Here is a 112,043-nt window from a genome sequence, read left to right as displayed (position 1 = left end):
TCTTGCGCGTGCCCGACAGGTACTGCCCGGTGATCGACGCGGGGTCGGCGGCGACATGATCGGGCGTGCCGTGGCTGACCACCTGACCGCCATGCACACCGGCCCCCGGGCCGATGTCAAAGACGTAATCGGCGGTGCGGATCGCCTCTTCGTCATGTTCGACCACGATCACCGTGTTGCCCTGATCGCGCAGGTTGCGCAGCGTCTGCAAGAGCCGCCCGTTATCACGCTGATGCAACCCGATGGAGGGCTCATCGAGCACGTAGAGCACACCCGTCAGGCCCGACCCGATCTGACTCGCCAGCCGAATTCGCTGGCTCTCGCCCCCGCTGAGCGTGCCTGCGTTGCGGCTGAGCGTTAGATAATCGAGGCCCACATTGTTGAGAAAGCCAAGTCGCTCGCGGATTTCCTTGAGGATGGCACGGGCAATCTCGTTCTTCTGCTTGCCAAGATGCTCCGGCACCGTCTCGCACCAGTCATAGGCCTCGCGGATCGACATCTGCACCACCTGACCGACATGCACACCGGCGATGCGCACCGCCAAAGCCTCTTCGCGCAGCCGGTACCCGCCGCAGGCGCCGCAGGGGCGGTTGTTCTGATAGCGTTCGAATTCCTCGCGAATCCAGTTCGAATCCGTCTCGCGATAGCGCCGCTCCATGTTGGGGATCACCCCCTCGAACACGCGGCTGACCTGATAGACGCGGCCCCCCTCGTCATAGCGAAACGGGATTTCCTCCTCGCCAGAGCCATAGAGAAACACCTGTTTAACATGGGCAGGCAGATCCTTCCACGGGGTCGCCTTGTCGAACTCGTAATGCTTGGCGATAGCGTTGATGGTCTGGGTGAAATAGGGGCTCTTGCCCTTGCGCCAAGGTGCGATGGCCCCGTCGCCGATGCGCAGCGCCTCGTCCGGCACGACCAGTTTTTCATCGAAGAACAACTCCATCCCCAGCCCGCCGCACTCCGGGCAGGCCCCGAAGGGCGCGTTGAACGAAAACAGCCGCGGCTCGATCTCGGGGATGGTGAAGCCACTGACCGGGCAGGCAAATTTCTCGGAAAACGTCATCCGCTCCGGCTCACCCTCACGCGGGGCGGTCTCCAGCACGGCGATACCATCGGCCAGATCGAGCGCGGTGCGCAGGCTGTCGGCCAGCCGCGTCTCCAGCCCCTCTTTCACCACCAGCCGGTCGACCACAACATCGACATCGTGGCGGAATTTCTTGTCGAGCGTAGGCGGTTCATCCAACTCGTAGAACTCGCCATCCACCTTGACCCGCTGAAAGCCGGACTTGCGCAGTTCCAGGAATTCCTTGCGATACTCTCCCTTGCGGTCGCGCACGATCGGGGCGAGCAGATAGGCGCGCGTGCCCTCCTCCATCGCCATGACGCGATCCACCATGTCCTGAACCTGCTGCGCCTCGATGGGCAGGCCGGTCGCAGGCGAATAGGGCGTGCCGACGCGGGCAAACAGCAGCCGCATGTAATCGTAGATCTCGGTCACGGTGCCGACGGTCGAGCGCGGGTTCTTCGACGTCGTCTTCTGCTCAATGGAAATCGCAGGTGACAGCCCGCTGATGTGATCCACATCCGGCTTTTCCATCATGTCGAGGAACTGCCGCGCATAGGCGCTGAGCGATTCGACATAGCGCCGCTGCCCCTCGGCATAGATCGTATCAAACGCCAGCGACGACTTGCCCGAGCCGGAAAGCCCGGTGATCACAACCAGTTGGTCGCGCGGAATGTCCACGTCGATATTCTTGAGGTTATGCTCGCGCGCGCCGCGCACCTCGATATACTTCAGATCGGCCATTCTGACCCCCGGGATTTACACTTGCCACACATAGAAGAGACGCGGCCCGGGTCCAAGTCAATTTTGCGAACATTACAAGAACGCAGGCCGTGGCCGCCTATTTCTGCGCCAGGGCCCAGGTACAGATCGGGAATTGCGGATCGTTGGTCAGATCGTCGGTGTCGGGATCATGCGCCGGGGGCCACTCGGCTTCGAGGTTGCGCGCGGCGGCGGCGCGGTTGCCCCATTGCCGCGCGGTGATCCGGTCCTCGTGAAACCCGGCCTCGACCAGCAGGTTCTTCAGTCCCCGCGCACTCCACCGTGAACAATCGACCGGGTCGCCGTGATAGGGAATGTAGAACGGCACTGCCAGCCAGAACCAGCCATCGGGCCGCAGCATCTCGCGCACGTGGCGGATGGCGGCATAGGGCCGGTCCAGATGTTCCCAGACCTGATTGGCAAGGATGATGTCGAACTGCAGAACCGCGCCGCCCTCGCCGGTATAGGGCCCGTTGCAGATGTCGTATTTCGGATAGCGAAAGCGCGTGTAACTGCGAAAACTGTAGCGATGGCCGTATTTACCGGAGATTTCCGCCGCGTCCATCTCTTCGACATCAAGCGCCCGCAGCCAACGGCGCGAGACCTGCTGCATCACGATCCGGTTCAGACTGGCCACGCGGGTTCCCCTGTTTACGCTTTTACTCTGCCCCGCAACGACAAGGGGCGCAAGCCTTGGCCCACGCCCCTGCCCTCATCGGAAACCCTGCTCCGTCAGATATGGATCACGCGGTCATAGGCATCGAGCACGCTTTCATGCATCATCTCGCTGAGCGTGGGATGCGGGAAGACCGCCTGCATCAGGTCTTCTTCAGTGGTCTCCAACTGACGTCCCACCACATAGCCCTGAATAAGCTCGGTCACCTCGGCCCCGATCATATGCGCGCCCAATAGCTCGCCTGTCTTCTCGTCAAACACCGTCTTGATCATGCCCTCGGCCTCGCCAAGCGCTATCGCCTTGCCGTTGCCGATAAAGGGGAAGCGGCCGACCTTGATCTTGTGCCCCTTCTCCTTGGCCTGCGCCTCGGTCAGACCGACACTGGCGACCTGCGGCTGGCAATAGGTGCAGCCCGCGATGCTGTCGGGATCGACCGCATGCGGATGCCCGCCCGCGATCAGCTCCGCCACCATCACGCCCTCATGGCTGGCCTTGTGCGCGAGCCAAGGCCCGTTGGTGGCATCCCCGATCACAAAAAGCCCCTCGACGCCGCTGCGGCAGAATTCATCTGTCACGACGAAAGATTTCTCGATCTTCGCGCCCAGCTTTTCCAGCCCCAGACCTTCGGTATTGGCGACGATGCCGACGGCGGAGATCACCGTGTCGAAATCGTGCTTCTCGACCTTGCCATCCACCTCGATATGCGCGGTCACCTTGTCCTTGGCGCGGTCCAGCTTCTTGACCATGGCCTTGACCTTGATCTTCATCTTCTGCTTCTCAAAGGATTTCTTGGCGAAGGCGGAAATCTCGGCATCCTCGACCGGCAGAATGCGGTCCATCACCTCGACCACGGTCGTATCGGCGCCAAGCGTGTTGTAGAAACTGGCGAATTCGATGCCGATGGCACCCGAGCCGATGACCAGCAATTTCTTGGGCATATGCGGCGGCACCAGCGCGTGCTTGTAGGTCCAGACCCGTTCACCATCGGCCTCCAGCCCCGGCAATTCGCGTGCCCGCGCACCAGTGGCAAGCACGATGTTTTTCGCGGTCAGTTCCTCGGTGCCCTTGTCGGTCTTGACGCTCACCTTGCCCTTGGCGGGCAGCGTCGCCTCGCCCATCACCACGGTGATCTTGTTTTTCTTCATCAGATGCGCCACGCCGCCGCTGAGTTGCTTGGCCACCCCGCGCGAGCGCTTGACCACCGCGTCAAGATCATAACCGATCCCCTCGGCGCTCAGCCCGAATTCCTTGGCGCGGTGCATCAGGTGAAACACCTCCGACGACCGCAGCATCGCCTTGGTGGGGATACAGCCCCAGTTGAGGCATATTCCGCCCATATGCTCGCGCTCGACGATGGCCACCTTGAGGCCCAGTTGCGCGCCCCGGATCGCGGCGACATAGCCGCCCGGCCCCGCCCCGATCACGATCATGTCATAGCTGTTCGACGCCATATGGCCCTCCGCTTGCAAATTTAGTTTGGTATTAAACTATTTTTGGAATGACGACAACGCGCCAAAGCACGCCGGTTGCGCAAACACCCGGCAGACGCCTGTTTTGTCTGGCTTAAAGATCGGCTTCAGGCCGCCGCCATGACCTGACGCAGCGTGGCCCCATATCCGCCTTCGGCCTCGAAGGCACGCTCCAGCGCGGTGGAGGGACGCGACAAAGCCTCGTTGCGATAGGGAAAGCGTCCGAATTGGCGGATCACTTCGCGATGCGCGCGCGCATGCGTCATGTTCTCGGGGCCGTGCTCCGGCATCCGCTCGCAGATAAGTCGCACGCAGCGTTCCTGATCACACAGGTTCTCGGAATGCATCAGAGGCAGGTAGAAGAACTGTCGCGCCGGTTCATCGATCTTGAGATCCCAGCCCCGGTTGATCGCCACCTTCGCCGCCGCAAGCGCCACCTTGTCGGTGGCAAAGGCCCGTGCCTCATTGCGGAACATGTTGCGCGGAAACTGATCGGTCAGGATGACATAGGCCAGCGTGCCGGTAGGATAGGTCAGCCAGAGGCTGTAAGCCCCCGCGCGGGCGTTTTCCCAACCACTCTGGAATCGCTTTCGCACGGTGTCGTCCAATGTATCGGACGCCTTGTACCACCCTTGCGGACCCACCTCGTCCAACCAGAACCCAAGAACATCTTCGGGCGAAACCATAGGACTCTCCTCATTCCCCTATGACAATAAGATGACGTTAACGCGAGTTAACGGTATTTTCACAGTAAAATAATACTTCAAGAGGGACATAAACACCGGATTACCCCTGATTTTCGTCCTGCGCGCTCTCGATGGCGACTTCTTGCGCATATTCGACGGCCATTGGTGACGACTCCGGGGAAACCGGCTGGTAGCTATCGGTCTGCTGCATTGACGGTGCCGCGCGCTGTGTCATCCGGTAGATCGCATAGCCCACCAGCGCGAACATCAGGACCGCGATATAGAGGAAATAGCCCCCCGGCCCAATCACGCCCATCATCCAGCCGACGATCAGCGGCCCGGCAATCGCGCCAAGCCCGTTGATAAAGACCATGCCGCCTGCCGCAGCCGCCATGTCGTCATGCTCCAGAAAATCGTTGGTATAGGCAATCAGCAGCGAATAGATCGGATTCGAGGTGCCCCCCACCAGAACTGCGGCCAAGATCAAAAACCAGTAGTTGTCGCCAAACATCATGCCGACAAGCGCGCCGCCCCCGGTGATCAGCGACACACCCGCAATCAGCTTGCGGCGGTCCATCCGGTCCGACATCCAGCCAATTGGATACTGCGCCACCACCGCCGCCACGTAGAACGCAGCGACAAATGCCGAGATCTGCGGCACGCTCAGCCCCGCCTCGGCCCCGTAGACCGCCGCCATGCCGAATTGCGCCGCGAACACTCCCCCGGTGAGCAGCATACCGACGCAGCCCAGTGGCGAGATTTTCATGATCTGCCGCAGCGACAGCGGCTTGGTCGTGCCAAAGGCGGGCGTCGGGCTGACCGACAGCAGGATCGGCGCGAAGGCAAGCGAGACGAGGACCGACGGAATCACGAAAAGCACATAGCCCGACGGGTCCGCCAGAACCATGATCGCCTGCGCCGAGACGATGCCGACCATCTGCACCATCATGTAGAGCGACAGCGCCTTGCCGCGCATCGCATTGGTCGCCGAATTGTTGAGCCAGCTTTCCGCCGTGACATAGACGCCCGAGAAACAAAATCCGATCAGCACCCGGCCAATCGACCAGGCCCAGGGCTCCGTCACGGTCGGATAAAGGATCAGCACCGCCGAAATCATCGAGCCGAGTGCTGCGAAGACCCGCACATGTCCGACCCGGCGGATCATCTCGGGGGCCATGCGCGATCCGAACAGGAAGCCGACGAAATAGGACGACATGACGACCGACATCTCGAAGGTCGAGAACCCTTCAAGCGCGCCGCGAATACCCAGAAGCGTGCCCTGCATGCCATTGCCGACTTGCAGCAGCATCATGCCCAAAAGCAGCGCCCAAGCCCCCGACAATACCTGAAACATCACGTCTCTCCGTCAACCCACCCCAGCCTCGCAAAGCCCGGGCGCGCGCGTCTGCGTCAATCGCGACTCAATCTGTCGCGCTCGTATCTCGCCTGTCAGGGTTTGGTGCCGGTATCAACAGCGAAGCATCACCATAGGAAAAGAAGCGATAGCCCTGCGCCACGGCATGCGCGTAGATACGCCGGATTTCGTCCTGCCCCATAAGCGCCGAAACCAGCATCATCAGCGTCGACTTGGGCAGGTGGAAATTGGTCATCAGCGCATCGGTGACTCGGAACTCGAACCCCGGATAGATAAAGATATCGGTGTCGCCCTGCCACGGTACGATCTCGCCAGTGGCGCGCGCCGCCGTCTCGATCAGGCGCAGGGCGGTTGTGCCCACCGGGATGATCCGCCCGCCCGCCGCCCGCGTTTCGGCAATCTCGGCGGCGGCCTGCGCGCTCACCTCGCCCCACTCGGCATGCATCTTGTGGCTGGTGACGTCCTCGACCTTCACCGGCAAAAAGGTGCCCGCCCCCACATGCAGCGTCACATGGGTGAAGGTCACCCCCCGGGCCCGCAGGTCGTCCAGCACGACCTCGTCGAAATGCAGCGACGCCGTTGGCGCGGCCACTGCCCCCGCGTTGCGCGCCCAGACCGTCTGATAATCCTCGCGATCCTGTGCATCCGCCGGCCGCTTGGCGGCGATATAGGGCGGCAACGGCATGGCGCCTGCGGCATCGAGCGCCGCGTCGAAATCATCGCCCGTCAGGTTGAAGCGCAGCCGCCCCTGCCCCTCGCCCTTGGCCACGAGCACCGCCGAGAGCGCATCTGAAAACACGATGTCCTCGCCCTCGCGCACCTTCCTGAGCGGCTTGATCAATGCAGACCATGTGCCGTCCGCGCCCGGCTCCAGCAGCGTCACCTCGATCTTCGCGGCACCTTCGCCCGGTGCGCCATGGCGATGCCGCCTGCCGCTCAGCCGTGCCGGGATCACCTTGGTATCGTTAAGCACCAGCCGGTCCCCCGGCTGCAACAAGTGACCCAAATCGGTCACGCGGGCATCATGGATGACCTCCCCCTGCGCCACCAATAGCCGCGCCGATCGGCGCGGGCGCGCGGGCCGTGTAGCGATCAGCGTCTGCGGCAGGTCAAAGTCGAAATCTGTCAGTTTCATCGGTCATTTCTATCGTAGATCGGTGCTCGATTCTCGGACTCACCCTGTCCCGATTGCCGCGACGTGGCAGGAGGACCGCCGCCGTCGACCGTCGGCGCAGGCCTGCGGAACATCTCGCGCAGGAAACCCGGCGTCAGGGCAGACAGAGGATTGACCCCGACATCCGGGTTCGCGGCGGGTCCTTTGAGCGTATAATTGAACCCGATAAGCCCCTCGCCGGGGCGGGTAAAGACCTCGCCGATGGCATTCAGCACATAGACCGGCGAGATCACGCCCTGCATGTCCATCCGCTTGCTCGCCAGATTGTAGAACCCGTCCATCGAAATGCCCACCGACGCCCCGACAGCACTCGCCTCAAGCAGCGTCAGCCGCGTAGGCGTCAGGCGAAAGCGCGCATCGACGCTGCCGAAATGCAGGCCCTGACCGGAGAACTGTTCCAACAGGCCAACGACGCTGATCGTGTTCAAAAGCGCGGCGAGCGCCGGGGCCTCTCTTACGCGCAATTGCTGGATCGCCAGAACGCCATCATAACTGCCCGGCTCGGGCGCGGGGGTCAGGATCAGTTCCATCGTGCCCTCGCGTGCCTGCTTGAGCAGCCCCGCCGCCGCCAGCACCCGCCCGGCATCGTCGCTGCGAATGCGAAACGCGCTGCGCCCCTGCATCGGCACCACGTCGCCGGTGATCGGCGTTATTCCGTTGAGCTGCCCGGTAAAACTGCCCTTGGTGCCGCCTGCCGTGTTCAGATCCCCGCGAAACTGCGTCAGGGCGAGCGTGTCCGACACCTGCAACCGGTCGAGCCGGAGGGTGACCGGACCACCGCCGCCCGCGCCACCACCTTCACCCATGAGCGAGGTCTGCCGCAGATCGACCTGACCGCCCGCCACCTCGATCCGGGGCACAGCCCCCGGCCCGCGCCCGATCAGCGACACCGGCGCATTCAGCCAATCGCCGATCTCGACGCTGGTGAAATCGGCCCGCTCCAACCCGCCTTGCGGATTGATCGTGACCGACCCCGTTGCGCGCAACCCTGCCGCAGAGACGCTCACCCCGTCGATCCGGGGCGGCTGACCGGGGCGGCCCAATTGCCCGGTCACATCCAGCCGCCCGGTGCCGCCCTGACTGAGCGACCAGCCAAGCTGCGGGATGCGCAGGCCAATTCCCGCAAGGTCCGAGGTCAGTGCGAATTGCCCCGGATTGTCCTTGCCAAAGCCGATCTCGATCTCGCCCCACCCGGCCCCCGACAGGCTGCCGGGCGGCAATCCGATCTCGAACTCATCGACAAACCGTTCCGACAGTTCGATCTGCCCGCGCACCCGGCTCTCGCCGCCCGTGTTCGGGCCGAGCGCCATGCTCCAGTCCCCCGAAAGCGGCACGGCACCGATCCGCGCTTCCCCGCCGATCTGAATACGCTCGTTGCTGGCCTCGACCTCCAGCACACTCGCCGTCAGCAAGCGCCCCTCGACCAACGTCTCCGAGCGTACGTCGCGCAACACACCCTGCGCCTCGAAGGCGACTTCCTCGGGCATCAGCTGATCCTTGAGCAGAAAGTTGAGATCGCCGTCCAATCGCGCGCGCCCATCGGCCAGCGTGACCGCCTGCCCCGCCTTCGTCAAAAAGCGGAACGGCGGCGCATCGAGCAGCGACAGCGCAGCGGTGATCGTGCTGTCGGTCTTCATATGCGCCTGTGCGGGGCTTTGCTTGATGCGCAGGTCCGGGATCGAAAAGGTCGTGCCCGAGATGTCGATGCGCCCGCCCTGCGCCGCCGTGACATGGCCGCGCTCGGCATGCACCACAAAGCGGTTGTCATGGATCGAGGCATGGCCCTTGGCCCCCTCGATCGGCGGCACGTCGCGCACATATACCGCACTCAGATCCTCGAAATCGAAGCCAAGGAAAACCTCCGGCAGCGCCCCCGCCTCAGCGCGCAGCGCCAGTTGAATGTCGCTCAGCGTGGCCTTGAGGATGTTCTCGACCATCCAGTCACGGGTCTTGGGCTTGACCGCCTCCGGCCACAGCGCCAACAAACGCTCGGGTGTGATGGCGTCCATCGCCCCCTCCAGCGACAGCGCCCAACCGTCGCTCTGGCCACGGACCTCACCGTTCAGGCGCAGGGTCTTGCCCTGATCATTCAGGCGAAACGCCCCGAGGGACAGCACGAAAGGCTCCAGTTGCAGACGCAGGTCCAGCGACGCGCCCTCGAAGGACACCGGCTCGGGGTAGACGTCTGCCGGATCGGCCACGATCTCCCCGAACGCCATCTGCGCCTGCAATTCGCGGGGCCAGCCATCCTCCATCCCCACCAGTCGCGCCGTGCCTTCGGCACGCGCGCGGCCCCAGCTGCTATCGACCGACAATTCGGTAAAGCGGATTTCCTGCGTCGCAGGATCATAGGTGAAATAGCTGCGCACGGCCTCGAACGGGATCGGCAAGGTTGCCGGATTGGGCTGAAGCACACCAGCCTCGATCTGCAGCGTTGCATTGAGCGGGCCAAGCCGCCCATCGCCATCAACCGCCGCCCGCAGCGCCCCCGAGATCGGCGCATCGAGTGCTGCAAGCCAGGCAAGCGCCGGCGACTGCCCGGCGATCTCGCCGGCCGGCATGTCCTCGAACCGCACGCCGAAATCCGCCGCCGTGGCCCCGATCGCGGTGGTGTAGTTCACCTCGATCGAGGTGGCATATTCGCGCGCGCCCAGCACCGTCACGTTGCCGCGCAGCGTGACCTGATCGTCCTCGCGGCTCAGCCGCAATTCGCCGCCATCGGCAGACCACGCCCGGCCCGCGCGCGCATCCTCGTAGCGCAGGCTCAGATTTTCCGCCAGCACCTCGCGCAGCGAGGCCAGCTGCGGCTGCGCCAGAACCGCGCCGATCTGTTCGGTGACAGACCCCTCCAGGGCATCACCTGTCCCCTCGACCGCCACCGACAACTCGCCCGAGGCGCGGCGGCGCAGCACCAGCCGCCCGCCATCCGCCCGCACGGTCGACGGACGCACCTGACCCTGCAACAGCGCGCCACGCGACAGCGACACCTCCAGCGCCGCCAGATCGGCCAGCCGCCGCCCGCTCTCGTCGTCAAAGGACACCTCTCGCAAGGCGATGCGCGGCACCATGTCCGGCCCAAGGCTCAGCCCAAGTTCCTCGAAAGTCAGCACATAACCGTTCAGGCCACGATTGATCCGGTCGCTCAGGTCGGCCCTGATCCAGCCCGGGGCCGTGACCCCCGCCGCCAGAACCGCAAGCAGCGCCAGCACCACAACGAGCGCCAGCACCGAACAGCCGAAACAGAACTGGCCAAGATGATGCAACAGGCCACGCCGCCCCTCGCGCCCGCGCACGGGGGTCTCCGCCGTGCCCGGCGTGTTGTCCTCTGGCCGTTCTGTTTCGCTCATAGTGTTCGGTCGGGCACCTTATCTGCGTCCCGTCTCTGCCTCATGTCTTTATTCTCGTCTGTTGCGGTCTAATATGGAACTCACAATTTTTCATCAAAGGGAAACCCCATGTCCGACACCTCCGCCCCCGATTTCACCCTGCCGCGCGATGGCGGCGACAGCGTGACCCTCTCCGGCCTGCGCCCGCGCGCCGTGGTGCTGTTCTTCTATCCGCGCGATGACACCTCGGGCTGCACCAAGGAGGCGGTCGGATTTTCCGGCCTGCACGCCGAGTTCGAGGCCGCAGGTGCCGTCGTCATGGGCATTTCCAAGGACAGCGTTGCCAGCCACGACAAATTCCGCGACAAGCACGGGCTGACGGTGCCGCTCTTGTCGGATGCCGAAAGCGAGGTCTGCGAGGCGTTCGGCGTCTGGAAGGAAAAGAGCATGTATGGCAAGAAATTCATGGGCATCGAACGCTCGACCTTCCTGATCGACGGCGAGGGCCGCATCGCGCGCGAATGGCGCAAGGTGAAGGTGCCCGGGCATGCCGAAGAGGTGCTCCACGCGGTGCGCACATTGTGAGCGCCAAGACCCTTGCAGAGATGGCGGTCGAGGTGCTCAGCACCAAGAACGGTCGCAAAAAGACCGCCCTGTCGCGCACGCACGCTGCCTCTTGGGCCGCGGCGCGCGCGGCGGGCCGGGACATTCCCCTCGGCCATGCCGCCCCACCGCCGCAACCGGCGCGGCCCGACCGGCCGGAATTGCTTGATCCGCGCGACGTGCCGCGCCGCCGCCCCGGCTCGGACAAGGGGCGCATCGCCATGTTGCACGCGGTGGCGCATATCGAGCTCAACGCCGTCGACCTGCACTGGGACATCATCGCGCGGTACACCGACACGCCGATGCCCATTGGATTCTATGATGACTGGGTCAAGTCGGCGGATGAGGAATCCAAGCATTTCAACCTGATCTGCGATTGCCTCGAAGAGATGGGCAGCCATTACGGTGCCCTGCCCGCCCATGCGGGCATGTGGCGCGCCGCCGAGGATACCGCCGTTGACCTGATGGGCCGCCTCGCCGTGGTACCGATGGTGCTCGAGGCGCGCGGTCTCGACGTCACCCCCGGCATGATCGCCATCTTCGAGCGCGCGGGCGCCACCCGTGCGGTCGAGGCGATGCAGGTGATCTATGCCGAAGAAGTCCATCACGTCGCCTATGGCTCCAAGTGGTTCCATTTCCTCTGCGGCCGCCACGATCTCGATCCCAAGGAGGTGTTTCACGATCTCGTCCGGCGCTATTTCCACGGTGCGCTGAAGCCGCCATTCAACGAGGAAAAGCGCGCCGAGGCCGGGATACCGCCGGACTTCTACTGGCCTTTGACCGAGAGCGCCACAACGCCTGGTTGAGACAAGCCGCCGAATATAGGCGATTTTCCGCCAACTTGGCAGGAAACGGCCCAGATGCCCCCCTGATTTGGTCAAATTTCTTGCCCAAGGTTAGCCCACTGGCTAAGCAGTGGCCCAAGGCGTCGCTTTCGAGCAACAAGAACGTCGCGAACCGGAAGGGCAATTAGGGACAGAGACCGCGTGCGAACACGACTGGGCATAAGACTTCATTCACTCCTGGAGCGCTACTTTCCCGAAAGACGGGTCTTTCTGCGTTCCGATACCGACACACGCTTCATCCGGCTTGGTCCCGCGACACAGCTGATTGCCTGCGGTGGCGCGGCGGCGATCGTCGCATGGGCGATCATCGCGACCTCGGTGCTGGTGATGGATTCGATCGGGGCGGGCAATTTCCGCGAGCAGGCCAAGCGCGAGTTGCAGACCTATGAAATGCGCCTCAACGCGCTTGCCGACGAACGGGACAAGCGCGCGCAAGAGGCGCTTGCAGCGCAGGAACGGTTCAGCTTCGCCCTCGAACAGATTTCCATCATGCAGTCCGAACTTCTCGCCTCCGAAACCCGGCGGCAGGAGCTTGAAACCGGCATCGAGGTTATTCAGGCCACGCTGCGCCGCACCATGACCGAGCGCGAAGACGCACAGCAAGAAGCAGAGCGCCTGGCCAACGCGCTCGACGCTGGCGGGGCCGAGATCTCCGGCGAGGACGGCAACTCGGCTGGTGACAGCACGGTGAACTTCCTGTCCGCCGCCCTCGCCGACGCAGCCGAGGCGCGCGACCAGACCATCGCCGATGCGCAGGAGGCGCTCGTCCGGGCCGACGAAATGGCCTATGAGTTGCGGCTTTTGCAGGACCAGAACGACCAGATTTTCAGCCAGCTTGAAGACGCGATGGCGATCTCGGTCGAACCGCTCGACAAGATGTTCCGCGCCGCCGGGCTCAATACCGACCGGCTGCTCGACACGGTGCGCCGGGGCTATTCCGGCCAGGGCGGCCCGCTGATGCCCGCCTCTTTCTCGACGCGCGGCGAGACGCTGTCACCCGACGCCGAACGCGCCAACCGCATCCTGGGCCGCCTCGACCAGCTTAACCTCTACCGGCTCGCTGCCGAAAAGGCCCCCTTCGCCCTGCCCGTCAAGAGCGGTTTCCGCTTCACTTCGGGCTACGGAATGCGGTGGGGACGCCTCCATGCCGGGACAGACTTCGCGGCACCGCACGGCACACCCATCTACGCCACGGCTGACGGTGTCGTCGGTCACGCGGGCTGGCAGTCGGGCTATGGTCGCCTCGTGAAGATCGACCACGCCTTCGGCATCGAGACCCGCTATGCCCATATGTCCCGAATCCGCGTGAAGCCCGGTCAAAGGGTCTCGCGCGGAGATAGAATTGGTGATATGGGCAACACAGGACGGTCCACCGGCACCCATCTGCACTACGAAGTCCGCGTGGACGGCAAGGCCGTCAACCCCATGACCTACATCAAGGCAGCGAAAAATGTTTTCTAAGAGCAAGATCAACGAACCAGCGCAAAAACCGGCCGAGAGCAAACCGGCAAGTTCCGAGAACCGTCTCGACAGCGCGCGCCCCGACAGCAGCACCGGCGAGTTCAAGGCGCAGGCCCCCAAGGCCAAGCCGCCCGCTTCGGTTCTCTCGACCGACCTGCACATCACCGGCAACCTCAAGACCACCGGCGATATCCAGGTCGAAGGCACGATCGAGGGCGATATCCGCGCGCATCTGCTGACCATCGGCGAAGGCGCCACGATCAAGGGCGAGGTGATCGCCGATGACGTGGTGATCAATGGCCGCATCGTTGGCCGGGTGCGTGGTCTCAAGGTGCGACTCACCTCCACCGCCCGGGTCGAGGGTGACATCATCCACAAGACCATCGCGATCGAGAGCGGCGCACATTTCGAAGGTTCTGTGCAACGCCAGGACGATCCGCTGTCGGGCAACAAATCCGCCGCCAAACCGGCGCAGACCCAGTCACAGACCCCGACGCCCGCCCAACAACCCGCCGCCAAACCTGCGGATGCCAAGCAGGGCTGACCCCGGTCACATCGTTTGCAAAAAGGCACCCTACAGGGTGCCTTTTTACTGTCTCACGCCTCCAGCTCGGCATCCCAGTAAAGGAAATCGAGCCAGCTTTCATGCAGGTGGTTGGGCGGAAACTTGCGCCCCATGTTGCGCAATTGCTCGGCCCCGGGCGGACGTGGTGGCTTGCGCAGGCTCATGTTGACCTGCCGCAGGCTGCGAGAGCCCTTGCGCAGGTTGCACGGGCTGCAGGCGGCCACGACATTCTCCCAGCTTGTCACACCACCACGGGCGCGCGGCACCACGTGATCAAAGGTCAGATCACCCTTGGCCCCGCAATACTGACAGCGGAATTCATCCCTCAGAAATAAATTAAAGCGCGTGAAGGCCACGCGCTTTTGAGGTTTCACAAAGTCTCTGAGGACGATGACAGAGGGTATCCGTATCTCGGTACTCGGACTGCGCACCCAGTGGTCATATTCGGCCACGATGTCCACCCGGTCCGACCACGCCGCCTTGACCGCCTCCTGCCACGTCCAGAGCGATAGCGGATAGTAGGACAGCGGCCGGTAATCCGCGTTGAGCACCAGAGCCGGGAAATGCCGCAGCGCGGCAGGCTCTCTTACAAATTCGGTTCTGAAATCCCCGTCCATCGTCTGAACTGCCCTTCTTGCGGCCCACGCTCCCAAGCGGCAAGGCGGAATTCCCCTCACCTCTATGCCACTATATATCGTGTTCGGCGGCTGGCAAGCCTGCTATATCGCAGCATATCTAGCTAGCGATATAGGAGGCAAACGTAACTTTGCCATGACAGGTTTCACGCTGCCGCCTCGTCCTGCCCCGACGCCTGCCGCTGCCAGAGCGCGGCATAGCGGCCCTGCCGCGCCAGAAGGTCCGCATGCGTGCCGTCTTCGACGACAACCCCTTGATCCAGAACGACAATCCTGTCGGCCCCGGCGACCGTGGACAGGCGGTGCGCGATCATGATCACGGTGCGCCCCTCCGCTGCACGTGCGAGCGCCTCCTGAATCTCGCCTTCGGTCTGCGTATCGAGCGCGCTCGTCGCCTCGTCGAGCAGAAGGATCGGCGGGTTTTTCAGCAGGGTGCGCGCGATGCCGACGCGCTGTTTCTCGCCACCCGACAGCTTCAGCCCGCGCTCGCCCACCTGCGTCGCATAGCCTTCGGGCAGGCTCGCGATGAAGTCATGAATCTGCGCCGCACGTGCGGCCTCTTCGATCTCATCCTGACTGACCCCGTCGCGCCCATAGGCGATATTATAGCCGATCGTGTCATTGAACAGAACGGTATCCTGCGGCACCACGCCAATGGTGGCGTGCAGGCTGTCCTGGGTCACGTCGCGCACATCCTGCCCGTCGATGCGCACCGCCCCCGCCTGAACATCGTAGAACCGAAAGAGCAGGCGCCCGATGGTCGACTTTCCCGACCCGGAGGGACCGACCACCGCCAGTGTCTGCCCGGGCCCGACATCAAGCGACACCCCCTTGAGGATCGGGCGCGCCGGATCATACCCGAATTCCACCGCATCGAATGTGATGGCCGCGCCTTTCACTTCCAGCGCATGGGCATCCGGTTTTTCGGCAACGTCGGGATTTTTCTCCAGCATTTCGAACATTTCGCCCATATCGACCAGGGCTTGCCTGATCTCGCGATAGACCGTGCCCAGAAAGTTCAGCGGCATGGTGATCTGGATCATGTAGGCGTTGACCATGACGAAATCGCCCACCGTCATGCTGCCGTCCTGAACGCCCATGGCCGCCATCACCATGACGATGATCAGCCCGCCGGTGATCAGCAAGGATTGTCCGAAATTCAGAAAGGCCAGTGACTGCGCCGTCTGCAGCGCGGCGCGCTCATAGCCCGCCATCGCCGCGTCATAGCGATCCGCCTCGCGCGCCTCGGCCCCGAAATACTTGACCGTCTCGTAATTCAGCAGGCTGTCGATCGCCTTTTGATTGGCGTCGGTGTCCTGATCGTTCATCTCGCGCCGCAGCCGCACGCGCCACTCGGTCACCTTGAAGGTAAAGGCCGTGTAGGCGGCGATGACAGCCGCCACCACGACCAGATACCAGATGTCGAACAGCGTCCAGAGGATGATCCCGACCAGCAACAGTTCCAGCACCAGCGGTGCGATCGAAAAGAGCAGGAATCGCAGCAGAAAGTCGACGCCCTTGACCCCGCGCTCGATGATCCGGCTCAGCCCGCCGGTCTTGCGCGTGATGTGGTACCGCATCGACATAGCATGGATATGCTGGAACGTCTGCAAGGCGAGCGCCCGCAACGCACGCTGCGCCACCCGTGCAAAGACCGCGTCGCGCAATTGCTGAAAACCCACATTCATCAGCCGCGCCAAGCCATAGGCGACGGTCAGCCCGACAGCCCCCGCGCCCAGCATCCACGCCGCCTCCTGACCCTCGCCCGCGAGCGCGTCAACGGCCGCCTTGTAAAAGAACGGCGTGCCGACCGAGACCAGCTTGGCCGCGACCAGCAGCAGCAGCGCGATCACCACCCGCCGTTTGACCCAGGGCTGCCCCTCGGGCCACAGGTAGGGCGCGACGCGCCGGATGGTGATCCAGCCGCTGCTCGACGCCTCGGAGGATGTCACGCGAGATGTGCGCATGGGGATTGGGGCCTTTCATCGGATCGAGGGGCACAGATAGGTCCCTGGCCCTCCAATGACCAGCCCGCACTCATTCGGGCAGTTCGAACACCTGCCCCGGATAAATCAGATCGGGGTCACGAATACGGTCACGATTGGCCTCGAACACCCGCACATAGAGAATGCCCTCGCCATATGTCTCGCGCGAAATCGCCCACAGGGTCGAGCCGGGCTGCACCGTGACGACATCGAGACGCGGCGCATCGGGGTTGGGGTTAGGGTCGCGGGTGGCGAGAATGACCTCATCTTCGCGTTTGAACGGGGTTTCGACGCGCGACGTGACCTCGCCCGCCTTGCTGACCTCGTCCACGCGCAGCGTGTAGACGCCCGTATCCACATCCGGCAGCGCGCTTTGCCATCCGCCATCCTCCTCGATTCGCGAGGTCGTAATCGGCTGGTTATCCAGGTAAATCCTGACAAACCCTTCGCCACGGCCGCGCCCTGACAGCTGCACCTCTCCCGCTTCGGAATAGGTGATCGCATCCAGCGCGACCGAGGACATGACCTCCGGCGTGCGCTCCTGCGGGGATTGCAGGACCCGCACACCGCTTTCATTGGAGAGCAACACCGTGGGTTGCTGCGGCTCAGGCGGTGTCGTGACATCCGGCGCGGCGGCCCTTTGCTCCGCAGCGGCTACGACAGGCGCGTCTGCGGGTGCGGCATCGGGCGCGGCTATCGTCTCGACCTCCTCAACCGTGGCGGGCCGGGCGCCCTCTGACGCTGCGGCATCTGTCACGTCAGATACGGCGGCATCGGTCACTTCGGGCGCAGATATCTCGGGTTCCGGCCTCGGCGCGATCAGAATTTCGTCGGTTGACCGGACCTCCGTGCCATCCGTCGCAGAGCGCATGCGCAACGTCAGGACCCGAGGTTGCGAACTCCTCGGAACATCAAGAAACTGAACGAATTTTCCGGCCCCGTCCGGAGCCGCGATACCGATGTCCTCGTCGTCGATCAGGATCGAGACGTCCCAGCCGGGGGCGGCACGACCGGCGACCACCATCTGTCCGTCCGGCTCCAGCCGAAACGTGTCGATGGCCGGCGGTGCGGGCATATCGGGCGTGTCGGGCTCCGCCTGCGCCTCTTGGGTGGGTGGCGCGTTGATGGGCTCGGATGCTGGCTCCGCTTCGGCTGCCGGGTCGGTCGACTGTGTCACCTCTGCGCCCGGCGTATCGCCGCGATAGATATAGATCCCCGCGGCGACCAGGGCCGCCACCGCCAGAGCAACGGCACCCGCAGCAGGCCCAGCCCCTAAACCGGCGAATTTCCTCATCTTTTTTCAACATCCCCTGCCGTGGCACCGCGCCCGGTTGTCGGAGCATAGCAACAAGGCTATCACGGGTCAAAGCAACCCGTTTCAGCCCGGAGTGATCCCATGTCAGAACGATCCGTCTGTGTCTTTTGCGGCGCACGTCCGGGCAAGCGCCCCACATATATGCAGGCCGCGACCGACACCGGCAAGATGCTGGCCGAGAACAGCTGGCGGTTGGTTTACGGCGCGGGGGATATCGGCCTCATGGGCGCCACGGCGCGGGCGGCGCAACAGGCGGGCGGCAAGACCTTCGGCGTGATCCCCGCGCATCTCGTGCGTCTGGAGGTCGGCAAGCGCGACCTGACGCAATATGTCGTGACCGAAACCATGCATGAACGCAAAAAGGTGATGTTCATGAATTCCGACGCCATCGTTGTCCTGCCCGGCGGCGCGGGATCGCTGGACGAGTTTTTCGAGGTCCTGACATGGCGTCAGCTCGGCCTGCATGAAAAGCCGATTTATTTATTGAATACAGACTCGTACTGGACCCCTCTCATGCAAATCCTGGATCACGTCATCGCCGAGGATTTCGCCGCAGACAGCCTAAGGGGCTTTGTGCAACCTGTTGAATCGGTTCAGGATTTGAGGATCGCCCTGCGCGCCGCCCTGTCCTGACGCAGGCTCGCGGTCGTATAGATCGCGAGCGCGGTCCAGATCATCGCGAAGGCCACGGCGTGCCAGAAGCTGAACGCCTCTTGGAAAATCAGCGTTGCGACAAAGAATTGCAGCGTCGGGTTCAGATATTGCACCAGCCCGACGGTGGCCAGCGTGACGCGCTTGGTGGCATAGCTGAACATGATCAGCGGCGTGCCGGTGAGGATGCCGGAAAACATCAGGAGCAGGCTGTCACGCCAGTTGACACCGAATGCCCCATGCCCATCCGAATGAAAATACCACAACACCGTCAGCGCAATCGGTGAAAGCAGCAGAACCTCGGCCGTGACCGACACCACGGGACCGACCGAAAGCCCCTTTTTCACAAGGCCATAGAGGCCGAAGCTCGTGGCGAGGATCAGCGCGATCCAGGGCGGAACGCCAAGGCCCCACGTCAGGGTCACGACCGCACAGAGCGCAAGCGCCACGGCGAAAAGCTGCGCCTTTCCAAGACGTTCACGAAAGGCAATAGCGCCCAGAAGCACCGCCACCAAGGGGAAAATGTAATAGCCCAGTGAGGCCTCCATCGCGCGCCCGATCTGAATCGAGGTGATGAAAACGAACCAGTTGGTCGAAATCATCAGCGCCGCAAAACCGATCAGAAGAATCGACTTTCGACCCGCAAGCGCCTGACCCAGAACTGAAATTCGCCCTTGGACCAGCAGAACGAAGGCGAAGAACACGCAAGACCACAGCGTGCGATGCGCGAGGATTTCGATGGGCGGGATATGATCCAGCAGCTTGTAGTAAATGCCCGACAGGCCCCAGACCGTGCAGGTTGCGACCATCGCGATAATCCCTTTGGTCGCCTCCCGCATGATAATACCGCCCTGTGGTTCGCCCTGCCTCCGTGCTGCCGTAAGCAGACGGCAGGGGCAAGGCGAAAGCGCCGAACCGATGCAGTTTCCACGCACGTGTCATGCAACGGAACGGCGCGCCAAAGGCTCAGAGCTTGGGGTCGAGCTCCGTCTTCAGCATGGTCTCGATCTTGTCGAGCGGGTGGTGGGTGAGGTCCTTGGGAATCTCTGCCACCACCTTGGCCTGAACCTCCTTGTGCAGCGCCTGCCGCAGGTCACCCAGAACAGGCGGCGTGGCGACCAGAATGATCCGTTCGAACGCGCCGCGATGCGCGTACTTGTACAGAATGTCACCCAATTCATGCGCAAAGCGTTCCTTGGCCAGTTCATGCCAATCGGTGTCATCCATGGCCGAACTCTGCCCAACCCCGGTATCGCGCTTGCGCCCTGGACGATTGGCGGATTGATCGTAATCCGACGGGTTTTCCTGCTCGTCCTTGCGCACGACGTCAAGCGCGGGCGAGCTCGCATCAAGAGAGTTGCGCAGGAACAGCGCTTTTTCCCCGTCCGCGATCAACACCCATGTACCATTGGTCAGAACCGCCATTACATCTTCTCCTTGTCACCGCTCTCGTCCTGATCCTGCGCCGTGCCACGCGTCGTCCCAGCTGATGTCTCGTCATGGCGCTTCTTCTCATCGCGGGTGCCGACCTTGCGGGCAATCTCGCCCCCTGTGCGGCCCGCGACAGAGGGTGCCTTTCGCAAGTTCTCAGGTTTTTCGCCGAGGATTTCTTCGGTCTCCCGGCTGCCATCCTTTGATTTCACACGCTCGGCCATAGGGCACCTCCTTTGTACTTGGCTTCATAAGAAAAACGTTTGGAAGGGCTCAAGGTTCCGTCAGAAAACCACGTCGGATCAAAGATCTACTCAGTGACACGCAACAAAAAAGGCCCGCCAATTTGGCGGGCCTTCTGCGATCGGGTCAGGCCCGGGATCACATGCGCGATGCGACGTTTTCCCAGTTCACCAGGTTGTCGAGGAAGTTCTGGAGATAGGCCGGACGCTTGTTGCGGAAGTCGATGTAGTAGGAATGCTCCCACACGTCACAGCCCAGAAGCGCTGTCTGGCCAAAGCAGAGCGGGTTGACGCCGTTCTCGGTCTTGGTCACCTTGAGGCTGCCATCGGTGTCTTTCACAAGCCACGCCCAGCCGGAGCCGAACTGACCGGCCCCTGCGGCGGCGAAATCTTCCTTGAACTTGTCGAGCGAGCCAAAGCTATCGGTGATCGCCTTTTCAAGCTCGCCGGGCATGCCGGTGCCGCCGGGGGCCATCATCTCCCAGAACTGGTTGTGGTTCCAGTATTGCGAGGCGTTGTTGAAGATGCCCGACTGCGCGACAGCCTTGGGGTCATAAGTGCCCTTGATGATCTCTTCGACCGATTTGCCTTCCCACTCGGTGCCGGCGACGGCCTTGTTGCCGTTGTCGACATAGGCCTTGTGGTGGATGTCGTGGTGATATTCCAGCGTCTCGCGGCTCATGCCGTGATCGGCGAGCGCATCGTGCGAATACGGAAGGTCGGGAAGTTCGAAAGCCATGGGTATGCCCCCTGTTCGTTGGTGTTGAAATCCGATGCCCTTACATGGTGGGCGGATCAGGCAAAGGTCAACCCTGTTGGGGCAGAGTTTTTCCGTCGGGATTGGCGGGGCTCAGCCGTAAACCCCCACACCCCCCCCAGGAAGTGCTGAGGTTTTCAACAGGTTGAAGGCATAATCCGCCACCGAGCGGAAGCAGATCAGGTGGAACGTGCCCGCCTCATCCAGCCAGAACGCGGCGGGCACCTGCGCCATGCGGGTGCGTCGGAACATGCCGGGGGTAAAGGCGGCCTCCGACAGGTCCACCGGGCAGAGCTTGGCGACGGTTTCGCGCGCACCCGGCCCCGAAACGTGCAAGAAGGTGCGCGCGTCCGACACGTTGGCGACTAGGAAATGCTGACCCTTGAGGGCCCCTTCCAGCGCCGCGATGATCTGCGCCACCTCGGCATAAGGGCACATCAGCAAGAGCTCGTCCGGCGACATCCACAGCACGGCGGTTCCCTGCCCGCTCAGCGCCTGACGCTGCGCGGGAATGTCGAGGCCGACGGCGTTTTGAACCGCCGCCTTCACCTCTTTCGACGACAGATCGCCACGCAGGGTGATCATACCGGTCAGGCCCGCGTCCTCAATCGTGGCGAGCCCCTCGAAGCGGGCCCCGTTCAGGGGGGTTATGGCCTCAGACATTCTGCTTCTCCCCATCCTTGTCGTAAAATACTTGATCGACGATCTTCGCCTTGACGATACCGCCGTCGACCTTTGGGAATTCCAGCACCTCGCCCATGCGGTCCGGCCCGTGATGCACAAGCCCCATGGCGATGCCACGCCCAAGCGTGGGCGAGTGGTAGGTGGAGGTCACGCGGCCCTGCGTATTGCGCTGACCGTTGGCGTTCGTGCCCGGGGCCGTCGCATAGGCCCCATCAGGCAGCACCTCACCCTCGAGCGTCTCCAGCCCTACCAGCTTCCAGCGGTTGGGATCGGCCATATGCTCACGCTCCTGCGCGCGTTTGCCAAGATAGTCGTCTTTCTTCTTGGAAATCGCCCAGTCCATGTTCAGGTCCTGCGGGATGACCGTGCCGTCCGTCTCGTCCCCGATCATGATGAACCCCTTCTCGGCGCGCATCACGTGCATCGCCTCGGTTCCGTAGGGCATGACCCCGTATTCCTCGCCCGCCTCCAGCAGCGCATCCCAGAGGGCGCGACCATGGCTTGCGGGCACCGACAGCTCGAAACTCAGCTCACCGGCAAAGGAAATGCGGAACACACGCGCCGGTATGCCCGCCACGGTGATCTCGGTCCAGCCCATGAAGGTCAGCGCATCGGCGCTGATATCGTCCTCGGTCAGCTTTTCGATCACCTTGCGCGAATTCGGCCCCGCAACGCCCACCTGCGCATATTGCTCGGTGACATTGGCGGTATAGACCTTCCAGTCCCACCATTCGCATTGCAGCCAGTCTTCCATGTGGCCATGGATCGATTCCGCCCCGCCAGTGGTGGTGTGGACAAGGAACGTCTCCTCATCCAGCCGCGCCACCACACCGTCATCCATCAGAAAGCCGTTCTCGTTGCACATCAGGCCGTAGCGGCAGCGCCCCGGCTTCAGCGTGGACATCATGTTGGTATAGAGCACGTCCATGAAGCGGCCCGCATCCGGTCCCTTGACTATGATCTTGCCAAGGGTCGAGGCATCGAGCAGCGCAAGGCTGGCCCGGGTCTGCTTGATCTCGCGGTTCACGGCCTCGTGGCGACCCTCTTCGCCCTTCGGAAAGCAATAGGGGCGACGCCATTGCCCGACCGGCTCGAAATCCGCGCCATTGGCCTCGTGCCAGCCATGCATCGGGGTCTTGCGGATCGGCTGAAAGATCTCGCCCTTGGCCTCGCCCGCGATCGACGACAGAGAAATCGGCGTATAGGGCGGGCGGAAGGTGGTCGTGCCGGTCTGCGGAATAGGCTGGTTGAGCGCATCCGACAGGATAGCCAACCCGTTGATATTGCTCAGCTTGCCCTGATCCGTGGCCATGCCGAGCGTGGTGTAACGCTTGGCATGCTCGACGCTCTCATAGCCTTCGCGCGCGGCGAGTTGCACGTCCGACACCTTCACATCGTTCTGGTAATCAAGCCAGGATTTCATCCGCAGCTTGATGCCCGCACCCTGCGGCATGAGCCAGACGGGCTGCATCGGGGCCTCCTCCGAAGTGCTGGCCTTGGGGGCCTTGCCCTTCGGCTTATGGCCCATGGCCTTGGCCGCCGCCTGCCCTGCGGCATGCGCATCGGACACGACACTGGCCAGATCGCCCGCGCCATTGGCCGCCCCGGCTGGGATCACGAAACCCTCGCCCTTGGCGCCTTTCGGCGGTTGATCCGGGTCGGGGCGGAAATGCGCGCTCGCCTCGTCCCAAATGAGCTTGCCACCGCAATGCGACCAGAGGTGCACAACCGGCGACCAGCCGCCTGACATCGCGACCGCGTCGCATGCGATCTCTTCCAGCACCGCGCCTTCGCCCGCCTGCGCGCAGATGGCGACGCCGGTCACGCGCTTGCCGCCCTTGACCTTTGCGATGCCCTTGCCGTTCTCGACGCGGATGCCAAGCGCGCGCGCCTCATCGGCCAAGGCACCGCCGCCCGATTGACGGGCGTCGAGGATGACGGGGATTTCAAGGCCAAGCTGCTTGAGCGTGATGGCGGTGCGATAGGCGTCGTCATTGTTAGTGACAACCACGGTGCGATCACCGATGGAGACACCGAAATCGACCGCGTAATCGCGAATGGCCGAGGCGAGCATGACGCCGGGAACATCGTTGCCCGCAAAGCTCAGCGGCCGCTCGATGGCGCCAGTGGCGGTCACGATCTGGCCTGCGCGGATGCGCCAGAGGCGGTGGCGGGGGGCATCGCTGCCGGGGGTGTGATCGGCAACACGCTCATAGCCGAGCGCATAGCCTTGATCGTAGACCCCTGCACCCATGCAGCGATTGCGCAGGGTGACGTTGGGCATGCCTTGCAGTTTAGCAATCGTGGCATCGACCCACTCCGCGACCGGCTGGCCGTCCACCTCTCCACCATCCACAGGCGACCGCCCGCCCCAATGGGCGGTCTGCTCGATCAGCATGACCTTTGATCCGGCCTCTGCCGCCGCGAGTGCCGCCTGCAGACCAGCGACACCGCCGCCCACCACGAGCACGTCACAGAAGTAATAGAAATGCTCATACCGGTCCGGATCACCGGGATTGGACGCCTTGCCCAGACCCGCCGACTGACGGATGAACGGCTCGTAGACATGTTTCCAGAACGGGCGGGGATGGATGAACATCTTGTAGTAAAAGCCCGCAGGCAGGAAGCGCGACAGGTGTGTGTTGACCGCGCCGATATCGAAATCGAGGCTCGGCCAGTGGTTCTGGCTGATGCAGGTCAGCCCGTCGAACAATTCGGTCGTGGTGACGCGCTGATTGGGCTCGAACCGGGTGCCTTCGCCCAGACCGACAAGCGCATTGGGCTCTTCGGCCCCGCTCGCCACGATACCGCGCGGGCGGTGATACTTGAACGACCGGCCCACCAGCATCTGATCATTCGCCAGCAGCGCCGAGGCGAGCGTATCGCCGGGATGGCCCTTCAGGCGCTTGCCGTTGAAGGTGAATTCGATGGCGCGGCTGTGATCGACGAGGCGACCGGTCTTGGCCAGACGTGTGCTCATGTCTTGAACCCTCGGGCCCGGCGGGCGGGCGTTGTTTTGTGAGTATTTTTGGCAAGATGAAGGGTCATGCGAAGTCCCGCCATGTCCAGCCGGGGCGCTTGGCGGTGATCGCGTCGCGGATGTCCTGCGGCGGCTCCAGCGTTTGCGCGGGGTACGTGCCGTAGACCTCCAGCGTCACCGTATCGCGCGCCGCGTGGAACCACTTGCCGCAGCCATTATTGTGCCGCCACCGCTCGAAATGCACGCCCTTGGGGTTTTCCTTGGCGAACATATAGGTGTGAAACTCGTCATCCGACGCGCCGGGGCCATGGCGCTTGAGATGCGCCTCGCCGCCCTGATGAAATTCGGTCTCTTCGCCCGTAACGCCGCAGCAGGGGCAGGTGAGGATCAGCATGGGTCAAGTCCTCCTTAGTGCGCGACGCCAGCGGCGACGGATTCGTCAATGAACCGGCCCTGATAGAACCGGTCCAGACCGAACTCGTCGCAGAGCGGCGAGTGGCCCTTGGCCATCAGTTCGGCAAAGCCCCAGCCGGAGCCGGGGATCGCCTTGAAGCCACCCGTGCCCCAGCCGCAGTTGATGAAGATGCCGTCGACGGGCGTTTTGCTGAGGATCGGCGAGCGGTCACCGGTCACGTCCACGATCCCGCCCCATTGGCGCAGCATCTTGAGGCGCGCGACCATCGGGAAGGTCTCGACCAGCGCGCGCACGGTTTCCTCGGCATGGTGGAACGAGCCGCGCTGCGTGTAGTTGTTGTAGCCGTCGGTGCCTCCGCCGATCACCATCTCGCCCTTGTCGGACTGGCTCATGTAGCCATGCACGGTGTTGGCCATGACGACGCAATCCATGCAGGGCTTGATCGGCTCGGAGACGAGGGCTTGCAGCGCCACGCTTTCGATCGGCAGGCGGAAGCCTGCCATATCGGCGAGGTGGCCGGAGTGACCGGCCACGACCAGCCCCAGCTTGTCACAGGCGATGTCGCCGCGATTGGTGGTGACACCGGTGACCTTGCCCCTGTCGCGGGAAATGCCAGTGACTTCGCATTTCTGGATGATGTCCATGCCCATGGCCGAACAGGCCCGCGCATAGCCCCAGGCCACGGCGTCATGCCGCGCGGTGCCCGCGCGCGCCTGCCAGAGACCGCCCAGCACCGGATAACGCGGCCCGTCGAGATTGATGATCGGCACGATTTCCTTGACGCGGGCGGGCGAGATGAATTCGGTGGTCACGCCCTGCAAGGCGTTGGCATGTGCCGTGCGCTGATAGCCGCGCACCTCATGCTCGGTCTGCGCCAGCATGATCACGCCGCGCGGCGAATACATGATGTTGTAGTTGAAATCCTGGCTCAGCGTCTCATAGAGCGAGCGGGATTTCTCATAGATCGCCGCCGAGGGGTCCTGCAGGTAGTTGGAGCGGATAATGGTGGTGTTGCGCCCCGTATTGCCGCCCCCCAGCCAGCCCTTCTCCAAAATCGCGACATTGGTGATGCCGAAATTCTTGCCGAGGTAATAGGCCGTGGCCAGACCGTGCCCGCCCGCGCCCACGATGATGACATCGTATTTCTTCTTCGGCTCGGGCGAGGCCCAGGCGCGCTCCCACCCCATGTGGTAACGCAGGGCTTCGCGGGCGACGGCAAAGGCGGAATAGTGTTTCATGCGCGCTCTCGGGGTTGGTGGATTCGCAACGGGTTTGCGGCTGGCACCGTAATGCGATGGACGGGCTTAGGAAAGGATACCCGGCGCGGCGATTTCAGCATCAATAGCGACATTGCGACATCGGAGCGCGGGGCGACCACGGCCAAGTGACCATATGCCTCTTTTTTCCGCGCGCGCGTGTCGTTACATGGGATCAACCACCCAAGGAGAGATCATGGCATTCTGGATCATCGTGGCGGCCCTTGCGATCGGGGTCGGGGCCATTCTGGGGCTGACCCTCATGCGTGGTCGCGTGGGCGAGGCACCGCCCGCAGCCTATGACCTCGACGTCTACCGCGATCAGCTGCGCGAGATCGACCGCGACCTCAAGCGCGGCGTGCTGGAGGCCGAGGATGCCGAACGGCTGCGCGCCGAGATTTCGCGCAAGATCCTCGCCGCCGACGCACTACTGCGTGCGGGCGGCGAGAGCGGCGGGCAGCCCAAGGCGCTTGGGATGGCGATGGCCGGTGCGGTGGTGGCGGTGATCACCGGCGGTGGCGTGCTGCTTTATTCGCAGATCGGCGCGCCGGGTTACGGCGATCTGCCCATGGCCACCCGGATCGCCAATTCCGAGGCCGCGCGCGCCGAACGACTGGACCAGGAAGCGGCCGAAGCCCGCTTTGCCCCGCAGGAAACCGGCCTGCCCGATGGCACCAGCGACGACTATATGGCGCTGGTCGAGCGGCTGCGCGAGACGGTGGCGGAGCGGCCCAATGACCAGCAGGGCCTGCGCTTTCTGGTGCGCAGCGAGGCAGCGCTCGGCAACATGGAGGCGGCGCGCACCGCGCAGGCGCAGCTCATCGAGGTGAAGGGCGAGGCGGCCACCGCCGAGGATTACGCCACGCTGGCCGAATTGATGATCAACGCCACCAGCGGCTATGTCTCGCGCGATGCCGAGGCAGCACTACGCGACGCCCTCGCCCGCGACCCGCGCGCCCCGACGGCCCGCTTCTACCTTGGTCTCTACATGACGCAGATCGACCGCCCCGACACCGCGTTCCGCCTGTGGCGCGACCTGCTGGAGGAGAGCACACCCGACGCGCCCTGGGTGCCGCCCATTCGCGCCGGCATCGAGGAACTGGCGGCGCGCGCGGGCGAACGCTATGAACTGCCGCAGCAGGGCAGCGCGCCCGGCCCCTCGGCGGGCGATATCGAGGCTGCAGGAGAGATGGACCCCGAGGCCCGGCAGGAGATGATCCGCGGCATGGTGGCCGGGCTGGCGAGCCGTCTGGCCGACGAGGGCGGCACCGCCGAAGACTGGGCGCGGCTGATCAACGCCTACGGCGTGCTGGGCGAGACCAACCGCGCCCGCCGCATCTGGTCCGAAGCGCAGGCGGTCTTTGCTGATTTCCCGCGTCGCCTTGCCACCGTGCGGGCGGCGGCAGAGAACGCGGGCGTGGCAGAGTGATCGTCGAGGATATCGCCGAATTCGCCGCCGCGCTGCCGCGCGCGCGGGCCGTGATGGGTCTCGATCTGGGGACCAAGACCATCGGCGTCGCGCTCTCGGACCGGCTCTGGTCGGTGGCCAGCCCGCATGAGACGGTAAAGCGTCAGAAATTCACCCTCGATGCCGCGCATCTGCTAAAGGTCATCGCGGCGCGCGAGGTGGGCGGGATCATCCTCGGCCTGCCGCGCAACATGGATGGCAGCGAGGGCCCAAGGTGCCAATCCACCCGCGCCTTTGCCCGCAATCTGGAACGGCTCTCCGATCTGCCGATCAGCTTCTGGGACGAACGCCTGTCCACCGTGGCCGCCGAACGCGCCCTGCTGGAGGCGGATGCGACACGAAAGCGTCGTTCCGAGGTGATCGACAGCGTCGCCGCATCCTATATCCTGCAAGGGGTGCTGGACCGGATGGGACACATGAGGGCAGAGCATGACGGATGAAACACCATGGCAGCGCGACGAGGTCGAAAGCCCCTGCGTGCGGGTCTGCGTGGTGCACCCCGAGGCACGGATCTGCACCGGCTGCCTGCGCTCGATCGACGAGATCACCCGCTGGTCGAAGATGAGCGGCACCGAGCGGCGCGAGGTGATGGCCGCCCTGCCCGACCGCGCCGGATTGCTGAAAAAGCGCCGGGGCGGGCGCGCGGCGCGGCTGTCGCGGGGATAGCAGCGCAGGTCTTGGCCTCACGCTTCCGTTCAAGCTCTGCCCCGCGCGGCTCATCTCGTTAACGGCAAAGGTCCACCCCAGCCCAATCCCCCGCGCTTACGCCGCGTTCGACCGGGCCCGGCCGCCACCGCCACCGCGACGCCGCCCGCCGCCGGGTTTGCCCTCCCCGGCACCGCCGCCAAAGCCACCACCGCCGCCACCGCGACGACGCGGCCCGCCACGGCCCTGCGGTTTCTTCTCCTTGGGATCGGGCAGCACTTCCCACGGACGGCCCGAGGCCACCGGGATCGTGGTGCCCAGAACCTTCTGGATATCCTTCAATTCGCCCATCTCGTCGGGTGCGCAAAACGCGATCGCCGCCCCGTCCTTGCCCGCGCGCGCAGTGCGCCCGATGCGGTGGACATAGTTGTCTGGCACGTTCGGCAACTCGAAATTGTAGACGTGTTTCACATCCGGAATATCAAGGCCGCGCGCCGCCACGTCGGTGGCCACGAGTACCTTGACCTGACCATCCCGGAACGCCTTGAGCGCCCGTTCGCGCTGGCCCTGGCTCTTGTTGCCATGGATCGCGGCGACCGAGAATCCGGCCTGCTCCAGCTTGCGCGCCAGCTTGTCAGAGCCGTGCTTGGTGCGACCGAAAACCAGCGCCAACTCGCCCTTGTGCTTGCCCAGAAGCTCGATCAGCAGATCGGGCTTGGCGGCCTTGGCGATGAAATGCACCTCTTGCGTGACCTTGTCGGCGGCCTTGCCCGGAGGGCTGACCTGCACCCGCTTGGGATGGGTCAGATAGCTGCTCGCGATCTCTTCCATCTGCTTGGGCATGGTCGCTGAAAAGAGCATGGTCTGACGCTCGGCGGCCAGCAGCCCAGCGATCCGGCGCAGCGCGTGGATAAAGCCCAGATCGAGCATCTGATCGGCCTCGTCGAGCACGAGGAACCGCGCGGCGTCGAGCCGCACGGCACGGCGGTCGATAAGGTCGAGCAACCGGCCCGGTGTCGCCACCAGGATATCGGTTCCCTGATCCAGCCGCTTGATCTGCGGATTGATCGACGCGCCGCCGACCACGAGGTTGATCTTGATCGGGCTGTCCTTGACCAGCGGCAAAAGCGCGTCGCGGATCTGCCCGGCCAACTCGCGCGTCGGCGCAAGGATCAGGCTGCGGATCGTCTTGGGCGCGGGTTTGCCCGGCGCCTCCATCAGCGCGGTAATCAGCGGCAGGCCAAAGGCCATGGTCTTGCCGGTGCCGGTCTGCGCAAGGCCCAGCACATCCTCGCCGTTCAGGGCATGCGGAATGGCATGGGTCTGGATCGGGGTGGGTTCGGTGATGCCAGACGCGGCCAGCTTGCGGGTGAGCGATTGGGGCAGGCCCATTTCGTCAAAGAGGTTCAAATCGTATCCTTTCGGGGGCCAGGACATCTGCCCAAAGCCCGGTGCAGGCGGCAAAGATCACCGCCCGGTCGTCGTGGTTGCACCTGACGGGCCAAGACAAAGGGCCGATTGCCCCCGCCTTCCGACAGGTGTTTGGCCCCACGCGTGATTTTGGGAACAGGTCCGCGACATTTCATATGGGTCGCCCCGTTTCAGGGGCCGTGCTGCTCACGCGGCAGGAAATGTCGGTTGGGGTGCTATGGCGGCCTGCCGCGTGAAAGTCAAGCGCTGCGGCACGCCTACCGTATCCGCCGCGCGCGCGTCAACGCCCCTTGAAGAGCCCGCCCAGAATACCGCGCACGATGCGCCGCCCCGTGGTGCCCTTCAGCTCCTTGACCAGCGCCGAGGCCAGCGCCCCGCCGATCCCGTCCGAGCCCGACACCCGGCGCGCACGCCCCGGGCTCGCCCCGCCGGAATAGCGGCGCGCGGCCTTGAACTCGCGGGCCTTCTCTTCTTCCGCCGCCACCTCGGCCTCGGCTGCTTCGGCCGCCTTCGCCGCCGCCTCGGCCCGTTCGGCCAGCATCTCATGCGCCGAATGCCGGTCGATCGCGGTGTCGTATTTACCCGCCACCGGCGAGGCGGCGATCAACGCACGCCGGGTCTCGGGGTCACAGGGGCCAAGCTGCGTCGCGGGCGGGCGAATGAGCGTGCGCTCGACCACCCCCGGCACCCCCTTGCCCTCCAGCATCGAGGTCACAGCCTCGCCCACGCCAACGTCACGGATCGCGTCGCCGGTATCGAACCTCGGATTGGGGCGATAGGTTTCCGCGGCCCGGCGCAACGCCTTTTGATCGCGCGCGGTAAAGGCGCGCAACGCATGCTGAAATCGGTTGCCCAATTGCCCCAGCACATCCTCGGGCACGTCATCGGGATTCTGGGTGATGAAATACACCCCCACCCCCTTGGAGCGAATGAGCCGCGCCACCTGCTCGACCTTGTCCACCAGCACCTTGGGCGCGTCATCGAACAGAAGATGCGCCTCGTCGAAGAAAAAGACCAGCTTCGGCTTGTCGGGGTTGCCCACCTCGGGCAACGTCTCAAAGAGTTCCGACAGGAGCCACAGCAGGAAGGTGGCATAAAGCTGCGGCGACTGCACCAGACGGTCAGCGGCAAGGATGTTGACATGGCCGCGCCCCTCGGGCGTGACCTGCATCAGATCGGCCAGATCAAGCGCCGGTTCGCCAAAGAAATGCGCCGCCCCCTGGTTTTCCAGCACCAGCAGCGACCGCTGAATCGCCCCCACCGAGGCCGCCGCCACATTGCCATAGCGCAGCGACAACTCATCCGCATTCTCACCCACCCAGAGCAGCAGCGCCCGGATGTCATCGAGATCGAGCAGCGGCATTCCCTCTTCGTCGGCCACGCGAAACGCGATGTTGAGCACGCCTTCCTGCGCATCCGACAGACCCAGCAGACGCGACAGCAAGAGCGGCCCCATCTCGGCGATCGTGGTGCGAACCGGGTGGCCCTGCTCGCCGAACAGATCCCAGAACACCACCGGAAAACTGTCATAGCGGAACGCCTCGAACCCGATCTTTTCCGCGCGTTCGGTGAACGGGCCATGCAGCTTGTGGTCGGGGCTGCCCGCCACCGCCATGCCCGACACGTCACCCTTGATATCCGACAGGATCACCGGCACGCCCGCATCCGAGAACCCTTCGGCGAGGATCTGCAGCGTCACCGTCTTGCCCGTGCCCGTCGCCCCGGCCACAAGCCCGTGCCGGTTGGCGTATTTGAGCAAAAGGCCCTGCGGCTCGGAATAGTCCGGCCCGCCGCCGCCTATGAAAATGGAATTGTTCACGGCTCACTACCCTCGTCCAGAAATCGTCACGGCTTGACCATACAAAGTTAACCTTTCTGTGCCAGTCTGAATTCATGCCCGGGGCCGAATGTCCTCTGGTTCCGGGCATTCCTCCCTGTCAGACTGGCCGCGCCCCCCGGGTGCGGCCTTTTTTCCGGCGCTTGCGACATAGCCTGTTGACGCATGCCGGTTTCTGTCCTAGCTTTCGCTTCAATAACTAAGTCGGCCAGTCCGACGGGGAGAAACAGGAAGGAGGCCGCAAGGCCTCTTTCTTTTTGTCCCGACCATGGCGGGCCGGGCCGTCACAGGATTGACGCAACCGGCGATCCGCGCGAAAACCCGCCACGGGCCTGACAGCGTCCCATGTTTTGCGCCTGACAGCGCGCGCATGACATGTTAAATCGCACCAAATCAACCGACCATGTAATGGGGAACCAATGTCCAAGTTCATTTCACGCCTGTCCATCGCCGCCCTGCTCGCGCTTGGCACCACTGTCGGCGCGCAAGAGGCAGAGGCCCCTGCCGAAACGGCACCAAGCACAGAACAGACCGAACAGGCCGAACAGGAAACCGGCAACGCACTGGCACAAGGGCTCGATACCGGGCGCGAGGTGCAGGAGGACGGCTCTTACATCAAGGAGAGCTTTGACGACTGGCAGCTCAAGTGTTTCCGCAACCAGACCGAAGACACCCCCGAACTGTGCCAGATGTACCAGCTTCTGACCGAGTCCGAAGGCAACCCGGTGGCAGAGTTCAGCCTCTACAAGCTGGGCAATGCAGGCAATGTCGTCGCCGGCGCCACCCTCGCCGTGCCGCTTGGCACACTGCTCTCGGAAGAGGTCAAGCTATCGGTCGACGGCGGCAAGGCCAAGAGCTATGCCTATTCGTTCTGCACCATGGGCGGCTGTTTCGCCCGCATCGGCCTGACCCAGCCGGAAGTCGACGCGCTCAAGCGTGGCGTGAAGGCGACCATCCAGATCGTCCCGGCCCAGGCCCCCGACCAGACCGTGCGCATCGACGCCTCGCTCGCCGGCTTTACCGCCGCCTATGACGCGGCATCCGAACTGTCGAACTGAGCCGGGCACAGGCCCGATCCAGACTAGGCAAGACATGCCTCCTCCGGCTTTCGCCGGGGGAGTTTTGCGTTGGGGCAGGTTTTGCCTGGATGGGCCTGAAGCTGCCGTTGTCGTGAGCCGCGCATCGACGGGCCGCGGTGCGGCGATCTAACGTCAGTTTTGTAGCGCTTTATCTCAGCCAAGCCCGAAAAACATCCGAGCGCAGAGCAGGTTGCAGCCAAATCGCCGTGCCGGGGGGCGGCCCGGCGATGCGCGGCGGCCTTCGGCCTTGATTCCGCGCATGAGTGAAGCGGTCAACGGCAGCAACAGGCCAAAATTCCCCCTACCCGAACCGCCTAAGCGCCAGCACCGCATTCAGCCCGCCAAAGGCAAAGGCATTGCTCAGCGCCACATCGACATGTGCCTCGCGCGCCACGTTGGGCACCACGTCGAGCGCGCATTCCGGGTCCGGCTCCTCATAGCCGATGGTGGGCGCGATGACCCCGTCGCGCAGCGCCATGATACAGGCCAGCAATTCCACCGCCCCGGTGCCGCCAATCAGATGCGCATGCATCGACTTCGTGGACGAAATCATCAGCGTGTCGGCATGCGCCCCAAACACATCCGCCACAGCCGCACTTTCGGTCTTGTCATTGGCGGCGGTGCCGGTGCCATGGGCGTTGATATAGCCCACATCCTCGCGGTTGACCCGGGCATCGCGCAGCGCCCCCTGAATGGCCCGCGCCGCCCCCTGTTTCGACGGCATCACGATGTCGGACGCATCCGAGGTCATCGCGAACCCCGCCACCTCGGCCAATATCTCGGCACCGCGCTTGCGGGCATGCTCCAACTCCTCGAAGACGAAGATCGCCGCCCCCTCGCCCTGCACCATACCGTTGCGATTGGCCGAAAACGGGCGACAGGCGTCGCGGCTCATCACGCGCAGGCCCTCCCACGCCTTGACCCCGCCAAAGCACAGCATCGACTCGGATCCCCCCGTCACCATCACCGGTGTGATCCCGCCATGCACCATCTGAAACGCCTGCGCCATCGCATGGTTGGACGACGCGCAGGCAGTCGAGACCGTAAAGGACGGCCCCTTGAGGTTATATTCCATCGACAGGTGCGACGCGGCGGCGTTGTTCATCAGCTTGGGCACCACGAAGGGATGCACCCGGTTCTTGCCCTCCTCGTAGACCGAGCGGTAATTCTCATCGAGCGTCGTCATGCCGCCGCCCGAATTGCCGAGGATCACCCCCGCCCGCGCCGCCAGCTCACCGGTGAATTCCAGCCCCGCCTGCGCCATCGCCTGCCGCGCGGCGATCAGCGTGAACTGCGTGAACCGGTCGAAGAGCGCCAGTTGCTGACGGTTGAACTGTGCCTCGGGATCATAGTCCCGGACCTGCGCGCCGATCCGGATCGAAAGCCGCTCAACATCGCGAAACTCCAGCTCACCGATACCGCAGCGGCCCTCGCGCATCGCCTCCATCGTGGCAGGCACATCATGGCCGAGCGCATTGATCGTGCCTGCCCCGGTAATGACGACGCGCTTCACGATTGCTCCGCGATCAGCCGCTCGATCCCCGCCACGATGGTCCGCACCGAGGAAATGTCGAAATCGCTCTCCGACGGCTCGTTCGCGTTGAACGGCACCGAAATGTCGAACGCTTCCTCGATGGCAAAGATGCTCTCGACCAGCCCGAGGCTGTCGATGCCCAGATCTTCCAGCGTGCTGTCGAGAGTGACGTCTGAAGGTTCCAGCACCGCCTGCTCGGCGATGATGCGGATGACACGGTCCTGAATGCTGCTCATGGGTAGGGTCTTTCCAATACGGCCCGGGCTGGGCGGGTTTCAGGTCTTGTGCGTCAGTTCTGTAACAGTTTTCTTAAACTTGGCCACATCGTCAAACAATCTCATGAGACGTCGCAGTCCCTTGACCGCCCTGACCGCCCGCAGCCCCCGCGAACCGCCGATCCGGCCCCGCGCCCCCCTGATTGAATATCGGTAGACCGGGCGCGACGTGGATTGACCCGCAGCCGCCAACGCCCGACCCGGCGTTACGCCGCGCGACGACGGCCTCTGCGCCCCGCGCGCGGGCCACTTGATCCATGTCGAAGCCCATGCACCACCTCTCTCGTCGAAGAGGTGTTTAGCTCTGAACCGTCGCCAGTGAAACCCCCGCCTTGCGCAGCGCCTCCCAGATCGCCGCGTCCCGCTGGTAGACGTCATCGCGGTATTGCACCCGGCCCTGCGCCTGCGTGAAGGCGGTGCGATAGATGATATGCACCGGCACATGCTGCTCGAGTTGCACATAGGTCTCGCGCCCGGTGCCCAGCACCGAATGGAAATACGCCCTGGGGTCGGCCTCCTGCGGCGACAGGATCTCATAGGCGAAATCAAAGGGCTGTTGCAGACGGATGCAGCCATGGCTGAAATCCCGCTTTTCGCGCTCGAACAGCGCCTTTTGCGGCGTGTCATGCAGGTAGATGTTGTACTTATTGGGGAACATGAACTTCACCAGCCCGAGCGCATTGCGCGACGACGGCGGCTGCTTGATCGCGAAGGGGAAGTTGCGCGCATTATAGGCCCCGAAATTGACCGCCCCACGCGGCACCTCGCGCCCGTTCCGGTTATAGAGCTTGAGATGCCCGGCGGCATTGGGATTGCGCTTCATCTGCGGCAGGTATTCCTTGACGGCGATCGAGCGCGGCACATGCCATGTCGGATTGATGACCAGATGCTCCATCTCGTCGGAAAATTCCGGGCTGCGCCGGTCGCCGACATTCTTCCCGATCACCGCGCGGGTCTGAAACGTCAGGCTGTCATTGTCGAGAATGCGCGCGCTGAAATCCGTAAGGTTCACCAGCACATGCCGCGTCCCGCGATCCCGCGCCAGCCAGCGTTCGCGCTCCATCGCGACGATCACCGATTGCAACCGCTCAGTGGCGCTTTGGTTGAGCGCGGCCAACGTCGAGGGCCCGGCAATGCCATCCGTCTGCAGCCCGTGATCGCGCTGAAATTCCTGCACGGCACTCTGGATCGCGCCATCATAAAGCGTGCTGGCACTGCGCCGCAGATAGCCCATCGCCACCAGCCGGTTGCGCAGCGCGATCACCGCCTGCCCGCCCTGCCCCGGCTCCAGTTTCTGCGACGGCACTGCAGGCCCCCAGCCGCCTTCGCGGATCAGATGCTCAAGACGCATCTTCTCCTTCATCAGGCGCGCATATTCATTGGTGCGCGGCGGCAGCGCGCGCAGCGCCTGTCGCGGCGCATCGGCCCGGACGAGATCCCCCAGCAACACCGTCGCCGGGCTGTCATTCACCTCGCGCTTGATCTCGTAGACCACCCGGCCCGGCTCCAGCACCCCCGATTGCACATCCCGCGCATAAGCCAGATAGGCCCGGCTCAGCGCCACCTCGATCAGGCCCAGATCGCGCAGCGAGCGCGCCGCCCCCATCCGCGCCATCAAGCCATCCAGATCATAGCGCGCCTCGGGCAGACCGTGCATCCCGGCCTGCGACAGCGCCTGAACCAGCGCCTGACGCCGCGCCTGCGCCGTGCTCCCCTCGTCGGTCCAGACCGGGCGATACTCGGTCTCGCGGTAGAATTCCGCGAGATCGCGATCAGGCGCCGCCGCCTCCGCCACCGCCTGGCGAAAGGCCGTGCTTTGCACATCGGCCCGAGCCGGCCCGGACCAGACAAGCCCCGCCGCCAAAAGCGAAACCACCGTCAGAACGCCAAAGGCGCGGCGAAACACTGCCAACATCATGTAAATCCCCGAAATCGCGTTTCCTGTTCCCCTCATATAAGCAACAAACCGCACCGCTCTCAATTTTTTCCTAATCTTTTCCTGTCACATCTGGGGAGAACCGCGCGTGCGTGACGGGATCACGGCAGGGTTCGCGCAATCTGGCCACAAACCGGAAATTATGCGCGAAATTCTGCCGAAATTGCTTGCTACTCACGCGATGCGTCAAATCAGGGCTTGGTTGATGATTCTCGTTATGTCATACAACTCGGGCATCCGGGGATGAAATCAAAGGTCGCGGGACAGCGGCCGCAGGTAGGCGACGGGACAGGCGCTTGAAACTATGACAGAATTCAGCTCGACTGGCATCTCTCGCCGTGGGATACTCACCGCATTCGCGGCCACGGCACTCACCGCAGCACCGACATTCGGCCAGGCTGCAGGCTTCCTGCGCGGCGCCGGCGACATCCGACGATTGCGCATGGTCTCGCCCCGCACCGGTGAACGGCTCGACACGATCTACTGGATCGAGGGCAATTATATCCGCGAGGCGCTCAATGAAATCTCGCTTTTCATGCGCGACTGGCGCACGAATGACGTGAAAACCATCGACACCCGCACGATCGACATCATGGCCGCCAGCCATAACCTTCTGGACGCGAGCGAGCCTTATACCCTGCTCAGCGGCTATCGCAGCGCCAAGACCAACGCCATGCTGCGCTCGCGCTCGCGCGGTGTCGCCAAAAATTCCCGCCACCTCATCGGCGAGGCCGCCGATCTGCGTCTCGGCAGCCGCTCGGTCAGCCAGATCTACCGCGCGGGCGTGGCCTGCGGCGGCGGCGGTGTTGGCAGGTATTCCGGCTCCAACTTCGTCCACATGGATTGCGGCCCGGTCCGCACCTGGGGCCGCTGAACCCAGACAATGCGACACCAAAAGGGCCGGTCACCACGACCGGCCCTTTTTGCATCCGCTTCATCTTGCCAGAAATATTCCGGGGGAGTCGCCGTCAGGCGACGGGGGCAGCGCCCCCTCCGGCCCCGGCCCCGCTTACGCCAGCTTGGCGTTGCGCGCCGCCTGCAACCGCGCGAAATCATCGCCCGCGTGATAGCTTGACCGCGTCAGCGGCGTGGCCGACACCATCAGGAACCCCTTGCCATAAGCCGCCTTTTCATAGGCCGCGAATTCGTCCGGATGCACGAACCGATCCAGCGCGTGATGCTTGGGCGTCGGCTGCAGATATTGCCCGATGGTCAGGAAATCCACATCCGCCGCGCGCATGTCATCCATCACCTGATGCACCGACTGGCGATCCTCGCCCAGCCCGACCATGATCCCCGATTTGGTGAACATCGTCGGATCCAGCTCCTTCACCCGCTGCAACAGCCGCAAGCTGTGGAAATACCGCGCGCCGGGGCGCACCGATGGATAAAGCCCCGGCACGGTCTCGAGGTTGTGGTTGAAAACATCCGGTTTCGCCGCCACCACCGTCTCCAGCACGCTGTCCTCGCAATGCAGGAAATCCGGCGTCAGGATCTCGATCGTGGTGCCCGGCGTGCGATGCCGGATCGCGCGGATGGTCTGGGCGAAATGCTCCGCGCCGCCATCGTCGAGATCATCGCGGTCGACGCTGGTGATCACCACGTGGTTCAGCCCCAGCTTCTGCACCCCGTCCGCCACACGCCCCGGCTCGAACACATCGAGCGCCTGCGGCTTGCCGGTCGCCACGTTGCAGAACGTGCAGCCCCGGGTACAGATCTCGCCCATGATCATCATCGTGGCGTGCCCCTGCGCCCAGCATTCGCCCGCATTGGGACAGCCTGCCTCTTCGCAGACCGTCACCAGCTTGTGCTCACGCATGATCTTATGGGTTTCGAAATACCCCTTGCTGGTCGGCGCCTTGACGCGAATCCAGCCGGGCTTTTTCGGTTGGGCATTGTCGGGCCGATGCGCCTTTTCGGGGTGGCGCCCGGCGGGCAGTTTGAGATCGCGCACGAATTTTTCCCCGCGAATGATTTGGTAAGGTCTCCCTAGTATAAGACATGGCGATGGTGAGTGCCAGTGATGCAAGGCCGCATCCCGGCGCATGCAATACGGGTAATGAGTACCATCGCCTGTGAGTGAGTGTCCCGACGGTCAAAGGCCCGCGTCACCCGTGGCGCGGGCCGCCGCGCCCGCATCGCGCGCCTGCGTGATCAGCCCACCGCCGACCGTGCCCAGAAGATCGGCCAGTTCCGCGAACCAGCTGGCGTCCTCCGTGCTCGCCCGCCGCACCAGCGCGACCTCACGGTAAGGCTCCGGTGGCGCAAAGCGGCGCAATTGCATCCCCGGTGCCGCGCGCGATTCGGTCGCCGCCGCCAGTTCCGGCATCAGCGTCAGGCCGAACCCCGCCGCCACCAGCCGCGACAGCGTACCCAGCGATGACGCCCCCATGTCGATCTGCGCATGGCCCCGGCCCCGCCCGCACACTTCCAGCGCCTGATCGGTCAGGCAATGGCCATCCTCCAGCAACAAGAGCGGGCTATGGGTCAGCGACATCGGCCGCAGCGCCTCCGCCCCCTGCCCCAGTGCATCGAGCCGCGCCGCACTCCCCGCCAGCAGGAACCGGTCCTTGAAGAGGGCTCGCGCCTGCAATCCCTCGCCCGGCACCGGCAGCGCCATGATCGCGGCATCGAGTTGTCCGCTCTGCACCTCGGCGATCAGCTGCTCGGTGCGCGCCTCGCGCACCTGCACATCCAGCGAGATGTCACCGCTGCGCAGCGCCTCCAGCACGCCGGGCAGGATATAGGGCGCAATCGTCGGAATGATCCCCAGCGACAGCCGCCCCGCCAACCCGCCCTGCCAGCGCGCGGCATCGCCAAGCGCCTGCATCTCGCCCAGTACCCGCTCGGCATGGTCCAGAATGCGCCGCCCGAACGGCGTCAGAACCACGTCGCGCGCCCGCCGCTCGACCAGCTTCGCGCCAAGTGCAGCCTCCATCTCGCGGATCTGCACCGAGAGCGCGGGCTGCGAGATGTTCACCGCCTCCGCCGCCCGGCCAAAATTGCGCTGCTCGCTCAGCGCCTTGAAATAGGTGAGTTGCCGCAGGGTGATATTCATACGCGAAAGTTATGCCTTCCCAGCCTCGACGCAAGTGGAAACTATCACGCTTTCCCTTGCAGGCTCCTCGCACCCGCCTATGCTGACCGCACCCACGCGCCAACACGCAGAGGCATCCCATGGCGAGGCAGGCCCCCGCGCCCACTCCTCCGCGCTTCGGGCGCGTTCAGGAATATCTCAAGCAGATCGTCTATGGCGGCACCGACGGGATCGTCACCACCTTCGCCATCGTCGCCGGATTCGCCGGCGCGCAGGCCGAAGGCGTGGCCGAGGTCGGTGCCATCGCCGTGCTGCTCTTCGGCCTCGCCAATCTCTTCGCCGACGGGGTCAGCATGGGCCTCGGCGAATTCCTGTCGCTGCGCGCCCAGCACGACCTCTACCGCGCCCGCCGCGCCGAGGAGCGTCGCCGCAGCTTTGAGACCCCCGACCACCAGCGCGCGCGTCTGGCCGAAATCCTGCGCGCCAAGGGGCTCTCGCCGCAGGACGCAGCGGATGCGGCGCAGATCTTCACCCGCCACCCGCAGGTGATGGCCGAGATGATCCTCGCCGAAGAAACCGGCCTGCGCGATCCCGACGGCGAAAGCCCGGCGCGCAACGGCAGCTTTACCTTCGCTGCCTTCATCACCTTCGGCGCGGTCCCCCTCATGCCCTACCTTCTGTTCGAGGCGACAGCGGCCACCACGCAACTGTCGATCATCGCAACGGGCGTGGCGCTCGTACTGCTGGGTCTCCTGCGCTGGCATGCCAGCGGCGAACGGCTCTGGCGCAGCGTCGGCGAGACCGTGCTGGTCGGCACGGTCTGCGCCGTGGTGGCCTTCGGCGTGGGCTGGATCGTGGGCGGCTGACTCAGCCGATCAGGCCGCCCGCCTCGCCCAGGCTCTCGTAATGCCGCTTGAGGCGTTGCAGCGCGATGCGCAGCACGATCTTGCCCGACCGCGCCGACCAGCCCATCTTTTTCTCGGCCCGTTCCAGCCCTTGCAGATAGCAGCAGCAGCGCAGCGCCACATCCCCCAGACCCGGGCCCAGATCGCGCAGCGCCCCGATGACCCGGGCACGCGCGGCCTCGGCATTATAGCCGCGCGGCCCCGGCGCGGTGCCGCCGTCATCGACATGGCTCAGAAAGCGGTCCCAGTTCTGCGTGATCCGCGCGCCGACCTGCGCCAGTTCGAAATCCTCGCGCAGCCGTTCACCCGCGCGCACCAGATCATCCGACAGAAATCGGCTGCCATCCCGGTCGCGGCGTCGGGCCAGCGCGCTCAGCGGGCTTTCGGCCAGACCATAGCGCGGGCGGCGCGGCAGAGCGGTTTCGTCCTCGCCGCGCAGCATGACCGGCGGCTTGCGCAGGCCGCTGGCCACGTTCTCGGCCTCGGCCAGCATCCGCCCGAGCGCCGCACGCCCCTTGCCGGTGATATGATAGCGCGCGATCCGGCCCGGATCGTCGCAGGCGATCCAGCCCTTGAGGGCGAGCGCCTCGGCCACCTCGCGATCCACCACCGCCGTGCGCGACGGCTGCCCCGAACCGCCATCGCGCACCACCACCGCCTTGTCCATGTCCACCGACACCGCCAGCAGCGCGCCGGTTTCGCACAGCCGCCGCAGCACGCGCTGCGCCTCGGCCTTCAGGCGCGCATTGCTCAGCGTGCCGCTCTCTTCGGTCGTCTCCGGATTGCTCTGAACTGTCATCGTGTTGGCCTCCGTGGCAGGAGAACCGGCACTCTTTGCATGACTTACGCGTTGCCCCAGACGGCGCAGCGCCTCATCGACCAATAGATCGTCGCGGCGTGTCTCAAAGGCCCGGATCTGACGCAGAACGGTCGAGGCGTGCCGCCCCGATCGCCGGGCCAGCGCCCGGATCGGCATGCCGCTTTCGATATGGGCAAGATAGTGCAACGCCGCCTCTGGCACCCATGATGGCACCGTCTGCATCATTGATTTGCTCATCACCTGATCACGCATAACCATCCCCCAATCCTGACCAATCTGCGGTGCCCGTCCCATCGAAACACCTTATCCACAGAGTTATCCACAACTTAGGCGTGCAAAGATTACCGGTTCGTTAACTGTTTCCAGAAAATCAACCTTCGTTGACAAAGGGTAAACAATTTCAATGCCCTGCGTGCGCAGAACCGGGCGCAGAGGCAACGGCGCTCAAAACCGTGCAAGGACTGGCCTCACACAACCGAAAGGAGTTTCGTGATGCAGGATGTTCTGAGCGCTCTCAATGGCTTGCGCCGTACGCCCCTGCTGATCCGCGCGGCGCGGATCGGGGTTTGCGATTATAACCGCGCGGTGCATCTGCCGCGTCATCTGGGTCCTGCAGCGCTTCCGCGCGCGGCCGAGGCGCTTGTCCGGCTGATGGAGATCGAGGCCGCGCAAGAGCGCGACCGCACCGCGCGCGCCGCCGGATACCGCGCGGCGCGCCATGTCGATGTGCTGATCGCGATGATGGGCGAGGCGCGGCACCTGCGCGCGCCACAGACCGCGCCCGCCTGAGCGGACGCGGCGCGGGTCAGCTCAACTGAACGCGTCGGGCATTTCTGATTTGCGCTTGGCCACATAGGCGGTAAGCGCCTCGTGAATGCCCGGATCGAGCGCGGGCTGCTGATAGTCGTTCAGCAGCTTCTTGTACCGCGCATTTGCAAGGGTCATGGTGTCGCGCGCGCCCTCTTCCGACCACGTCTCGTAAGGCTTGTAGTCAAGCAGATCCGAGCGCCAGAACGCGGTCTTGAAATTCGCCTGGGTATGCGCGCAGCCCAGGTAATGCGCGCCGGGGCCCACTTCGCGGATCGCGTCCATCGCCTGGCCGTTCTCGTCCATGTAGACGCCTTTTGCCAGGTGATGCAGCGTGCCCAGCTGATCGGCATCCATCACGAATTTCTCGAACGAGGCGACCAGACCGCCCTCCATCCAGCCGCAGGAATGCAGCATGAAGTTCACGCCAGCCAGAAGACCGACATTAAGGCTGTTGGCGGTCTCGTAGGCGGCCTGCGCATCAGGCAGCTTGGAGCCGTTGAACGACCCCGCCGAACGATAGGGCAGCCCCAGACGCCGCGCCAGTTGCCCCGCGCCATAGGTGATATGCGCGGCCTCGGGCGTGCCAAAAGTGGGCGCACCGGAGTTCATGTCGATCGAGGTCACGAACGCCCCAAAGATCATCGGCGCGCCGGGGCGGATCAGCTGCGAATAGGCGATCCCCGCCATCACCTCGACCAGAACCTGAGTCAGCGTCCCCGCCACCGTCGTCGGGGCCATCGCACCGCCCACGATGAAGGGCGACAGGATGCAGGCCTGATTGTTCTTCGCGTAGACCTCCAATGATCCCATCATCACGTCATCGAAGGTCATCGGCGAGTTGACGTTGATCAGCGAGGTCATGACCGTGTTCTGCTGCACGAACTCCTCGCCAAAGAGGATACCGCACATGTCGACACTGTCCTGCGCGCGGCTTGGTTCCGTCACCGAGCCCATGAACGGCTTGTCCGACAGCGTCATATGCGCCAGCAGCATGTCCAGATGGCGCTTGTTCACCGGCACGTCGGTCGGCTCGCACACGGTGCCGCCCGAATGGTGCAACCACTTGGACATGTAGCCCAGCTTCACGAAATTCCGGAAATCCTCGATCGTCGCGTAGCGGCGCCCGTTCTCCATGTCATGCACGAAGGGCGGGCCGTAAACCGGGGCCAGCACAAGGGATTTGCCGCCGATCTCGACCGTGCGTTCGGGGTTGCGGGCGTGCTGCGTGATCCGCGACGGCGCGGTCGCCATCAGCTTGCGTGCCAGACCACGCGGCAGGCGCACCCGCTCGCCCGTCACCTCTGCCCCGGCCTCGCGCCAGCGCTCCAGCGCGGCGGAGTTTTCCACGAAATTCACGCCGATCTCTTCGAGAATCGTCTCGGCATTGGCCTCGATGATATCGAGCGCCTCTTCGGTCAGGATCTCGAAATTCGGAATGTTGCGCTCGATATAGCGCGCGGTCTCGACGCTGACGGCGGTGCGTTCCGCGCGGCGTGCGGCCCCGCCGCCGCCCCGGGACCGTCTGCTGCGCTCTGCTGCTTCTGCCATGGATGCACCCTTTGATTGCGTGGTTTCTGAGTCGCCTTTTCGCCCGCAGTCGGGCAGGCATTTGCGTCGTTTTAACGTCTCAGGCCGCAGGGACAGGCGCGGATTCCGTCGCATGGGGGGTAAAAGCGACATGACCCGGCCGCACACCCCACGACACCCGCGCCGGGGCCACACGCAAAAGTGAACGCACTTTTACATTCCAAAAACCTAATGTGTGAGTCTCAAGGCCCGGGTTGCACCGCAAAACGCCACCAACTCTGGCGCGGGCCATGTAAAGCTGACAGAGGCGGGTGCACCGCTCGAAACGTAAAGGGACAAGGGTATGATCACGGCTTTCACGCGCGGCATCGCGACCTGCGCACTCCTCGGGGCCAGCCTGCTGGCCGCTCCGGCGCAGGCCACCAACGGCTATTTCGCCAACGGCTATGGCGGACAATCCAAGGGCATGGCAGGTGCCGGTGTCGCGGTGCCAACGGGCGTTCTGGGCATGGCGCAAAACCCCGCCACCGGCGTCAAGGTCGGCAACAGCGCCGGGTTCTGCCTGACCACCTTCGCCCCCAATCGCGACGTGCGCATTCAGCCCGGCGGCCCCCTGACCCCCGGCACCTATTCGAGCCACAACGACGTCTTCGTCATCCCCTGCGGCGGGGCCAACTGGGCGCTGGATGACCGCTCGTCCCTGGGGCTGTTCGTCTTCGCCAATGGCGGCATGAACACCGAGTTCGACACCAATTTCTTCGCCGGTCTCGGGGCCGGGTCCTCGCCCGTGGGCGTCAACCTCGAACAGGCCTTCATCACCGTCAACTACGCCCGCCAGGTCAGCGACCGCCTGACCCTCGGCATCTCGCCCATTCTCGCCGTGCAACGCTTCAAGGCGCAAGGGCTACAGGCCTTTTCCGGCCTCTCGGTCGCCCCCAATGATGTCACCAATCGCGGCCATGACTGGTCCACCGGCTTCGGCCTCAACCTCGGCCTGCTCTTCGAGGCCAGCCCCGAATGGACGCTCGGCGCGGCCTATCGAAACAAGATCCAGATGTCCGAATTCAGCCGCTACAAGGGCCTCTTTGCCGATGGCGGCGAATTCGACATCCCCGCCATGCTCACCCTCGGCGCGGCCTACACCCCCGCGCCGCCCCCGACTGGACCATCACCGCCTAGTATCAGCGCATCTATTTCGGTTCCGTCGATGCCATCGCCAATTCCAGCGCCCCGCCGGGCGGCCCACTGGGTGGCGCAAACGGCGTCGGCTTCGGCTGGCAGAATGTCGATGTCTGGCGGCTCGCCGCGATCTGGTGCAAATCCGATCAACTGACCCTGCGCAGCGGCGTCAGCTACTCGACCGAGTTCATCGGCAATTCCGGCGACGTGGTGATCAACACCATCGCCCCCGCGACCCGGCAATGGCACCTCTCGGCGGGCGGCACCTACCGGATCAACGACCGCTGGGCCTTCACCTTTTCCTACACGCACGCCTTCTCCAACAGCTTCTCGGGCAACAACCCGGCACTGACCGGCGCCCCGCAAGACGTGCGCATCCGCATGAAGCAGCACGAGATCGCGACCGGGCTCAGCTATCGCTGGTAACACCGCCCCGCGCGCCGCTTTCTCTTGCGCAGATGCGGCGCGCGTTCTACTAGGCAGCGCATGAGCCAGATATCCCATGACCGCCTCCTGATCATCGACTTCGGAAGCCAGGTGACGCAGCTGATCGCCCGCCGCCTGCGCGAGTTGAACGTCTATTGCGAAATCCACCCCTATCAGAACGTGACCGACGCGCTCCTGAAAGAGATAGCCCCCCGCGCGATCATCTTTTCCGGTGGCCCCGACAGCGTGACCCGCGACGGCAGCCCGCGCCCGCCGCAGGCCGCCTATGACCTCGGCGTGCCGATCTTGGGTATCTGCTACGGCCAGCAGGTCATGATGCAGGATCTGGGCGGCAAGGTCGAGGCAGGCGAACACGCCACAGCCGAGTTTGGCCGCGCCTATGTCACCCCCTCGGGGCTGCAAAGCGAATTGATCGAGGGCTGGTTCGCGGATGACGCGGGCCGCGCACAGGTTTGGATGAGCCACGGCGACCATGTCTCTGAAATCGCACCGGGATTCGAGGTTCTGGGCACCTCTCCGGGCGCGCCTTTCGCAATGACTGCCGACCGCGCGCGCCGCTACTACGCGGTGCAGTTTCACCCCGAGGTGCACCACACCCCCGACGGCAAACGGCTCTACGAGAATTTCGTGAAACTCGCGGGGTTTAAGGGCGACTGGACCATGGGCGCCTACCGCGAAGAGGCGATTGCCAAGATCCGCGCGCAGGTGGGCGACAGCCCGGTCATTTGCGGCCTCTCCGGCGGCGTCGATTCCTCGGTCGCGGCGGTGCTGCTGCACGAGGCGATCGGCGATCAACTCACCTGCGTGTTCGTCGATCACGGCCTCCTGCGCCAGAACGAGGCGGTCGAAGTCGTCTCGATGTTCCGCGACCACTACAATATTCCGCTGATCCATGCCGATGAATCAGAGCTGTTTTTGGGTGAGCTTGACGGCGTAAGCGACCCGGAAACCAAGAGAAAAATCATCGGGCGCCTGTTCATCGACGTGTTCCAGAAACACGCCAACGAGATCGAGGGCGCGGAATTCCTCGCCCAGGGCACGCTCTACCCCGACGTGATCGAAAGCGTCAGCTTCTCGGGCGGCCCCTCGGTCACGATCAAGTCGCATCACAATGTCGGCGGCCTGCCCGAAAAGATGGGCCTGAAACTGGTCGAACCGCTGCGCGAACTCTTCAAGGACGAGGTCCGCGCATTGGGCCGCGAGTTGGGCCTGCCCGCCAGCTTCATCGGCCGCCACCCCTTCCCCGGCCCCGGCCTCGCCATCCGCTGCCCCGGCGAGATCACCCGCGAAAAGCTGGAGATCCTGCGCAAGGCCGACGCGGTCTATATCGACCAGATTCGCAAGCACGGGCTCTACGACGAGATCTGGCAGGCCTTCGTCGCCATCCTGCCGGTGCGTACCGTGGGCGTGATGGGCGACGGGCGCACCTATGATTTCGCCTGCGCCCTGCGCGCGGTGACCTCCGTCGATGGCATGACCGCGGATTACTACCCGTTCAACCACGATTTCCTCGGAGAGACTGCGACCCGCATCATCAACGAGGTCAAGGGCATCAACCGCGTCACCTACGACATCACCTCGAAACCGCCGGGCACCATCGAATGGGAGTGATCCGGCTCACCGGCACGCTCACTTGCGCGCCCGAGGAGGTGGCAGCGGTGCGCACCGCCCTGCCCGAGCATATCCGCCTCAGCCGCGCCGAGCCGGGCTGCATCGCGTTCGACGTGACCGAGACCGCACCGGGCGTCTTCACCATCGCCGAGCGGTTCTCAGACCGCGCCGCCTTTGACGCCCATCAGACCCGCACCCGCGCAAGCGCGTGGTGGCAGGCCACCGGCCATATGCCACGCGAGTTCACAACGGCCGAGGAATGACCCTCACCGTCACCCCGCCAAGCACCGATCCGCGCGCCGTGCTGCGCGCCGGGCTCTGGATGCTGGGCGCGGTGGTCTCGTTCTCCTCGATGGCCGTCGCGGGCCGCGCGGTCAGTTTCGAGCTCGATACGTTCGAGATCATGATGTATCGCAGCATCGTCGGCTTTGTCCTCGTGATCTGCGTGGCCCGCCTCACCGGCCATGCCCGCAGCATCACCACCCGCTCGCCCGGCCTGCATCTTATCCGCAACCTCAGCCATTTCACCGGCCAGAACCTGTGGTTCTACGCCATCACCATGATCCCGCTGGCGCAGGTCTTCGCGCTGGAATTCACCTCACCGCTCTGGGTACTGGTGCTCTCGCCGCTGATCCTGGGCGAGCGGTTGACCCGCGTGCGCGCGCTCGCCGCCGTGATCGGCTTCACCGGCATCCTGATCGTCGCGCGCCCCTCGCCCGACACGATCAACGCGGGCACCCTGGCCGCTGCCGCCGCCGCCATCGGCTTTGCCGGCTCGATCCTCGCCACCAAGCGCCTCACGCGCACCGAGACGCTGACCTGCATCCTCTTCTGGATGACGCTCACGCAGATTGTCTTCGGCCTGATATGCGCCGGGATCGACGGCGATATCGCCCTGCCCTCACGCGCATCGGCCCCGTGGCTGATCGTGATCGGCTGCGCCGGGCTGATGGCGCATGTGTGCCTCACCACCGCGCTTTCCATCGCGCCCGCCACCGTGATCACGCCGGTCGATTTCCTGCGCCTGCCGCTGATCGCCGTGATCGGGCTCATGGTGTACGGCGAGGCGATAGATGCCTTCACCCTGATCGGCGCAGCCGTCATTTTCGGGGCGAATTACCTCAATCTCTGGCATGAGACACGAAAACGTTACTGATTTTACGCGGATTCTTGTAAATACTGTGTCCATCTCGCCACCGCCCAAATCCTGAGCATCCGTGACGCCGCGTCAAAGATTGACCGGCAATCGCGTAACGGTAATGTGACGCCAAGCACTCAGGAGGAGAGGGACAATGAAATTACAACTACTGTCAGCGAGCGTGCTCGCCGCGACCACGTCGATAGCCACCGCCGGCGAAATCGAACGCAGCGGTGATCCGTCAATGATCCTGTTCGAGAAAGGCAAGAACTACGTCGAGTTCTCAGCCGCGACCGTTGATCCATCCGTTTCGGGTACAGCGATTGGTCCGGCCACAGGTTTACCCGCCACTGGTAACATACAAAAGCGCTACCAGTCTTTCGCAGGCGGCTACAAATATGACGTCAACGAAAAGGTCTCGCTTGCCTTCGTCATTGACGAACCGGTAGGTGCCTCAGTGAATTACCAAGGTCCCGCGGCCCTTGCCGGCGCGTTCTTCGGCACATCGAACGCCGAGGTGAACTCAATCGCCTATACTGGGTTGGCCAGGTACAAGGCCACGGAACGTTTCAGCGTCTACGGCGGTCTACGATACATCGGCCTGTCGGGCAATATTTTCGTGCAGTCGCCCGGCACAGCCCCGGCTGGGGCTGGCCCAGGAACGCCCTATTCGCTTACCGTGAACAAGGATTTTCAGCTGGGCTACTTGCTCGGGGCTGCCTATGAAATTTCCGACATCGCACTGCGCGTTGCCCTAACCTACGAGTCCAAGACCGAGCACGACTTCAAGGACAACACGGGAGCTGGTTTCAAGGTCGAACTTCCGCAGGCCGTCACCCTGCACGCGCAATCGGGCATCGCCACTGACACCCTGCTTTTCGGCTCGGTAAGATGGCGCGAATGGAGGGAGTTTTCGGTCCAGCCAGGAGACTTTTTGTCGTTTTCAACCGGTGCACCTGTGAACGCCCCGATTGCCAGCGGCCCCAGCAATATCTGGACCTATGAGCTGGGCATCGGTCGCCGGTTCAATGAGAACTGGAGCGGCGCGTTCATCCTTGGCTACGAAAAGGACGAAGGCGATCTCGTTGGCAACCTATCCGGCAAGGACGGTTACATCAGCTATGGTCTGGCCGCAACCTACGAGACCGAAGCGTGGGAAGTAACCGCCGGTATCAGGTATTTCGACATCGGCGATGCGAACTCAAACGTGACGGCCTTCTCGGACAGCGACGCCATCGCATTCGGGACCAAGGTGGCCTTCCGCTTCTGAACCTCGGTGCAAACCTCCTGCAGGCCCCGCCGCTCACCCGGCGGGGCTTTTTCATGTTTGCATTTGACGCCCCCGCGCGGTCTTTGTAGCACCATGACCAAAGGGGACAGGCGATGATCTATCAGACGGCGCAGGACTGGCGTGACGCGACGCATAAACGGGTGCTGTTCTACGGCATGTCGGGCCTGGGCAAGACCCATGTCTCCAACCTGCTGCGCGATCAGGGCGGGTGGTTCCACTACTCCATCGACTACCGCATCGGCACCCGCTACATGGGCGAGTTGATTGTCGACAACGCCAAGGCGCACGCCATGCAGGTGCCCTTCCTGCGCGACCTGCTGCTGTCGGATTCGATCTATATCGGCTCCAACATCACCTTTCACAACCTCGCCCCGGTCTCGACCTACCTCGGCAAACCCGGCGACCCGGCAAAGGGCGGCATGCCCATCGACGACTACCGCCGCCGACAGGAACAGTTCCGTCAGGCCGAGATCAACGCACTGATGGATACCGGCTATTTCATCGAGCGCGCCAAGCGGCTCTATGGCTATCCGAATTTCATCTGCGATACCGGCGGGTCGATCTGCGAATGGGTGGATGGCGACAATCCGGATGATCCACTGCTCTCGGAACTCGCCCGCCACTGCCTGCTGATCTATATCGAAGGCACCGAGGCGCATACCGCGGAACTGATCCGCCGCTTTGACCGCGCGCCCAAACCGATGGCCTATCAGCCCGACTTCCTCGATGCTGCATGGAACGAATACTTGTTCGAAAACAAGTGCCAAGCAGACGAAGTTGATCCAGATAGTTTCATCCGCTGGACCTATGCCCGCGCCCTCGCACACCGCCTGCCGCGCTACGAGGCCATGGTCAAATGGGGCATTTCAGTCAGCGCCGACGAGGTAGCCCAGGTCCGCAACGGTGCCGATTTCGATCACCTGATCGCGACCGCCCTTGAGCGCCGCACAGATACGCCTATCTGACGCCAATCAAGCAAGGACCCCGCCGCATGCCCATCAAGATGCCCGCCAATCTGCCCGCCTATGCCGTGCTCACGCGCGAGGGTGTGATGGTGATGGACCCGGATCAGGCGGCCCGGCAGGATATTCGCCCCCTGCGCATCGGTCTCCTGAACCTGATGCCCAAGAAGATCCAGACAGAAAACCAGTTCGCTCGGCTGATCGGGGCCACGCCCCTGCAGATCGAACTTGATCTGATCCGCATGTCCGAACACCAGACCAAGAACACCGCCGCCGAGCATATGGAAAGCTTTTATCGCCCCTTCGAGGAGGTCGCAGCCTCGGGCGACAAGTATGACGGGCTGATCATCACCGGCGCGCCGATCGAACATCTGGACTTCGACGCCGTCACCTATTGGGACGAGCTGGCCCGCGTGTTCGACTGGACCCAGACCCATGTGCATTCGACATTCGGCGTCTGCTGGGGCGGGATGGCGATGATCAACCATTTCCACGGCGTCAAAAAGCATATGCTGGATCACAAGGCCTTCGGCTGCTTCCGGCACCGCAACATGGACCCGGCCTCGCCCTATCTGCGCGGCTTCTCGGATGATTGCGTCATTCCCGTCAGCCGCTGGACCGAGATGAAGCGCGCCGAGATCGAGGCCGCGCCCGGCCTCTCGATCCTTCTCGACAGCGACGAGGTCGGCCCCTGTCTGGTCGAGGATACCGGCCGCCGCGCGCTCTATATCTTCAACCATTTCGAGTATGACAGCGACACGCTGAAACAGGAATATGACCGCGACGTCGCGAGCGGCACGCCGATCAACGTGCCGTGCAACTACTATCCGGGCGACGATCCCACGCGCCCGCCCTCGAACCGCTGGCGCAGCCACGCGCATCTTCTCTATGGCAACTGGATCAACCAGATTTACCAGACCACCCCGTTCGAGCAGATGAACATTGGCCATTAAATCACTGATATTAATTGCGATTGCCATGTTTGCCCTCTGGGGCTGCACGCAACATCGCGCGCGCCTCCACGAGGCAGGGGCCGAGGCCGCCTTCCCACCCGAGGGCCAGATCATCGAGGTGGACGGCCACCGCGTGCACGCCGTGGTGATGGGCCCCGATGACGGATCGGTGCCCGATCTGGTGCTCCTTCACGGGGCCTCCGGCAATACCCGCGACATGACCTTTGATCTCGCTCCGCGCCTCGCAGGCGATTACCGCGTCATCGTGCTCGACCGGCCGGGCCTCGGCTATACCGAGCGCATCAACCGCACCGGGGCCACGATCACCCAACAGGCCGCACTGCTGCAAAAGGCCGCCGCGCAGTTCGGCGCCGAGAACCCCATCGTGCTCGGCCACAGCTATGGCGGCGCGGTGGCCCTCGCCTGGGCGGTCACGCAGCCCGACCATATCGCCGCCCTCGTCGATGTGGCGGGTGCCGCCAAGCCGTGGGATACCGGGCTTTCCACCTATTACCGCGTGCTCTCGCACCCGCTGCTCGGCCCGCTGGTGATCCCGTTCATCACGGCTTACGTCGATGACGCCCGCGTCGAACAGGCGGTGTCAGAGATTTTCACCCCGCAAGCGCCCCCCGAGGGTTATCTCGCCCATATCGGCCCAGGCCTGACCTTGCGGCGGCACAGCATGCGCGCCAACGCCCTGCAACGCGCCAATCTGCTCGCCGAGATCGAGGCACTGCACCCCCGCTACGACGAGATCGAAATCCCGGTCGAGATCGTCCACGGCACCGCCGACACCACCGTCGGCCTCTCGATCCATTCCCGCCCCCTGGCCGATCAGGTCGAGGGCGCAAATCTCACCGCTCTCGACGGTATCGGCCACATGCCCCACCACGCCGCCCCCGATGCGGTCATCGCCGCCATTCACCGCGCCGCCACCCGCGCCGGATTGCGCCCACCCGAGTGAGCCGCCATACTGAGGCACCACAATAAAGAGGCCCGGCATGGAGCTCCCCTTTGACGGCGCGATCAGCGCCTTTTTCGAAAACGACGCCCCCCGCGAGGTGCGCGACGCCATCCGCCGCGCCGACAAGGGCGACGTGCTCGACCCCGGCTTCCCCTATTCCGAACGCATGGCCAAGAAGGTCTACGAGAAAGAGCTCGAGCAGCTTCAGATCGAACTGGTCAAACTCCAGCACTGGGCGCGCGAGACCGGCGCGCGCGTGGCCATCGTCTTCGAGGGGCGCGACGCGGCTGGCAAGGGCGGCACCATCAAGCGCTTCCGCGAGAACCTCAATCCGCGCGGCGCGCGCGTGGTGGCCCTGCCCAAACCCTCCGATACCGAGGCCACGCAATGGTATTTCCAACGCTATATCGACCACCTCCCCGCCGGGGGGCAGATCGTCTTCTATGACCGCAGCTGGTACAATCGCGGCGCGATCGAACATGTCTTCGGCTTCTGCACCGCGACCGAACGCGAATATTTCTTCCGCCAAGTACCCGATTTCGAGCGCATGCTGGTCGATGAGGGCATCCACCTCTTCAAATTCTGGCTCAACGTCGGCCGCGCCGAGCAGTTGCGCCGCTTTCTGGTGCGCGAACAAAGCCCTCTCAAACAGTGGAAACTCAGCCGCATCGACGTCGAAGGCCTGCCCCGATGGGAACAGTACAGCAACGCCATCGACGAAACCCTGACCCGCAGCCACAGCCTGCACGCCCCCTGGACCGTGATCCGCAGCGACGACAAGCGCCGCGCCCGGCTGGCCGCGATCCGGCACGTGCTCGGCAGCCTCGAATATACCCGCAAGGACCCCCGCGCCGTAGGCACCCACGACGCCACCATCGCAGGCGGGCCCGAGATCTGGAATGGCTAAGCAGGGCTATCACCACGGCAACCTGCGGCAGGCACTGGTCGAGGCGACGCTCGATCTCATCGCCGAGCGCGGGCCGCAGGGCTTTACCATGGCCGAGGCCGCCAAGCTGGCCGGCGTCTCGCCCGCCGCCCCCTACCGGCATTTCCCGGGCCGCGAGGCGCTGATCGCCGAGGCCGCCCGCCAGGGCTACGAGATTTTCGTCACCCGCATGGAGGCCGCCTTTGACGGCGGTCAGCCCAATCCGCTGGCGGCCTTCATGGCGACGGGCCGCGCCTATCTGGAGTTCGCCCGCAGCAATGCCGGGCATTACGTGGCGATGTTCGAATCCGGCCTGTCGGTGAACGACAGCCCCGAACTCGCCGATGCCGCCGGGCGGGCGCAGGCCATCCTGATCCGCTCCGCCGAGGCGCTCTCGGCCCACCTGCCGCCCGACCGCCGCCCCCCGGCGGCGATGTTCGCCGCCCATGTCTGGGCCATGAGCCACGGCGTCGTGGAACTCTTCGCGCGCGGCAATCCCGGGGCCCGCGCGCCCTTCCCGCCCGAAGAGCTTCTGGAATCGGGCATCGCGGTCTACCTGCGCGGCCTCGGCCTCATCCCCCCCGACAGTTGAAAAATTCCCACGCGGCCCCTTGCAAGAGCGCATGCCATTCCCATCTATGTAAATGTAAGTAACATTCACACCGTAAGAGGAACGCCATATGTCCACCATCGCCGCATGGCCCGCACGGGCCGAAACCTGGCTCGACCGGCAGGGCAAACCCGCCTGGATCATCGCCATGGTTCTGGGCTTCATCGTCTTCTGGCCGATCGGCCTCGCCCTCCTGGGCTACATGATCTGGAGCAATCGTATGTCCTGCAGCCGCACATCCACCCGTCTCACCCGCCACGCGCCGTCGGGCAAAAGCGCCTTTGACGCCTACAAGGCCGACACCCTGCGCCGTCTCGAAGAGGAACAGGAACAGTTCGACAGCTTCCTGCAACGCCTGCGCGACGCGCGCGACAAGGCGGAATTCGATCAGTTCATGGCAGAGCGCCGCGAAACCAACGCCTGACCAGATCGGGGCCTGTCCTGCACAGGCCCCGCTCCTGATGCGACATCGGGTCGGAAACGGAACAGACATACCCCCCCGAATCAGGTTCGCTGAACCTCTGAGGGGGGACAACGCGCATGCATCCACGCAGCAAGATCGCGCTGGTGATCCGCACGATTGGGGCGGTGCGTGGCCTCGCCGCGCGCGGACGACCGGGACAGGGCTGAGCCGACAGCGTTTTCCCTGATCTCCGAAAAGGTTCCCCAAATCATGACCCAGACCAAGACGCGTCGCGCCGGTGGCCGCGAGGCCCGTCGCACGGCCCGTGCCAACCCGCTCTCCGACGCCCTTCGCCCGATCCGCCCCGGACTTGAGGGCGGCACCTATTGCCCGCTATCCGAGGCGCAGATGCAGCGCATTCACGCAGCCGTGCTCGACGCGCTGGAACAGATCGGCCTGGCCGACGCGCCGCCCTCGGGCGTGGCCTACCTGACCGGTGCCGGTGCCATTCAGGGCGAAGACGGGCGTCTCCGGTTTCCGCGCGCCCTGATCGAAGACACCATCGCCCACGCCAACCGCAGCCTCACCCTGCATGGCCGCGAGGCGCGCCACGATCTCGACCTTTCGGGCCACCGCGTGCATTACGGCACGGCAGGTGCCGCGGTCAGCGTGGTCGAGGTTCATAGCCGCACCTATCGCGACAGCACCCTGCAAGACCTGCACGACGCCGCCCGCATCGTCGACCAATTGGACAACATCCACTTCCTGCAGCGCCCGATGGTCTGCCGCGACATCACCGACAACCGCGAGATGGACCTCAACACGCTCTCTGGCTGCTGCGCGGGCACCACGAAACATGTCGGCGTCTCCTTTACCGAACCGGGCTTCGTGCGCGACGCAATGGAGATGCTGCACCTGATCGCGGGCGGTGAGGACAAATGGCGCGACCGCCCCTTCGTCAGCAACTCCAACTGCTTCGTCGTCCCGCCGATGAAATTCGCCACCGAATCCTGCCTCGTGATGGAGGAATGCATTCGCGGCGGCATGCCCGTGCTGCTCCTGTCGGCCGGACAAGCCGGGGCCACCGCCCCCGCCCCCATCGCCGGGGCCATCGTGCAGGCCATGGCCGAATGCCTCGCCGGTCTGGTCTATGTCAACGCGGTCAGGCCCGGGCATCCGGCGATCTTCGGCACATGGCCCTTTGTCAGCGACCTGCGCACCGGCGCGATGTCGGGCGGATCGGGCGAACAGGCGCTGCTCTCTGCGGGCTGCGCGCAAATGCATAAATTCTACGGCCTGCCCGGCGGGGCGGCGGCAGGCATCGCCGATGCCAAGCTGCCCGACATGCAGGCCGGGTGGGAACAGGCGATGTCGAATGTCATGGCCGGGCTCTCGGGCCTCAACATGGTCTACGAGGCGGCGGGCATGCACGCCTCGCTCCTCGGCTTCTGCCTCGAGTCGCTCATCCTCGGCGATGACCTGATCGGTCAGGCCCTGCGCTGCACGCGCGGCATCGAGGTGGACGAGGACACGCTCAGCGTCGAGGTCATTCGCGCCGCCTGCATCGGCGGGCCGGGGCATTATCTGGGCTCCGCGCAAACCCTCGGCCGGATGCAGACCGATTACGTCTACCCCAGCCTCGCCAACCGCTTCTCGCCCAAGGAGTGGGACGAGTTGGGCAAGCCCGATCTGATCGAGAAGGCCACCGAGAAGAAGATGAAGATCCTGTCGCAACGCTCGGCGGCGCGGTTCGATCCGATCACCGACCGCGCCATTCGCGAGCGGTTCAGGATACATCTTCCGGCGTGAGGCATGGCACCCCGCGCGAAACGCACCGAAGGTGCCGCGCGATCGCCTGGCCGTCCCGCGGCCTGGCGATTTGGAATGGCGCACAACGTGTTGAGTTCAGGATGACTTGGCCGGGATAAAGTGCGGACATCCGCCGTTGCATCGCCAGTCCCCGGCCCTGCGATCACGCCGCACCTTCTGCGGGCCGTCGCATATTCGCTATAGCCCCATTCACCCCACCGACGCGATACCGACAGAATACCGACGTGATACAGACCGTCGAAATCGCCCCACTTCAGGTGTTGAACAAAAAGTGCAGAACGTCGCCATCCTTGACGACATAGGCCTTGCCCTCGGCCCGCATCTTGCCCGCATCCTTGGCCTTCTGCTCGCCCCCAAGGCTCACGAAATCCTCGTAAGCGATTGTTTCAGCGCGGATAAACCCCTTCTCGAAATCGCCGTGGATGACCCCCGCCGCCTTCGGCGCAGGCGTGCCGCTCTGAATGGTCCAGGCCCGCGCTTCCTTGGGCCCGACGGTGAAGTAGGTCTCCAGGTGCAAAAGCTCGTATCCGGCCCGGATCAACCGATCCAGCCCGGCCTCCTCCAGCCCCATTTCTTCAAGGAAAACAAAAGCGTCCTCTGGTTCAAGCTGACTGATCTCTTCCTCGATCTGGGCCGAAATCACCACGCTGCCCGCCCCCTCAGCGGCAGCCATCTCCGCCACCGCAGCGGAATGGGCATTGCCCTCAGCGGCGTTGCTTTCCTCGACATTGCAGACATAGAGCACCGGCTTTGAGGTCAGCAATTGCAGCATCTTCCACGCCTTGAGATCGTCGTCGTCAATCTCGACAGTGCGCGCGGGCTTACCCTCTTCCAGCACCGCCTGCGCGAGAGCGAGCAGCCGGTCCGCCTGCACCGCTTCCTTGTCGCCGCTCTTCAGCTTGCGCACAAGTCCGGCCCGTCTTTTCTCAATGGAATCAAGGTCCGCCAGCATCAACTCGGTCTCGATCACCTCAGCATCCGCCACCGGATCGACGCGCCCCTCGACATGGGTCACGTCGCCATCCTCGAAGCACCGCAGCACATGCGCGATGGCATCGACCTCGCGGATATTGGCCAGAAACTGATTGCCCAGCCCCTCGCCCTTTGAGGCACCTTTCACCAGCCCCGCGATATCGACAAAGGTCATCCGCGTCGGGATGATCTGCTTGGACCCTGCAATCGCCGCCAGCTTGTCAAGCCGGGCATCGGGCACCGCCACCTCGCCGACATTCGGCTCGATGGTGCAGAACGGAAAGTTCGCCGCCTGCGCGGCAGCGGTACGGGTGAGCGCGTTGAAGAGCGTGGATTTGCCGACATTGGGCAGGCCCACGATTCCCATTTTAAAGCCCATGACAGCCCCTTTCCTGCGGTGAATTGCGCGCATCTACGGGTTTGCACGGGGCAAGGTCAAGCCGGGCATTGATTTCCCCCGCGCTTTGCGCCAAACCCGCACGGACCCATTCGAAGGACAGGCCCGCATGACACGTATCGACGCGAAATTCGCAGAGCTGAAAGCCGCCGGTAAAAAGGCGTTCGTCTCCTACATCATGGCGGGCGATCCGGATTACCAGCGCTCGCTCGAGATCATGAAGGGCCTGCCGGAAGCGGGTGTCGATATCATCGAATTGGGCGTGCCCTTCACCGATCCGATGGCCGACGGGCCGACCATTCAACTGGCCGGTCAGCGCGCGCTCGCGGGCGGCATGACGCTGGAGAAAACCCTGCAGATGGCGCGCGAATTCCGCGAGGCGGACGACACTACACCGATCGTCCTGATGGGTTATTACAACCCGATCTACAATCGCGGCGTGGAGCGGTTTCTGACCGATGCCAAGGCCGCCGGAATCGACGGCCTGATCGTGGTCGACCTGCCCCCCGAGGAGGATGATGAGCTGTGCATTCCGGCGTCCAAGGCCGGGCTCAACTTCATCCGCCTCGCCACCCCCACCACCGATGACAAGCGCCTGCCCAAGGTGCTCGAGAACACCTCCGGTTTCGTCTACTACGTCTCGATTACCGGCATCACCGGGGCTGCGGCGGCTGAGGCGGCGGATGTGGCCCCCGAGGTGGCACGGATCAAAGTGCAGACTGATCTGCCGGTGATCGTGGGCTTTGGTATCCGCACGCCCGAAACAGCCCAGACCATCGCCAGCGTCGCCGATGGCTGCGTCGTGGGCTCGGCCATCGTGGGCGAGATCGCCAAGGGTGCGCCGGTCTCAGGCGTGCTCGACTTCGTGCGCGGTCTGGCCGAGGGTGCCCACAGGGCATGACGGGGGCCGTCTAGTCACACCTGCCAAAGCAACAGGTGCCGGTCAAACAGACCACCTCAGAGATAATCCGAGCGTTGCAGCGCGTATTTCGCCATCTTCTCGTTGAGGGTGCGGCGCGGCAGGCATAGCTCCTCCATCACCGCCGCGATGGAGCCCTTGTGGCGGCGCATAGTATTGTCGATCAGCATTCGTTCAAACGCCTCGACATATTCCTTGAGCGGCTTGCCTTCTGTGGTCATCACAGGCTGCATCTCGTCGTGATCGGACATCAGCAAGGAGGTCAGCGTGCCCGAGCCGCGCCGCGATTGCAGCACCGCGCGTTCGGCCACGTTGAACAGTTGGCGCACATTCCCGGGCCATGGCGCCTGCAAAAGCTGCGTCGCCTCCTGCGCCGAGATTTGCGGCGCATCGCAGCCGTAATCCTCGGCGAACTGATCCGAGAACGAGGTGAACAGCGTCAGGATATCCTCGCCGCGCTGGCGCAGCGGCGGCACGGTGATGCGCAGGCTGGCCAGCCGGTAAAACAGATCCGGGCGCAGCGCATCCTCGCAGGTGCGGCCCTCATCCTGCATGTTGGATATCGCGATAATCCGGGTTTCTGGCGGGGTGCCTTCGTCATTCACGAAGGTAAGCAGCCGCGCCTGCGCCGCCTCCGACAGCGCCTCGACATCCTCGAGCACAAGCGTGCCGCCACGCGCCTCCTCGACCGCTGGCAGGCGCGGGTCCTCGGGCTGCGCCGGGCCGAAAACCCGCGCCACAAGCGCCTCTTGCCCAAGCGCCGCACAGGAAACCGAGACGAACTTGCGCCCGGCCCGCGCCCCCACGGCATGCAGCGCATGCGCCACCAAAGTCTTGCCGGTGCCGGTCTCGCCCTCGATCAGCACATGGCCGTCAGCCTGGCCGAGATCGAGAATATCCTCGCGCAACCGCTCCATCGCACCGGAGGTCCCGATGAGTTTCTTCATCAACTGTCCGCCATCCGACAGATCACGCCGCAGCGCCCGCGAATCAAGCACCATGCGCCGCGCATTGGTGGCCTTCTTGGCGAGTTGCGTCATCCGGTCGGGGTTGAACGGCTTTTCCAGAAAATCGAACGCCCCGATGCGCATCGCCTCGACGGCCATAGGCACGTCACCATGCCCGGTGATCATGATGACCGGCAATGAGCTATCCGAGCCCATCAGCTTTTTAAGGAATTGCATGCCGTCCATGCCCGGCATCTTGATATCCGTCACTACGATGCCCGGATAGTCCGGCCCGAGCGCCTTGAGCGCCTCCTCGGCAGAGGGGAACGCCTCGGTATCGTATCCCGAGAGCGCCAGCCACTGGCTGATCGACTGGCGCATATCCTTTTCGTCGTCGACGATGGCGATTTTCATGGCTGCAGGCATGTAACTCACTCCGCTGCTCGGGTCTCTTCTGGCAATATGGGAAGCTGGACCTCGAATACAGCCCCCCCATCCGGTGCATTGCGCGCCACCAAACGCCCGCCTAGGTCGTTCACGATCCCCGAAGAAATGGCAAGCCCCAGACCGACACCGTCGCCGGGCTGCTTGGTGGTGTAGAAGGGCTCGAACAGGTTCTTGAAATCGCCGATCCCATGGCCGTTGTCGCGCACCGTCAGTACTGCCGTCTCACCCGCCGCGAGCAGGATATCGATGCCAGCATCGGGCACCGTCTCGGTGGCGTCGATGGCGTTGCGCAGAAGATTGATGATCACCTGCTCCACGCGCACGCGGTCGCCCATGATCATCACCGGCTGATCCGGAAGGGTGCGGGTGATGGTGATCTTGCGCTGGCGCAGTTGCGGCTCCATCATGGCAAGTGCCGAGGCCACCGCATCGCCCATGTTTACAGGGGAAAACGTGTCGCCCGACTGACGCGCATAGGATTTGAGCTGCTTGGTGATCGCGCCCATCCGCTCGATCAGGTCGTCGATCCGCTGGAACGAGGTTAACGCCTCGTCGGGCCGGTTGCGCGTCAGCAGCATGCGCGCGCCCGCGAGATAGGTTTTCATCGCCGCCAGCGGCTGATTGAGTTCGTGGCTCACGGCCGCCGACATCTCGCCCAGCACGGCAAGCTTGGAGCTCTGCTGGAGCGTCTGTTCGGCTTGGGCGAGGTTTTCCTGTACCCTCTGGCGTTCGGCGATTTCCCGCTGCAGACGTGCGTTCAATGCGCGAAGCTCCGCCGACTCGCGCTGAAAGAGCGCCACACGCAGCGCCGCCTTCCGGTTCAGGAAATAGAACGCGAGCGCCAGAAGAATCGCGAATCCCATGATTTCGAGCGCGAGATACCCGTTCACCTTGTCGCGCACGGCGGCATAGGTTGTGAAACTGGCGATGCGCCAGCCGCGAAACGCCACGCGCCCCTCGACCCGCATCACCGCCTCACCGCGCACATAGGCGTCGGCGGGCAGCGCGGTCCAGTCGGAGGTCGCCTGAATCGCGCGCTGGATGGCGCTGCTGGCCGGCTCCCGCGCGAGCGCCTCACCTTCCGTCAGCCCGCGCCAGCGGGGTTCGGTCGCAAGGATGATCCGGCCCTCGGAATCAGTGACCATCACCGCATCTGAGATACCCGCCCAAGCCCGTTCGTATTTGCGCAGATCGACCGCGACAACGATCACGCCAAGCACGCCATTCTGGGTGTCGATCCGGCGCGAATAGGTGAAGTTGTATTGCCCCGCCTCGTCCTGCAAGACCTTGAACACCGTATCGCGCGAGCGCAGCGCATCGACGTAATAGGCGGCCTGCTTATGGTTTTCGCCCAGCCGGTTGCGTTCGGTCGTGGCAACCGCGCGCCCGTCCTTGTCCAGAAGCATGAGCGAGGCGGCGCCGATCTCCTCGAGAAAGGAGAGCAGGCGCTGCGTGGACTGTGCATAATCCTGCGTGTTCAGCGCCGAAATCAGGGCGGGATCCCGCGCCAGCAGTTGCGGCACGATGGCGTTCTGCCGCAACTCCGATAGAAGGTTGCCGGAATACAGCACAAGGCGCAGTTCGGCGCGGTTGCGCGTGTTCTCGGTGAAACGGTCGGTGAGCAGGCGGTTTGTGGTGAACACCACCGCAACCGCAATCAGAAAAAGCCCGAAAAGCACCACCCGCGCGCGCCACGAAATGGCACGCGTGCGGGGTGTATTGTGTTTGGGCAGCGAGGTTCTCATTATCGCAGATTACGGCCAGAGGCCCCGGCCCTCAAGCGCCGTGGTTCAGGCGTCGGCAAGCTGTTGCACAAGCCCGGCAAACATCGCCGCCCCGTCGCTGCCGCCATGCAGCGGTTCGGCCATGCGTTCGGGATGCGGCATCATGCCGAGGACGCGGCGATTTTTCGACAGAATCCCCGCGATATCGCGGGCCGATCCGTTGGGGTTGCGCGCATAAGTAAAGGCAACCCGATCTTCGGCCTGAAGCCGGTCAAGCGTCGCCTCGTCGGCGAAATAATTGCCGTCATGGTGGGCAATGGGCACGGTGATGGTGCTGCCCGCCGTATAGCCTTGTATAAAGGCGCTCTGGTCGGTGGTGACATGAAGATCCACCGGCTTGCAGACATATTTCAGGCCTGCATTGCGCAGCAGCGCTCCCGGCAGGATGCCGGTTTCAGTCAGGATCTGAAAGCCGTTGCAGACCCCGAGAACATAGCCGCCCCTGTCGGCATGCGCCACGACCGCGCGGCAAATCGGCGAATTCGCGGCAATCGCGCCGCAGCGTAGGTAATCGCCGTAGGAAAAGCCGCCCGGCACGCCGATTATGTCGACGCCCTCGGGCATCGACGTGTCCTTGTGCCAGACCATCGAAACACGCGCTCCCGCACGCTCGAACGCCACGGCAAGGTCGCGGTCACAGTTGGAACCGGGAAAGACGATGACGGCAGCGTGCATCAGCCCAACTCCACCGAATAGCTCTCGATCACGGTATTCGCGAGCAGCTTCTCGCACATCTCGGTCACCACGGCCTCGGCCTTGGCGGCATCGGTCTCGGCCAGGTCGATCTCGATCACCTTGCCCTGCCGCACCCCTTGGACGCCCTCGAAACCGAGCGATCCGAGCGCATGGCGCACCGCCTCGCCCTGCGGGTCGAGAACGCCTGATTTGAGCATGACATGCACGCGTGCCTTCATGGGTCTGGTCCCTTTCAGTTGATCAGCGTCGGGCGGGTGATGGGAGCGTTCGACTTCGGCATCACGCCCAGACGGGTGGCGACCTCGGTATAGGCATCGGTGAGCGAGCCCAGATCACGGCGAAACACGTCCTTGTCGAGCTTCTGCCCAGTCTCGATATCCCACAAACGGCAGCTGTCGGGACTGATCTCATCGGCCACGATCAGGCGCTGGAAATCGCCGTCATAGACGCGGCCCACCTCGATCTTGAAGTCGACGAGCTTGATACCCACACCGAACATCACACCGGCCATGAAATCATTGACCCGCAGCGCAAGGCTGAGGATATCGTCCATGTCCTGCTGGCTGGCCCAGCCGAAGGCGGCGATATGTTCCTCGGTCACCAGCGGGTCACCCAGCTTGTCATCCTTGAGGCAGTATTCGACGATCGGGCGCGGCAGTTGCGTGCCTTCCTCGATGCCGAGGCGCTTGGCCATCGACCCGGCGGCATAGTTGCGCACGATCACCTCGAGCGGGATGATTTCAACCGCGCGCACCAGTTGTTCGCGCATGTTGATGCGCTTGATGAAATGCGTCGGCACACCGATATTGTTCAGCCCGGTCATGAAATATTCCGAGAGCATGTTGTTGAGCACGCCCTTGCCCTCGATGGTGGCCTTCTTCTCGGCGTTAAAGGCGGTGGCGTCATCCTTGAAATACTGGATGATGGTGCCCGGTTCGGGCCCTTCATAGAGCGTCTTGGCCTTGCCTTCGTAGATTTTCTTGCGCCGCGCCATGGGACCTCCGTCGCTAGCGGTAAAGCGGGGCGGAAACTGCCCCTTGCCGATGCGCTCTCATAGTGCATGACCCGAGGCGTCGCAAGGTGTCGCAGCGGCATGGCAGGACGCGGACAGATCAAAGCCCGCGAAAGTGATCAAGCCAGCCGAGCGACGCCTCGGTCCCCTCGGGTCCGGGACGGTATTCGGCGCCTATCGGGCGATCCCAACCCAAATCGGCCATGCGCGCGAGCAACCAGCGGTAATCCAACTCACCCCGGTCTGGCGCACCGCGATCCGGCACGCCCGCGATCTGCACATGACCAATAAGTGGTAACAGCGCCTCGAACCGACTGGCCAGATCGCCCTCCATGATTTGCAGGTGATAACAGTCGAACATCAGCGCCAGGTTGGGGCGATCGAGCGCGGCAATCACCTCGGTGGCATGGGCGGAGTGCGACAGGTGATAGCCCGGCACGTCGCGCTGATTGATCGGCTCGATCAGGATTTCGATGCCATGCGGCGCGGCCAGGTCGCAGGCATGGGCGAGATTGGCGCGAAACGCGGCCTCGGCCGCCGTCCCGCCGTCGCTGCGCCCGGCCATGACATGCACAGCCCCCGCGCCGATGGCCTGCGCATACTCCACCGCCTGCGCGATCACGCTACGCGCCTCCGCCTCGCGCCCAGGCACAGCGGCCAGCCCGAAATCACCCGCCTCCCGGTTGCCCGGCCAGGTGTTGAGCCCCAGCATCGGAAGCCCGGTGACGTCGAGCGCCGCGCGCACCGCGCCCGGATCGCTGTCATAGGGGAAGTGGCATTCCACCGCGTCGAACCCCGCCGCATGGGCGGCATGGATCGCATCGGGCAAGGGTCGGTCGGTAAACAGAAATCCGAGATTGGCGGAAAAGCGCATCAGTCCCAATCCACCTCGAACTTGCGCACCACCTGGCCGATCTGATCCGCATCGAGCGGTTGCGCGCCGGTCCCGCGCAGGAGAAGTGCCAATTTCGCGGTCTCTTCCAGTTCCTCCATGGCGAAGACCGCCGCCTCCAGATCCTTTGAGGCCACCACGGGGCCGTGATTGGCCAGGAGCACCGCCGCGCGCCGCCCGGCAAGGCCACGGATCGCCTCGGCCATGCCCGCATCGCCGGGCACGAAGAACGGCAGGAGCGCCACCTTGCCGACCCGCATCACCGCATAAGCGGTGAGCGGCGGCACGGCGTTCTCGGGGTCGGTTTCGGGCAGGATCGAGAGGGCGACGGAATGGGTGGAATGCAGATGCACCACCGCGCCCGCGCTGCGCCGGGTCTCGTAAAACGCGGAATGCAGGGGCATTTCTTTGGTCGGCGCATCGCCCGAGATGTGCCGCCCCGTCGCATCAAACCGGCTGAGGCGGGCCGGGTCGAGCCGCCCCATGCTGACGCCGGTGGGGGTGACCAGAAGCCCGCCATCGCCGGTCCGCACCGAGATATTGCCCGAGGCACCGCCGGTCAGGCCACGGTCAAAGAGGGATTTCGCCCAGGAGCAGATATCCTCACGCAGTTCGCTGTCGCTCATTGCGGGGCCTCCATCATGCGGGCGGCGTCAGTGAAGAACTCCGGCCCGCCGAAATTGCCGGATTTGAGCGCGACAACAAGGGCGTCGCCCGCGCGCATCATCGGCACGCCGGGGGCGATCTCGGGGCCGATCTCGAGTTGGGCGAGGCGCAAACCCTCGACCACCGCACCCGATGTCTCGCCACCCGCGCTGATGAGGCGGGTCACGCCGCGCGCGACGAGGGTGCGTGCGAGCGTGGCGAAGAGCGCCTCGATCCGGGTCGCGACCTCTGTCGTGCCGAAGCGGTTCTGTGCGCGCCGAACGGCATCGGGATCGGCAGACGAGTAGAGCAGCGGAATGCCGTCCTGCGCCATCGCCCAATCGGCCAGCGCCTCGGCGTCGATCTCTCCGGCCATGAGCGCGGCTGCCTCGATCTCTTGCGCCGGGTGGCGGGCGGCGTGGCGGGCAACCTGATCGCGCGTGACCGCAGAGCAGGAACCCGACAGCGCCACCACCGGCCCCGCCTGCCCGCGCCACGTGGCGGCACTGCCCGAGAGCAGACCGCGCGCGCGGAAATTGCCGGGCAAGCCCATGGCTATGCCCGAGCCGCCGGTAATCAGCGGCAGATCCGCCGCCCCCTGCCCGAGGGTGACGAGATCGGCGTCGGTTATGGCATCAGCGACGATCAGGCGATGGCCCTTGGCGTGTTCCGTGTCGAGCGCCGCGCGGGCGGCTTCTGCCCCCTGCCCCACCACGCCTGCCGCGACATGGCCGACGCTGCCGCGCACCTGATGGCCCAGCCAGCGGCGAATGTCGGGGTCGGTCATTGGGGTGAGCGGGTGATGCTGCATCCCGCTCTCATTGAGCAGGCGGTCCTGCACGAAAAGATGCCCCTGATAGACCGAGCGGCCGGTGGCCGGAAAGGCGGGGCAGACGATCACGCGGGTGGCATCGAGGGCGTCGGCCAGCGCCTCGGCCACAGGGCCGATATTGCCCTCGCGGGTGGAATCGAAGGTGGAGCAGTATTTGAAGAGGTACTGCGTGCAGCCCTGCGCGCGCAGCCAGTCGAGTGCCGCACGCGATTGCGCCACCGCCTCGGCCACCGGGAGGGAGCGGGATTTGAGCGCGACGATCCCAGCCTCGACATGGCTGTCGGCGGGGCGATCAGGCACGCCCACATATTGCACCGCGCGCATGCCTGCCTTGGCCAGCGTGTTGCCGAGATCGCCGGAGCCGGTGAAATCGTCGCCGATACAGCCCAGGAGCATCACCCGTCCCCCGGCAGCTTCACGCCCGCGCGGGCGGCGATGTGTTTGGTGATGGCGGCGTCATCCTCGGCCCCGAGACCGGCGGCGGCCTCGCGGTATTGCGTCAATGCCGCCTCGGTCACCGGCAGGGGCAGGTTTGCTACCCCGGCAATGGCGGTTACGATGCCCAGATCCTTGGGCCAGATCGTGATCGCCGAGCGCGGGGTGTAATCGGCCTCGATCACATGCGGCGCGCGGTTCTCGAACATCCATGAGTTGCCTGCGGAAACGCAGATGATGTCGAGCACGCGCGCGAGATTGAGCCCCTGCGAGGCGGCGAAGCTGAGCGCCTCGCCCATGGCGGCGATATGCACGCCCGCGAGCAACTGGTTGACCGCCTTCATCGCCGAGCCTGCGCCTGCGCTATCGCCCAGGCGGTGGACGGTTTCTGCCATGGCGTCGAGCACCGGGGCGGCGCCGTCGAACGCCTCTACGCTGCCCGAGGCCATGATCGACAGGCGGCCTTCGGCGGACTTGGCGGCGCCGCCGGAAATCGGCGCGTCGAGATAGTGGAGACCGGCGCGGGTTGCCTCACCCTCCATCTCGCGGGCGAAATCGGGCGGGACGGTGGCGCAGCCGAGGATCGTGCCGCCGGGGGCCAGATGACGCGCCCATCCCTCGGGGCCAAAGAGCGCCGCGCGCATCTGATCGGCGTTGAGCACGACGCAGACGAGGATCTCCGCTGCGGGGCTATCGGGCGTGAGCGCCTGCCCCCCGGCCGCCGTCAATGCGGCCACGCGCAACGGGTCGGGGTCGAACCCGTACACCTCAAGGCCTGCGCGCAGCGCCGAGTGCGCCATGCCCAGCCCCATCGAGCCAAGCCCCGCGAAATGGACGATCCGCGTCATCGTGTGCCTCCCAGTATCAGGTCGACCGGCCAGAGCGTGATCGCCGGCACATAGGTGATGATCATCAGCGCGCCGAAAACGGTCAGCACGAACCACGCCAGCTGCGGGATGATCCGCTCCACCGGCAGGTCGGCCACGGCGCAGGCGGCAAAGAGGTTGACGCCGAGCGGTGGGGTGATCATGCCGAGCGCGAGATTGACCACGATCACCAGCCCGAAATGCACCGGATCGACACCGTAGCTGATGGCGATGGGCGTGAGGATCGGGGCCAGAACGAGGATCGCCGCCGAGGTCTCGATGAACATGCCGATCACCAGCAGCATCAGGTTGACCACCAGAAGAAAGGCGATGCGGCTCTCGAACACGTCCTTGAACCAGGCGGCGATCTCATTCGGCAGGCCCGAGCGGGTGATGAGGAAGGAAAACAGCGCCGCCGCAGAGATGATCAGCATGATCGCCGAGGTGGCGAGCACGGTTTTCTTGAGGATCTGCGGCAGGTCGGCGAAACGCAATTCGCGGTAGAAGGCCATGCCGACGATCACCGCTGCCGCGACGGCTGCGGCACTTGCCTCGGTCGGGGTGAAGATGCCGGAATAGATGCCGCCCAGGATCACGAAGGGCACGATCAGAGCGGGCAGCGCGGATTTGAGCGCGGGGCCGAGACGGGGCCGGTTGCGCCCGTCCTCGAGCCCGATGCCGCGCACCCGGCACAGGATCAGCACCAGCGCCATCAGCGCACCCGCGACCAGCACCCCCGGCCCTATTCCAGCAATGAAGAGCTGCCCGATGGAGGTGTCGGTGGACACGCCATAAAGGATGAGCGGGATCGAGGGCGGGATTAGCACGCCCAACTCGGCGGAGCTTGCCTGCACCGAGGCGGCGAGCGGTTTGGGATAGCCATGCATGACCATCGCCGGAATGAGGATCGCGCCGATGGCGAAGGTGGTGGCGACCGAGGAGCCCGAAACGGACGCGAACATCATACAGGTCAGCACGCAGGAGGCCGCAAGCCCGCCCTGAATGCCGCCGACTATGGATTTGGCCAGTTCCACCAACCGGTGAGATATCCCGCCCGCCGACATCAGGTTGCCCGCGAGGATGAAGAGCGGGATCGCCATTAGGGGAAAGCTGTCGATCCCGGTGAACATGCGTTGCGCCACGAGGAGCAGCGGCAGGCGGCCATGCGCCTCAATCCCGAGGACCGAGGCGAGACCGATGGCCACCGCAATCGGCACGCCCGCCAGAAAGAAGATCGCAAGCGACAGGGCAAGGGCGAGGTTCATGCGTCCGTCTCCACCGGCTGCAACCCGCCGAACCGGATCGCGCGCAGCGCGCAGCCGAGGACGGCGATGAAGATGAAGACCGACCCCACGGGCAGCGCGGCGTAGACCCAGGCGATGGAAATCTCAAGGGCTGCGAGTTTCTGGCCCATGACCCGCTCGGTCATCGACCAGCCCTGCCAGAACAGGATTGCGAAGAAGGTGAGGGTCAGGCCGCAGGCGACGAGGTAGAGCAGGAAGCCGAGGCGCGGTGACAGGATGCGTTGCACGATCTCGACGGCGATCATCGTGCCCTCGCGAAACGCCGGGGCGACGCCGAGGAAGACCGACCAGATCATCGCCGAACGGGTGATCACCTCGGACCATGTGGAGGGGTGGCCGAAGACGAAGCGCGTGGTGACCTGATAAAGCGCGAGCGCGGTCGCGATCAGCAGAAAGCCGATGGCGAGCCGCAGGGCGATGCCGGTGGCGATCGCCTCGAACCGGAGAAAGAGTGTCATCGCCGCCCTCTCGAAAGAAAACGGGCCGACGCGCAGGACCCGCGCCGACCCTTACCGTGACAGGGAGGTTATTCGACGGCCTTGATGCGGTCCACCATCTCACTGCCATACTGGTCGGTGTAGACCGAGTAGGAGCTTTCGGCGGCAAGCTTGGCGAAGGGGGCCTTGTCGATATCGGTGATCACCTCCATGCCGTTCTCGCGCAGCATTTCGACGCCCGCCTGTTCCAGCCGATTGACCTCGGCGCGAGTGGCGGCGGCGGACGCTTTGGCAGCCTCCATGAACCAGCCCTGTTGTTCCTCGGTCAGCCCGTCAAACAGGATCGGCGAGGCCAGCACCACGGCGGGCGAATAGACATGGCCGGTGAGCGAGACGTATTTCTGCACCTCCCAGAATTTCGACGCGGTGATCACGGTCACCGGGTTTTCCTGCCCGTCGACCACGCCCTGTTGCAGCGCGCCGAAGAGTTCCGGAAAGGCCATCGGTGTGGGGGCGGCGCCCATGCCCTCGAAGGCGGCCATATGCACGCGGTTCTCCATCGTCCGCAGCTTCAGCCCGTCGAGATCCTCGGGCGTGCGCACCGGGCGCTGCGAGTTGGTCACGTGGCGAAAGCCGTTCTCGGACCAGGCGAGGCCGACAAGGTTGTTCTTGCCGATCTCGTCGAGCAATTCCTGCCCGATCTCGCCATCGAGCGTGGTGCGTGCGTGATCATAATCACGAAAGAGGAACGGAAGGTCGAGCGCATAGACCTGCGGCACGAAGTTGCCCAAGGGGCCGGTGGAGGTGATGACCACGTCGAGCGAACCGATCTGAAGCCCCTCGATCATGTCACGTTCGCCGCCCAACTGGCCCGCGGGAGCCTGCTCGCCGGTGAAGCTGCCGCCCGAAAGCTCGGTCAGCGTGTCGATGAAGGCCTGCGCGCCGACGCCGTAATGCGATTGCGGTGACAGCGAATGGCCGATGACGATGTTTTCCTGCGCCTGACCTGCAGTGGCGAGCGAAAGCGCGGCAAGCGCGCCGAATGCGTAATGTTTCATGAAACTCCTCCTGTTATCGGCCCTGCGGGTCGATGCCCCGGGCCCATGTCCTCGCCCTCTCCCTTGACGCAAACGGCGGGCGAACGCCTGTTCAGTCGCGTCTGGAGAGATGGATACAGCTTATGATAGCGCTGTCAATACGGTCACGGAAAAACTGAAATTGTAACGCGGGACTCAGATTTGGAATGACAGCGATAGCATAATGCCGCATTTTTCCGGGATGGACGACGACCGCCAAGACACCCAGACCCGCCGCCCCACCCTGTCGCAGGTGGCCCGCGCCGCCGGGGTGAGCGAAATCACCGCAAGCCGCGCGCTGCGCCGCGACGGCCCGGTTGCAAGCGACACGCGCGAGCGGGTGGAGCGCGCCGCCATCGCGCTCAACTACGTGCCCAACCGGCTCGCGGGAACGCTGGCCGGGGCCGCGTCACGGCAGGTGGGGGTGATACTTCCGTCGCTGTCGAACATCGTCTTTGCCGATGTGCTCAAGGGACTGGAGGACCGGTTGGAAGGCGATGGCTATCATCCGATCCTGGGCATTTCCAACTATGACCCGCTGCGCGAAGAGCGGCTCTTGCGCGACCTCATGTCGTGGCGGCCCGCCGGTCTGGTGATCGCCCCCGCGCGCAAGACCGATGTCACGCGCGGCCTGCTGACGGCCGCCGATCTGCCGGTGGTCGAGATCATGGATGTCGATGCCGAAAGCGCCGACATGGCGGTGGGGATTTCGCATCGCGGGGCGGGGCGGGCGATGGCGCATTATCTGGCCGGGCGCGGCTATCGGCGCTTTGCCTATCTCGGCCATGGGATCGAGACGGATTTTCGCGCCACGCAGCGGCTCGACGGGTTTCGCGACGGGCTGAGCGAGGTGGGCGTGACGCTTGGCGATGTGCTGTGCCTGCCCGGCCCCTCGACGGTGCCCTTGGGGCGCGAGGGGCTGGCGCGGCTGCTGGCCGAGGCCAAGACCCCGCCCGAGGCGGTGTTCTTTTCCAACGACGACATGGCCGTGGGCGGCGCGTTTCACTGCCAGGCGGCGGGGATCGCGGTGCCCGAGGATTTGGCGCTTGCCGGGTTCAACGGGCTGAGCATCGGGCAGGCGCTTCCCAAGCCGCTGACCACAATCGCCTCGCAGCGCGAACATATCGGGTTTGTCGCCGCGACCCACCTGCTCGACCGGCTGGCCGGGGGCAATCCGCCGCGCGTGACCAATGTCGATTTCCGGCTGATCCCCGGGGCGACCGCCTGAGGCTCAGATGCAGCGCCCGCCATCGACCTCCATGCAGACGCCGGTGACCATGCTGGCCTCATCCGAGCAGAGGTAGAGCGCGGCATTGGCCAGATCCTGCGGGGTGGAGAACCGCCCGAGCGGAATCGTAGACAAGAATTTCTCGCGCATCTCGTGGGTGTCCTCGCCCAGAAAGCTCTTGAGCAGCGGCGTGTCGCCCGCCACCGGGTTGAGCGCGTTGACGCGGATGCCCATGGGCGCCAGTTCGACGGCCATGGTGCGGGTCGCGGTGATCATCCAGCCCTTGGAGGCGTTGTACCAGTTGAGGCGCGGGCGCGGCGAGACCCCGGCGGTCGAGGCGATGTTGAGGATCGCCCCCTGCCCGCGTGCCTTCATCTGCGGCACGAGCGCGCGCGCGATGAGATAAACCGATTTGCAGTTGATCGCAAAGACCCGGTCGAAATCCGCCTCGGTCACATCCTCGAGAAAGCTGGGCATGTGGGTCACACCGGCGTTGTTGACGAGGATGTCCACATGCCCCATGCGCGCCTGCGCCTCGGCGATCATCGCATCGACCTGCGCGCCGTCCGAGACATCGCAGGTATGGGCGATGCCGCCATGCGCTGCGGCCACACGCGCGGCGGCCTCGGCGTTGATATCGACGACAAACACCTGCGCGCCTTCCTCCAGAAACCGCCGGGCAATGCCTTCGCCAAAGCCTGAGCCCGCGCCCGTCACGATCGCCGTCTTACCAGTGAGCCGCATGTGATGTCCTTTCCGCCTTGATCAGTCTGGGGCCAAGTGACACGAGAGCGCAGGATTTGGGAAGTGGTTTTTCGGGTAGAAATGGCCTGATGCTATCATTGCCGTGAGGCGCGCATCGATGGGCTGTGGTGCGGCGATCCGGCGCTTGTTTGTCAGACATTTATCTCTGCCACGTAAGCAAACACCCAAGCGATGCGCAGGTTGTCGCAAAATCGCCGTGCCGTCGGGGCGGAGTCATCCAGAAGCATGCCTCTGGCTTACCGATGCGCGGCAGCCTTCGGCCGTCTATCTCGCGGGTGCTTCAATCCGAAGTCCGATTCAGGCCATCACTCCCTCATCCTCACGGATACTTCCTCATCCGTGATGCGCTGCGACAGTCTTGAGCGTCGAAAATCCATAGAGCGCCTCAAACCCCTTTTCGCGGCCATGGCCGGATTTTCCGGTCCCTCCAAAGGGCAATTCAACCCCGCCGCCGGCCCCATAATTGTTGAGAAAGACCTGCCCTGCCCGCACCTTGCGTGCGAGCCGCATCTGGCGCGCGCCGTCACGTGTCCAGACGCTGGCGACAAGACCGTACTCGGTGCCGTTTGCAATTGCTATCGCCTCGTCCTCGGTGTCGAACGGGATCATCACCTGCACCGGACCAAAGATTTCCTCTTGGGCGAGCGGATGGTCGGGCGCGACCGGACCAAAAAGCATGGCGGGCACGTAATGCCCACCCCCGGGCAGATCGGCCCCCGGCTCGGCCTGAGCGATCACGGGCAAATCACCCGCACGGTCGAGATAGGCTTGAACACGGGCCTTTTGCGTGGCGTTGATCAGCGGGCCGATACCCGGATCCTCCATCGCCGGACCGATCCGCTTGGCCCCGTAGGCGGCGGCCATGCGCGCCGCAACCTCGTCGAACACGGCGCGTTGCACGAGGATACGCGAGGACGCCGAACAGGTTTGGCCTGCGTTCTGCAACCCGGCATTGACCAGAAACGGCAGGGCCGCGTCAAGATCGGCGTCGGCAAAGACTATTTGCGGGGATTTGCCGCCCAGTTCCAGCGTCACCGGCACCACATTGGCCCCCGCCGCAATCTGCACCGCAGAGCCCGTGGCGACCGAGCCGGTGAAGCTCAGATGCTGAATGCCGGGATGCGCCGAGAGCGCCGCCCCCGCCTCGCTCCCCAATCCCGTTACGATGTTGAGCGCGCCCGCCGGAAATCCCGCCTGCTGCGCAAGATGCGCAAAGAGCAGCGCCGTGAGACTGGCATCCTCGGCCGGTTTCAGAACGCAGGCATTGCCCATGGCCAGCGCCGCCCCGACCGAACGCCCGATGATCTGCATCGGGTAATTCCAGGGCACGATATGTCCGGTCACACCATGCGGCTCGCGCAGGGTGTAGACGGTATAGCCATCGAGATAGGGAATGGTGGTGCCATGCACCTTATCCGCCGCCCCGCCGTAGAATTCACAATAGCGCGCAAGAGCGCGGGCATCGGCGCGCGCCTGCGCCAGCGGCTTGCCAACGTCCCGCGCCTCGACCTCGGCCAACAGGTCTTCGTGCTCTTCTACAAGCCTGCCAAGCCGGGCGAGACAGCGCCCTCGCTCCGCTGCCGTAAACCGGCCCCAGTCGCCCAAAAGGGCATCCTGTGCGGCTATGACGGCGGCGTCGATATCAGCCGCCTGCCCGCGCGCGATACGAGCGATCTCTTCGCCCGTGGAAGGGTCCTCGACCAGCAGGGTCTCAGGCGTGGCGCGCCATGTGCCCCCGATCAGGATTTGCGCAGGGTCAAGCGGTAGGGAAAACGACATCGGTCTCTCCTTGTCTGCAACGTCGGCACAGGCTCCGGGTTCAGCTCGCCTTGATCAGCCGGTCGACTTGCACCAGGCGCTCCAGCAGTGCAGGCATCGCGTCAAGCGGCACCATGTTGGGCCCGTCCGAGGGGGCGTTGTCGGGGTCGTCATGGGTCTCGATGAAAAGCCCGGCACACCCTACGGCAAGCGCCGCACGCGCGAGCGGCGCCACGAATTGGCGCTGCCCGTCCGACGAGCCACCCTTGCCCCCCGGCAATTGCACCGAGTGAGTTGCGTCGAAGATCACCGGATAGCCCGTATCAGCCATGATCGGCAGCGCGCGCATATCCGAGACCAGCATGTTATAGCCAAAGCTGGCACCGCGCTCGCAGAGCATGATGTTCTCATTCCCGGTCGAAGCGACCTTGGCCGCGACATTGGCCATGTCCCAAGGGGCGAGGAACTGCCCCTTCTTGACGTTGATCACGCGTCCGGTCGCCCCGGCGGCAAGAAGCAGATCCGTCTGACGGCTCAGAAAGGCAGGAATTTGCAGCACGTCGCAGACCTCGGCGGCGGGGGCGCAATGACCGGCCTCATGCACATCCGTAAGCACCGGGCAGCCAAACTCGTCCCGGATCGCGGCGAGGTATTCGAGGCCCTTTTCCATGCCGAGCCCCCGCTGACCGCCAAGCGACGAGCGATTGGCCTTGTCATAGCTAGCCTTGAACACGAACGGAATATCCAGCCGCGCACAGGTCTCAGCAAGGCTCCCCGCGATCTTGCGGGCATGCTCCAGGCTCTCCATCTGGCAGGGACCCGAGATGAGGGCGAAAGGGCGGTCGTTGGCGATATCGAGCGCCCCGATTGAAACAGTCTTGGTCATGGTCTTGGCGATCCTCTTTTGGTCGGCGGGGACTCAGACAACCCCGGCACGCAGACAGTCGTGAATGTGAACCAGCCCACAGAGCCGCCCGCCCTCGTCGACGACAAACAGTGCGCCGATTTTATGGCGATTCATCAGCCCGAGTGTCTCGGACAAGAGCATGTCGGGCGTGGCAAATCGAGGGCTGGATGTGGCCACCTGTCCTGCGGTGCAGCCCATCAAACCGTCGAGATTACGGCGCAGGTCACCATCGGTGATCGCCCCGCGCAGGGCACCACCCTCGACCACGGCGGCGATGCCAAAGCCCTTGGCACTCATCTCGATCAGCGTTTCACCCATTGAAGTATCAGGGGCGACCACCGGCAGCGCATCGCCGCTATGCATGACATCGCTAACCCGCAGGAACTGCGCGCCCAGCTTGCCGCCGGGATGAAAGACGTGAAACGCATCCGCCGCGAACCCCCGCTCCTCCATCAGCGCCACGGCAAGCGCATCGCCCAATGCCAATGCGCAGGTGGTCGAGGTGGTGGGGGCCATGCCGATGGCGCAGGCCTCGGGCATGTCGGGCAGGATCAGCGCGACATCGGCCTGCCGCGCCAGCGTGCTGTCACTGACCCGCGTGATCGCGATCATCGGAATGTCGAACCGCCGGGTATACTGGATCAGGTCCGACAACTCGCGGGTCTCGCCGGAATTGGACAAAAGCAGACAGACGTCACCCCCCGTAACCATTCCCAAATCGCCATGGCTTGCCTCGCCGGGATGCAGGAAAAGCGCGGGCGCGCCGGTCGAGGCCAGCGTAGCGGCGATCTTGCGCGCGATGTGCCCCGATTTCCCCATACCCGAAACGATGACCCGGCCTTGCGCACCCAACATCAGTGTAACGGCGCGAGCAAAGCCTTCGGGCGGGCAATCGGCCATGGCGGCGAGCGCTTCAGCCTCGGCGCGAAGAACCCGGCTTGCGGTGCCGCGAATGGCGCCTTTGTCCGTGAGAGGGGATGCTGTCATGGTCTGTCCTTGCGCCAAGCCTGTTGCGCAGGGGCTTACCCCTCCAAGCCGCGCGCGTCCAGAGGGCGCGGTGGTCAGATTGCGCGGGCAATACGGGCTGGATCTATCGCGACGCGCGCCTTACTGCCCAGAAGATCGAGTAACACATGCACGCGACTTTCTGCATCGACATGCTCGATGGTGGTGACAAAATCCGCAAAGGGGCCGCTGGTAATGCGGATGCGCTCCCCACGGGCGAAATCCTGATCCGGCTGCAACAAACCTTCAGCGTCGCACCGCTCCATCAACCCTGCGACAACGCTGGCGGGCACCTGTGCCGGCACCCCGCCGGCAAAGCCGATGAGCTGCGCCACGCCCGGGGTGGAGCGCAACTTGTGCCACTGACCTGCGACCTGCCCCGCGCTGACGAACACATAGCCCTTGAAGACAGGCATAGGTTCCTGTTGCAATCGTCCTCGCCGCCTCCGGTCGCTCACATGCAACGGCATGAACACATCAAAGCCCATACCCCGAAGATTTCGGCAGGCGATATGGTTCTGACCCGGTTTGCATAGCACCAGATGCCAAGGGGCAGCGATGAACTGATCGGAGCGGAGCGAGAGCATGATCAATCAAAATCCTGTTTTGTTCAGAAATGAACGAAAATCACCGGCCATGCAACCTCTTGTTGCAAACTTATGTGACGCAACGACTAAAACACGCGCTCCGCCGGCTGACTTTTGCTACCCTGGCTCGCGCCAAGACCCTGTTCTTGCCGACCGGCTGGCTACGTGACAGCGGTAGTGTGCCCGCCGAGGGCGGTCCATCTTTCACATCGCCGAGAACTGCGGTATGCGTATTGTAATAATGGCGCTTGCTATTGAAAAATTGAACTGTTTCAACACCTTCACGCACTCGTCCGATTCGAGTAGCGGTGCGGATGCGGTGCCTCCGAGGCGAATTGCATGATCATCGGGCACCGGACTGAGTGGGCAGCCGCATGAGCAAACCGGCCGAAGAAGATGTCCATTTTCGGGTGCTCCGCATTCTCGAACAGAACCCGGACATCAGCCAACGAGAGCTCGCCGCGCAGCTTGGTATCGCCTTGGGGCGAACCAACTACGTGTTGAAAGCGCTGATGGAAAAAGGGCTGGTGAAAATCGGCAATTTCTCTGCCGCGCAAGACAAGCGACGATACGCTTACATTTTGACGCCGAAGGGCGTTTCCCGCAAAGCGGCGATTACCAAGCGGTTTTTGGCGCGGAAGCTCTCCGAATACGAGACGCTCAAGGCCGAGATCGAAAGCCTGCGGGATGAACTTCACGAAACATCAAATGTCGAGGGGCCGCACCATGAATGATTCTGTCCGCGCCAGGAAGATCGTCGTAACAGGCAGCGCCGGATTTGTCGGGTTTCACCTTGCAAAGGCGCTTTTGGACGAAGGTTTCGCGGTGCACGGGTATGATGGGATGACCCCCTATTACGATCCGCAACTCAAAATCGCGCGCCATGCCATCCTGCGAGCGTATCCTCAGTTCTGCGCAACCGAAGCGATGCTAGAAGATGCCGACAGTTTGACCGCTGCGATTGCGAATTTTGATCCCGATGTCATCGTCCATCTCGCAGCACAGGCCGGGGTACGCTACAGCCTTGAAGAACCGCGCGCCTATGTCGAGACGAACATCGTCGGGACGTTCAATGTCTTGGAATGCGCGCGCGCCAACAAGGTCGATCATCTTCTGATGGCATCGACCTCCTCGGTCTATGGCGCGAACACACAGATGCCGTTTACGGAAACGGACAAGGCCGACACCCCCCTGACGATCTATGCCGCGACCAAGAAAGCGACCGAGGCGATGGGCCATGCCTATGCGCATCTGCACAGCCTGCCGACAACGATGTTCCGCTTTTTCACGGTCTACGGCCCCTGGGGACGGCCTGACATGGCGTATTTCAAGTTCACCCGCGCGATCCTCGCCGGAGAGCCGATCGACATCTACAACAATGGCGACATGTGGCGCGATTTCACCTATGTGGGCGATCTGGTGCGCGGTATCCGGCTGCTGATGGACGCGGTGCCGGGAGGGCCGGAAACGGCCGTCGATGGCGACAGCCTGAGCTCTGCGGCCCCGTTTCGCGTGGTCAACATCGGCAATTCCGACAAGGTAAGGCTGCTGGATTTCATCGCCGCGCTCGAAGCGGCCCTGGACCGCAAAGCCGTGCGCAACATGATGCCCATGCAGACCGGCGACATGCAGGCGACATGGGCCGACGCCTCACTTCTCCGCGCTCTTACAGGATACCAGCCAGCCACCGAACTGCACGATGGCGTGGCCAGATTTGTCGAGTGGTACCGCGGATACCATGCGTCCTAGATCCTCAACGCTCAGCCTTATGAAGCCAGCCACTCAAAGGAACTGCTCAAGATGATCAAGGTGATTTCCGTGTTCGGAACGCGCCCCGAGGCCATCAAGATGGCACCGGTGGTGACGGCCCTGGCGGCCGGCCCGGATATCGAGGCGCAGGTCGTCGTTACCGCGCAGCATCGAGAAGTGCTGCACCCGCTGACATATATCCATCCCGATAATTGCGACACAACAAAGACCAGATGAAGTTTCTGAAATCCCTGTTCTCAACTCCGCGCGAGATGCATTGCGAGTTTGGCCGACCGGCTCCCTTGAGTCCGCTTGCGGCGATCGGCGATATTCACGGCCGCGCCGACCTGCTGGAACAGCTGCTGGCGCGGCTCGAGCCCGACCTGCAGGTGATCTGCGTCGGCGACTACGTCGATCGCGGCGACCATTCAGCCGACGTTTTGCGCATTCTGCATGCGAATCCCGACATCATCTGCCTCAAGGGCAACCACGAGGAAATGCTGCTGAACTTCATCCAACAGCCGGAAACATATGGCCGACGCTGGTTCCGCAATGGCGGGCTTCAGACCATGGCCAGTTTCGGCATCGCCGGACTGACCCAAACCAGCTCCGATGACCGGCTTCGCACCGTGCGCGATGCCCTCGTCAAGGCGATGGGCGATCCGCTCATAGACTGGCTCGATGGGCTGCAATCGGGCTGGCGCGTGGGCAATCTCGCGGTGGTGCATGCCGGGGCCGACCCAGCCCTGCCGCTTGAGGCTCAGCCCGGCCATGTGCTGCGTTGGGGGCATCCCGATTTCATGACCACACCACGCAGCGACGGGGTCTGGGTCATTCATGGCCACACCATCGTCTCGAACCCCGTCATGGATCAAGGCCGCGTCGCCATAGATACCGGGGCCTACGCTTCCGGACGGCTGACCGCAGCCGTCGTCACCGATGGCGATATCCACTTCGAAACCACCTGAACCCTTTCTCGTGACAAGTCGGGCGAGCCTTGCTAAGTCAAAGCCGGAACGTGAAAAGGAGAGCGCTGCGTGCAGGTTCTGCCAACCGAATTACCAGGTGTCCTGATCATCGAACCGGACCGGTTCGGCGATGCGAGGGGCTTCTTTTCCGAAAGCTGGAATCGACGTCGCATGGCCGGGCATGGCATTGAGATCGACTTCGTGCAGGACAACCATTCCCTGTCCATGGAACCCGGCACACTGCGCGGGCTGCATTTTCAGACCCCGCCACACGCACAGGCCAAGCTGGTGCGCTGCGGACGCGGCGCATTGATGGACGTGGTGGCCGATATTCGCCACGGCAGCCCCACCTACGGGCGCTGGCTCGGCGTCGATCTGAGCTTTGAGAACGGCCGTCAACTGCTTGTTCCAGAAGGTTTTTTGCATGGCTTCGTCACGCGGCAGCCCGAGACCGAGATCATCTACAAATGCTCTGATTACTACGCGCCCGATTGCGATGCAGCGGTGCGCTTTGACGATCCGGATCTGGCGATCGACTGGGGCCTCGACGGCCCGCCCATCTTGTCGGACAAGGACGCCGCCGCCCCGCGCCTGCGCGACCTGCCCGCCTATTTCACCTGGGAGGGCTAGGATATGCGGCTTCTGGTGACCGGTGGCTGCGGCTTTATCGGATCGGCGGTGGTGCGCCTTGCCGTGGCGCGGGGACACCACGTGACCAATCTCGACGCCTTGACCTATGCGGGCCGCCCCGAAAACGTAGCCGACGTGGCTGAAAACCCGCTTTACCGCTTTGTCCGCGCCGATATCCGAGACCGCGCAGCGCTCGACCGGATCATCGAGGAGACAGCACCCGACGCGGTCATGCACCTTGCCGCCGAGAGCCATGTCGACCGCTCCATCGACGGGCCGGGCGATTTCATCGACACCAACATCACCGGCACCTACAACCTGCTCGAGTCCGCGCGCGCTCATTGGCAACGTACCGGCCGTCCCGAGAGTTTCCGCTTTCACCATATTTCCACCGATGAGGTCTATGGCAGTCTAGGCCCCACCGGCCTTTTCACCGAGGACACCCCCTACGATCCACGCAGCCCCTATTCGGCCTCCAAGGCGGCCTCGGACCATCTCGTGCGCGCCTGGCATCACACCTACGGCCTGCCGGTGGTGCTGACCAACTGCTCCAACAACTACGGCCCCTATCACTTCCCTGAAAAGCTGATCCCGAAGGTGATCCTCAACGCCCTGCATGATCAGCCGATCCCGGTCTACGGGCGTGGCGAGAACGTCCGCGACTGGCTCTATGTCGAAGACCACGCCGACGCGCTGCTCCTCGCGGTAGCCAAGGGCCAGTCCGGCCGCAGCTACAATGTCGGCGGCCATAACGAGCGGCGCAATATCGACCTCGTCCATACGATCTGCGATCTCATGGACGAGATGCAGCCCCGCGCCGCAGGTCCCTACCGCGACCTCGTCGACTTCGTCACCGACCGGCCCGGCCATGATGCCCGCTACGCCATCGACCCCGACCGGATCACCCGCGAACTGGGCTGGCAGCCTTCGGTCACGGTCGAGGCCGGTCTGCGCCGCACGGTTCGGTGGTATCTCGACAATCGTGACTGGTGGCAGCCGCTCTTGAGCCTCGACGGGGTCGGCAGCCGGGTGGGCACCCGCGCATGAGCCTTCTGGTCTTTGGTCAAACCGGGCAGGTCGCCACCGAGATCGCCCGCCGCGCACCACATGCACTCTGCCTCGGGCGCGACAAGGCTGATCTTGCCCATCCTGACGCCTATGCCTTCGCCATTGAACGTCACGCGCCGCGCGCGGTGATCAACGCCGCTGCCTACACCGCCGTGGACCGCGCCGAGGACGAAGAACCGCAGGCCACCCGCATCAACGCGGACGCCCCCGCCGCCATGGCCCGCGCCTGCGCCACGCTTGGCATCCCGCTGATCCATATCTCGACAGATTACGTGTTTGACGGCAGTGGCAATGCCCCGCGCGCCGTAAAGGCCCCCACCGCACCGCTCAACGCCTATGGTCGCAGCAAACTCGCGGGCGAAGCGGCCATTCGCGCCACCGGCGCCGCGCATGCCATCCTGCGCACCTCGTGGGTGTTTTCCGCGCATGGTAGCAATTTCCTCAAGACCATGCTGCGCGTCTCCGATACACGCGACGCGCTTTCCATCGTCAATGACCAGATCGGCGGGCCGACCCCGGCAGGCGATATAGCCGAGGCTTGCCTGACCGTTGCCAACCGCCTCACCGCTGACCCGACCCTCACCGGCACTTACCATTTCTCGGGCGCACCCGATGTGTCCTGGCAGGGTTTCGCCGAAGCGATCTTTGCCGCCGCAGGGCGCCATGTGACCGTCACCGGCATTCCGACAGCGGACTATCCCACCCCCGCCCCGCGCCCGCTCAACTCCCGGCTCGATTGTCGCACGACCGAGACTGCATTCGGTCTCACCCGTCCTGACTGGCGCGCCGCCCTTCCCGATATTCTCAACGAGATTGGAGTGACCCCGACATGAGCGACCGCAAAGGCATCATCCTAGCAGGCGGCTCCGGCACGCGGCTCTACCCGATCACCATGGGCCTGTCGAAACAGCTTTTGCCGATTTACGACAAACCGATGGTCTATTACCCGCTGTCAGTGCTGATGCTGGCGGGGATCCGCGATATCGCGCTGATCACCACACCGCAGGATCAGGAGCAGTTCCGCGCCGCGCTCGGTGACGGCAGCCAGTGGGGTATTTCACTCACCTATGTCACCCAACCCAGCCCTGACGGGCTGGCGCAGGCCTACACGCTGGCCGAAGACTTCCTCGACGGCGCACCCTCGGCGATGGTGCTGGGCGACAATATCTTCTTCGGCCACGGGCTGCCGCAGCTTCTGGCCGGTGCCGATGCCCGGCGCGACGGCGGCACGGTCTTCGGCTATCACGTCTCCGACCCCGAACGCTACGGCGTGGTCGGTTTCGACGCCGATGGCCGCGCCCGAGAGATCATCGAGAAACCGGTCAATCCACCGTCGCGCTACGCCGTGACCGGGCTCTATTTCCTCGACCGCGACGCGCCCCGCCTCGCGCGCGAGGTGCGCCCCTCCCCGCGCGGCGAGTTGGAGATCACATCGCTTCTGGAAATCTATCTCAAGGCCAACAAGCTACAGGTCGAGACCATGGGGCGCGGCTATGCGTGGCTCGACACAGGCACCCATGGCAGCCTGCTCGACGCGGGCAATTTCGTGCGCACCCTGCAGGCCCGCCAGGGCCTACAAACCGGCTGCCTCGACGAGATCGCCTTTGAAAACGGCTGGATCGATGCCGAGACCATCGCCGAACGCGCCGATCAGTTCGGCAAGAACGACTATGGCCAGTATCTGCGCACATTGCTCGACTGACCCGCCCCAACGAAAAAGGGCCACCCGCCGGGGTGGCCCTTTGATATCGGTATGAAACCGGATCAGCGCTTGGAGAACTGGAAGCTCTTGCGCGCCTTGGCACGGCCGTATTTCTTGCGCTCCACCACGCGGCTGTCGCGGGTCAGGAAACCGGCGGCCTTGAGCGCACCGCGCAGGGACGGATCATAAAGCTGCAGTGCCTTGGACACGCCGTGCTTGACTGCACCCGCCTGCCCCGAGAGACCACCGCCCTTTACGGTCGCCATCACGTCGAACTGGTCCTCGGTGCCCGAAACTGTGAACGGCTGCTTGAGGATCATCTGAAGCACGGGGCGCGCGAAATACTCGTTGATCGGCTTGCCATTGACGACAACCTTGCCCGAGCCGGGCTTGATCCAGACACGGGCAACCGCATCCTTGCGCTTACCTGTCGCATAGGAACGGCCAAGCGAGTCGCGGACGGGCTCGCGCGGGTCTTCCATCGCCTCGGGGGTGACGCTCACGTCACCTGCGACAGCTTCCAGACCTTCGAGGGATTTGATTTCTTCAGCCATCAGTAAGCCACCCGCGTATTCTTGGAGTTCATGGATTTGACGTCCAGCACCTCGGGGCTCTGGGCCTCGTGGGGATGCTCGCCACCAGCATAGACGCGCAGATTGGTCATCAGCGTGCGGCTCAGGCGGTTGCCCGGCAGCATGCGTTTGACGGCCTGCATCACGACGCGCTCGGGGTATTTGCCCTCGAGAATCTCGCCGGTGGTACGGCTCTTGATGCCGCCCGGGTGGCCGGTGTGCCAGTAGTTCGGCTTGTTGCGCTTGTTGCCGGTAAGCTGCACCTTGTCGGCATTGATGACGATCACGTTGTCACCAGTGTCCATATGGGGCGTAAAGCTCGCCTTGTGCTTACCGCGCAGGCGCATTGCGATGATCGAGGCGAGACGGCCCAGAACAACGCCCTCGGCGTCGATCAGGATCCATTTCTTGTCGATATCTGCAGGCGTTGCAGAGAATGTTTTCATGTCAGGCAAAACCTTGTGCTTGATCTTTGGTCTTGATGCCGACGGGCCGGTTGTGGCACCGCCGATGCGATGGACGGGTTATAGTCAGTGGCGCGCCCGGGTCAACACATCCAAGCCCAAATAAATTATGTAATTTCAATGCCTTATAAATTAGGTATTATTTTACCCCATATAACGTGGAGCCATCCGTGACATTTCCGCCGAAAATCCCTGCCGCGCCGCAGAAACACCTTGCGCGACTCAAGCCACACCCCTACTTGCCGACTCACTTGATCGGGACCGATCCCAACTTCGGATGTCTTTCTGGGGGGGCGCTAAGGGACCGACTGGATTCAATCTACTGGAACGAAGGGGAGCGCCATGAAAGACGCCAACCTCTTCCAACTGGGGATCGGTCTGGAGACAGGCGCCCAAGAGGAAGACACCGCACGCGGCTTCACCGCCGCGAATACCGATACCGTTTTGCCCTGTGACATGCTGGCCAGAGACGTTCTGGATGAGGATCGCGACGATCACTTCATCCGGCGCGATGGCGCTGTGTTCGCGGGCACCCATCTGATCATCGAGGTGGTCAACGGCCACGGGCTTGATGACGAAGCCCGCATTCAGCAGGCATTCCGCGATTGTGTGGAGACCTGTGGTGCCACGCTCCTGCACATCCACACGCACAAGTTCTCGCCCCAAGGCGTGTCCGGTGTGGCTGTTCTGGCCGAAAGCCATATCTCGGTGCACACGTGGCCCGAGATCGGCTATGGCGCGTTCGATGTGTTCATGTGCGGCGATGCCCGTCCATGGCTGGCCGTGGACGTGCTGAAATCCGCCTTTGGCACCGCCGATGTCCGCGTCAAGGAGCTTCTGCGCGGCGAGGATGTCGTGACCGAGGCCGGGATCGCGGCATGAGCGACTGGATCCGCGAGAGCCTGCATCCCGACTACGCGCAATCGCTGCGCGTGGACGAGATGCTCTATGACAGCAAGACCGATCATCAGCGGCTGAAGGTATTCCAGAACGGCACGTTCGGCCGGGTGCTGACGCTTGATGATGTGGTACAGACCACCGAGGGCGACAATTTCATCTATCACGAGATGCTGACCCATGTGCCGATCCTTGCGCATGGGGCTGCAAAACGGGTGCTGATCATCGGCGGCGGCGATGGCGGCATGGCCCGCGAAGTGCTGCGCCACGAGACGGTCGAGCATGTAACCATGGTCGAAATCGACGCCGGCGTGGTGGATTTCTCGAAAGAGTATCTGCCAATGCTCAGCGCGGGCGCCTTTGACGACTCGCGCCTTGATCTGGTCATCGCCGACGGGGCCGAGTTCATCCGCCACACGGAAGGCGGCTATGACGTCATAATCGTCGATTCGACCGATCCCATCGGCCCCGGCGAGGTGCTCTTTTCCGACACGTTCTACGGCCATGCCAAGCGCGCCCTGACCGAGGACGGCATCCTGGTCACGCAAAACGGCGTGCCCTTCCTGCAAGGCCAGGAGCTGCACAATACCATGCGCGCCTTCACCGCGCTCTTTGTCGATGCCACCTGCTATTTGGCCACCATTCCCACCTATGCGGGCGGCCCGATGGCCTTTGGCTGGGGTACCGACGGCCCGGCGCGCAACACGCCGCTCGAGGTTTTGCAAGGCCGATTCGATGCCACCGGCATCACGCCGGGATACTACACGCCGCAGGTCCATCAGGCGGCCTTCGCCCTGCCCGGCTACGTCGCCAAACTCCTACCCTGAGTTTCATCTTGCCGCAAATACTCTCGGGGGGTCTGGGGGGCAGACAGCCCCCCGGCGCTCAGGCAGGCGGGATCGAATAGGTCAGGCTCGCCCGCGCCACCGGCTGTTTCATGCCCTCGGAAAACACCAGCACCTCGCCCACGGCCAGCACGCGCCCCAGCTTCAAGAGCCGGCATTCCGCGATCAGGTCGGTCCGCGCCGCCGGTTTGCGCATGAAATCAATGCTGCAATTGGTGGTCACCGCCAGCCCCTGCGGCCCGATCATCGCCAGCACGGCCAGATAGACCGACACATCCGCCAACGAGAATATCGACGGGCCCGACACCGTGCCGCCGGGCCGCAAATGCCGCTCGCCCACCAAAAGCCGCGTGCGGATGCGCATCTCGCCCAACTCCTCGATGGCGAACTCGCCCATGACCTGCGGAAATTCCCGTTCGAGAAACTCCATCAATTCATCGGCACTCATCTTAAGGCTCATGCTTCCCTCCCTGCCCTCTTCCGTGCCAGAATGGCCATAACGTAAAAGGGGTTACAAGATGGCAATTCTCGACCGCACAGACGACGGCGCGATCGCGCGCCTCACACTGAACTCGCCCGGCAATCTCAACGCGCTGTCAGACGCGATGCTGGCCGCGCTCAAATCCGAATTCGTGCGCCTTAGCGAAGATCGCGACATTCGGGTGGTCACGCTGTCGGGCACCGGCAAGGCATTCTGCGCAGGCCATGACCTCAAGGAAATGCAGGCCGCGCGGCAATCCGAGGATAATGGCCGTGCCTATTTCGCCGATCTCTTTTCGCGCTGCACAGAGGTGATGACCGCGATCCGCGACCTGCCGCAGCCGGTGATCGCCGCCCCGCACGGCATCGCCACCGCCGCCGGGTGCCAGCTTGTCGCCTCCTGTGACATGGCCGTCGCCGCCCACGGCACCCGCTTTGGCGTCAACGGCGTCAATATAGGCCTCTTCTGCTCCACCCCCATGGTGGCGCTCAGCCGCAATATCCCCCGCAAGCAGGCCTTCGAGATGCTGACCACCGGGCAATTCATCGAGACCGACCGCGCGGAGGAGCTGGGCCTGATCAACCGCGCCGTGCCGATGGAGGATCTGGAGGCCGAGACCATGGCCCTCGCCGAAACCGTCGCGGCCAAGCTCGGCTCCGCCGTGCGCATCGGTAAACGCGCCTTCTACGAGCAGCTGGAACTCGGGATCGACGCCGCCTACGCTCATACCGGCGCGGTGATGGTCGAGAACATGCTTGACCGTGACACCGACGAGGGCATCAACGCCTTTCTCGCCAAGCGCCCGCCGGACTGGCAGCAGTGACACCCCTTTCCAAACCCCGCGCAATCGCCTAGATCGCAGCCCATGACAAAGACTTTGCATATCATCGGCGGCGGCATGGCTGGGTCCGAGGCCGCGTGGCAGGCCGCCAATCTCGGGATTGACGTGGTGATCCACGAAATGCGCCCCAAGGTGAAAACATTTGCGCATCGTACCGGCGATCTGGGCGAAATGGTCTGTTCCAACTCGTTCCGCTCGGATGACGACGAGCAGAATGCCGTGGGCCTGCTGCATTGGGAAATGCGCGCCGCGAACGGCCTGATCATGGCGATGGCCGACCGCCACCGCCTGCCCGCCGGGGGCGCGCTCGCCGTCGATCGCGACCCGTTCGCGCAATCGGTCACGCAGCGCCTCATGGATCACCCCAAGATCGCCGTGCAACATGATGAAATCAAAGACCTTCCCACGGATGGCCACTGGATCATCGCAACCGGCCCGCTGACCTCCGAGGGGCTTGGCCAGGCCATCGCGCAAGAGACCGGCCGCGACGCGCTCGCCTTTTTCGACGCCATCGCCCCCATTGTCTATTACGACAGCATCGACATGTCGAAGGCGTGGATGCAATCGCGCTACGACAAGGGCGAGACCGAGGCGGAACGCACCGCCTATCTCAACTGCCCGATGGACCGCGACCAATACGAGGCCTTCATCGACGCGCTGCTCGCCGCCGACAAGACCGAGTTTCACGAAGGCGAAACCGCCAATTACTTCGACGGATGCCTGCCCATCGAGGTGATGGCCGAGCGTGGCCGCGAGACCCTGCGCCACGGCCCGATGAAGCCGGTGGGCCTCACCAACCCGCACCAACCCGACGTCAAGGCGCATGCGGTGGTGCAGCTGCGCCGCGACAACGCGCTTGGCACACTCTACAACATCGTGGGCTTTCAAACCAAGATGAAATACGGGGCACAATCATCTGTTTTCAAGATGATTCCCGGCCTGGAGAACGCCAGCTTTGCCCGCCTTGGAGGCATCCATCGCAACACGTTCCTCAACTCGCCCACGCTGCTTGACGATCAGATGCGCCTGCGCTCGCGCCCGCATATCCGCTTTGCCGGGCAGATCACCGGTGTCGAAGGCTATGTCGAATCGGCAGCCATGGGCCTGCTCGCAGGCCGACTTGCCGCCGCCGAAATCATGGGCCAACCGCTGCCACCCGTCCCGCAAGACAGCGCCATGGGCGCGCTCATTCATCACATCTCCGGCGGGGCCGAGGCCAAGACGTTTCAGCCGATGAACGTCAATTTCGGCCTCTTCCGCCCGGTAGAGGGGCTCAAGGGCGGACGGCGCGGACGCGTGCATCGCTACAAGGCCTATACCGACCGCGCCAAGGCGGCATGGACCGACTGGCTCGCTACGCAAAACATGAGCTGCGCCTCTTAACACTATATAACCATGTTGATAACGCGCTTCGCCCCTTCGCCGACCGGCCCGCTTCATCTGGGTCATGCTTTCTCGGCGATTCTGGCGCATGACATGGCACGGGCCGCAAACGGCTCCTTCCTTCTGCGCATCGACGACCTCGACCAAAGCCGAAGTCGCCCCGAGTGGGAGGCGCAGATCTATCGCGATCTGACTTGGCTCGGCCTGTCCTGGCCGGTGCCTGTCCTGCATCAAGCCACCCGCCTGCCGCGTTACCGGGAAACGCTTGAGATCCTTTGGACTCAGGGCCTTCTCTACCCATGTTCATGCAGCCGCAGTGACATTCGCGCCGCCGCCTCCGCACCGCAGGAGGGCGCGCCGCTGCATGGCCCCGACGGGGTGATCTACCCCGGTACCTGCCGTCCCGCGTCGCCGCCCAAGGGCCCAATGCCCCGGGAAGCCGCCCTGCGCCTCGACATGGTTCGCGCTTGTGAAATGCTCGACAAGCCTCTGGAATACCGGGAAAAGGGTGAAACCATCGCTCCGCAAAACCTGCCCGCCACGGTCGGCGACGTGGTCCTTGCCCGCCGCGAATTGGGGGCCTCCTATCACCTCTCGGTCGTGCTCGACGATGCCGATCAGCAGATCACCCATGTGATCCGCGGCCAGGACCTGCAAGACGCCACGCAGATCCACGTCCTGCTGCAACGCCTGCTCGGCCTGCCAACCCCGGCCTATCACCATCACCGGCTGATCCGTGACGACCACGGCAAGCGCCTTGCCAAACGCGACGACGCCCGCGCCATCGCCACGTACCGCGCCGAGGGGGCCAGCCCGCAGGACATCCGCAAATTGGTCGGACTATAGCAACTTCATCTTTCCAGAAATACTCACTCCGACGCCGCCATCGGTGCCATGATCTCGATCTCCGCACCCTCGCGCACCGCCCGATAGAAACATGATCGCCTATTCGTATGACAGGCAGGCCCGGTCTGGCGGATCAGCAGCAGCAGGCAATCGCTGTCGCAATCGACCCGCATCTCGACCAGATCCTGCACATGGCCCGAGGTTTCGCCCTTGATCCAGAACGCCTGCCGCGAGCGGCTCCAATAGGTCACGCGACCGGTCTCAAGCGTGCGCGAGACGGCCTCGGCGTTCATCCAAGCCATCATCAGCACCTCGCCGGTCTCCGCCTCCTGCGCGATCGCCGGGATCAGCCCGTTGGCATCATACTTTAGTCGGTTCGGGTCGAATTCCATGACGGATTTCCTTTTGCATCTGGCGCTTGCGGGCCTATTTATGTGGAACGATACGAAAGGGAAAGCCATGTCCGGCGAAACCGACCTGATCAAGCTCTACTCTGCGCGCATCCTCGAACTCGCCGCCGACATTCCGCATCATGGGCGGCTCGACGCGCCGCAGGCCAGCGTCAAGCGCCGCGCGCCGCTTTGCGGCTCGACCGTCACGGTCGACATCGTATGCGAAGAGGGTCGAATTTCCGACTATGCCGCCGAGGTCAAGGCCTGCGCGCTCGGTCAGGCGTCGGCCAGCGTCGTGGGTGCGAATATCATCGGCTGCGACGTCGAGAAGGTCACGGCGGCGCGCGACGCGCTGAAAGAGATGCTCAAATCCGACGGCCCGACGCCGCCCACGCCCTTCGACGGGCTCGAGGTGCTGCGCCCGGCGCGCGACTACAAGAACCGTCACGCGTCGATCCTGCTCACGCTCGAAGCGGCGGTCGAGGCCATGGAAGAGGTTCAGGCCCAGACCTCCTGCGCCTGACATCTGACAGCCCCGTCGCGCCAAAGCGACTACCGTGAGCCCCTGCCCCCTATCCATCGCGACAAAACGCCCTACCTTGCGTGCATGAACCGCAGGGACAGCGCTCATGGCACGCCAGAAACTCGACCAGAACAGCCCCCTGATCGGACGTTTCGATCAGTCCTTTCTCATCCACATGATCCGCGATTTCTTCGTGATCCTCGTCGCGGTCACCGTGCTGGAATTCACCCTCAAGGCGGCGCTCGTCTATTACAAGTTCCGCGTCTCGGGACCGGAGCGCACGCAGGAGGTGGCCGAGGGCATCGCCGACAATGTCCGCTCGATCATGCGCAACGAGGGCGGGCCGGTGGCCGCACGCACCGTCTATCCTATCCTGAGGCGCAACTGGGACAATCTGGGGTACCGCATCGCCATTACTCCCGCCCCCGTCACCATCCGCTCGATCGAGGAGGGGTTCGACTTTACCCCCGAGGGCATCCCGCAAGGTGACTGGCCCGACGCCACCCACAATCTCGGTCATGTGGCCATCACTGCGGAGCAGTTTTGCCTTGCCTGTCATTCAGAAGCCGATGTCGGCGACGTGTTGGGCGAGGTCATGGTGCGCCGCGATCTGAGCACCGATTTCACCCAATGGGCCGAGGACATGCGCCTGACCGGCCTGCTGTCGCTTGGCAAGATCGTGCTACACTCCTTCCTGCTGTTCCTGATCCTGCGCGCCCGGCTGGAGCCGCTTCTGGGTCTGCGCGCCGTGGTCAGCAACCTCGCGCGCGCCTATGGCGGGCTCACCCACCGCGCCGAAATCCGCACCGCAGACGAATTCGGCGTGCTGGCGCGCGACCTCAACCTCTTTCTCGACCGGGTCTGTCGGTTGATGGAAGAACTCGATGAGGTGCTGGCGCGCGTCGTCGCGGTCAATGCCGATATCGTCAAGATCCAGAGCGATCTGCGCGACCGGATCGACAGCCTGACCGGGCGCATAAGGCGGCTGGAACGCTCGGCCATGCTGAGCGCGAAGGCCGAACCGCGCCTGTCGCAGGCCTGGTTCGACGCGGCCCGCCGAGCCGTTTCTGATCTTGACACCAGCCGCAAGGGGCCTGCTGAAACGGATATCGGCAGCGTCGTCGAAGACCTGCGCGCCGTCGTGACCAATGCCGAGGCGCAGATCGAAACCAGCGAGAGGGTGTTCGCCGACCTGGGTGAGTTGGGCGACGAAAGCGAAAAACTCAAGCGTGCCATGGCCGAGATGATCCGTTTGGAGGAACGCATGGAAGGCATTGTCGAGACCGGCAGCGTGCTGGTGCAGCGTATTCGCCCGGCGGACAGCGCGGAGTAACACGCGGCTTGCGCCTTGAAACACGGCCGGGGACCGCCGAAGCGGCGATATCGCACACACCACAACAGGCCATGCCACCCTCGTCGCTCCCAGATAAAAAAATCGCCGCTCACCCGGCAGGGGTGGCGGCGATAAGGTGTGGCGGGTCCTCATCCTCTGGCGACATTCGGGGGAATGAGGCAAACCCCGAAAACCGGTTGGGACAGGCAATGCGCAACACCTCCCCCAATTTGGGACAGTGGGGAGGCACGCGAAGGGCCAGAGGTGGACCCGCCAGGCAGAAACCTGAAAACTCCGTCAGAACATCCCGGGCAGGTAGAGCGCGCCAACCAGCGTCACCATCAGTGCGGCGGCGCCGATGGCATCGCCGACAATCGTATCCTGCGCGCGGATCGCGGCGGTCTTGATCTGGTGCAACATGGGGCGGCTCCTTCTGAACTCCATTATGTTGCTTATTTGTTCTCATTTTTTGAGGGCCATGTAAAGAACTTTATAAGAACATTTGTGAACTATCTGGAACCTTTCGTCTAACCGACTGAAATCAAACGGATCGCCTGATCCTGCTCCATCAACCACAAGAGAACACGCGCCGCCTGCCCGCGTGCGCCCTCCAGGTCCGGGTCGTCATGCAAGAGCTTGCGCGCATCCGATTGCGCCACCGCCATCAAGGCCGCCTGCGCCTCGAGATCTGCCACGCGAAATTTCGGCAGGCCCGATTGTGCCGTGCCGATCAGGTCGCCCGCCCCGCGCATCTCCAGATCGACCTCGGCAATGCGAAACCCGTCCTCGGTGTCGCGCATCGTCTCCAGCCGCTTTGCACCGCTCTCGCTCAGGGGGGCCTGATACATCAAGAGGCAGGTCGAGGCCGCCTCGCCCCGTCCAACGCGACCCCGCAACTGATGCAGCTGCGCAAGACCGAAACTCTCGGCGCGCTCGATCACCATGATCGAGGCATTTGGCACATCAACCCCAACCTCGATCACCGTGGTCGAGACCAGCACGCTGGTCTCACCGCGCTGAAAGGCGGCCATCGCGGCGTCCTTGTCCTCCGGCGGCATCTGGCCATGCACCAGCCCGACCACCCCCTCGTCAAACCCCGCGCGCAATCGGCGAAAGCGCTCCTCGGCGCTGCTGAGGTCCACCACCTCGCTCTCGTCCACCAGCGGGCAGACCCAATAGGCCTGCCGCCCATCGGCAATGGCGCGGCGCAGGTGATCGACCACTTCGTCGATCCGCCCCATATTGACCAGCGCGGTCTTGATCGGCTTGCGCCCGGGCGGCTTTTCATCCAGCACGCTGACATCCATGTCGCCATATTGCGCGAGGGCGAGGCTGCGCGGGATCGGCGTCGCCGTCATCACCAGCACATCCGCCTGCGCGCCCTTCTTGCCCAGTTCCAGCCGCTGCCGCACGCCAAAGCGGTGTTGCTCATCGACGATGGCCAGCCGCAGATCGGCAAATTCCACGTCTTTTTGAAAGACCGCATGGGTGCCCACCAAAATCTGGATATCGCCCCGCTGCAGCGCCGCCAGCTTGGCGCGCCGCTCTGCCCCCTTGTCGCGGCCCGTGAGGATCTCCAGCACCACGCCCGCGCTCTCGGCCAGCGGCCGCAAACCTTGCAAATGCTGCCGCGCGAGGATCTCTGTGGGGGCCATCATCACCCCCTGCCCGCCCGCCTCAACCGCGATCAGCAGCGCCTTGAATGCCACCAGCGTCTTGCCCGCGCCGACATCGCCCTGAAGCAATCGATTCATTCGCATGTCACACGCCATATCGCCCGCGATCTCGGCAATCGCACGGGTCTGCGCGCCCGTTAGCGCATAGGGCAACGCCTCCAGAACCCTGGCCTGCAACGCGCCCGTGCCGAGTGTCGCGCGCCCCTTGGCCCGGCGCAGCTTGGCCCGTGCCAGCGCCAGCGTCAGTTGATGCGCCATCAACTCGTCATAGGCCAGACGTTCGCGCGCCGGGTGTGCAGGCGACAGATCCTGCACCCGCTCCGGCGCATGCGCGGCGCGCACCGCCGCCGCCCAATCGGGCCAGCCCGCCTGTGCCTTCTGCACCGGGTCGATCCATTCCCCGAGGTCCGGCACACGGGTCAGCGCCGACTGCGCCGCCTTGGCCATCACCCGCTGTGTCACCCCGGCGGTCAGCGGATAGACCGGCTCGAAATCGGGAATCTCGCCCGCCTCATCGAGCGGCAATACGTGATCCGGGTGCACCATCTGCGCCACACCGTCGAACAGCTCCACCTTGCCCGACACCACGCGCCGCGCGCCGGTGGGCAGCAACCGTTGCAGGTAATCGCCACGCGCGTGGAAAAACACCAGCTGAAAGCTGGTGGCGGCATCCTCGACCACGACGCGGTAAGGCCCGCCCTTGCGCGTGTTGGCCCGGTGCTGGCCCACCGTCACCTCGACCGTCACGACGCCGGGTACCTCCGCCCCCTGCACGGTGGCGCGACGGGACCGGTCGACGCCGGAATGCGGCAGGGTAAAGATCAGATCACGTGGCCGGGTGATCTCCAACGCAGCAAGTGTCTGCGCGGTCTTCGGGCCAACCCCTTCCAGCGTATCAAGTCCCGCGAACAGCGGAAACAGAACCTCGGGCCGCCCGCTCATGCGTCCCCGATGAGGGCGAGCCACTCGTCCTCGTCCATCGTCTCGATGCCCAACTCAGTGGCCTTCTTGGCTTTCGATCCCGCCCCCGGCCCCGCCACCAGAAGATCGGTGCGCGCGCTGACGCTGCCCGAGACCTTGGCCCCCAATGCCTCGGCCCGCGCCTTGGCTTCGGCGCGTGTCATCTTCTCGAGGCTGCCGGTGAACACCACCGTCTTGCCGGCGACCAGGCTGCCGGATGTGTCGGGGGCGGCGGCGGCCTCCACCTCCAGATGCGCCACCAGGCGGTCGATGCTCTCGCGCTCGTTGGGCTCGGCGAAGGCCCCGACAAGGCTGCGCGCCAGCACCTCCCCCACACCGTCGATGCCCAGCAGACGCTCCCATTCGGGCCCGTCAAAACCTGCCGCGCCATCCATCGCCGCCGTGAACTCTTCCCACCGGCCGTAGTTGCGCGCGATGAGGTTGCTGGCCTGCTCACCCACATGTCGGATACCAAGCGCAAAGAGCAGCCGCCCGAAGGGAATTTTCCGTTTCTCTTCAATTGCGTCAAAGAGGTTATTCGCGCTCTTCTCACCCCAGCCCTCGCGGTTTTTCAACTGCTGCATGCCGCTTCCATAGCGCTCTTTCAGCGTGAAGATAGCCGCAGGCTCCGCGATCCAGCCATCACGGTAGAATTGCTCGACCTGTTTCGCGCCCAGCCCCTCGATGTCGAAGGCCGCGCGGCTGACGAAATGCTTGAGCTTTTCCACCGCCTGCGCGGGGCAGACAAGACCGCCCATGCAGCGACGGACCGCGTCGCCCTCCTCGCGCACCGCATCCGATCCGCATTCGGGGCAGGTGGTGGGGAAGACATAAGGCTCGGCATCCCCGGGCCGTTTCGACAGGTCTACATCTGCCACTTTCGGGATCACGTCGCCCGCGCGGTAAACCTGTACCCAGTCGCCCACGCGAATATCCTTGCCGTCCCGAATGACCTCGCCTTTGCTGTCACGCCCGGCGATGTAATCCTCGTTGTGCAGCGTGGCGTTGCTGACCACCACGCCCCCAACCGTCACCGGGGCAAGCCGCGCTACGGGCGACAGCGCACCGGTGCGCCCGACCTGAATGTCGATCGCCTCCAGCCGTGTCCAGGCAAGTTCGGCGGGGAATTTATGCGCAATCGCCCAGCGCGGCGTGGTCGACCGAAACCCGAGCCGCGCCTGAAGCGCCAGATCATCGACCTTATAGACCACCCCGTCGATGTCATAGCCAAGCGTGGCGCGCGCCTGCTCAATCTCGGCATAATGGGCGAGCAGCGCGGCGGGGCCGTCGCAGAGCGTGGTCAGCGGATTGGTGGAAAACCCCAGACCTGCCAGCCGATCAATCGCGCCCATCTGCGTGTCGGAGAGCGGTGCCGACACCTCGCCCCAACCATAGGCGAAGAACCGCAGCGGGCGCGCAGCGGTGATGCTGGAATCGAGCTGCCGCAGCGACCCGGCGGCGGCATTACGCGGATTGGCAAATGTCTTGGCCCCCCGCTCGGCCTGGCGCGTGTTCAGCGATTCAAAGTCGGCATGGCTCATATAGACCTCGCCGCGCACCTCAAGCACCTCGGGGGCGCCCTCCAGCCGATCGGGAATATCCGCGATGGTGCGGGCATTGGCGGTGACGTTCTCGCCCACCTCGCCATCGCCGCGCGTCGCGGCCTGCACCAGTTGGCCGTTTTCATAGCGCAGGCTCAGGCTCAGCCCGTCAATCTTGGGCTCCGAAGTATAGCCAAGGGGCGCATCCTCGGCCAACCCCAGATAGCGCCGGATACGGGTGTCGAACTCGGTGATATCGGCGTCCTCGAACGCATTGCCGAGGCTGAGCATACGGATGCTGTGCCGGACCTTGACAAAACCATCCGCCGGAGCCGCGCCCACCTGATCCGAGGGGCTGTCGGCGCGCTTGAGGCCGGGGAACCGCGCCTCAATGGCGGCATTGCGCGCCTTGAGCGCGTCATACTCCGCATCATTGATCTCGGGCGCGTCATGCGTGTGATAGGCGATGTTGGCCTGCTCCAGGACCCGCGCCAGCCGCGCCAGTTCGGCGCGCGCCTGCGCCTCGGTCAGATCACTGACGCCAAGATCCGCGCCCTCTGTCGTCTTGGTCATCGGCCCCTCATCGCGCTGACGGTTGCGGGGCCGCATGCCCCGCCCTGTCAGAGTGATAGGGCCAGCGGGATCGGAGGTCCAGAGATCAGGCGCCGCTCAGGCGCCGATGGCCAGCGGCGTGCCCGCCATCTCGTCCGGTTCCGGATCACGCAGCATATAGCCCCGCCCCCAGACCGTCTCGATGTAATTTTCGCCGCCGGTCGCCTCGGTCAGCTTCTTTCGCAGCTTGCAGATGAACACGTCGATGATCTTCAATTCCGGCTCGTCCATGCCGCCGTAAAGGTGGTTGAGAAACATCTCCTTGGTCAGCGTGGTGCCCTTGCGTAGACTCAGAAGTTCCAGCATCTGGTATTCATTGCCGGTCAGGTGCACCGCTTGCGCCGCAACATCCACGGTCTTGGCATCGAGATTAACGTTGATCTTGCCGGTGCGGATCACCGATTGCGAGTGACCCTTGGATCGGCGAATGATCGCGTGGATGCGCGCCACCAGTTCCTCGCGGTGAAACGGCTTGGTCAGATAATCATCTGCCCCAAACCCGAAACCCCTGATCTTGCTCTCGGCGTCATCGGCCCCCGACAGGATCAGGATCGGTGTCTCGATCCGCGACAGGCGCAGCTGGCGCAGCACCTCATGCCCGTTCATGTCCGGCAACCCCAGATCGAGCAGAATCAAATCGTAGTCATAAAGCTTCGCCAGATCGATCCCCTCCTCCCCCAGGTCCGTCGTGTAGACGTTGAGGTCGGCATGGGTCAGCATCATCTCGATGCTTTTCGAGGTGGTGGGGTCGTCCTCGACCAGAAGTACACGCATAAGGCTTCTCCATTCATCACGCAGGCTCCCCCACAAGATTGAGCAAAAATGGTTAACCTAGCGTTACCGTCACCAGAACATTTTTAACCCACACCTCAAAGTTGTCTATATCCCTTGAGTAACGTTACCTTGAGCGCCTCCTCTCCATGGCTTTCAACCGCAGACAACCAACCGAGGAATTCTTCTTCGCTCAACCCGTAGATGCGCAACGCTTCAGACTGCGAAATCAACCCATAGGCGACCCCTCGCACCACAGCGAGCTTGCGCGACGCGACCCATCGCTGCGTGTCTGGCGGCGGCAAGTCAGCGCGACTGAACACCGTGCCATCCGGCAGCGTCACTGCCCTTGGCCCTCCGACTTTCTTGAGATACATCGCATTCACCCCTTCTTTCCACTGACGGCAAAACTGCCGCCATCTCCCTTAACGACCGATGAAACCGGGGCTTGAGAGTGATTAGGATTTACCTATATTCTGCGAGACCCGGACGGAGACCCCGATGGCACTGGACAGCGACACCCCCCTGAACTCTCTGGGCTTTGCCAAAAGCCCGGCCGAGACGCGCGTTGTCGTGGCGATGTCAGGCGGCGTCGACAGTTCCGTCGTGGCCGCGCACCTCGCCGCCGAGGGCTATGACGTGGTGGGCGTGACGCTGCAGCTTTATGACCACGGCGCGGCACTGGCCAAGAAGGGCGCCTGCTGCGCTGGTGTCGATATCCACGACGCCCGCCGCGTGGCCGAGGATCTGGGCTTTCCGCATTATGTGCTCGATTACGAGAACATCTTTCGTGACGCGGTGATCGACGAGTTCGCCGACAGCTACCTTGCCGGGGCCACCCCGGTGCCCTGCATCCGCTGCAACGAGCGGGTGAAGTTCAAGGACCTTCTGGAAACCGCCCGTGATCTTGACGCCGATTGCATGGCGACGGGGCATTACATCCAGCGCAAGATGGGCGCTCAGGGCCCCGAACTCCACAGCGCCACCGACGCCGCGCGCGACCAGTCCTATTTCCTGTTCTCCACCACGCCGGAGCAGCTTGACTACCTGCGCTTTCCGCTGGGCCACCTGCCATCGAAGCAGGCCACCCGTGACCTCGCGGCGCAATACGGTCTGCAAGTGGCCGACAAGCCCGACAGTCAGGACATCTGCTTTGTCCCCGATGGCAACTATGCCAGCGTGATCGAGAAACTGCGCCCCGGCGCGGCAGAGCCGGGCGAGATCGTGCATGCCGACGGGCGTGTCCTCGGACGCCATGAGGGTGTCATCCACTACACGATCGGCCAGCGCCGCGGCCTCGGCATCGGCGGGCTGGAAGAGCCACTCTACGTGGTTCGCCTGGATGTCGACAATCACCGCGTGATCGTCGGCCCCAAAGAGATGCTGGCCACCCGCCGCGTTCCCCTGCGCGAGATCAACTGGCTTGGCGACGAGCCGCTCACCTCGCGCGCCGAATGGGCAGTGTCGGTCAAGGTCCGCTCAACCCGGCCGCCGCGCGACGCGGTGCTGCGTCCGATCTCCGAGACCGAGGCCGAGGTCGAATTGCTCACCGCCGAGGAAGGCGTCTCGCCCGGTCAGGCCTGCGTGTTCTACGCACCCGAGGGCAGCCGGGTTCTGGGCGGCGGCTGGATCTGGCGCGGATACTGACGCGCCTTCACGTTTTGCGGAGCACCGTGGCGCGGCCCGCCCGGCTATGGCAGGCTCAGACCATGCCATGAAAGGACGCCGCCATGCTCCGTCGCCTGCTTCTCGCCTGCCTGGTTCTCCTGCCGCTCGATCTTGCGGCACAGGAACCGGTCCCGACCCCGCAAGACACCCCCGAGGCCGAGGCGCCAGAGCCGCCGATGACCCTTGACCGGCTCGATACGATCCTGCGCGCTCTCGATCCCGATCTGCAATCCAACGGGACGATGTGGCAGCTGACCATCAACGAGGTGCAGGTGCTCATCGTCACCGACGAGACCGCTGACCGAATGCGCGCCATTACCCCCGTGGTCAAGAGCGACGAGGTCTCGAGCGAGGAGATGCAGCGCATCCTGCAGGCCAATTTCGATACCGCCCTCGATGCGCGCTACGCCCTCGCCAAGGATATCCTGTGGTCGGCCTTCATTCACCCGCTGACACCGCTCGAAAAGGATCAGCTGATTTCCGGCCTTGGGCAGGTCGTGAACCTCGCTCAGAGCTACGGCACGCTCTACTCCGGCGGCGCGCTGCAATACGGCGGCGGCGACAGCGGCGCGCTGCAGCGCGCGCTCATCGACGATCTGCTGAAGAAAGGCGAAGAAATTTAACCCCCAGGGCCACCCTCTGCGGTCCTTACGCTCCCTTGCGCTCGGGCCTGTCGCGCTCTAGATCAAGGGCAGACCGTGACAAGGAGATGCCCATGGCCATGCTCGCCTCCGACCTCGAAGCGTTGATCCGCGACGCCCTGCCCAATGCCCGAATTCGGGTCGAGGGCGATGATGGCGTTCACTTCTCCGCCGAAGTCATCGACGAGAGCTTTCGCGGGATGAACCGCGTGCAGCAACAACGCGCAGTCTATGCCGCGCTGAAGGGCAAGATGGACGGGCCGAACGGCGCGGTCCATGCGCTCGCCCTGACCACAAAGGCCCCGGAGTAACCCGTTTTGGATGCACGCCTGCTTGTCGTTGCCCTGCTGTTGCCCTTCGTGGCGGTGTTCGTCTACGCCACATGGTCTGAATACAGCCGCTTCAAACGCGAGGGGCGTGCCGAATACGGGCTCACCTATGACCCTGAAACCAACACCACCCATGTAGGTGCCATCGCCGAGGATGAGGAAAGCTACGACCCCGAGGACTACACCCCCGGCGAAGGCGACGAAGATGACGAAGACACCGCCGACACCCAACCAGATCCCGCAGACCCCAACGAACAGGATAACCGCACATGACCGACGCAAAATCCCGCATTGAAGACACAGTGAAATCCTCCGACGTCGTGCTTTACATGAAGGGCACCAAGGACATGCCGCAATGTGGTTTTTCCAGCCGCGTGGCCGGCGTGCTCAACTACATGGGCGTGGAATTCGCAGATGTGAACGTGCTGGCCGATGAAGACATCCGACAGGGCATCAAGGATTACTCCGATTGGCCGACAATCCCCCAGCTTTACGTCAAGGGCGAATTCGTCGGCGGCTGCGATATCATCACCGAGATGACCCTCTCTGGCGAACTTGATCAGCTCTTCGAGCAGAACGGCGTCACCTACGACAAGGCCGCCGCCGAGAAAATCCGCGAAGCCAACGCCTGAGCAAATGCATCGTCCTTCTGGGGTAGCTACCAGTCATCCTCGGGCTTGACCCGAGGATCTCCCGGCCGCGGGATCGTCCTGTCAATCCGGGCGATCACACAGGACGGGCGGCCCACCTCATCGCCGCGTCCAGCCCCAAAGGCAGAGCATCTCCATCGCCACATGCGCCCCGGCAATCGCCGTGGCACCGGTTGTATCAAAGGGCGGCGACACTTCCACAACGTCGCCGCCCAACATATTGATCCCGGCCAGATCGCGCAGCATGATCGCCGCCTGCGCCGAGGTCAGCCCGCCCCAGACCGGCGTGCCCGTGCCGGGGGCAAAGGCCGGGTCCAGCGCATCGATATCAAAGCTCATATACGCCGGAGCATCACCGACGATCTCTTTGATTTTAATTGCCGTTTTAACCGGCCCCTCCAGATGCACCTCACGCGCGTCGATGGTCGTGATGCCCAACGTGTCGGGATTCTCCGTCCGGATACCCACCTGCACCGAGTGTTCCACGTCGATCAGCCCCAGCTGCACCGCCTTGTAGAACATCGTGCCATGATCGATCCGGCTCATGTCATCATCGACCCAGGTATCGGAATGTGCATCGAACTGCACAAGCGCCACGGGCCCGAACTTCTCGGCGTAAGCCTTTAGAATCGGTAGAGAAATGTAGTGATCGCCACCAAGGGTTATGGTCGCCGCCCCACTCTCGAGAATCCCCCGGATATGCGCCGTCAGCGCCTCGGGAAACTCCGCGACCTTTGCATAATCAAACGCCAGATCACCATAGTCCACTATGCTGAGGCTCGTGAGCGGATCATACCCGTCCCAACCATAAGGCGGATCGAACACCTGCAGCGCACTCGCTTCGCGAATGGCGCGCGGTCCCAACCGCGTGCCGGGCCTGTTGGTGACCGACTGATCGAACGGCACCCCGGTGATCGCCACATCGACGCCCGCGAGATTCTTGGTATAGCGCCTGCGAGCAAAGGACAGCGCGCCGCCAAAGGTGTTCTCATAGCTCAAACCACGCGAGGTTTCTCGCGCAAAGGCTTGATCCACTTGTGTTTTTGCATCTTCTAGCGCCATCTTAATTCGCTCCGCTCACCGGCTGTGCCCGCTCGACGAGACGCGCGAAGAACGACGCACCCACTGGGGCCACCGCATCGTTGAAATTGAACCCCGGATGATGCAACCCCGGCCCGTCGCCTTGACCCAAGAACAGGTAACAGCCCGGCAGTTCTTGCAACATATAGGAAAAATCCTCTGCACCCATCTCGCGGGTGCGATCCGCAATCACCGCGTCTGCCCCAACAACCTCACGCGCCACATCCGCAGCAAAGCTGGTTTTTTCCCCATCATTCAGCGTCGCCGGATAACCCACGTCGATCCGTACCTCCGCCCGCACGCCATGCGCTGCCGCCGTGCCTTCGGCCACCTCGCGCAACCGCCGATGCACCATCGCCTGCACCTCGGGGCTGAACGTCCGGATTGTCGCGTTGAGATAGGCGCTCTCGGGGATGATGTTGTCCGCACTGCCGGTATGAATCTGCGTCACAGAAATAACCAGATCGTCCAACGGGTTACGGTTCCTTGTGACAATCGTCTGGATGGCCTGCACGATCGCTACGGCGGCGATCACGGGGTCGCGCGTCTCATGCGGAAAGGCACCGTGCCCGCCTTGCCCAATCACGTCCACATGCAAGCTGTCCACCGCCGCCATGATCGGCCCCGGCGTGGTCTCGAACGTGCCTTCCGGCGCGCCCGGCAAGGTGTGCAACGCATAGACCTGATCCACGGCATGACGGCTCAGAACGCCCTCCTCTACCATCACGCGCCCGCCGCCCGGGCCCTCTTCGGCCGGCTGAAAAATCAGCACCACCTTGCCCGCGAAATTCCGCGTCTCCGCAAGATACTTGGCCGCGGCCAAGAGCATCGTCGTATGCCCGTCATGGCCGCACGCATGCATCTTTCCAGGCGTTTTGCTGGCATAGTCCAGCCCGGTGACCTCCTCCATCGGTAGCGCATCCATATCGGCACGCAAACCGATGCAGGGGCCATCTCCCTGCCCTTCGATCACCGCCACGACGCCGCACTCGGCTATACCCGTCTCGATCTGATCGATCCCGAACTCCTGCAATCGCTCCACCACGAAGGCAGCCGTCTCATGACAGTCGAACCCAATCTCGGGATGGGCATGCAGATGCCTGCGCCACGCGGTCATCTCATCGGCAAAACCCGCTATGCGGTTGATCACGGCCATCTCTGGACATCCTTTCCATCTCGCGTCAGGGTCCACTCAACCCCAAAGCAGAGGCCGCCGCAATGCCTGACGACACGCTCATTCACGATCCTAAAGGCGGCTTGCTCCGGCTGATCACCATCATGGCGCGACTGCGCGACCCGGATACGGGATGCCCTTGGGATATCGAGCAAGATTTTGCGAGCATCGCCCCCTATACCATTGAAGAGGCTTACGAAGTCGCCGATGCCATCGAGCAGGAAAACTGGCCCGAATTGCGCGGTGAACTGGGCGATCTGCTGCTGCAGGTGATCTTTCATTCACAGATCGCCCAGGATTGCGGGCTGTTCGATGTCGAGGACGTGGCCAATGCGATTTCCGACAAGATGGTCGCGCGCCATCCACATGTCTTTGGTGCCGAGAGCCGCGACAAGAGCGCCGAACAACAGACCCACGACTGGGAGGCGATCAAGGCCGCAGAGCGCGCGGCAGACGCCAAATCCGGCACACTTGACGGTGTGGCGCTAGGTCTACCCTCGCTCCTGCGCGCAGTGAAATTGCAAAAACGCGCCGCACGTGTCGGCTTTGACTGGCCCGAGACCTCACATGTTCTCGACAAGATACAGGAAGAAGTCGAAGAGCTTCACGAGGCTGCGGAGCATCTGACCCAAGACAAGGTCGAGGAAGAATTCGGCGATCTCCTGTTCGTCATGGCCAATCTCGCTCGGCACATGAAGCTCTGCCCGGAAACCGCCCTGCGCCGCGCCAACGCCAAATTCACCCGTCGGTTCGAGCGCATCGAGGCATTGTTATCCGAGGCGGGCAAGACGCCCGACCAATCTGATCTCGCGGAAATGGACGCGCTCTGGGACCGCGCCAAAGCCGAAGAACGCGGCGAGGCCTGAGCCCCGCCCACGTCTTCTTTTTGGCAAAAATACTAACAATTCGTACAGTTACGCTTGGATCTTCATCTCGGACAATGCGGCATCGCAGCGTTTGCAGGTGCCGACATGAGCATGGTTTCCTACATCCGGAAGGATCTTCCAGCAGCGCTGACATTTCTGCCCCTCAGCCTTGGCAAAGACCACGCCGACCGTCTCCACCTCGGGCAGGCGGAACGCCTCATCGGGGCGCGGGGTGTCGGTGAGGGTGACATCCGAGGTGATGCAGATATCTTCGAAATTTACTGATTTAAGCGCGGCCAACATCTCGGCATCGCGAACATGCACGATGGGCGCGGCCTCCAGCGATGCCCCAATCACCTTATCGGTGCGCTGCACCTCCAGCGCCGCCGTCACCACGCGCCGCGCTTGACGCACCTGCGCCCATTTCGCCGCCAGCGGCTCATCCAGCCAATCGGCAGGGGTCGCGGGGATATCGGTCAGATGCACGGACGTGCCCGCACCAGGGAATCGCTCCAGCCAGACTTCTTCCATGGTAAAGACCAGCACCGGCGCGAGCCACGTGGTCAGCCGGTGGAACAGCAGATCAAGCACGGTGCGCGCCGCGCGGCGGCGCGCCGTGTCACCGTCGCAATAGAGCGCGTCCTTGCGGATATCGAAATAGAACGCCGACAGATCAATCGTGGCGAAGTTGAAGATCTGCTGAAAAACGCCTTGAAAGTCATAGGCTTCATAGCCTTTCTTGACCTTGTGATCGAGTTCGGCCAGCCGATGCAGCACCCACCGTTCCAACTCCGGCATTGCCGAAGGCTCGACCCGGTCCGCCTCGCTGAAATGGCTCAACCCGCCCAGCATGAAACGCATCGTATTGCGCAATCGGCGATAGCTGTCGGCCACACCCTTGAGAATCTCCGGCCCGATCCGCAAATCGGCGGTGTAATCCGCCTGTGCCACCCAGAGGCGCAGGATGTCGGCCCCGTATTGCTTGACCACCTCCTCGGGGGCCACGGTATTGCCGAGCGATTTGGACATCTTGTTGCCCTTCTCGTCCAGCGTAAAACCATGCGTCAGCACCCCACGATAAGGTGCATGCCCGATGGTGCCGCAGGCCTGCAGCATCGAGGAATGGAACCAGCCGCGATGCTGATCGGTGCCTTCGAGATAGAGATCTGCCATGCCGTCCGCTGACCCGTCCTCGCGATCACGCAGCACGAAGGCATGGGTGGAGCCGGAATCGAACCACACGTCGAGAATGTCATCGACCTTCTCCCACTCTGCGGGGGCGACGATCCCGTCGAGGAACCGTTCTTTCGCGCCGTCCTTGTACCAGGCATCCGCGCCTTCGGCCTCGAACGCCTCAAGGATGCGGGCATTCACCTCCTCGTTGCGCAAAAGGTAATCGGGATCCGTCGGTTGCGCGCCTTTCTTCACAAAGCACGTGAGCGGTACGCCCCAGGCGCGCTGACGCGACAGCACCCAGTCGGGCCGCGCCTCGATCATCGAATAGAGACGATTCCGGCCGGTCTTGGGTGTCCATGCCACCAGCTCGTCGATAGAGCGCAACGCGCGCTCGCGGATGGTGGTGCCGTATTGGTCCTGCCCGTCGCCCACCGCGCGGTCGATGGCGGCAAACCATTGCGGCGTGTTTCGGTAGATCACCGGCGCCTTTGAGCGCCAGCTATGCGGATAGCTGTGCTTGATCTTGCCTCGCGCCAGCAGCCCGCCCACCTCGACCAGCTTGTCGATGACGGATTTATTGGCATTGCCCTCCTTGCCCTTGCGGTCAAGGATGAACGTGCCGCCAAAAAAGGGCAGATCGGGGCGGAAGGAGCCATCGTCGAGCACGTTATAGGTGATGACCTGATCCAGCATCCCTAGACCGCGATAGAGCTCGTATTCCTCCATCCCGTGGCTCGGCGCACAATGCACGAAGCCGGTGCCCTCCTCGTCGGTGACGAAATCGGCAGCGCGGAAGTCTCGCAGGTCGTCCCATTCGCCGTTGGAGCCTTCGGCATGGGCGAGCGGGTGTTGCAACGAGAGGCCCGCCAGTTCCTCGGCGGTGACGTCGCGCAGGCGGGTATACATTCCCTCCTCCAGCCGCGCGCGGGTCATTACGTCCCCCGCCAGCTTGTCGGCGAGGATGAACTTATCGCCCACATCCGCCCAGCACTGCTCGGGCGTGCCGGCCACCTCGTAGAGGCCATAGGAAACGTCCGCGCCATACACCACGGCCTTGTTGGACGGGATCGTCCAGGGCGTGGTGGTCCAGATGACGACGTGCGCGCCCAGTAGTTCGTTAACCATCTCCGGAGTTCCAGATCCGGCAGCAACAACCTCGAACTTCACCCAGACCGTGAAGCTTTCCTTGTCGTGATACTCCACCTCCGCCTCGGCGAGCGCGGTCTTTTCGATGGGCGACCACATCACCGGCTTGGAGCCCTGATAGAGCACGCCGGACATCAGGAATTTCTGGAATTCCTCCGCGATGATCCGCTCGGCGCGGAAATCCATCGTCAGATACGGCTTGTCCCACTTGCCGGTGATCCCAAGGCGCTTGAACTCGTCGCGCTGGATGTCGATCCAGCCTTCGGCGAACTTGCGGCATTCCTGACGGAAATCAACGACATCGACCTTGTCCTTGTCGAGACCCTTGGCGCGATACTGTTCCTCGATCTTCCACTCGATGGGCAGGCCGTGGCAATCCCAGCCGGGGATATAGCGCGCGTCACGCCCCATCATCTGCTGCGAGCGCACCACCATATCCTTGAGGATCTTGTTGAGCGCGTGGCCGATATGCAGGTGACCGTTGGCATAGGGCGGGCCATCATGCAGGGTAAAGGGCTCACGGCCCTCATTTCGCTCGCGCAGCCGGTCGTAGATGCCGATCTCTTCCCACCGGGCAAGCCATTCGGGCTCGCGCTTGGGCAGGCCCGCCCGCATCGGGAACTCGGTCTGCGGCAGGTTCAGTGTGTCTTTGTACTCGGGCGTGTCAGAACACATGGGTGACGTCCTTTGTCACTGGGTTTTGAAAATATGGGGTTCTGGGGCGGCGCGATGGCTCAAACGCCTGTAATCCCGGCGGCTCGATGGGGTCAGAGCGCCGGGCATGTAATTCGATTAATGATCGCTATGCGTCTGATCATGCCCCGCCTTATAGGCGCGCACCCGGGACGCGTCCAGAGGGGGAGCCCCCGCTTTCTTGAAAAGAAAGCGTTCCGAAATCTTTTGAAGATTTCGCCCCGACCCAGTCACAAGGGGGGATTGCCTCGGCCCGCGTCACGCGCCACATAAAGGCCATGAGTATCGCCCTGCCCCCGCGTTTCGACATCACCCGCCCGGAGATCGAGCGGGTCGTCGCCGCCTTCTACGAGGCGGTCCGCGCGCATCCCACGCTCGGCCCGGTCTTTGCCGTGCATGTCGATGACTGGCCCGCGCATGAGGCCAAGGTCGCCGATTTCTGGGCCAACTCGATCCTGCATGAGCGGGTCTATGACGGCTCACCCATGGCCGCGCATGTGAAAGCAAAAAACGTGCGCCCGGGCATGTTCTCCACCTGGCTCGATCTGTTCGACAACGTGCTGCGCGCGGAACTGCGCCCCGATCAGGCTGCCGCGTGGTCGGCCTTGGCGCATCGCATCGGGCGGTCCTTGCGTGCGGGCGTGGTAGAGCGTGACACCCTGCCAGGAGGCGTGCCGAAGCTGCGCTAGCTGCCGCCCGTTGCGCGATCCCATTGCGCTGACATCTTGCGATTGAGCCACACCAGCCCCGCCAGTCCGAGACCAAGACCCATGAAGGACATCACCCGGATCAGCCCCGACAGGCCGGAGGTATCGATCACGAAAACCTTGGCCACGGTCAGCGCAACCCCCAACATCGCCAACTTTCGCAGCACGACCGAGCGGCGAGCAAAGGCAAAGAGCAAAAGAGCCACCGACACGGCGAGCATGGCGACGGTATAGGAGTATAGCTCTGGCTGTGTCACGCCGGGCACCGAAAGGTCGGGCCCACGCCACAGCCTGCGTATCTCGAGCGTCGCATACGCAGCCGCATAGCCCGCGGTCAGAGCGACACAACCCATCCGCAAGAGGCGCGACAGATGCGCAAGCCGCCAAGCCGCAACGCCGAACGCCACGGCAAGAGGCAGATAGGCCACCGCAAGGCTGTCGAGGAGTGGCGGGCCAAGCACACGCTCATTGCTTAAGAGATCAAAGACCGGGTTGAAAAGCGTCGCCTGCAAAAGCATCACGCCCGCGCCCGTCAGCCCAAAGACGCAGGCCAGACCGATCCGCACCGCGCGGATGAGGCCCCCACCTGCCTTCATCCGGTAGAGCTGGTTGACCGCCGAGGCGACCCAGATCGTCGCCAAAAGGCCAAGTCCCCAATGGCTGAACAGACGGTCCTCACCCATCATGCGGAAGAGCAGCACGCAGGCAAAGACCGCTGAGAGAGTCCAGACCGCACTTTCCAGCACCACCCGTGCCGCGGATTGCGGGCGATGTGCCATGAGCCACCACGATGCGCCCAGCAGGGCCGTCGCGCCGCCATAGGCCAGCCAAACCTGCACGGTCGCGGCGTCGATGCCCCAGAAGACGCCGGGATCGACGATCAGCCGATACCCGATGATCACCGCGCCGACCTGCACCACCCAACCGAGGAGCGGTAGATCGTGACGCCGGTCGATCACCACCGTCCCCAGTACCATCACGCCAAGCGCCACCGTCAACGCCGCGTCGGCCAGCATGAGGAACAGCGCAAGCGCAATCAGGGTCAGCGCCGCAACGGCGAAGATGGCGGCCCGCAAGGCTGGCTCGACCGGCCCCGCAGCTTTGTGACAACGCGTGGCCAGCCCCGTCATCAACGCCGCGAGGGCAAGCGCGTGCAGCGCCCAGACGTAAGCCCCGAGAACCACCACCGGTTGCCAAAGAAACTCGAACATCAAGAGCATCCCCGGCGCGAACATGGCGGCGCCGATCGCCCAGAGGATCGCCGGGCCTGGCGCTGAGACCTCCGCCGCGCGCTGCATCCGTCCGTAGGTCAACAGGCTGGCAAGAGCGGCCAACCCAAGGATCACCGTGACCGTCAGCGGCATACCCGACTCAGGCACGCGCGGGGCGCGGAAAGCACTCAGGAGCGGCCCAGAGGGATAGGCCGCCTGTTCCGCCAGGACCAAGGCCACGGCAATCGCGGGGGCCAGGGCGATGTCCTGCAAGCCCTCAGCCCCACGCAACCACCAAAGCGCGCCACCAAGCATCAGCGCCACCAGGCCAAGCGCAAGCCAGACCAGCACGACAGTCTCCGCATCCGCAGCGACGACGACCGCCCCGATACTGGCCGCGATGACCATCCCGCCACCAAGTCGGGTCGGAAATTCCGGCCAGGGGCGTTGCCCCAGAACCATGCCAAGGATCGAAGTTCCCGCATGGCGCGGCATCAACCGCCGTTCGGGAATGACCAGCGCCATGGCACTGAGCAAAGCCAGAAACACGAGGAAATGCACGGCCTCCACGTCCATGACGTAAAGACCAGATGCCACCAGCATCGTCACCACAAGCACCAGCGCTGACACCCAGGCCCATCTCTTGACCGTATCCACGGCAAGCCCGGCGAGGGCGATCAGCGCAAAATAGTAGTAGAACAGCCAAGGTGCCTCGGAGGAGCCGCCCAGAAGAAACGGCGCGACGGTTGCGCCGATGATGCCACCGGCGGCAAGCACCGGCCCGTAAAACCAGCCCAACACAATGGCCACAGCGGCGACCGCCACCAACCCAAGCAGCGCCGTTCCTGCGGGAACGAGGGCGTAAAGCGCATGTGCGGCCAGCACCCCCGCAAAGAGCGAGACAAGCCCTGCCCCGGACAGCACCGAGGGAAGCGATTGCGTCGCACCTTGTGTTTCGTCGCCATGCCGCCGCCGGATCACCTCGCCCACAGCGATCAGGGCAGCCCCTAGGATCAGCGCGCCAGTGACCCGCCAAACCGGCGTCAGCAACCCCTGCTCGACCCCGTATTGCACCATGAACACCCCGGCGAGCGCCATCGACAGCCCCGCCACCGCCAGCGCCCAGTTGTCGCGCAACCACCGTCCGAGGGTGGCAATCCTGTCAGCGCGAAACACGAAGGCACGCGGAACCTGACTTCGCGACGCAGATGGTGACGCCGCGGCGTCCGGCTCTGACATTTCTGCACGCGCCTGTTTGACGCTGGCCGCCGTTGGGCCCGGCTGTGGGGCTGGTGCGGCCTCGGGTATCGGAGGTGCGGCGTCATCAATGCGCTGCGAAGCCGAATCTGCGCGCAGGTCCGACATTGCCTCTTCCAGGGCGCGTAGCCTGCGCCGCAGCCCGACCTGCGTAATAAGCAGATAGGGCACGGCCAAAACCAGAAGGACCGACCCCAGACCGAGAAACCCGAAAATAATATCCACGCCACGCACCCGCCTTCACCGTTACAGTCCGCTGACGCTAGCGCGTCGGAAAGAGCCCAACAAGCGCGCGTTTGACCAGACCCGAGACCGACGGGCGACGCACTCGAAGGAAGGGCAGCGGGCGGCAGACCTCCATCGTCGCGACCCCCACACGCGCGGTCAGCGCGCCGTTGACCACGCCTTCTCCAAAGCGGCGCGACAGTTTCGAGAGCATGCTGCCGCCTGCGACGCTGCTGATCATGTCGTCTCCCACGGCCACCGCGCCGGTCGCCACCAAATGCGCCATGACCGCCCGCGTCAGCCGCCAGCCACCCAGCACACCCGCGCGCCCGCCATAGATCTCGGCGATGCGTCGGATCATCCGCAGATTGGCAATCAGCGCGCCTGCCACATCTGCAAGCGCCAACGGCACCAACGCGGTGACCGTCGCCACCTGCCGCGACGCCAGTTCGATCTCTTGCACGGCCTGCGCATCGAGCGGGGCCAGCAACTCGGCCTCCGCCAGCCCGAGAAGCGCTTCGGCGTCGAATTGATCCGCCTCGCGCTCTTTCAGCCGGGCCTGCCCCCATTGCAGCACATCGCGCCCAGCATAAAGTGCCGAGAGCCGCGTCACCGTGGCGCGCGCACCACAGAGGTCCTCCTCTGCCAGCGCCGCGCTTGCCGCGCTGCGCAGACTGTCGAGCCGCCCCAGACGGGCAAAGGCCGCAATCTCGCGCAGGGCGATGAGCACAATCACGATGAGCAGCGCCACGCCCATCCCCGCCACCGCATAACCCAAAAGCGGAGCCCGCTCGATCAACCCGGTCGCGAAATCCCAGGCCGCGACCGAAATCGCCGCGCCAATGAGGCCGAGCGCCAGCGCCCAGAACGCCCGGGCCAGCCGCGAGGGCGGCCGCGCCGCCCGCGCCATGGCCGCCTGCATCGCACGGCCCTCGGGGCGGGGCTGGTCATCGGGAACCGGCGGCGCGCGATCAGGCTCCGCCTCCGTGCCCTCGTCAAGATCGATCAGAACCGGGCCGTTACTCATGCCACCTCTTCCCCCTCGCTCCAGATCATCAGGATATCGGGCAGGCCCTCGTCATTGCCCGCCCCCTGCCCGCGCGCCGCCTCGCGAAAGCCCTGCGCCGCGTAAAAGCCGCGCGCACCCGCGTTCTGTTCCAGCACCCACAGGTCGAGCGCGCCGGTATCGGCCTTGGCCTCGGCCAGCAGCGCGCCGCCATGGCCCTGCCCGCGCCGCGCAGGCGCGACGTAAAGCGCATGCACCCGCGAGCCGTCGCGCACGATGAAGGCGGCGATGCCCGACCTGTCGCGCACAATCCTGACCCAGCCCCGCCGCGTCACCCAAGCGAGCGCGCGCAGATCGTCGCGCGGGCTGCGCACTCGCGGCAACCAAGGGGTCGCACGCGTGAACGCCCACAGGATGCGCGCCAGATGTGGCAGATGCCAGAGCCGGGCGCGCGCGATACTCATAGCCGATCCCCGATCAGGAACTGCGCTGCACGATCCAGCCGGATATGCGGCGGCCCCTCGCCGGGGCGCAGGTTGAGGACCGAAGGCGCAAAGCGCATCGCCCGATACTCGCCATCGGGCCATGCCTCCGCCCCGCCCCGCGCCGCCGCCAATAGCCGCGCGGGGTCCTCGGGCAGCTCACCCGGATGAAACGCCGCCTGCCGCCCGGTGTCGAGCAACCGACCACGCACGCAATCGAGATCGCGGCCCTCATGGTTCATCCGGTCCTCGACCGTGGCGCGCAGCGCGGCGATGGCCATGGCGCGGGTCTCGGCCCCGGCGAAATCGGCCCGGTCGCGTGCCGCGCGCAACAGCGCCTCCATGATTGCGGTCAGGCGTCCATGCTGCGTATGATGCAGATGATCGGCCTTGGTCGCGGCGAAGAGGATCTTCTCCACCCGCCGCCCCATCAGAAGCTGCGTGAGAAAAGCGTTCCGCCCGGGCCGAAACGCCCCGAGGATATCGGCCATCGCACCACGCATGTCCTCGACCGCACGCGGTCCCTTGTGGATCGCGTCGAGCGCATCCACCAGCACCACCTGCCGGTCGATCCGCGCGAAATGATCGCGGAAAAAGGGCCGCACCACCTCGCGTTTATAGGCCTCATAGCGCCGCGCCATCTCGGCGCGCAGGCTTTTGCGCGGGGGCGCGCCGTCGGCGGGTAGCGGCGCGAAAGTCACCACCGGCGAGCCCGCCAGATCACCGGGCAACAGAAACCGCCCCGGCGTGCAATCATAGAACCCGGCATCGCGCGCGGCGTTGAGATAGGTGGTAAAGCCCTGCGCCAGACGCTGTGCCACTGCCTCCTCCAAAGGTGCCGCGGCATCGGTGGCGCGCGCGGCCTCCAGATAGGCGGCGTCCTGCGGGCGTGCCTGGATGCGGGCCAACACCTCCTCGCACCACTGATCATAGCTCTTGTCCAGCAGCGCCAGATCGAGCAGCCATTCGCCGGGATAATCCACGATATCGAGATGCACCACACGCGGGCCGGTCATACCTGACAGAAAGCCACCCGGCCGCACCCGCAGCGACAGGCGCAGTTCCGAAACGGCGCGGGTGCTCTCGGGCCAATGCGGGTTGGGGCCAGTGAGTGCCGCCAGATGCGTCTCATAGTCGAAACGCGGCAGGGTCACGTCGGGCTGCGGTTGCAGATAGGCGGCAAGAATGCGCCCTTCGCCCTCGGCCAGAAGGCCCGGCATGCGCGCGCGGTCGAGCAGATTGGCGATCAGCGAGGTGATGAATACCGTCTTGCCGGCGCGGGCAAGGCCCGTGACCCCCAATCGCACCACCGGCTCGAAAAACGCGCCCGAAACGCGATCCCCGAATTCCTCAATGCCGCGCGTCAGCCCGTCCGCCAGCCCTGCAATCGCCAAACCTGCCCCTTTCCTCTTTGCCCCCAAGATAGAGGCGCACACAGGGGCTTGCTAGGGGCCAATTTCGCCCGTCCTTCCCCAACCCGATTGCGCGCGCGCCGCATCCGGCGGAAATGAGTATTTTTGCCAAGAAGAAGCTGCATGCCAGCGATGGTCAAAGCCGCGTTTCTTGGCTAAGACGGGCGAAATTGCCAAGG

111 protein-coding genes (1 of these 111 running past the window's edge) are annotated in these 112,043 nt (G+C 64.0%); 50 read left to right on the top strand and 61 right to left on the bottom strand.

Annotated elements, in window-relative coordinates:
* The 7 genes from uvrA to BMX04_RS01365 all read right to left on the bottom strand — a co-directional run.
* A protein-coding gene (uvrA, locus tag BMX04_RS01395; protein WP_074784579.1) for an excinuclease ABC subunit UvrA crosses the window boundary here: on the bottom strand, positions 1-1,810 show its 5' portion. It extends 1,049 nt beyond the left edge of the window; only the first 1,810 of its 2,859 coding nucleotides appear in the window; the start codon lies at positions 1,808-1,810; the stop codon falls past the left edge of the window.
* 97 nt (positions 1,811-1,907) lie between these two features.
* Entirely contained in the window at positions 1,908-2,465 is a 558-nt protein-coding gene (locus BMX04_RS01390) for a class I SAM-dependent methyltransferase (RefSeq protein WP_074784577.1), read from the bottom strand.
* A gap of 95 nt (positions 2,466-2,560) precedes the next feature.
* A complete protein-coding gene (gene lpdA / locus BMX04_RS01385) occupies positions 2,561-3,955 on the bottom strand; it encodes a dihydrolipoyl dehydrogenase (RefSeq protein WP_074784575.1) in 1,395 nt (464 codons plus the stop codon).
* A 125-nt stretch (positions 3,956-4,080) separates the two neighbouring features.
* Positions 4,081-4,659: a DUF924 family protein gene (locus tag BMX04_RS01380; protein WP_074784573.1), complete on the bottom strand. Its 579-nt coding sequence runs from the start codon at positions 4,657-4,659 to the stop codon at positions 4,081-4,083.
* A gap of 100 nt (positions 4,660-4,759) precedes the next feature.
* Positions 4,760-6,013, bottom strand: a complete 1,254-nt coding sequence (locus tag BMX04_RS01375) for an MFS transporter (protein ID WP_074784571.1) — start codon at positions 6,011-6,013, stop codon at positions 4,760-4,762.
* 67 nt (positions 6,014-6,080) lie between these two features.
* Complete coding sequence (gene queA, locus BMX04_RS01370) at positions 6,081-7,169, bottom strand: tRNA preQ1(34) S-adenosylmethionine ribosyltransferase-isomerase QueA (RefSeq protein WP_074784569.1); 1,089 nt, start codon at positions 7,167-7,169, stop codon at positions 6,081-6,083.
* Positions 7,166-10,555, bottom strand: coding sequence for a YhdP family protein (locus tag BMX04_RS01365; protein WP_074784567.1), 3,390 nt, complete (start codon positions 10,553-10,555; stop codon positions 7,166-7,168). Before BMX04_RS01365 ends, queA begins: the two co-directional genes overlap by 4 nt.
* A gap of 108 nt (positions 10,556-10,663) precedes the next feature.
* Between BMX04_RS01365 and BMX04_RS01360 the strand changes: the two genes are divergently transcribed.
* From BMX04_RS01360 to BMX04_RS01345, 4 genes are all read left to right on the top strand, one after another.
* Positions 10,664-11,119 (top strand): peroxiredoxin, encoded by a 456-nt coding sequence (locus BMX04_RS01360; protein WP_074784565.1) that lies wholly within the window; start codon positions 10,664-10,666, stop codon positions 11,117-11,119.
* 20 nt (positions 11,120-11,139) lie between these two features.
* Positions 11,140-11,943: a ferritin-like domain-containing protein gene (locus tag BMX04_RS01355; RefSeq protein ID WP_074784707.1), complete on the top strand. Its 804-nt coding sequence runs from the start codon at positions 11,140-11,142 to the stop codon at positions 11,941-11,943.
* 180 nt (positions 11,944-12,123) lie between these two features.
* On the top strand, positions 12,124-13,443 hold the full coding sequence (locus tag BMX04_RS01350) for a M23 family metallopeptidase (protein ID WP_175477309.1): 1,320 nt from the start codon (positions 12,124-12,126) through the stop codon (positions 13,441-13,443).
* Positions 13,433-13,987, top strand: a complete 555-nt coding sequence (locus BMX04_RS01345; protein WP_074784563.1) for a bactofilin family protein — start codon at positions 13,433-13,435, stop codon at positions 13,985-13,987. The genes BMX04_RS01350 and BMX04_RS01345 overlap by 11 nt, the downstream gene beginning before the upstream one ends.
* Positions 13,988-14,040: 53 nt before the next feature.
* On the opposite strand, the gene BMX04_RS01340 is transcribed toward BMX04_RS01345, so the two are convergent.
* The 3 genes from BMX04_RS01340 to BMX04_RS01330 all read right to left on the bottom strand — a co-directional run bounded on the left by BMX04_RS01340 (position 14,041) and on the right by BMX04_RS01330 (position 17,922).
* Positions 14,041-14,625, bottom strand: a complete 585-nt coding sequence (locus BMX04_RS01340) for an HNH endonuclease (protein ID WP_050662437.1) — start codon at positions 14,623-14,625, stop codon at positions 14,041-14,043.
* A 164-nt stretch (positions 14,626-14,789) separates the two neighbouring features.
* The gene (locus BMX04_RS01335) at positions 14,790-16,610 is read right to left on the bottom strand and encodes an ABCB family ABC transporter ATP-binding protein/permease (RefSeq protein WP_074784561.1); all 1,821 of its coding nucleotides are present in this window, start codon (positions 16,608-16,610) and stop codon (positions 14,790-14,792) included.
* 70 nt (positions 16,611-16,680) lie between these two features.
* Complete coding sequence (locus BMX04_RS01330) at positions 16,681-17,922, bottom strand: LysM peptidoglycan-binding domain-containing protein (protein ID WP_074784559.1); 1,242 nt, start codon at positions 17,920-17,922, stop codon at positions 16,681-16,683.
* Positions 17,923-18,024: 102 nt separating this feature from the next.
* Between BMX04_RS01330 and BMX04_RS01325 the strand changes: the two genes are divergently transcribed.
* Positions 18,025-18,576 (top strand): LOG family protein, encoded by a 552-nt coding sequence (locus BMX04_RS01325; protein ID WP_074784557.1) that lies wholly within the window; start codon positions 18,025-18,027, stop codon positions 18,574-18,576.
* Here the strand turns inward: BMX04_RS01325 and rarD are convergent.
* The 8 genes from rarD to BMX04_RS01285 all read right to left on the bottom strand — a co-directional run bounded on the left by rarD (position 18,537) and on the right by BMX04_RS01285 (position 26,341).
* Positions 18,537-19,433 carry an EamA family transporter RarD gene (gene rarD / locus BMX04_RS01320; protein ID WP_074784555.1) on the bottom strand — a complete coding sequence of 299 codons (897 nt, stop codon included), beginning with the start codon at positions 19,431-19,433 and terminating at the stop codon, positions 18,537-18,539. The two genes, BMX04_RS01325 and rarD, sit on opposite strands and share 40 nt — an antisense overlap.
* A gap of 127 nt (positions 19,434-19,560) precedes the next feature.
* Positions 19,561-20,019 (bottom strand): baeRF12 domain-containing protein, encoded by a 459-nt coding sequence (locus tag BMX04_RS01315; protein WP_074784553.1) that lies wholly within the window; start codon positions 20,017-20,019, stop codon positions 19,561-19,563.
* Entirely contained in the window at positions 20,019-20,249 is a 231-nt protein-coding gene (locus BMX04_RS01310) for a hypothetical protein (RefSeq protein WP_074784551.1), read from the bottom strand. The genes BMX04_RS01315 and BMX04_RS01310 overlap by 1 nt, the downstream gene beginning before the upstream one ends.
* Positions 20,250-20,406: 157 nt before the next feature.
* Entirely contained in the window at positions 20,407-21,006 is a 600-nt protein-coding gene (locus BMX04_RS01305) for a superoxide dismutase (protein WP_074784549.1), read from the bottom strand.
* Positions 21,007-21,117: 111 nt separating this feature from the next.
* Positions 21,118-21,687, bottom strand: coding sequence for a sarcosine oxidase subunit gamma (locus tag BMX04_RS01300; protein WP_074784547.1), 570 nt, complete (start codon positions 21,685-21,687; stop codon positions 21,118-21,120).
* Entirely contained in the window at positions 21,680-24,688 is a 3,009-nt protein-coding gene (locus BMX04_RS01295; RefSeq protein ID WP_074784545.1) for a sarcosine oxidase subunit alpha family protein, read from the bottom strand. The genes BMX04_RS01300 and BMX04_RS01295 overlap by 8 nt, the downstream gene beginning before the upstream one ends.
* 64 nt (positions 24,689-24,752) lie before the next feature.
* Complete coding sequence (locus BMX04_RS01290) at positions 24,753-25,082, bottom strand: sarcosine oxidase subunit delta (protein ID WP_074784543.1); 330 nt, start codon at positions 25,080-25,082, stop codon at positions 24,753-24,755.
* Between the two features lie 14 nt (positions 25,083-25,096).
* On the bottom strand, positions 25,097-26,341 hold the full coding sequence (locus BMX04_RS01285) for a sarcosine oxidase subunit beta family protein (protein WP_074784541.1): 1,245 nt from the start codon (positions 26,339-26,341) through the stop codon (positions 25,097-25,099).
* 214 nt (positions 26,342-26,555) lie between these two features.
* Here BMX04_RS01285 and ccmI point away from each other — a divergent pair, with 214 nt between their 5' ends.
* Genes ccmI through BMX04_RS01270 form a run of 3 tightly spaced genes read left to right on the top strand, consistent with a single transcriptional unit; the run spans position 26,556 to position 28,493 of the window.
* Positions 26,556-27,788: a c-type cytochrome biogenesis protein CcmI gene (gene ccmI, locus BMX04_RS01280; protein ID WP_074784539.1), complete on the top strand. Its 1,233-nt coding sequence runs from the start codon at positions 26,556-26,558 to the stop codon at positions 27,786-27,788.
* Entirely contained in the window at positions 27,785-28,267 is a 483-nt protein-coding gene (ruvX, locus tag BMX04_RS01275) for a Holliday junction resolvase RuvX (RefSeq protein WP_175477308.1), read from the top strand. Before ccmI ends, ruvX begins: the two co-directional genes overlap by 4 nt.
* Positions 28,257-28,493, top strand: coding sequence for a DUF1289 domain-containing protein (locus BMX04_RS01270; protein WP_074784537.1), 237 nt, complete (start codon positions 28,257-28,259; stop codon positions 28,491-28,493). Before ruvX ends, BMX04_RS01270 begins: the two co-directional genes overlap by 11 nt.
* A gap of 96 nt (positions 28,494-28,589) precedes the next feature.
* Here the strand turns inward: BMX04_RS01270 and BMX04_RS01265 are convergent, their stop codons facing one another.
* Both BMX04_RS01265 and BMX04_RS01260 read right to left on the bottom strand, forming a co-directional pair.
* The gene (locus BMX04_RS01265) at positions 28,590-29,882 is read right to left on the bottom strand and encodes a DEAD/DEAH box helicase (protein ID WP_420876393.1); all 1,293 of its coding nucleotides are present in this window, start codon (positions 29,880-29,882) and stop codon (positions 28,590-28,592) included.
* 301 nt (positions 29,883-30,183) lie between these two features.
* Positions 30,184-31,722 carry a helicase HerA-like domain-containing protein gene (locus BMX04_RS01260; RefSeq protein ID WP_074784535.1) on the bottom strand — a complete coding sequence of 513 codons (1,539 nt, stop codon included), beginning with the start codon at positions 31,720-31,722 and terminating at the stop codon, positions 30,184-30,186.
* A 437-nt stretch (positions 31,723-32,159) separates the two neighbouring features.
* Here BMX04_RS01260 and BMX04_RS01255 point away from each other — a divergent pair, with 437 nt between their 5' ends.
* Complete coding sequence (locus tag BMX04_RS01255) at positions 32,160-32,798, top strand: invasion associated locus B family protein (protein ID WP_074784533.1); 639 nt, start codon at positions 32,160-32,162, stop codon at positions 32,796-32,798.
* Between the two features lie 322 nt (positions 32,799-33,120).
* On the opposite strand, the gene BMX04_RS01250 is transcribed toward BMX04_RS01255, so the two are convergent.
* The 3 genes from BMX04_RS01250 to BMX04_RS01235 form a co-directional block, all read right to left on the bottom strand.
* On the bottom strand, positions 33,121-34,332 hold the full coding sequence (locus BMX04_RS01250) for a beta-ketoacyl-[acyl-carrier-protein] synthase family protein (protein ID WP_074784531.1): 1,212 nt from the start codon (positions 34,330-34,332) through the stop codon (positions 33,121-33,123).
* Positions 34,329-34,589, bottom strand: a complete 261-nt coding sequence (locus BMX04_RS01245; RefSeq protein WP_050661752.1) for an acyl carrier protein — start codon at positions 34,587-34,589, stop codon at positions 34,329-34,331. The genes BMX04_RS01250 and BMX04_RS01245 overlap by 4 nt, the downstream gene beginning before the upstream one ends.
* A gap of 337 nt (positions 34,590-34,926) precedes the next feature.
* Positions 34,927-36,582 carry a L,D-transpeptidase family protein gene (locus tag BMX04_RS01235; RefSeq protein WP_244888446.1) on the bottom strand — a complete coding sequence of 552 codons (1,656 nt, stop codon included), beginning with the start codon at positions 36,580-36,582 and terminating at the stop codon, positions 34,927-34,929.
* Between the two features lie 70 nt (positions 36,583-36,652).
* On the opposite strand from BMX04_RS01235, the gene BMX04_RS19290 reads away from it, so the two are divergent.
* On the top strand, positions 36,653-36,811 hold the full coding sequence (locus tag BMX04_RS19290) for a hypothetical protein (RefSeq protein WP_175477307.1): 159 nt from the start codon (positions 36,653-36,655) through the stop codon (positions 36,809-36,811).
* 57 nt (positions 36,812-36,868) lie between these two features.
* A complete protein-coding gene (gene mepK / locus BMX04_RS01230) occupies positions 36,869-37,438 on the top strand; it encodes a peptidoglycan L,D-endopeptidase MepK (RefSeq protein ID WP_074784528.1) in 570 nt (189 codons plus the stop codon).
* Positions 37,439-37,573: 135 nt separating this feature from the next.
* Here mepK and lipA read toward each other — a convergent pair whose 3' ends face one another.
* Complete coding sequence (gene lipA / locus BMX04_RS01225; RefSeq protein ID WP_074784526.1) at positions 37,574-38,518, bottom strand: lipoyl synthase; 945 nt, start codon at positions 38,516-38,518, stop codon at positions 37,574-37,576.
* Positions 38,519-38,659: 141 nt separating this feature from the next.
* Positions 38,660-39,622 (bottom strand): hydrogen peroxide-inducible genes activator, encoded by a 963-nt coding sequence (locus tag BMX04_RS01220; protein ID WP_050661756.1) that lies wholly within the window; start codon positions 39,620-39,622, stop codon positions 38,660-38,662.
* A gap of 119 nt (positions 39,623-39,741) precedes the next feature.
* Here BMX04_RS01220 and BMX04_RS01215 point away from each other — a divergent pair, with 119 nt between their 5' ends.
* Positions 39,742-40,467 (top strand): VIT1/CCC1 transporter family protein, encoded by a 726-nt coding sequence (locus tag BMX04_RS01215; RefSeq protein WP_074784524.1) that lies wholly within the window; start codon positions 39,742-39,744, stop codon positions 40,465-40,467.
* A 1-nt stretch (position 40,468) separates the two neighbouring features.
* Here BMX04_RS01215 and BMX04_RS01210 read toward each other — a convergent pair whose 3' ends face one another.
* Positions 40,469-41,584 (bottom strand): DUF6456 domain-containing protein, encoded by a 1,116-nt coding sequence (locus tag BMX04_RS01210; RefSeq protein WP_244888445.1) that lies wholly within the window; start codon positions 41,582-41,584, stop codon positions 40,469-40,471.
* A gap of 234 nt (positions 41,585-41,818) precedes the next feature.
* Here BMX04_RS01210 and BMX04_RS01205 point away from each other — a divergent pair, with 234 nt between their 5' ends.
* Positions 41,819-42,115, top strand: a complete 297-nt coding sequence (locus BMX04_RS01205) for a DUF6477 family protein (RefSeq protein ID WP_074784522.1) — start codon at positions 41,819-41,821, stop codon at positions 42,113-42,115.
* A gap of 21 nt (positions 42,116-42,136) precedes the next feature.
* On the opposite strand, the gene BMX04_RS01200 is transcribed toward BMX04_RS01205, so the two are convergent.
* Positions 42,137-43,684: a trimethylamine methyltransferase family protein gene (locus tag BMX04_RS01200; protein WP_074784519.1), complete on the bottom strand. Its 1,548-nt coding sequence runs from the start codon at positions 43,682-43,684 to the stop codon at positions 42,137-42,139.
* A 322-nt stretch (positions 43,685-44,006) separates the two neighbouring features.
* On the opposite strand from BMX04_RS01200, the gene BMX04_RS01195 reads away from it, so the two are divergent.
* The 13 genes from BMX04_RS01195 (at position 44,007) to BMX04_RS01140 (ending at position 55,955) form a co-directional block, all read left to right on the top strand.
* A complete protein-coding gene (locus BMX04_RS01195) occupies positions 44,007-44,996 on the top strand; it encodes an OmpP1/FadL family transporter (RefSeq protein ID WP_083398041.1) in 990 nt (329 codons plus the stop codon).
* Positions 44,997-45,049: 53 nt separating this feature from the next.
* On the top strand, positions 45,050-45,268 hold the full coding sequence (locus tag BMX04_RS19285) for a hypothetical protein (protein ID WP_083398040.1): 219 nt from the start codon (positions 45,050-45,052) through the stop codon (positions 45,266-45,268).
* A 60-nt stretch (positions 45,269-45,328) separates the two neighbouring features.
* Positions 45,329-46,900: a glutamine-hydrolyzing GMP synthase gene (guaA, locus tag BMX04_RS01190; RefSeq protein WP_074784516.1), complete on the top strand. Its 1,572-nt coding sequence runs from the start codon at positions 45,329-45,331 to the stop codon at positions 46,898-46,900.
* Complete coding sequence (locus tag BMX04_RS01185) at positions 46,891-47,163, top strand: putative quinol monooxygenase (RefSeq protein ID WP_074784513.1); 273 nt, start codon at positions 46,891-46,893, stop codon at positions 47,161-47,163. Before guaA ends, BMX04_RS01185 begins: the two co-directional genes overlap by 10 nt.
* Positions 47,160-48,056: a DMT family transporter gene (locus tag BMX04_RS01180; RefSeq protein WP_074784510.1), complete on the top strand. Its 897-nt coding sequence runs from the start codon at positions 47,160-47,162 to the stop codon at positions 48,054-48,056. The genes BMX04_RS01185 and BMX04_RS01180 overlap by 4 nt, the downstream gene beginning before the upstream one ends.
* A 136-nt stretch (positions 48,057-48,192) precedes the next feature.
* Positions 48,193-49,308 carry an outer membrane protein transport protein gene (locus tag BMX04_RS01175; protein ID WP_074784507.1) on the top strand — a complete coding sequence of 372 codons (1,116 nt, stop codon included), beginning with the start codon at positions 48,193-48,195 and terminating at the stop codon, positions 49,306-49,308.
* A 113-nt stretch (positions 49,309-49,421) separates the two neighbouring features.
* The gene (locus BMX04_RS01170) at positions 49,422-50,294 is read left to right on the top strand and encodes an ATPase (RefSeq protein ID WP_074784504.1); all 873 of its coding nucleotides are present in this window, start codon (positions 49,422-49,424) and stop codon (positions 50,292-50,294) included.
* Between the two features lie 26 nt (positions 50,295-50,320).
* Positions 50,321-51,244 (top strand): homoserine O-acetyltransferase MetA, encoded by a 924-nt coding sequence (gene metA / locus BMX04_RS01165; protein ID WP_074784501.1) that lies wholly within the window; start codon positions 50,321-50,323, stop codon positions 51,242-51,244.
* A 25-nt stretch (positions 51,245-51,269) separates the two neighbouring features.
* Complete coding sequence (locus BMX04_RS01160; RefSeq protein ID WP_074784499.1) at positions 51,270-52,208, top strand: alpha/beta fold hydrolase; 939 nt, start codon at positions 51,270-51,272, stop codon at positions 52,206-52,208.
* A gap of 37 nt (positions 52,209-52,245) precedes the next feature.
* The gene (gene ppk2 / locus BMX04_RS01155) at positions 52,246-53,115 is read left to right on the top strand and encodes a polyphosphate kinase 2 (RefSeq protein WP_074784496.1); all 870 of its coding nucleotides are present in this window, start codon (positions 52,246-52,248) and stop codon (positions 53,113-53,115) included.
* Entirely contained in the window at positions 53,108-53,725 is a 618-nt protein-coding gene (locus BMX04_RS01150) for a TetR/AcrR family transcriptional regulator (protein WP_074784493.1), read from the top strand. Before ppk2 ends, BMX04_RS01150 begins: the two co-directional genes overlap by 8 nt.
* A gap of 88 nt (positions 53,726-53,813) precedes the next feature.
* On the top strand, positions 53,814-54,167 hold the full coding sequence (locus BMX04_RS01145) for a DUF2852 domain-containing protein (protein WP_074784490.1): 354 nt from the start codon (positions 53,814-53,816) through the stop codon (positions 54,165-54,167).
* Positions 54,168-54,416: 249 nt separating this feature from the next.
* Complete coding sequence (locus BMX04_RS01140; protein WP_074784487.1) at positions 54,417-55,955, top strand: trimethylamine methyltransferase family protein; 1,539 nt, start codon at positions 54,417-54,419, stop codon at positions 55,953-55,955.
* 274 nt (positions 55,956-56,229) lie between these two features.
* Here the strand turns inward: BMX04_RS01140 and ychF are convergent, their stop codons facing one another.
* On the bottom strand, positions 56,230-57,327 hold the full coding sequence (gene ychF / locus BMX04_RS01135; protein ID WP_074784484.1) for a redox-regulated ATPase YchF: 1,098 nt from the start codon (positions 57,325-57,327) through the stop codon (positions 56,230-56,232).
* Between the two features lie 127 nt (positions 57,328-57,454).
* Between ychF and trpA the strand changes: the two genes are divergently transcribed.
* Positions 57,455-58,246 carry a tryptophan synthase subunit alpha gene (trpA, locus tag BMX04_RS01130; protein WP_074784481.1) on the top strand — a complete coding sequence of 264 codons (792 nt, stop codon included), beginning with the start codon at positions 57,455-57,457 and terminating at the stop codon, positions 58,244-58,246.
* Between the two features lie 56 nt (positions 58,247-58,302).
* Here the strand turns inward: trpA and BMX04_RS01125 are convergent, their stop codons facing one another.
* From BMX04_RS01125 to BMX04_RS01070, 12 genes are all read right to left on the bottom strand, one after another.
* Positions 58,303-59,637 carry a sigma-54-dependent transcriptional regulator gene (locus BMX04_RS01125; protein WP_074784478.1) on the bottom strand — a complete coding sequence of 445 codons (1,335 nt, stop codon included), beginning with the start codon at positions 59,635-59,637 and terminating at the stop codon, positions 58,303-58,305.
* A 5-nt stretch (positions 59,638-59,642) separates the two neighbouring features.
* Positions 59,643-61,403, bottom strand: coding sequence for a sensor histidine kinase (locus BMX04_RS01120; protein ID WP_074784475.1), 1,761 nt, complete (start codon positions 61,401-61,403; stop codon positions 59,643-59,645).
* Between the two features lie 45 nt (positions 61,404-61,448).
* Positions 61,449-62,117 carry a phosphoribosylformylglycinamidine synthase subunit PurQ gene (purQ, locus tag BMX04_RS01115; RefSeq protein WP_074784472.1) on the bottom strand — a complete coding sequence of 223 codons (669 nt, stop codon included), beginning with the start codon at positions 62,115-62,117 and terminating at the stop codon, positions 61,449-61,451.
* Positions 62,117-62,356 carry a phosphoribosylformylglycinamidine synthase subunit PurS gene (purS, locus tag BMX04_RS01110; RefSeq protein ID WP_074784469.1) on the bottom strand — a complete coding sequence of 80 codons (240 nt, stop codon included), beginning with the start codon at positions 62,354-62,356 and terminating at the stop codon, positions 62,117-62,119. Before purS ends, purQ begins: the two co-directional genes overlap by 1 nt.
* A gap of 14 nt (positions 62,357-62,370) precedes the next feature.
* On the bottom strand, positions 62,371-63,132 hold the full coding sequence (purC, locus tag BMX04_RS01105) for a phosphoribosylaminoimidazolesuccinocarboxamide synthase (RefSeq protein ID WP_050661779.1): 762 nt from the start codon (positions 63,130-63,132) through the stop codon (positions 62,371-62,373).
* Positions 63,133-63,250: 118 nt separating this feature from the next.
* Complete coding sequence (locus BMX04_RS01100; protein ID WP_074784465.1) at positions 63,251-64,024, bottom strand: hydroxypyruvate isomerase family protein; 774 nt, start codon at positions 64,022-64,024, stop codon at positions 63,251-63,253.
* Entirely contained in the window at positions 64,024-64,668 is a 645-nt protein-coding gene (gene otnC / locus BMX04_RS01095; RefSeq protein ID WP_074784462.1) for a 3-oxo-tetronate 4-phosphate decarboxylase, read from the bottom strand. Before otnC ends, BMX04_RS01100 begins: the two co-directional genes overlap by 1 nt.
* Positions 64,665-65,915, bottom strand: coding sequence for a 3-oxo-tetronate kinase (gene otnK / locus BMX04_RS01090; RefSeq protein ID WP_074784459.1), 1,251 nt, complete (start codon positions 65,913-65,915; stop codon positions 64,665-64,667). The genes otnC and otnK overlap by 4 nt, the downstream gene beginning before the upstream one ends.
* Entirely contained in the window at positions 65,915-66,802 is an 888-nt protein-coding gene (gene ltnD / locus BMX04_RS01085; RefSeq protein WP_074784456.1) for an L-threonate dehydrogenase, read from the bottom strand. The genes otnK and ltnD overlap by 1 nt, the downstream gene beginning before the upstream one ends.
* Complete coding sequence (locus tag BMX04_RS01080) at positions 66,799-68,085, bottom strand: TRAP transporter large permease (RefSeq protein ID WP_074784453.1); 1,287 nt, start codon at positions 68,083-68,085, stop codon at positions 66,799-66,801. Before BMX04_RS01080 ends, ltnD begins: the two co-directional genes overlap by 4 nt.
* Positions 68,082-68,582: a TRAP transporter small permease gene (locus BMX04_RS01075; protein ID WP_074784450.1), complete on the bottom strand. Its 501-nt coding sequence runs from the start codon at positions 68,580-68,582 to the stop codon at positions 68,082-68,084. The genes BMX04_RS01080 and BMX04_RS01075 overlap by 4 nt, the downstream gene beginning before the upstream one ends.
* Positions 68,583-68,650: 68 nt before the next feature.
* Complete coding sequence (locus BMX04_RS01070) at positions 68,651-69,619, bottom strand: TRAP transporter substrate-binding protein (RefSeq protein ID WP_074784447.1); 969 nt, start codon at positions 69,617-69,619, stop codon at positions 68,651-68,653.
* Positions 69,620-69,839: 220 nt separating this feature from the next.
* Here BMX04_RS01070 and BMX04_RS01065 point away from each other — a divergent pair, with 220 nt between their 5' ends.
* Positions 69,840-70,865: a LacI family DNA-binding transcriptional regulator gene (locus tag BMX04_RS01065; RefSeq protein ID WP_074784695.1), complete on the top strand. Its 1,026-nt coding sequence runs from the start codon at positions 69,840-69,842 to the stop codon at positions 70,863-70,865.
* Between the two features lie 3 nt (positions 70,866-70,868).
* Here BMX04_RS01065 and BMX04_RS01060 read toward each other — a convergent pair whose 3' ends face one another.
* The 5 genes from BMX04_RS01060 to nusG all read right to left on the bottom strand — a co-directional run bounded on the left by BMX04_RS01060 (position 70,869) and on the right by nusG (position 75,887).
* Positions 70,869-71,609 (bottom strand): SDR family oxidoreductase, encoded by a 741-nt coding sequence (locus BMX04_RS01060; RefSeq protein ID WP_074784444.1) that lies wholly within the window; start codon positions 71,607-71,609, stop codon positions 70,869-70,871.
* 354 nt (positions 71,610-71,963) lie between these two features.
* A complete protein-coding gene (locus BMX04_RS01055; RefSeq protein ID WP_074784441.1) occupies positions 71,964-73,409 on the bottom strand; it encodes an aldehyde dehydrogenase family protein in 1,446 nt (481 codons plus the stop codon).
* A gap of 40 nt (positions 73,410-73,449) precedes the next feature.
* Positions 73,450-74,274 carry a 3-deoxy-8-phosphooctulonate synthase gene (kdsA, locus tag BMX04_RS01050; protein ID WP_074784438.1) on the bottom strand — a complete coding sequence of 275 codons (825 nt, stop codon included), beginning with the start codon at positions 74,272-74,274 and terminating at the stop codon, positions 73,450-73,452.
* Between the two features lie 33 nt (positions 74,275-74,307).
* Positions 74,308-75,282, bottom strand: coding sequence for a KpsF/GutQ family sugar-phosphate isomerase (locus BMX04_RS01045; protein ID WP_050661790.1), 975 nt, complete (start codon positions 75,280-75,282; stop codon positions 74,308-74,310).
* A 74-nt stretch (positions 75,283-75,356) separates the two neighbouring features.
* The gene (gene nusG, locus BMX04_RS01040) at positions 75,357-75,887 is read right to left on the bottom strand and encodes a transcription termination/antitermination protein NusG (protein WP_074784693.1); all 531 of its coding nucleotides are present in this window, start codon (positions 75,885-75,887) and stop codon (positions 75,357-75,359) included.
* A 374-nt stretch (positions 75,888-76,261) separates the two neighbouring features.
* Here nusG and BMX04_RS01035 point away from each other — a divergent pair, with 374 nt between their 5' ends.
* The 8 genes from BMX04_RS01035 (at position 76,262) to rfbA (ending at position 82,004) form a co-directional block, all read left to right on the top strand.
* Entirely contained in the window at positions 76,262-76,621 is a 360-nt protein-coding gene (locus tag BMX04_RS01035) for a MarR family EPS-associated transcriptional regulator (RefSeq protein WP_074784435.1), read from the top strand.
* On the top strand, positions 76,614-77,636 hold the full coding sequence (locus BMX04_RS01030; protein WP_074784432.1) for an NAD-dependent epimerase/dehydratase family protein: 1,023 nt from the start codon (positions 76,614-76,616) through the stop codon (positions 77,634-77,636). Before BMX04_RS01035 ends, BMX04_RS01030 begins: the two co-directional genes overlap by 8 nt.
* Positions 77,637-77,687: 51 nt before the next feature.
* Positions 77,688-77,873: a hypothetical protein gene (locus tag BMX04_RS01025; protein ID WP_074784429.1), complete on the top strand. Its 186-nt coding sequence runs from the start codon at positions 77,688-77,690 to the stop codon at positions 77,871-77,873.
* A complete protein-coding gene (locus BMX04_RS01020) occupies positions 77,870-78,604 on the top strand; it encodes a metallophosphoesterase (protein WP_244888444.1) in 735 nt (244 codons plus the stop codon). The genes BMX04_RS01025 and BMX04_RS01020 overlap by 4 nt, the downstream gene beginning before the upstream one ends.
* Before the next feature lie 69 nt (positions 78,605-78,673).
* Complete coding sequence (rfbC, locus tag BMX04_RS01015) at positions 78,674-79,234, top strand: dTDP-4-dehydrorhamnose 3,5-epimerase (RefSeq protein ID WP_074784426.1); 561 nt, start codon at positions 78,674-78,676, stop codon at positions 79,232-79,234.
* A gap of 3 nt (positions 79,235-79,237) precedes the next feature.
* Positions 79,238-80,281, top strand: coding sequence for a dTDP-glucose 4,6-dehydratase (gene rfbB, locus BMX04_RS01010; protein ID WP_074784423.1), 1,044 nt, complete (start codon positions 79,238-79,240; stop codon positions 80,279-80,281).
* Positions 80,278-81,135, top strand: coding sequence for a dTDP-4-dehydrorhamnose reductase (gene rfbD / locus BMX04_RS01005; protein WP_074784420.1), 858 nt, complete (start codon positions 80,278-80,280; stop codon positions 81,133-81,135). Before rfbB ends, rfbD begins: the two co-directional genes overlap by 4 nt.
* Entirely contained in the window at positions 81,132-82,004 is an 873-nt protein-coding gene (gene rfbA / locus BMX04_RS01000) for a glucose-1-phosphate thymidylyltransferase RfbA (protein ID WP_074784417.1), read from the top strand. The genes rfbD and rfbA overlap by 4 nt, the downstream gene beginning before the upstream one ends.
* Before the next feature lie 62 nt (positions 82,005-82,066).
* Here rfbA and rpsI read toward each other — a convergent pair whose 3' ends face one another.
* Both rpsI and rplM read right to left on the bottom strand, forming a co-directional pair.
* On the bottom strand, positions 82,067-82,558 hold the full coding sequence (gene rpsI / locus BMX04_RS00995) for a 30S ribosomal protein S9 (protein ID WP_050661798.1): 492 nt from the start codon (positions 82,556-82,558) through the stop codon (positions 82,067-82,069).
* Positions 82,558-83,022 (bottom strand): 50S ribosomal protein L13, encoded by a 465-nt coding sequence (gene rplM / locus BMX04_RS00990; RefSeq protein WP_050661799.1) that lies wholly within the window; start codon positions 83,020-83,022, stop codon positions 82,558-82,560. Before rplM ends, rpsI begins: the two co-directional genes overlap by 1 nt.
* Before the next feature lie 360 nt (positions 83,023-83,382).
* On the opposite strand from rplM, the gene speD reads away from it, so the two are divergent.
* Together speD and speE are read left to right on the top strand one after the other, a co-directional pair.
* Entirely contained in the window at positions 83,383-83,922 is a 540-nt protein-coding gene (gene speD / locus BMX04_RS00985; protein ID WP_074784414.1) for an adenosylmethionine decarboxylase, read from the top strand.
* Entirely contained in the window at positions 83,919-84,764 is an 846-nt protein-coding gene (speE, locus tag BMX04_RS00980) for a polyamine aminopropyltransferase (protein WP_074784411.1), read from the top strand. The genes speD and speE overlap by 4 nt, the downstream gene beginning before the upstream one ends.
* A gap of 58 nt (positions 84,765-84,822) precedes the next feature.
* On the opposite strand, the gene BMX04_RS00975 is transcribed toward speE, so the two are convergent.
* Complete coding sequence (locus tag BMX04_RS00975) at positions 84,823-85,242, bottom strand: PaaI family thioesterase (RefSeq protein ID WP_050661802.1); 420 nt, start codon at positions 85,240-85,242, stop codon at positions 84,823-84,825.
* A 58-nt stretch (positions 85,243-85,300) separates the two neighbouring features.
* Here BMX04_RS00975 and BMX04_RS00970 point away from each other — a divergent pair, with 58 nt between their 5' ends.
* The 3 genes from BMX04_RS00970 to gluQRS are packed head-to-tail and all read left to right on the top strand — an operon-like array spanning position 85,301 to position 88,333.
* Positions 85,301-86,086 carry an enoyl-CoA hydratase gene (locus tag BMX04_RS00970; RefSeq protein WP_074784408.1) on the top strand — a complete coding sequence of 262 codons (786 nt, stop codon included), beginning with the start codon at positions 85,301-85,303 and terminating at the stop codon, positions 86,084-86,086.
* A gap of 42 nt (positions 86,087-86,128) precedes the next feature.
* A complete protein-coding gene (trmFO, locus tag BMX04_RS00965) occupies positions 86,129-87,487 on the top strand; it encodes a methylenetetrahydrofolate--tRNA-(uracil(54)-C(5))-methyltransferase (FADH(2)-oxidizing) TrmFO (RefSeq protein WP_074784405.1) in 1,359 nt (452 codons plus the stop codon).
* 12 nt (positions 87,488-87,499) lie between these two features.
* On the top strand, positions 87,500-88,333 hold the full coding sequence (gene gluQRS, locus BMX04_RS00960; RefSeq protein ID WP_074784402.1) for a tRNA glutamyl-Q(34) synthetase GluQRS: 834 nt from the start codon (positions 87,500-87,502) through the stop codon (positions 88,331-88,333).
* A gap of 23 nt (positions 88,334-88,356) precedes the next feature.
* On the opposite strand, the gene hisI is transcribed toward gluQRS, so the two are convergent.
* Positions 88,357-88,725, bottom strand: a complete 369-nt coding sequence (hisI, locus tag BMX04_RS00955; RefSeq protein ID WP_074784399.1) for a phosphoribosyl-AMP cyclohydrolase — start codon at positions 88,723-88,725, stop codon at positions 88,357-88,359.
* A gap of 67 nt (positions 88,726-88,792) precedes the next feature.
* Here hisI and BMX04_RS00950 point away from each other — a divergent pair, with 67 nt between their 5' ends.
* Together BMX04_RS00950 and BMX04_RS00945 are read left to right on the top strand one after the other, a co-directional pair.
* A complete protein-coding gene (locus tag BMX04_RS00950) occupies positions 88,793-89,248 on the top strand; it encodes an iron-sulfur cluster assembly scaffold protein (protein ID WP_074784396.1) in 456 nt (151 codons plus the stop codon).
* Between the two features lie 106 nt (positions 89,249-89,354).
* Positions 89,355-90,581: a methyl-accepting chemotaxis protein gene (locus BMX04_RS00945; protein WP_074784393.1), complete on the top strand. Its 1,227-nt coding sequence runs from the start codon at positions 89,355-89,357 to the stop codon at positions 90,579-90,581.
* 297 nt (positions 90,582-90,878) lie between these two features.
* Here BMX04_RS00945 and BMX04_RS19720 read toward each other — a convergent pair whose 3' ends face one another.
* The 5 genes from BMX04_RS19720 to sciP form a co-directional block, all read right to left on the bottom strand.
* Positions 90,879-91,001, bottom strand: coding sequence for a hypothetical protein (locus BMX04_RS19720; RefSeq protein ID WP_268784689.1), 123 nt, complete (start codon positions 90,999-91,001; stop codon positions 90,879-90,881).
* Between the two features lie 107 nt (positions 91,002-91,108).
* Entirely contained in the window at positions 91,109-93,199 is a 2,091-nt protein-coding gene (gene recG / locus BMX04_RS00940) for an ATP-dependent DNA helicase RecG (RefSeq protein WP_074784390.1), read from the bottom strand.
* Positions 93,196-95,331, bottom strand: coding sequence for an NAD-dependent DNA ligase LigA (gene ligA, locus BMX04_RS00935; RefSeq protein ID WP_074784690.1), 2,136 nt, complete (start codon positions 95,329-95,331; stop codon positions 93,196-93,198). The genes recG and ligA overlap by 4 nt, the downstream gene beginning before the upstream one ends.
* 96 nt (positions 95,332-95,427) lie before the next feature.
* Positions 95,428-96,144: a response regulator transcription factor CtrA gene (gene ctrA, locus BMX04_RS00930; protein WP_074784387.1), complete on the bottom strand. Its 717-nt coding sequence runs from the start codon at positions 96,142-96,144 to the stop codon at positions 95,428-95,430.
* Between the two features lie 95 nt (positions 96,145-96,239).
* Positions 96,240-96,518 (bottom strand): CtrA inhibitor SciP, encoded by a 279-nt coding sequence (sciP, locus tag BMX04_RS00925; protein WP_074784384.1) that lies wholly within the window; start codon positions 96,516-96,518, stop codon positions 96,240-96,242.
* Between the two features lie 124 nt (positions 96,519-96,642).
* On the opposite strand from sciP, the gene mnmA reads away from it, so the two are divergent.
* From mnmA to grxD, 5 genes are all read left to right on the top strand, one after another.
* On the top strand, positions 96,643-97,788 hold the full coding sequence (mnmA, locus tag BMX04_RS00920) for a tRNA 2-thiouridine(34) synthase MnmA (protein WP_074784381.1): 1,146 nt from the start codon (positions 96,643-96,645) through the stop codon (positions 97,786-97,788).
* An 83-nt stretch (positions 97,789-97,871) separates the two neighbouring features.
* Positions 97,872-98,432 carry a hypothetical protein gene (locus tag BMX04_RS00915; RefSeq protein WP_074784378.1) on the top strand — a complete coding sequence of 187 codons (561 nt, stop codon included), beginning with the start codon at positions 97,872-97,874 and terminating at the stop codon, positions 98,430-98,432.
* Positions 98,433-98,524: 92 nt separating this feature from the next.
* Positions 98,525-98,761 (top strand): BolA family protein, encoded by a 237-nt coding sequence (locus BMX04_RS00910; RefSeq protein WP_074784375.1) that lies wholly within the window; start codon positions 98,525-98,527, stop codon positions 98,759-98,761.
* A 6-nt stretch (positions 98,762-98,767) separates the two neighbouring features.
* Complete coding sequence (locus BMX04_RS00905) at positions 98,768-99,052, top strand: hypothetical protein (protein ID WP_074784372.1); 285 nt, start codon at positions 98,768-98,770, stop codon at positions 99,050-99,052.
* Positions 99,049-99,411, top strand: coding sequence for a Grx4 family monothiol glutaredoxin (grxD, locus tag BMX04_RS00900; protein ID WP_050661814.1), 363 nt, complete (start codon positions 99,049-99,051; stop codon positions 99,409-99,411). Before BMX04_RS00905 ends, grxD begins: the two co-directional genes overlap by 4 nt.
* 117 nt (positions 99,412-99,528) lie before the next feature.
* Here the strand turns inward: grxD and speB are convergent, their stop codons facing one another.
* Together speB and BMX04_RS00890 are read right to left on the bottom strand one after the other, a co-directional pair.
* Positions 99,529-100,491 carry an agmatinase gene (gene speB, locus BMX04_RS00895; RefSeq protein ID WP_074784369.1) on the bottom strand — a complete coding sequence of 321 codons (963 nt, stop codon included), beginning with the start codon at positions 100,489-100,491 and terminating at the stop codon, positions 99,529-99,531.
* A 1-nt stretch (position 100,492) separates the two neighbouring features.
* Entirely contained in the window at positions 100,493-101,665 is a 1,173-nt protein-coding gene (locus BMX04_RS00890) for a M20 aminoacylase family protein (RefSeq protein ID WP_074784366.1), read from the bottom strand.
* Between the two features lie 62 nt (positions 101,666-101,727).
* On the opposite strand from BMX04_RS00890, the gene mazG reads away from it, so the two are divergent.
* On the top strand, positions 101,728-102,549 hold the full coding sequence (gene mazG, locus BMX04_RS00885) for a nucleoside triphosphate pyrophosphohydrolase (protein ID WP_074784363.1): 822 nt from the start codon (positions 101,728-101,730) through the stop codon (positions 102,547-102,549).
* A gap of 48 nt (positions 102,550-102,597) precedes the next feature.
* On the opposite strand, the gene ileS is transcribed toward mazG, so the two are convergent.
* Positions 102,598-105,546: an isoleucine--tRNA ligase gene (ileS, locus tag BMX04_RS00880; protein ID WP_074784361.1), complete on the bottom strand. Its 2,949-nt coding sequence runs from the start codon at positions 105,544-105,546 to the stop codon at positions 102,598-102,600.
* Between the two features lie 296 nt (positions 105,547-105,842).
* Between ileS and BMX04_RS00875 the strand changes: the two genes are divergently transcribed.
* Positions 105,843-106,253: a group III truncated hemoglobin gene (locus BMX04_RS00875; protein ID WP_074784358.1), complete on the top strand. Its 411-nt coding sequence runs from the start codon at positions 105,843-105,845 to the stop codon at positions 106,251-106,253.
* On the opposite strand, the gene BMX04_RS00870 is transcribed toward BMX04_RS00875, so the two are convergent.
* The 4 genes from BMX04_RS00870 to BMX04_RS00855 are packed head-to-tail and all read right to left on the bottom strand — an operon-like array spanning position 106,250 to position 111,846.
* Positions 106,250-108,964, bottom strand: a complete 2,715-nt coding sequence (locus BMX04_RS00870; RefSeq protein ID WP_074784355.1) for a DUF2339 domain-containing protein — start codon at positions 108,962-108,964, stop codon at positions 106,250-106,252. The genes BMX04_RS00875 and BMX04_RS00870 overlap by 4 nt on opposite strands.
* A gap of 37 nt (positions 108,965-109,001) precedes the next feature.
* Positions 109,002-109,991 (bottom strand): YcjF family protein, encoded by a 990-nt coding sequence (locus BMX04_RS00865; RefSeq protein WP_074784352.1) that lies wholly within the window; start codon positions 109,989-109,991, stop codon positions 109,002-109,004.
* Positions 109,988-110,434, bottom strand: coding sequence for a GNAT family N-acetyltransferase (locus BMX04_RS00860; protein ID WP_074784349.1), 447 nt, complete (start codon positions 110,432-110,434; stop codon positions 109,988-109,990). The genes BMX04_RS00865 and BMX04_RS00860 overlap by 4 nt, the downstream gene beginning before the upstream one ends.
* Positions 110,431-111,846, bottom strand: a complete 1,416-nt coding sequence (locus BMX04_RS00855; protein WP_074784346.1) for a YcjX family GTP-binding protein — start codon at positions 111,844-111,846, stop codon at positions 110,431-110,433. The genes BMX04_RS00860 and BMX04_RS00855 overlap by 4 nt, the downstream gene beginning before the upstream one ends.
* Between the last annotated feature and the right edge of the window lie 197 nt (positions 111,847-112,043).

The sequence above is a fragment of the Roseovarius tolerans genome, from assembly GCF_900109855.1.
Taxonomy (GTDB): domain Bacteria; phylum Pseudomonadota; class Alphaproteobacteria; order Rhodobacterales; family Rhodobacteraceae; genus Roseovarius; species Roseovarius tolerans.
This window is presented reverse-complemented; position numbering and strand designations above follow the sequence as displayed.

What these genes read in the sequence shown, in the direction of transcription:
- lpdA (WP_074784575.1), bottom strand. Translation starts at nt 3,955, where the DNA reads ATGGCGTCGAACAGCTATGACATGATCGTGATCGGGGCGGGGCCGGGC.
- BMX04_RS01380 (WP_074784573.1), bottom strand. Translation starts at nt 4,659, where the DNA reads ATGGTTTCGCCCGAAGATGTTCTTGGGTTCTGGTTGGACGAGGTGGGT.
- BMX04_RS01375 (WP_074784571.1), bottom strand. Translation starts at nt 6,013, where the DNA reads ATGTTTCAGGTATTGTCGGGGGCTTGGGCGCTGCTTTTGGGCATGATG.
- queA (WP_074784569.1), bottom strand. Translation starts at nt 7,169, where the DNA reads ATGAAACTGACAGATTTCGACTTTGACCTGCCGCAGACGCTGATCGCT.
- BMX04_RS01365 (WP_074784567.1), bottom strand. Translation starts at nt 10,555, where the DNA reads ATGAGCGAAACAGAACGGCCAGAGGACAACACGCCGGGCACGGCGGAG.
- BMX04_RS01360 (WP_074784565.1), top strand. Translation starts at nt 10,664, where the DNA reads ATGTCCGACACCTCCGCCCCCGATTTCACCCTGCCGCGCGATGGCGGC.
- BMX04_RS01355 (WP_074784707.1), top strand. Translation starts at nt 11,140, where the DNA reads ATGGCGGTCGAGGTGCTCAGCACCAAGAACGGTCGCAAAAAGACCGCC.
- BMX04_RS01345 (WP_074784563.1), top strand. Translation starts at nt 13,433, where the DNA reads ATGTTTTCTAAGAGCAAGATCAACGAACCAGCGCAAAAACCGGCCGAG.
- BMX04_RS01340 (WP_050662437.1), bottom strand. Translation starts at nt 14,625, where the DNA reads ATGGACGGGGATTTCAGAACCGAATTTGTAAGAGAGCCTGCCGCGCTG.
- BMX04_RS01335 (WP_074784561.1), bottom strand. Translation starts at nt 16,610, where the DNA reads ATGCGCACATCTCGCGTGACATCCTCCGAGGCGTCGAGCAGCGGCTGG.
- BMX04_RS01330 (WP_074784559.1), bottom strand. Translation starts at nt 17,922, where the DNA reads ATGAGGAAATTCGCCGGTTTAGGGGCTGGGCCTGCTGCGGGTGCCGTT.
- BMX04_RS01325 (WP_074784557.1), top strand. Translation starts at nt 18,025, where the DNA reads ATGTCAGAACGATCCGTCTGTGTCTTTTGCGGCGCACGTCCGGGCAAG.
- rarD (WP_074784555.1), bottom strand. Translation starts at nt 19,433, where the DNA reads ATGCGGGAGGCGACCAAAGGGATTATCGCGATGGTCGCAACCTGCACG.
- BMX04_RS01315 (WP_074784553.1), bottom strand. Translation starts at nt 20,019, where the DNA reads ATGGCGGTTCTGACCAATGGTACATGGGTGTTGATCGCGGACGGGGAA.
- BMX04_RS01310 (WP_074784551.1), bottom strand. Translation starts at nt 20,249, where the DNA reads ATGGCCGAGCGTGTGAAATCAAAGGATGGCAGCCGGGAGACCGAAGAA.
- BMX04_RS01305 (WP_074784549.1), bottom strand. Translation starts at nt 21,006, where the DNA reads ATGGCTTTCGAACTTCCCGACCTTCCGTATTCGCACGATGCGCTCGCC.
- BMX04_RS01300 (WP_074784547.1), bottom strand. Translation starts at nt 21,687, where the DNA reads ATGTCTGAGGCCATAACCCCCCTGAACGGGGCCCGCTTCGAGGGGCTC.
- BMX04_RS01295 (WP_074784545.1), bottom strand. Translation starts at nt 24,688, where the DNA reads ATGAGCACACGTCTGGCCAAGACCGGTCGCCTCGTCGATCACAGCCGC.
- BMX04_RS01290 (WP_074784543.1), bottom strand. Translation starts at nt 25,082, where the DNA reads ATGCTGATCCTCACCTGCCCCTGCTGCGGCGTTACGGGCGAAGAGACC.
- BMX04_RS01285 (WP_074784541.1), bottom strand. Translation starts at nt 26,341, where the DNA reads ATGAAACACTATTCCGCCTTTGCCGTCGCCCGCGAAGCCCTGCGTTAC.
- ccmI (WP_074784539.1), top strand. Translation starts at nt 26,556, where the DNA reads ATGGCATTCTGGATCATCGTGGCGGCCCTTGCGATCGGGGTCGGGGCC.
- BMX04_RS01270 (WP_074784537.1), top strand. Translation starts at nt 28,257, where the DNA reads ATGACGGATGAAACACCATGGCAGCGCGACGAGGTCGAAAGCCCCTGC.
- BMX04_RS01255 (WP_074784533.1), top strand. Translation starts at nt 32,160, where the DNA reads ATGTCCAAGTTCATTTCACGCCTGTCCATCGCCGCCCTGCTCGCGCTT.
- BMX04_RS01245 (WP_050661752.1), bottom strand. Translation starts at nt 34,589, where the DNA reads ATGAGCAGCATTCAGGACCGTGTCATCCGCATCATCGCCGAGCAGGCG.
- BMX04_RS01235 (WP_244888446.1), bottom strand. Translation starts at nt 36,582, where the DNA reads ATGAGGGGAACAGGAAACGCGATTTCGGGGATTTACATGATGTTGGCA.
- mepK (WP_074784528.1), top strand. Translation starts at nt 36,869, where the DNA reads ATGACAGAATTCAGCTCGACTGGCATCTCTCGCCGTGGGATACTCACC.
- BMX04_RS01220 (WP_050661756.1), bottom strand. Translation starts at nt 39,622, where the DNA reads ATGAATATCACCCTGCGGCAACTCACCTATTTCAAGGCGCTGAGCGAG.
- BMX04_RS01215 (WP_074784524.1), top strand. Translation starts at nt 39,742, where the DNA reads ATGGCGAGGCAGGCCCCCGCGCCCACTCCTCCGCGCTTCGGGCGCGTT.
- BMX04_RS01210 (WP_244888445.1), bottom strand. Translation starts at nt 41,584, where the DNA reads ATGGTTATGCGTGATCAGGTGATGAGCAAATCAATGATGCAGACGGTG.
- BMX04_RS01205 (WP_074784522.1), top strand. Translation starts at nt 41,819, where the DNA reads ATGCAGGATGTTCTGAGCGCTCTCAATGGCTTGCGCCGTACGCCCCTG.
- BMX04_RS01200 (WP_074784519.1), bottom strand. Translation starts at nt 43,684, where the DNA reads ATGGCAGAAGCAGCAGAGCGCAGCAGACGGTCCCGGGGCGGCGGCGGG.
- BMX04_RS01195 (WP_083398041.1), top strand. Translation starts at nt 44,007, where the DNA reads ATGATCACGGCTTTCACGCGCGGCATCGCGACCTGCGCACTCCTCGGG.
- guaA (WP_074784516.1), top strand. Translation starts at nt 45,329, where the DNA reads ATGAGCCAGATATCCCATGACCGCCTCCTGATCATCGACTTCGGAAGC.
- BMX04_RS01185 (WP_074784513.1), top strand. Translation starts at nt 46,891, where the DNA reads ATGGGAGTGATCCGGCTCACCGGCACGCTCACTTGCGCGCCCGAGGAG.
- BMX04_RS01180 (WP_074784510.1), top strand. Translation starts at nt 47,160, where the DNA reads ATGACCCTCACCGTCACCCCGCCAAGCACCGATCCGCGCGCCGTGCTG.
- BMX04_RS01175 (WP_074784507.1), top strand. Translation starts at nt 48,193, where the DNA reads ATGAAATTACAACTACTGTCAGCGAGCGTGCTCGCCGCGACCACGTCG.
- BMX04_RS01170 (WP_074784504.1), top strand. Translation starts at nt 49,422, where the DNA reads ATGATCTATCAGACGGCGCAGGACTGGCGTGACGCGACGCATAAACGG.
- metA (WP_074784501.1), top strand. Translation starts at nt 50,321, where the DNA reads ATGCCCATCAAGATGCCCGCCAATCTGCCCGCCTATGCCGTGCTCACG.
- BMX04_RS01160 (WP_074784499.1), top strand. Translation starts at nt 51,270, where the DNA reads ATGTTTGCCCTCTGGGGCTGCACGCAACATCGCGCGCGCCTCCACGAG.
- ppk2 (WP_074784496.1), top strand. Translation starts at nt 52,246, where the DNA reads ATGGAGCTCCCCTTTGACGGCGCGATCAGCGCCTTTTTCGAAAACGAC.
- BMX04_RS01150 (WP_074784493.1), top strand. Translation starts at nt 53,108, where the DNA reads ATGGCTAAGCAGGGCTATCACCACGGCAACCTGCGGCAGGCACTGGTC.
- BMX04_RS01145 (WP_074784490.1), top strand. Translation starts at nt 53,814, where the DNA reads ATGTCCACCATCGCCGCATGGCCCGCACGGGCCGAAACCTGGCTCGAC.
- BMX04_RS01140 (WP_074784487.1), top strand. Translation starts at nt 54,417, where the DNA reads ATGACCCAGACCAAGACGCGTCGCGCCGGTGGCCGCGAGGCCCGTCGC.
- ychF (WP_074784484.1), bottom strand. Translation starts at nt 57,327, where the DNA reads ATGGGCTTTAAAATGGGAATCGTGGGCCTGCCCAATGTCGGCAAATCC.
- trpA (WP_074784481.1), top strand. Translation starts at nt 57,455, where the DNA reads ATGACACGTATCGACGCGAAATTCGCAGAGCTGAAAGCCGCCGGTAAA.
- BMX04_RS01125 (WP_074784478.1), bottom strand. Translation starts at nt 59,637, where the DNA reads ATGCCTGCAGCCATGAAAATCGCCATCGTCGACGACGAAAAGGATATG.
- BMX04_RS01120 (WP_074784475.1), bottom strand. Translation starts at nt 61,403, where the DNA reads ATGAGAACCTCGCTGCCCAAACACAATACACCCCGCACGCGTGCCATT.
- purQ (WP_074784472.1), bottom strand. Translation starts at nt 62,117, where the DNA reads ATGCACGCTGCCGTCATCGTCTTTCCCGGTTCCAACTGTGACCGCGAC.
- purS (WP_074784469.1), bottom strand. Translation starts at nt 62,356, where the DNA reads ATGAAGGCACGCGTGCATGTCATGCTCAAATCAGGCGTTCTCGACCCG.
- purC (WP_050661779.1), bottom strand. Translation starts at nt 63,132, where the DNA reads ATGGCGCGGCGCAAGAAAATCTACGAAGGCAAGGCCAAGACGCTCTAT.
- BMX04_RS01100 (WP_074784465.1), bottom strand. Translation starts at nt 64,024, where the DNA reads ATGCGCTTTTCCGCCAATCTCGGATTTCTGTTTACCGACCGACCCTTG.
- otnC (WP_074784462.1), bottom strand. Translation starts at nt 64,668, where the DNA reads ATGAGCGACAGCGAACTGCGTGAGGATATCTGCTCCTGGGCGAAATCC.
- otnK (WP_074784459.1), bottom strand. Translation starts at nt 65,915, where the DNA reads ATGCTCCTGGGCTGTATCGGCGACGATTTCACCGGCTCCGGCGATCTC.
- ltnD (WP_074784456.1), bottom strand. Translation starts at nt 66,802, where the DNA reads ATGACGCGGATCGTCCATTTCGCGGGGCTTGGCTCGATGGGGCTGGGC.
- BMX04_RS01080 (WP_074784453.1), bottom strand. Translation starts at nt 68,085, where the DNA reads ATGAACCTCGCCCTTGCCCTGTCGCTTGCGATCTTCTTTCTGGCGGGC.
- BMX04_RS01075 (WP_074784450.1), bottom strand. Translation starts at nt 68,582, where the DNA reads ATGACACTCTTTCTCCGGTTCGAGGCGATCGCCACCGGCATCGCCCTG.
- BMX04_RS01070 (WP_074784447.1), bottom strand. Translation starts at nt 69,619, where the DNA reads ATGAAACATTACGCATTCGGCGCGCTTGCCGCGCTTTCGCTCGCCACT.
- BMX04_RS01065 (WP_074784695.1), top strand. Translation starts at nt 69,840, where the DNA reads ATGGACGACGACCGCCAAGACACCCAGACCCGCCGCCCCACCCTGTCG.
- BMX04_RS01060 (WP_074784444.1), bottom strand. Translation starts at nt 71,609, where the DNA reads ATGCGGCTCACTGGTAAGACGGCGATCGTGACGGGCGCGGGCTCAGGC.
- BMX04_RS01055 (WP_074784441.1), bottom strand. Translation starts at nt 73,409, where the DNA reads ATGTCGTTTTCCCTACCGCTTGACCCTGCGCAAATCCTGATCGGGGGC.
- kdsA (WP_074784438.1), bottom strand. Translation starts at nt 74,274, where the DNA reads ATGACCAAGACTGTTTCAATCGGGGCGCTCGATATCGCCAACGACCGC.
- BMX04_RS01045 (WP_050661790.1), bottom strand. Translation starts at nt 75,282, where the DNA reads ATGACAGCATCCCCTCTCACGGACAAAGGCGCCATTCGCGGCACCGCA.
- nusG (WP_074784693.1), bottom strand. Translation starts at nt 75,887, where the DNA reads ATGCTCTCGCTCCGCTCCGATCAGTTCATCGCTGCCCCTTGGCATCTG.
- BMX04_RS01035 (WP_074784435.1), top strand. Translation starts at nt 76,262, where the DNA reads ATGAGCAAACCGGCCGAAGAAGATGTCCATTTTCGGGTGCTCCGCATT.
- BMX04_RS01030 (WP_074784432.1), top strand. Translation starts at nt 76,614, where the DNA reads ATGAATGATTCTGTCCGCGCCAGGAAGATCGTCGTAACAGGCAGCGCC.
- BMX04_RS01025 (WP_074784429.1), top strand. Translation starts at nt 77,688, where the DNA reads ATGATCAAGGTGATTTCCGTGTTCGGAACGCGCCCCGAGGCCATCAAG.
- BMX04_RS01020 (WP_244888444.1), top strand. Translation starts at nt 77,870, where the DNA reads ATGAAGTTTCTGAAATCCCTGTTCTCAACTCCGCGCGAGATGCATTGC.
- rfbB (WP_074784423.1), top strand. Translation starts at nt 79,238, where the DNA reads ATGCGGCTTCTGGTGACCGGTGGCTGCGGCTTTATCGGATCGGCGGTG.
- rfbD (WP_074784420.1), top strand. Translation starts at nt 80,278, where the DNA reads ATGAGCCTTCTGGTCTTTGGTCAAACCGGGCAGGTCGCCACCGAGATC.
- rfbA (WP_074784417.1), top strand. Translation starts at nt 81,132, where the DNA reads ATGAGCGACCGCAAAGGCATCATCCTAGCAGGCGGCTCCGGCACGCGG.
- rpsI (WP_050661798.1), bottom strand. Translation starts at nt 82,558, where the DNA reads ATGGCTGAAGAAATCAAATCCCTCGAAGGTCTGGAAGCTGTCGCAGGT.
- rplM (WP_050661799.1), bottom strand. Translation starts at nt 83,022, where the DNA reads ATGAAAACATTCTCTGCAACGCCTGCAGATATCGACAAGAAATGGATC.
- speD (WP_074784414.1), top strand. Translation starts at nt 83,383, where the DNA reads ATGAAAGACGCCAACCTCTTCCAACTGGGGATCGGTCTGGAGACAGGC.
- speE (WP_074784411.1), top strand. Translation starts at nt 83,919, where the DNA reads ATGAGCGACTGGATCCGCGAGAGCCTGCATCCCGACTACGCGCAATCG.
- BMX04_RS00975 (WP_050661802.1), bottom strand. Translation starts at nt 85,242, where the DNA reads ATGAGCCTTAAGATGAGTGCCGATGAATTGATGGAGTTTCTCGAACGG.
- BMX04_RS00970 (WP_074784408.1), top strand. Translation starts at nt 85,301, where the DNA reads ATGGCAATTCTCGACCGCACAGACGACGGCGCGATCGCGCGCCTCACA.
- trmFO (WP_074784405.1), top strand. Translation starts at nt 86,129, where the DNA reads ATGACAAAGACTTTGCATATCATCGGCGGCGGCATGGCTGGGTCCGAG.
- gluQRS (WP_074784402.1), top strand. Translation starts at nt 87,500, where the DNA reads ATGTTGATAACGCGCTTCGCCCCTTCGCCGACCGGCCCGCTTCATCTG.
- hisI (WP_074784399.1), bottom strand. Translation starts at nt 88,725, where the DNA reads ATGGAATTCGACCCGAACCGACTAAAGTATGATGCCAACGGGCTGATC.
- BMX04_RS00950 (WP_074784396.1), top strand. Translation starts at nt 88,793, where the DNA reads ATGTCCGGCGAAACCGACCTGATCAAGCTCTACTCTGCGCGCATCCTC.
- BMX04_RS00945 (WP_074784393.1), top strand. Translation starts at nt 89,355, where the DNA reads ATGGCACGCCAGAAACTCGACCAGAACAGCCCCCTGATCGGACGTTTC.
- BMX04_RS19720 (WP_268784689.1), bottom strand. Translation starts at nt 91,001, where the DNA reads ATGTTGCACCAGATCAAGACCGCCGCGATCCGCGCGCAGGATACGATT.
- recG (WP_074784390.1), bottom strand. Translation starts at nt 93,199, where the DNA reads ATGAGCGGGCGGCCCGAGGTTCTGTTTCCGCTGTTCGCGGGACTTGAT.
- ligA (WP_074784690.1), bottom strand. Translation starts at nt 95,331, where the DNA reads ATGACCAAGACGACAGAGGGCGCGGATCTTGGCGTCAGTGATCTGACC.
- ctrA (WP_074784387.1), bottom strand. Translation starts at nt 96,144, where the DNA reads ATGCGTGTACTTCTGGTCGAGGACGACCCCACCACCTCGAAAAGCATC.
- sciP (WP_074784384.1), bottom strand. Translation starts at nt 96,518, where the DNA reads ATGTATCTCAAGAAAGTCGGAGGGCCAAGGGCAGTGACGCTGCCGGAT.
- mnmA (WP_074784381.1), top strand. Translation starts at nt 96,643, where the DNA reads ATGGCACTGGACAGCGACACCCCCCTGAACTCTCTGGGCTTTGCCAAA.
- BMX04_RS00915 (WP_074784378.1), top strand. Translation starts at nt 97,872, where the DNA reads ATGCTCCGTCGCCTGCTTCTCGCCTGCCTGGTTCTCCTGCCGCTCGAT.
- BMX04_RS00910 (WP_074784375.1), top strand. Translation starts at nt 98,525, where the DNA reads ATGGCCATGCTCGCCTCCGACCTCGAAGCGTTGATCCGCGACGCCCTG.
- grxD (WP_050661814.1), top strand. Translation starts at nt 99,049, where the DNA reads ATGACCGACGCAAAATCCCGCATTGAAGACACAGTGAAATCCTCCGAC.
- speB (WP_074784369.1), bottom strand. Translation starts at nt 100,491, where the DNA reads ATGGCGCTAGAAGATGCAAAAACACAAGTGGATCAAGCCTTTGCGCGA.
- BMX04_RS00890 (WP_074784366.1), bottom strand. Translation starts at nt 101,665, where the DNA reads ATGGCCGTGATCAACCGCATAGCGGGTTTTGCCGATGAGATGACCGCG.
- mazG (WP_074784363.1), top strand. Translation starts at nt 101,728, where the DNA reads ATGCCTGACGACACGCTCATTCACGATCCTAAAGGCGGCTTGCTCCGG.
- ileS (WP_074784361.1), bottom strand. Translation starts at nt 105,546, where the DNA reads ATGTGTTCTGACACGCCCGAGTACAAAGACACACTGAACCTGCCGCAG.
- BMX04_RS00875 (WP_074784358.1), top strand. Translation starts at nt 105,843, where the DNA reads ATGAGTATCGCCCTGCCCCCGCGTTTCGACATCACCCGCCCGGAGATC.
- BMX04_RS00865 (WP_074784352.1), bottom strand. Translation starts at nt 109,991, where the DNA reads ATGAGTAACGGCCCGGTTCTGATCGATCTTGACGAGGGCACGGAGGCG.
- BMX04_RS00860 (WP_074784349.1), bottom strand. Translation starts at nt 110,434, where the DNA reads ATGAGTATCGCGCGCGCCCGGCTCTGGCATCTGCCACATCTGGCGCGC.